Annotated in this window: 95 protein-coding genes and 25 pseudogenes (1 of these 120 running past the window's edge); 65 read left to right on the top strand and 55 right to left on the bottom strand. The window is 50.6% G+C overall.

Features of this window, described 5'->3' with window-relative positions:
* The 7 genes from msrA to ACLHV9_RS25110 form a co-directional block, all read left to right on the top strand.
* Positions 1 to 315 carry the 3' portion of a peptide-methionine (S)-S-oxide reductase MsrA gene (gene msrA, locus ACLHV9_RS25140; RefSeq protein WP_004099036.1) on the top strand. Its footprint begins 225 nt before the window's first position, so 315 of the gene's 540 nt are visible here — the last part of the coding sequence; the start codon falls outside the window, past its left edge; it ends in the stop codon at positions 313 to 315.
* Positions 316 to 447: 132 nt separating this feature from the next.
* A complete protein-coding gene (locus ACLHV9_RS25135; protein ID WP_004099038.1) occupies positions 448 to 1152 on the top strand; it encodes a glutathione S-transferase N-terminal domain-containing protein in 705 nt (234 codons plus the stop codon).
* On the top strand, positions 1149 to 2117 hold the full coding sequence (locus tag ACLHV9_RS25130; protein WP_002118270.1) for a magnesium and cobalt transport protein CorA: 969 nt from the start codon (positions 1149 to 1151) through the stop codon (positions 2115 to 2117). Before ACLHV9_RS25135 ends, ACLHV9_RS25130 begins: the two co-directional genes overlap by 4 nt.
* Before the next feature lie 91 nt (positions 2118 to 2208).
* Complete coding sequence (locus ACLHV9_RS25125; RefSeq protein ID WP_004099040.1) at positions 2209 to 2781, top strand: hypothetical protein; 573 nt, start codon at positions 2209 to 2211, stop codon at positions 2779 to 2781.
* Positions 2782 to 2868: 87 nt separating this feature from the next.
* Entirely contained in the window at positions 2869 to 3318 is a 450-nt protein-coding gene (locus ACLHV9_RS25120) for a hypothetical protein (protein ID WP_004099042.1), read from the top strand.
* Positions 3319 to 3424: 106 nt separating this feature from the next.
* Entirely contained in the window at positions 3425 to 3691 is a 267-nt protein-coding gene (locus tag ACLHV9_RS25115) for a Rid family hydrolase (protein WP_410397571.1), read from the top strand.
* On the top strand, positions 3688 to 3825 hold the full coding sequence (locus tag ACLHV9_RS25110) for a hypothetical protein (RefSeq protein ID WP_181726046.1): 138 nt from the start codon (positions 3688 to 3690) through the stop codon (positions 3823 to 3825). Before ACLHV9_RS25115 ends, ACLHV9_RS25110 begins: the two co-directional genes overlap by 4 nt.
* A gap of 30 nt (positions 3826 to 3855) precedes the next feature.
* Here the strand turns inward: ACLHV9_RS25110 and ACLHV9_RS25105 are convergent, their stop codons facing one another.
* Entirely contained in the window at positions 3856 to 4443 is a 588-nt protein-coding gene (locus ACLHV9_RS25105) for an MFS transporter (protein WP_234784053.1), read from the bottom strand.
* A gap of 369 nt (positions 4444 to 4812) precedes the next feature.
* Here ACLHV9_RS25105 and ACLHV9_RS25100 point away from each other — a divergent pair, with 369 nt between their 5' ends.
* The 4 genes and pseudogenes from ACLHV9_RS25100 (at position 4813) to ACLHV9_RS25085 (ending at position 7874) form a co-directional block, all read left to right on the top strand.
* Positions 4813 to 5517 (top strand): IS6-like element IS26 family transposase, encoded by a 705-nt coding sequence (locus ACLHV9_RS25100; protein WP_001067855.1) that lies wholly within the window; start codon positions 4813 to 4815, stop codon positions 5515 to 5517.
* 82 nt (positions 5518 to 5599) lie between these two features.
* Entirely contained in the window at positions 5600 to 6289 is a 690-nt protein-coding gene (locus ACLHV9_RS25095) for a diguanylate cyclase domain-containing protein (RefSeq protein ID WP_407221225.1), read from the top strand.
* Between the two features lie 120 nt (positions 6290 to 6409).
* A pseudogene (locus tag ACLHV9_RS25090) lies at positions 6410 to 6541 on the top strand (IS5/IS1182 family transposase); the annotation flags it as partial.
* Between the two features lie 310 nt (positions 6542 to 6851).
* A complete protein-coding gene (locus ACLHV9_RS25085; protein WP_045899963.1) occupies positions 6852 to 7874 on the top strand; it encodes an IS110 family transposase in 1023 nt (340 codons plus the stop codon).
* Positions 7875 to 8743: 869 nt separating this feature from the next.
* Here the strand turns inward: ACLHV9_RS25085 and ACLHV9_RS25080 are convergent.
* A complete protein-coding gene (locus ACLHV9_RS25080) occupies positions 8744 to 8923 on the bottom strand; it encodes a hypothetical protein (protein WP_311764709.1) in 180 nt (59 codons plus the stop codon).
* Positions 8905 to 9885 carry an IS5-like element ISKpn26 family transposase gene (locus ACLHV9_RS25075; RefSeq protein ID WP_407220155.1) on the bottom strand — a complete coding sequence of 327 codons (981 nt, stop codon included), beginning with the start codon at positions 9883 to 9885 and terminating at the stop codon, positions 8905 to 8907. The genes ACLHV9_RS25080 and ACLHV9_RS25075 overlap by 19 nt, the downstream gene beginning before the upstream one ends.
* A gap of 394 nt (positions 9886 to 10279) precedes the next feature.
* Here ACLHV9_RS25075 and ACLHV9_RS25070 point away from each other — a divergent pair, with 394 nt between their 5' ends.
* Genes ACLHV9_RS25070 through ACLHV9_RS25020 form a run of 11 tightly spaced genes read left to right on the top strand, consistent with a single transcriptional unit; the run spans position 10280 to position 23404 of the window.
* Complete coding sequence (locus ACLHV9_RS25070; RefSeq protein WP_045899701.1) at positions 10280 to 11695, top strand: undecaprenyl-phosphate glucose phosphotransferase; 1416 nt, start codon at positions 10280 to 10282, stop codon at positions 11693 to 11695.
* Positions 11685 to 12971 carry an outer membrane beta-barrel protein gene (locus ACLHV9_RS25065; protein ID WP_045899700.1) on the top strand — a complete coding sequence of 429 codons (1287 nt, stop codon included), beginning with the start codon at positions 11685 to 11687 and terminating at the stop codon, positions 12969 to 12971. The genes ACLHV9_RS25070 and ACLHV9_RS25065 overlap by 11 nt, the downstream gene beginning before the upstream one ends.
* A gap of 1 nt (position 12972) precedes the next feature.
* On the top strand, positions 12973 to 13530 hold the full coding sequence (locus ACLHV9_RS25060) for a polysaccharide biosynthesis/export family protein (protein ID WP_003826038.1): 558 nt from the start codon (positions 12973 to 12975) through the stop codon (positions 13528 to 13530).
* A 2-nt stretch (positions 13531 to 13532) separates the two neighbouring features.
* Complete coding sequence (locus ACLHV9_RS25055) at positions 13533 to 15662, top strand: GumC family protein (RefSeq protein WP_045899698.1); 2130 nt, start codon at positions 13533 to 13535, stop codon at positions 15660 to 15662.
* Positions 15659 to 16870, top strand: a complete 1212-nt coding sequence (locus ACLHV9_RS25050) for a lipopolysaccharide biosynthesis protein (RefSeq protein ID WP_045899697.1) — start codon at positions 15659 to 15661, stop codon at positions 16868 to 16870. Before ACLHV9_RS25055 ends, ACLHV9_RS25050 begins: the two co-directional genes overlap by 4 nt.
* Entirely contained in the window at positions 16867 to 18237 is a 1371-nt protein-coding gene (locus ACLHV9_RS25045) for a hypothetical protein (RefSeq protein ID WP_008785587.1), read from the top strand. Before ACLHV9_RS25050 ends, ACLHV9_RS25045 begins: the two co-directional genes overlap by 4 nt.
* Positions 18238 to 18241: 4 nt before the next feature.
* On the top strand, positions 18242 to 19231 hold the full coding sequence (locus ACLHV9_RS25040) for a glycosyltransferase (RefSeq protein WP_045899695.1): 990 nt from the start codon (positions 18242 to 18244) through the stop codon (positions 19229 to 19231).
* A 14-nt stretch (positions 19232 to 19245) separates the two neighbouring features.
* Entirely contained in the window at positions 19246 to 20457 is a 1212-nt protein-coding gene (locus tag ACLHV9_RS25035; RefSeq protein ID WP_045899694.1) for a glycosyltransferase family 4 protein, read from the top strand.
* Between the two features lies 1 nt (position 20458).
* Positions 20459 to 21571, top strand: coding sequence for a glycosyltransferase family 4 protein (locus ACLHV9_RS25030; protein WP_045899693.1), 1113 nt, complete (start codon positions 20459 to 20461; stop codon positions 21569 to 21571).
* A 2-nt stretch (positions 21572 to 21573) separates the two neighbouring features.
* Positions 21574 to 21981, top strand: coding sequence for a hypothetical protein (locus tag ACLHV9_RS25025; protein ID WP_003826052.1), 408 nt, complete (start codon positions 21574 to 21576; stop codon positions 21979 to 21981).
* Positions 21982 to 22012: 31 nt separating this feature from the next.
* Positions 22013 to 23404, top strand: a complete 1392-nt coding sequence (locus tag ACLHV9_RS25020; protein ID WP_407221223.1) for a DUF4832 domain-containing protein — start codon at positions 22013 to 22015, stop codon at positions 23402 to 23404.
* A 46-nt stretch (positions 23405 to 23450) separates the two neighbouring features.
* Here ACLHV9_RS25020 and galE read toward each other — a convergent pair whose 3' ends face one another.
* The 5 genes from galE to ACLHV9_RS24995 all read right to left on the bottom strand — a co-directional run bounded on the left by galE (position 23451) and on the right by ACLHV9_RS24995 (position 27989).
* Positions 23451 to 24467 (bottom strand): UDP-glucose 4-epimerase GalE, encoded by a 1017-nt coding sequence (galE, locus tag ACLHV9_RS25015; RefSeq protein WP_045899691.1) that lies wholly within the window; start codon positions 24465 to 24467, stop codon positions 23451 to 23453.
* Between the two features lie 67 nt (positions 24468 to 24534).
* The gene (locus tag ACLHV9_RS25010; protein WP_045899690.1) at positions 24535 to 25473 is read right to left on the bottom strand and encodes a hypothetical protein; all 939 of its coding nucleotides are present in this window, start codon (positions 25471 to 25473) and stop codon (positions 24535 to 24537) included.
* A gap of 207 nt (positions 25474 to 25680) precedes the next feature.
* Positions 25681 to 26316: a carbonic anhydrase gene (locus ACLHV9_RS25005; RefSeq protein WP_003826059.1), complete on the bottom strand. Its 636-nt coding sequence runs from the start codon at positions 26314 to 26316 to the stop codon at positions 25681 to 25683.
* Between the two features lie 154 nt (positions 26317 to 26470).
* Positions 26471 to 27247: an aminotransferase class I/II-fold pyridoxal phosphate-dependent enzyme gene (locus ACLHV9_RS25000; RefSeq protein WP_262420194.1), complete on the bottom strand. Its 777-nt coding sequence runs from the start codon at positions 27245 to 27247 to the stop codon at positions 26471 to 26473.
* Positions 27248 to 27291: 44 nt separating this feature from the next.
* A protein-coding gene (locus ACLHV9_RS24995; RefSeq protein WP_095033700.1) for an IS1-like element IS1B family transposase occupies positions 27292 to 27989 on the bottom strand; the annotation gives its coding sequence in 2 pieces (ribosomal slippage) (positions 27292 to 27740 and positions 27740 to 27989; 699 coding nt in all).
* A gap of 56 nt (positions 27990 to 28045) precedes the next feature.
* Here ACLHV9_RS24995 and ACLHV9_RS24990 point away from each other — a divergent pair.
* The 3 genes and pseudogenes from ACLHV9_RS24990 to ACLHV9_RS24980 form a co-directional block, all read left to right on the top strand.
* A pseudogene (locus tag ACLHV9_RS24990) lies at positions 28046 to 28288 on the top strand (IS3 family transposase); the annotation flags it as partial.
* Positions 28289 to 28448: 160 nt separating this feature from the next.
* Entirely contained in the window at positions 28449 to 29600 is a 1152-nt protein-coding gene (gene nhaA, locus ACLHV9_RS24985; protein WP_001000602.1) for a Na+/H+ antiporter NhaA, read from the top strand.
* 192 nt (positions 29601 to 29792) lie between these two features.
* Positions 29793 to 30497: pseudogene (locus ACLHV9_RS24980) on the top strand (IS6-like element IS26 family transposase).
* 58 nt (positions 30498 to 30555) lie between these two features.
* Here the strand turns inward: ACLHV9_RS24980 and ACLHV9_RS24975 are convergent.
* A pseudogene (locus ACLHV9_RS24975) lies at positions 30556 to 30672 on the bottom strand (DUF4158 domain-containing protein); the annotation flags it as partial.
* Positions 30673 to 30766: 94 nt separating this feature from the next.
* Here ACLHV9_RS24975 and ACLHV9_RS24970 point away from each other — a divergent pair.
* Together ACLHV9_RS24970 and ACLHV9_RS24965 are read left to right on the top strand one after the other, a co-directional pair.
* Complete coding sequence (locus ACLHV9_RS24970) at positions 30767 to 30952, top strand: recombinase family protein (RefSeq protein ID WP_259282347.1); 186 nt, start codon at positions 30767 to 30769, stop codon at positions 30950 to 30952.
* 46 nt (positions 30953 to 30998) lie between these two features.
* Positions 30999 to 31702, top strand: a pseudogene (locus tag ACLHV9_RS24965) (IS6-like element IS26 family transposase).
* Positions 31703 to 31755: 53 nt separating this feature from the next.
* Here the strand turns inward: ACLHV9_RS24965 and ACLHV9_RS24960 are convergent.
* The 5 genes and pseudogenes from ACLHV9_RS24960 to ACLHV9_RS24940 form a co-directional block, all read right to left on the bottom strand.
* Positions 31756 to 32160: pseudogene (locus tag ACLHV9_RS24960) on the bottom strand (IS110-like element IS5075 family transposase); the annotation flags it as partial.
* 78 nt (positions 32161 to 32238) lie between these two features.
* Positions 32239 to 32796: a recombinase family protein gene (locus ACLHV9_RS24955; protein ID WP_003100847.1), complete on the bottom strand. Its 558-nt coding sequence runs from the start codon at positions 32794 to 32796 to the stop codon at positions 32239 to 32241.
* On the bottom strand, positions 32790 to 33161 hold the full coding sequence (locus tag ACLHV9_RS24950; RefSeq protein WP_003100853.1) for a hypothetical protein: 372 nt from the start codon (positions 33159 to 33161) through the stop codon (positions 32790 to 32792). The genes ACLHV9_RS24955 and ACLHV9_RS24950 overlap by 7 nt, the downstream gene beginning before the upstream one ends.
* A complete protein-coding gene (locus ACLHV9_RS24945; RefSeq protein ID WP_003100856.1) occupies positions 33158 to 33658 on the bottom strand; it encodes a hypothetical protein in 501 nt (166 codons plus the stop codon). Before ACLHV9_RS24945 ends, ACLHV9_RS24950 begins: the two co-directional genes overlap by 4 nt.
* Positions 33655 to 33980: pseudogene (locus ACLHV9_RS24940) on the bottom strand (hypothetical protein). The gene ACLHV9_RS24945 and the pseudogene ACLHV9_RS24940 overlap by 4 nt, the downstream one beginning before the upstream one ends.
* A 195-nt stretch (positions 33981 to 34175) precedes the next feature.
* On the opposite strand from ACLHV9_RS24940, the pseudogene ACLHV9_RS24935 reads away from it, so the two are divergent.
* Positions 34176 to 34881 (top strand): annotated as a pseudogene (locus tag ACLHV9_RS24935) (IS6-like element IS26 family transposase).
* A 5-nt stretch (positions 34882 to 34886) separates the two neighbouring features.
* Complete coding sequence (locus ACLHV9_RS24930) at positions 34887 to 35447, top strand: hypothetical protein (protein ID WP_410397570.1); 561 nt, start codon at positions 34887 to 34889, stop codon at positions 35445 to 35447.
* Positions 35448 to 35515: 68 nt separating this feature from the next.
* On the opposite strand, the gene ACLHV9_RS24925 is transcribed toward ACLHV9_RS24930, so the two are convergent.
* Positions 35516 to 36283: a DUF1883 domain-containing protein gene (locus ACLHV9_RS24925; RefSeq protein ID WP_001159650.1), complete on the bottom strand. Its 768-nt coding sequence runs from the start codon at positions 36281 to 36283 to the stop codon at positions 35516 to 35518.
* Positions 36284 to 36451: 168 nt separating this feature from the next.
* Between ACLHV9_RS24925 and ACLHV9_RS24920 the strand changes: the two genes are divergently transcribed.
* Positions 36452 to 37066: a TIR domain-containing protein gene (locus ACLHV9_RS24920; RefSeq protein WP_000160641.1), complete on the top strand. Its 615-nt coding sequence runs from the start codon at positions 36452 to 36454 to the stop codon at positions 37064 to 37066.
* Positions 37067 to 37106: 40 nt separating this feature from the next.
* On the opposite strand, the gene ACLHV9_RS24915 is transcribed toward ACLHV9_RS24920, so the two are convergent.
* Together ACLHV9_RS24915 and ACLHV9_RS24910 are read right to left on the bottom strand one after the other, a co-directional pair.
* Positions 37107 to 37814 (bottom strand): hypothetical protein, encoded by a 708-nt coding sequence (locus ACLHV9_RS24915; protein ID WP_001258875.1) that lies wholly within the window; start codon positions 37812 to 37814, stop codon positions 37107 to 37109.
* A gap of 27 nt (positions 37815 to 37841) precedes the next feature.
* Positions 37842 to 38408: a recombinase family protein gene (locus ACLHV9_RS24910; RefSeq protein WP_004098835.1), complete on the bottom strand. Its 567-nt coding sequence runs from the start codon at positions 38406 to 38408 to the stop codon at positions 37842 to 37844.
* 163 nt (positions 38409 to 38571) lie between these two features.
* On the opposite strand from ACLHV9_RS24910, the gene ACLHV9_RS24905 reads away from it, so the two are divergent.
* A complete protein-coding gene (locus ACLHV9_RS24905) occupies positions 38572 to 41580 on the top strand; it encodes a Tn3 family transposase (protein ID WP_410376000.1) in 3009 nt (1002 codons plus the stop codon).
* Positions 41581 to 41613: 33 nt separating this feature from the next.
* Here the strand turns inward: ACLHV9_RS24905 and ACLHV9_RS24900 are convergent.
* The 3 genes and pseudogenes from ACLHV9_RS24900 to glgB (ACLHV9_RS24890) form a co-directional block, all read right to left on the bottom strand.
* Positions 41614 to 42024, bottom strand: a pseudogene (locus tag ACLHV9_RS24900) (glycogen/starch synthase); the annotation flags it as partial.
* Positions 42025 to 42113: 89 nt separating this feature from the next.
* Positions 42114 to 43397, bottom strand: coding sequence for a glucose-1-phosphate adenylyltransferase (gene glgC, locus ACLHV9_RS24895; RefSeq protein WP_088903427.1), 1284 nt, complete (start codon positions 43395 to 43397; stop codon positions 42114 to 42116).
* 129 nt (positions 43398 to 43526) lie between these two features.
* A pseudogene (gene glgB, locus ACLHV9_RS24890) lies at positions 43527 to 45691 on the bottom strand (1,4-alpha-glucan branching enzyme).
* 398 nt (positions 45692 to 46089) lie between these two features.
* Between glgB (ACLHV9_RS24890) and ACLHV9_RS24885 the strand changes: the two are divergent.
* From ACLHV9_RS24885 to ACLHV9_RS24875, 3 genes and pseudogenes are all read left to right on the top strand, one after another.
* Positions 46090 to 47056 (top strand): annotated as a pseudogene (locus ACLHV9_RS24885) (IS5-like element IS903B family transposase).
* A 298-nt stretch (positions 47057 to 47354) separates the two neighbouring features.
* The gene (locus ACLHV9_RS24880; protein ID WP_022631502.1) at positions 47355 to 47555 is read left to right on the top strand and encodes a hypothetical protein; all 201 of its coding nucleotides are present in this window, start codon (positions 47355 to 47357) and stop codon (positions 47553 to 47555) included.
* Between the two features lie 562 nt (positions 47556 to 48117).
* Positions 48118 to 48606 (top strand): annotated as a pseudogene (locus ACLHV9_RS24875) (substrate-binding domain-containing protein); the annotation flags it as partial.
* Positions 48607 to 48639: 33 nt separating this feature from the next.
* Here the strand turns inward: ACLHV9_RS24875 and ACLHV9_RS24870 are convergent.
* Both ACLHV9_RS24870 and ACLHV9_RS24865 read right to left on the bottom strand, forming a co-directional pair.
* Positions 48640 to 50831 (bottom strand): annotated as a pseudogene (locus ACLHV9_RS24870) (Tn3 family transposase).
* Positions 50832 to 51647, bottom strand: coding sequence for a DUF4158 domain-containing protein (locus ACLHV9_RS24865; protein ID WP_232481329.1), 816 nt, complete (start codon positions 51645 to 51647; stop codon positions 50832 to 50834).
* Between the two features lie 163 nt (positions 51648 to 51810).
* Between ACLHV9_RS24865 and ACLHV9_RS24860 the strand changes: the two are divergent.
* From ACLHV9_RS24860 to ACLHV9_RS24845, 4 genes and pseudogenes are all read left to right on the top strand, one after another.
* Positions 51811 to 52361, top strand: a pseudogene (locus ACLHV9_RS24860) (recombinase family protein).
* Between the two features lie 15 nt (positions 52362 to 52376).
* The gene (locus ACLHV9_RS24855; protein WP_019706029.1) at positions 52377 to 54473 is read left to right on the top strand and encodes a P-loop ATPase, Sll1717 family; all 2097 of its coding nucleotides are present in this window, start codon (positions 52377 to 52379) and stop codon (positions 54471 to 54473) included.
* Between the two features lie 391 nt (positions 54474 to 54864).
* The gene (locus ACLHV9_RS24850) at positions 54865 to 55869 is read left to right on the top strand and encodes a hypothetical protein (protein WP_019706030.1); all 1005 of its coding nucleotides are present in this window, start codon (positions 54865 to 54867) and stop codon (positions 55867 to 55869) included.
* Positions 55870 to 56148: 279 nt separating this feature from the next.
* Positions 56149 to 56280: pseudogene (locus ACLHV9_RS24845) on the top strand (IS6 family transposase); the annotation flags it as partial.
* A 343-nt stretch (positions 56281 to 56623) separates the two neighbouring features.
* Here ACLHV9_RS24845 and ACLHV9_RS24840 read toward each other — a convergent pair.
* Positions 56624 to 57628, bottom strand: coding sequence for an IS110-like element IS5075 family transposase (locus ACLHV9_RS24840; RefSeq protein ID WP_000427614.1), 1005 nt, complete (start codon positions 57626 to 57628; stop codon positions 56624 to 56626).
* A 99-nt stretch (positions 57629 to 57727) separates the two neighbouring features.
* The gene (merR, locus tag ACLHV9_RS24835; RefSeq protein ID WP_000429838.1) at positions 57728 to 58162 is read right to left on the bottom strand and encodes an Hg(II)-responsive transcriptional regulator; all 435 of its coding nucleotides are present in this window, start codon (positions 58160 to 58162) and stop codon (positions 57728 to 57730) included.
* Between the two features lie 71 nt (positions 58163 to 58233).
* Between merR and merT the strand changes: the two genes are divergently transcribed.
* From merT to merE, 6 genes are read left to right on the top strand one after another with little or no spacing between them, the layout of a single operon-like run.
* Entirely contained in the window at positions 58234 to 58584 is a 351-nt protein-coding gene (gene merT, locus ACLHV9_RS24830) for a mercuric ion transporter MerT (RefSeq protein WP_001294667.1), read from the top strand.
* Positions 58585 to 58599: 15 nt separating this feature from the next.
* Positions 58600 to 58875, top strand: coding sequence for a mercury resistance system periplasmic binding protein MerP (merP, locus tag ACLHV9_RS24825; RefSeq protein ID WP_000735441.1), 276 nt, complete (start codon positions 58600 to 58602; stop codon positions 58873 to 58875).
* Positions 58876 to 58877: 2 nt separating this feature from the next.
* The gene (gene merF / locus ACLHV9_RS24820; RefSeq protein WP_000654684.1) at positions 58878 to 59123 is read left to right on the top strand and encodes a mercury resistance system transport protein MerF; all 246 of its coding nucleotides are present in this window, start codon (positions 58878 to 58880) and stop codon (positions 59121 to 59123) included.
* Positions 59120 to 60766 (top strand): mercury(II) reductase, encoded by a 1647-nt coding sequence (gene merA, locus ACLHV9_RS24815; protein ID WP_000136268.1) that lies wholly within the window; start codon positions 59120 to 59122, stop codon positions 60764 to 60766. The genes merF and merA overlap by 4 nt, the downstream gene beginning before the upstream one ends.
* Positions 60767 to 60782: 16 nt before the next feature.
* Positions 60783 to 61148 carry a mercury resistance co-regulator MerD gene (gene merD / locus ACLHV9_RS24810; RefSeq protein ID WP_003465059.1) on the top strand — a complete coding sequence of 122 codons (366 nt, stop codon included), beginning with the start codon at positions 60783 to 60785 and terminating at the stop codon, positions 61146 to 61148.
* Positions 61145 to 61381, top strand: coding sequence for a broad-spectrum mercury transporter MerE (gene merE / locus ACLHV9_RS24805; protein WP_001087809.1), 237 nt, complete (start codon positions 61145 to 61147; stop codon positions 61379 to 61381). Before merD ends, merE begins: the two co-directional genes overlap by 4 nt.
* 52 nt (positions 61382 to 61433) lie before the next feature.
* Here the strand turns inward: merE and ACLHV9_RS24800 are convergent, their stop codons facing one another.
* The 9 genes and pseudogenes from ACLHV9_RS24800 to ACLHV9_RS24760 form a co-directional block, all read right to left on the bottom strand.
* Entirely contained in the window at positions 61434 to 62048 is a 615-nt protein-coding gene (locus tag ACLHV9_RS24800) for a recombinase family protein (protein WP_000904941.1), read from the bottom strand.
* A 131-nt stretch (positions 62049 to 62179) separates the two neighbouring features.
* Positions 62180 to 62653 carry a GNAT family N-acetyltransferase gene (locus ACLHV9_RS24795; RefSeq protein ID WP_013213991.1) on the bottom strand — a complete coding sequence of 158 codons (474 nt, stop codon included), beginning with the start codon at positions 62651 to 62653 and terminating at the stop codon, positions 62180 to 62182.
* Between the two features lie 419 nt (positions 62654 to 63072).
* A pseudogene (locus ACLHV9_RS24790) lies at positions 63073 to 63585 on the bottom strand (transposase); the annotation flags it as partial.
* Positions 63586 to 63588: 3 nt separating this feature from the next.
* On the bottom strand, positions 63589 to 63921 hold the full coding sequence (locus ACLHV9_RS24785) for a hypothetical protein (RefSeq protein WP_013213994.1): 333 nt from the start codon (positions 63919 to 63921) through the stop codon (positions 63589 to 63591).
* A gap of 385 nt (positions 63922 to 64306) precedes the next feature.
* Positions 64307 to 65218, bottom strand: coding sequence for a hypothetical protein (locus ACLHV9_RS24780; protein ID WP_013213995.1), 912 nt, complete (start codon positions 65216 to 65218; stop codon positions 64307 to 64309).
* A gap of 51 nt (positions 65219 to 65269) precedes the next feature.
* A pseudogene (locus tag ACLHV9_RS24775) lies at positions 65270 to 67212 on the bottom strand (hypothetical protein).
* Positions 67213 to 67215: 3 nt separating this feature from the next.
* Positions 67216 to 68109, bottom strand: coding sequence for a hypothetical protein (locus tag ACLHV9_RS24770; protein ID WP_019706022.1), 894 nt, complete (start codon positions 68107 to 68109; stop codon positions 67216 to 67218).
* Between the two features lie 7 nt (positions 68110 to 68116).
* On the bottom strand, positions 68117 to 68500 hold the full coding sequence (locus tag ACLHV9_RS24765) for a hypothetical protein (RefSeq protein ID WP_180354942.1): 384 nt from the start codon (positions 68498 to 68500) through the stop codon (positions 68117 to 68119).
* Positions 68501 to 68601: 101 nt separating this feature from the next.
* Positions 68602 to 69279, bottom strand: a complete 678-nt coding sequence (locus tag ACLHV9_RS24760; protein WP_410397569.1) for an N-6 DNA methylase — start codon at positions 69277 to 69279, stop codon at positions 68602 to 68604.
* A gap of 271 nt (positions 69280 to 69550) precedes the next feature.
* Between ACLHV9_RS24760 and ACLHV9_RS24755 the strand changes: the two genes are divergently transcribed.
* Together ACLHV9_RS24755 and ACLHV9_RS24750 are read left to right on the top strand one after the other, a co-directional pair.
* A complete protein-coding gene (locus ACLHV9_RS24755) occupies positions 69551 to 70546 on the top strand; it encodes a tyrosine-type recombinase/integrase (protein ID WP_023332838.1) in 996 nt (331 codons plus the stop codon).
* A 366-nt stretch (positions 70547 to 70912) separates the two neighbouring features.
* Positions 70913 to 72532 carry a phosphoethanolamine--lipid A transferase MCR-10.1 gene (locus tag ACLHV9_RS24750; protein WP_023332837.1) on the top strand — a complete coding sequence of 540 codons (1620 nt, stop codon included), beginning with the start codon at positions 70913 to 70915 and terminating at the stop codon, positions 72530 to 72532.
* A 555-nt stretch (positions 72533 to 73087) separates the two neighbouring features.
* Here the strand turns inward: ACLHV9_RS24750 and ACLHV9_RS24745 are convergent.
* From ACLHV9_RS24745 to ACLHV9_RS24735, 3 genes and pseudogenes are all read right to left on the bottom strand, one after another.
* A pseudogene (locus ACLHV9_RS24745) lies at positions 73088 to 74678 on the bottom strand (IS66-like element ISKox1 family transposase).
* A gap of 29 nt (positions 74679 to 74707) precedes the next feature.
* A complete protein-coding gene (gene tnpB / locus ACLHV9_RS24740; RefSeq protein ID WP_004189161.1) occupies positions 74708 to 75058 on the bottom strand; it encodes an IS66 family insertion sequence element accessory protein TnpB in 351 nt (116 codons plus the stop codon).
* A 4-nt stretch (positions 75059 to 75062) separates the two neighbouring features.
* Positions 75063 to 75497: a transposase gene (locus tag ACLHV9_RS24735; protein WP_410397568.1), complete on the bottom strand. Its 435-nt coding sequence runs from the start codon at positions 75495 to 75497 to the stop codon at positions 75063 to 75065.
* A 131-nt stretch (positions 75498 to 75628) separates the two neighbouring features.
* On the opposite strand from ACLHV9_RS24735, the pseudogene ACLHV9_RS24730 reads away from it, so the two are divergent.
* Both ACLHV9_RS24730 and ACLHV9_RS24725 read left to right on the top strand, forming a co-directional pair.
* Positions 75629 to 76611 (top strand): annotated as a pseudogene (locus ACLHV9_RS24730) (IS3 family transposase); the annotation flags it as partial.
* A gap of 65 nt (positions 76612 to 76676) precedes the next feature.
* Positions 76677 to 77381 carry an IS6-like element IS26 family transposase gene (locus tag ACLHV9_RS24725; protein WP_001067855.1) on the top strand — a complete coding sequence of 235 codons (705 nt, stop codon included), beginning with the start codon at positions 76677 to 76679 and terminating at the stop codon, positions 77379 to 77381.
* Between the two features lie 33 nt (positions 77382 to 77414).
* Here ACLHV9_RS24725 and ACLHV9_RS24720 read toward each other — a convergent pair whose 3' ends face one another.
* The 5 genes from ACLHV9_RS24720 to ACLHV9_RS24700 form a co-directional block, all read right to left on the bottom strand.
* Positions 77415 to 79472 carry a putative bifunctional diguanylate cyclase/phosphodiesterase gene (locus ACLHV9_RS24720; RefSeq protein WP_407221221.1) on the bottom strand — a complete coding sequence of 686 codons (2058 nt, stop codon included), beginning with the start codon at positions 79470 to 79472 and terminating at the stop codon, positions 77415 to 77417.
* Between the two features lie 113 nt (positions 79473 to 79585).
* The gene (locus tag ACLHV9_RS24715) at positions 79586 to 80566 is read right to left on the bottom strand and encodes an IS5-like element ISKpn26 family transposase (RefSeq protein ID WP_407220155.1); all 981 of its coding nucleotides are present in this window, start codon (positions 80564 to 80566) and stop codon (positions 79586 to 79588) included.
* Positions 80567 to 80843: 277 nt separating this feature from the next.
* Positions 80844 to 81125: a helix-turn-helix domain-containing protein gene (locus ACLHV9_RS24710; protein WP_000780222.1), complete on the bottom strand. Its 282-nt coding sequence runs from the start codon at positions 81123 to 81125 to the stop codon at positions 80844 to 80846.
* Complete coding sequence (locus tag ACLHV9_RS24705) at positions 81106 to 81435, bottom strand: type II toxin-antitoxin system RelE/ParE family toxin (protein ID WP_016156492.1); 330 nt, start codon at positions 81433 to 81435, stop codon at positions 81106 to 81108. Before ACLHV9_RS24705 ends, ACLHV9_RS24710 begins: the two co-directional genes overlap by 20 nt.
* A 130-nt stretch (positions 81436 to 81565) precedes the next feature.
* Positions 81566 to 82270 carry an IS6-like element IS26 family transposase gene (locus ACLHV9_RS24700; RefSeq protein WP_001067855.1) on the bottom strand — a complete coding sequence of 235 codons (705 nt, stop codon included), beginning with the start codon at positions 82268 to 82270 and terminating at the stop codon, positions 81566 to 81568.
* A gap of 64 nt (positions 82271 to 82334) precedes the next feature.
* Here ACLHV9_RS24700 and ACLHV9_RS24695 point away from each other — a divergent pair.
* The 5 genes and pseudogenes from ACLHV9_RS24695 to ACLHV9_RS24675 form a co-directional block, all read left to right on the top strand.
* A pseudogene (locus ACLHV9_RS24695) lies at positions 82335 to 82940 on the top strand (IS110-like element IS5075 family transposase); the annotation flags it as partial.
* 280 nt (positions 82941 to 83220) lie between these two features.
* Positions 83221 to 84189 (top strand): magnesium and cobalt transport protein CorA, encoded by a 969-nt coding sequence (locus ACLHV9_RS24690; protein ID WP_032640602.1) that lies wholly within the window; start codon positions 83221 to 83223, stop codon positions 84187 to 84189.
* A gap of 91 nt (positions 84190 to 84280) precedes the next feature.
* Positions 84281 to 84853: a hypothetical protein gene (locus ACLHV9_RS24685; RefSeq protein WP_004099040.1), complete on the top strand. Its 573-nt coding sequence runs from the start codon at positions 84281 to 84283 to the stop codon at positions 84851 to 84853.
* 87 nt (positions 84854 to 84940) lie between these two features.
* Positions 84941 to 85390, top strand: a complete 450-nt coding sequence (locus tag ACLHV9_RS24680) for a hypothetical protein (RefSeq protein WP_004099042.1) — start codon at positions 84941 to 84943, stop codon at positions 85388 to 85390.
* Between the two features lie 106 nt (positions 85391 to 85496).
* Positions 85497 to 85898 carry a RidA family protein gene (locus ACLHV9_RS24675; RefSeq protein WP_004099044.1) on the top strand — a complete coding sequence of 134 codons (402 nt, stop codon included), beginning with the start codon at positions 85497 to 85499 and terminating at the stop codon, positions 85896 to 85898.
* 30 nt (positions 85899 to 85928) lie between these two features.
* Here the strand turns inward: ACLHV9_RS24675 and ACLHV9_RS24670 are convergent, their stop codons facing one another.
* Both ACLHV9_RS24670 and ACLHV9_RS24665 read right to left on the bottom strand, forming a co-directional pair.
* Positions 85929 to 86756 carry an MFS transporter gene (locus ACLHV9_RS24670; RefSeq protein WP_004099046.1) on the bottom strand — a complete coding sequence of 276 codons (828 nt, stop codon included), beginning with the start codon at positions 86754 to 86756 and terminating at the stop codon, positions 85929 to 85931.
* A gap of 36 nt (positions 86757 to 86792) precedes the next feature.
* Positions 86793 to 87122: pseudogene (locus ACLHV9_RS24665) on the bottom strand (Tn3 family transposase); the annotation flags it as partial.
* 63 nt (positions 87123 to 87185) lie between these two features.
* On the opposite strand from ACLHV9_RS24665, the gene ACLHV9_RS24660 reads away from it, so the two are divergent.
* Together ACLHV9_RS24660 and ACLHV9_RS24655 are read left to right on the top strand one after the other, a co-directional pair.
* Positions 87186 to 87890, top strand: a complete 705-nt coding sequence (locus tag ACLHV9_RS24660; RefSeq protein WP_001067855.1) for an IS6-like element IS26 family transposase — start codon at positions 87186 to 87188, stop codon at positions 87888 to 87890.
* A gap of 459 nt (positions 87891 to 88349) precedes the next feature.
* Positions 88350 to 89557 (top strand): IS3 family transposase gene (locus ACLHV9_RS24655; protein ID WP_114139429.1). Its coding sequence is split into 2 segments (ribosomal slippage): positions 88350 to 88671 and positions 88671 to 89557, totalling 1209 coding nucleotides; the frame shifts between segments, so codons are not numbered across the junction.
* A 122-nt stretch (positions 89558 to 89679) separates the two neighbouring features.
* Here the strand turns inward: ACLHV9_RS24655 and ACLHV9_RS24650 are convergent.
* Together ACLHV9_RS24650 and ACLHV9_RS24645 are read right to left on the bottom strand one after the other, a co-directional pair.
* A protein-coding gene (locus tag ACLHV9_RS24650; RefSeq protein ID WP_087451024.1) for an IS3-like element ISSen4 family transposase occupies positions 89680 to 90800 on the bottom strand; the annotation gives its coding sequence in 2 pieces (ribosomal slippage) (positions 89680 to 90542 and positions 90542 to 90800; 1122 coding nt in all).
* An 891-nt stretch (positions 90801 to 91691) separates the two neighbouring features.
* Positions 91692 to 92651 (bottom strand): annotated as a pseudogene (locus ACLHV9_RS24645) (IS5 family transposase); the annotation flags it as partial.
* A 372-nt stretch (positions 92652 to 93023) separates the two neighbouring features.
* On the opposite strand from ACLHV9_RS24645, the pseudogene glgB (ACLHV9_RS24640) reads away from it, so the two are divergent.
* The 7 genes and pseudogenes from glgB (ACLHV9_RS24640) to ACLHV9_RS24610 all read left to right on the top strand — a co-directional run bounded on the left by glgB (ACLHV9_RS24640) (position 93024) and on the right by ACLHV9_RS24610 (position 103674).
* Positions 93024 to 95217 (top strand): annotated as a pseudogene (gene glgB, locus ACLHV9_RS24640) (1,4-alpha-glucan branching enzyme).
* 128 nt (positions 95218 to 95345) lie between these two features.
* Positions 95346 to 96629, top strand: coding sequence for a glucose-1-phosphate adenylyltransferase (gene glgC / locus ACLHV9_RS24635; RefSeq protein WP_004099051.1), 1284 nt, complete (start codon positions 95346 to 95348; stop codon positions 96627 to 96629).
* An 88-nt stretch (positions 96630 to 96717) separates the two neighbouring features.
* On the top strand, positions 96718 to 98151 hold the full coding sequence (glgA, locus tag ACLHV9_RS24630; protein WP_407221218.1) for a glycogen synthase GlgA: 1434 nt from the start codon (positions 96718 to 96720) through the stop codon (positions 98149 to 98151).
* An 18-nt stretch (positions 98152 to 98169) separates the two neighbouring features.
* Positions 98170 to 100613 (top strand): annotated as a pseudogene (gene glgP / locus ACLHV9_RS24625) (glycogen phosphorylase).
* Positions 100614 to 100726: 113 nt separating this feature from the next.
* On the top strand, positions 100727 to 102370 hold the full coding sequence (gene pgm / locus ACLHV9_RS24620; protein ID WP_004197675.1) for a phosphoglucomutase (alpha-D-glucose-1,6-bisphosphate-dependent): 1644 nt from the start codon (positions 100727 to 100729) through the stop codon (positions 102368 to 102370).
* 124 nt (positions 102371 to 102494) lie between these two features.
* Positions 102495 to 103061 (top strand): LuxR C-terminal-related transcriptional regulator, encoded by a 567-nt coding sequence (locus ACLHV9_RS24615; protein ID WP_004197678.1) that lies wholly within the window; start codon positions 102495 to 102497, stop codon positions 103059 to 103061.
* 334 nt (positions 103062 to 103395) lie between these two features.
* The gene (locus ACLHV9_RS24610) at positions 103396 to 103674 is read left to right on the top strand and encodes a hypothetical protein (protein WP_004197671.1); all 279 of its coding nucleotides are present in this window, start codon (positions 103396 to 103398) and stop codon (positions 103672 to 103674) included.
* A 27-nt stretch (positions 103675 to 103701) separates the two neighbouring features.
* Here the strand turns inward: ACLHV9_RS24610 and ACLHV9_RS24605 are convergent.
* From ACLHV9_RS24605 to ACLHV9_RS24590, 4 genes and pseudogenes are all read right to left on the bottom strand, one after another.
* Positions 103702 to 103875, bottom strand: a pseudogene (locus ACLHV9_RS24605) (ISNCY family transposase); the annotation flags it as partial.
* Positions 103876 to 103913: 38 nt separating this feature from the next.
* On the bottom strand, positions 103914 to 105311 hold the full coding sequence (locus ACLHV9_RS24600) for an ISNCY family transposase (protein ID WP_009653207.1): 1398 nt from the start codon (positions 105309 to 105311) through the stop codon (positions 103914 to 103916).
* Between the two features lie 188 nt (positions 105312 to 105499).
* Positions 105500 to 105895, bottom strand: a complete 396-nt coding sequence (locus tag ACLHV9_RS24595) for a helix-turn-helix domain-containing protein (protein WP_004143398.1) — start codon at positions 105893 to 105895, stop codon at positions 105500 to 105502.
* A gap of 48 nt (positions 105896 to 105943) precedes the next feature.
* Positions 105944 to 107290 carry an ISNCY family transposase gene (locus ACLHV9_RS24590; protein ID WP_077253535.1) on the bottom strand — a complete coding sequence of 449 codons (1347 nt, stop codon included), beginning with the start codon at positions 107288 to 107290 and terminating at the stop codon, positions 105944 to 105946.
* A 225-nt stretch (positions 107291 to 107515) separates the two neighbouring features.
* Here ACLHV9_RS24590 and ACLHV9_RS24585 point away from each other — a divergent pair, with 225 nt between their 5' ends.
* Positions 107516 to 108148 (top strand): DUF6904 family protein, encoded by a 633-nt coding sequence (locus tag ACLHV9_RS24585; RefSeq protein WP_001567369.1) that lies wholly within the window; start codon positions 107516 to 107518, stop codon positions 108146 to 108148.
* A 28-nt stretch (positions 108149 to 108176) separates the two neighbouring features.
* On the opposite strand, the gene ACLHV9_RS24580 is transcribed toward ACLHV9_RS24585, so the two are convergent.
* From ACLHV9_RS24580 to ACLHV9_RS24560, 5 genes are all read right to left on the bottom strand, one after another.
* Entirely contained in the window at positions 108177 to 109580 is a 1404-nt protein-coding gene (locus ACLHV9_RS24580; RefSeq protein ID WP_001567368.1) for an ISNCY-like element ISKpn21 family transposase, read from the bottom strand.
* 200 nt (positions 109581 to 109780) lie between these two features.
* Complete coding sequence (locus tag ACLHV9_RS24575; RefSeq protein ID WP_003026803.1) at positions 109781 to 110263, bottom strand: GNAT family N-acetyltransferase; 483 nt, start codon at positions 110261 to 110263, stop codon at positions 109781 to 109783.
* Positions 110251 to 110517, bottom strand: a complete 267-nt coding sequence (locus ACLHV9_RS24570; RefSeq protein WP_003026799.1) for a DUF1778 domain-containing protein — start codon at positions 110515 to 110517, stop codon at positions 110251 to 110253. Before ACLHV9_RS24570 ends, ACLHV9_RS24575 begins: the two co-directional genes overlap by 13 nt.
* A 444-nt stretch (positions 110518 to 110961) precedes the next feature.
* The gene (locus ACLHV9_RS24565; protein WP_023307222.1) at positions 110962 to 111192 is read right to left on the bottom strand and encodes a hypothetical protein; all 231 of its coding nucleotides are present in this window, start codon (positions 111190 to 111192) and stop codon (positions 110962 to 110964) included.
* A gap of 13 nt (positions 111193 to 111205) precedes the next feature.
* Complete coding sequence (locus tag ACLHV9_RS24560) at positions 111206 to 111409, bottom strand: HHA domain-containing protein (RefSeq protein WP_004213596.1); 204 nt, start codon at positions 111407 to 111409, stop codon at positions 111206 to 111208.
* A 151-nt stretch (positions 111410 to 111560) separates the two neighbouring features.
* On the opposite strand from ACLHV9_RS24560, the gene ACLHV9_RS24555 reads away from it, so the two are divergent.
* Positions 111561 to 112532, top strand: a complete 972-nt coding sequence (locus ACLHV9_RS24555) for an IS5 family transposase (RefSeq protein ID WP_410397566.1) — start codon at positions 111561 to 111563, stop codon at positions 112530 to 112532.
* A 362-nt stretch (positions 112533 to 112894) separates the two neighbouring features.
* Entirely contained in the window at positions 112895 to 113635 is a 741-nt protein-coding gene (locus ACLHV9_RS24550) for a tyrosine-type recombinase/integrase (protein ID WP_001515717.1), read from the top strand.
* Between the two features lie 697 nt (positions 113636 to 114332).
* Here ACLHV9_RS24550 and ACLHV9_RS24545 read toward each other — a convergent pair.
* Positions 114333 to 115343, bottom strand: coding sequence for a RepB family plasmid replication initiator protein (locus ACLHV9_RS24545; protein ID WP_000200070.1), 1011 nt, complete (start codon positions 115341 to 115343; stop codon positions 114333 to 114335).

Below are 115343 nucleotides of genomic sequence, written 5' to 3'. Positions count from 1 at the left end.
CCGACGACGCTGAACCGCCAGGGCAATGATCGTGGGCTCTCCTACCGGTCGGGCATCTATTATGTCGACGAGGAGCAGAAGCGCGTCGCCGAGGATACGATCGCCGATGTGGATGCCTCGGGGCTGTGGGATGGCAAAGTGGTGACCGAGGTCCAGCCGGTCGGCGAGTTCTGGGAGGCCGAGCCCGATCACCAGGATTATCTGGAGAAGCGGCCGGGCGGCTACACCTGCCACTTCGTCCGTCCCGACTGGGTTCTTCCAAAGCGGCATGAGGCCGGCGATGTGAGCCCTGCGGCCGGGGCTGCAGCGGAATAGGCTTCGCTGCCGTTAGTGCCGCGCCGATCCGGTTCGCAACCTCCGACGACCGCGTCAATCGACGCGGTCGTCGAACCCGGCCTTGAAGCAGATCATTCCATTCAGCCGCCGTCGCAGTGCCAGGATCCAGATATGACAGACCTCTCCTCCTTTCCCATCACGCAGCGCTGGCCAGCATCTTATCCGGATCGCTTGCAACTATACGCGGCCCCCACGCCCAACGGCGTCAAGGTCTCGATGATGCTGGAGGAGACTGGCCTGCCGTATGAGCCCCACTTCGTCGACATCTCGAACAACGAGTCGAAGGATCCAGCGTTCGTGTCGTTGAATCCCAACGGCCGCATACCCGCGATCATCGATCCGGCTGGCCCTGACGGCCAGCCCATTGGCATATGGGAAACCGGTGCGATCCTCATCTATCTGGCCGACAAGACGGGGCAGCTCATCTCAACAACACCCGCCCAGCGGTACGAGACTCTGGCCTGGGTGTTCTTTCAGGTGTCGGGCGTTGGGCCGACCTTCGGACAGCTAGGCTTTTTCCTGCGATTTGCCGGCAAGGACTATGAGGACAAGCGACCTCGGCAGCGCTTTGTTGATGAATCCAGGCGTCTTCTCGGGGTCCTGGATCACCGGCTGGAGGGCCGCGAATGGATTGTCGATGATTACTCGATCGCGGACATTGCGACGTTTGGCTGGGTGAATGCGCTGGTCGAATTCTACGCAGCGGGCGACATCCTCGGCCTAAGCAGCTATTCGAACGTGCAGGCATGGCTCGAACGCGGGCTGGCGCGACCGGCTGTACAGCGTGGCCTGCGAATTCCTGCGAGGCCTGCATGACCATTATCGCCGCATATTATTACAACGAAGGTAAGCGAGTCCGTGAAATCAGGCTCGATGAGCACGTCGAACTAAACGAGAATCGCTCGGGCTTCTGCTGGATCGCGCTTAGCGAGCCCACCGCAGACGAACTCAGCGCGATCCAGACGACGTATAACCTCCATCCTTTGGCGATCGACAACGCCATGCACCCGCTGTGCCCGCCCAAGCTCGAGGTCTACAACGATGAGTTGTACGTCGTCGCCCAGACCGCCGAGCTGGTCGGCGACCGGATCAGCTACGGCAAGATGGCGATCTTCACCGGTCACAATCACCTTATCACCGTGCGGCACGGCAATGCCGGAGCGCTGGGCAAACTTCGGGAGCAACTCGAGGCATCGCCGACGCAGTTCGGCAAGGGTGTCGACTATGTGCTGCACGCGATCTTGCACCGAGTGGTCGACCAGTATCTGCCCATCTTCGAAATGATCGAGGACGACGTCCTGGCGATGGAGCGACGGTCGCTGCACGATTTCCTCGGGCCAGAAGAGGTGGCGCGAATCTTCGAACTAAGGTCCGAACTCACGCGGTTCCAGCGCACGCTCGGGGCTATGGCCGAGCTGGTGCGAAAGCTCGTTCGCGGCCACTTTCCCTGCATCAGCGCCGAAATGACACCATATTTCCACGACGTCGCGGACCATGTCCACCGCGTGCAGTCCATGGTCGACGGCCTCCTGCTTGTCCTGTCCACGGTCTTCGAGGCCAGCAGCCTTCTGGAAGCGCAAAGGATCGGTGTGGTCACTCGCCAGCTCGCGGCCTGGGCGGCGATCTTGACGGTCCCGACGGCGATCGCCGGAATATATGGCATGAACTTCAAGCACATGCCGGAACTGGACACGCCATATGGCTACTTCGTCGTGCTCGGAGTGATAGCGGTGTTCTGCCTTCTCCTGTTCATGCGCTTCAAGAAGGCCAAGTGGCTATGAGTAACGCACTTCGCGAGCTTCTCCGTCCGCCGAGTCACAGCGCGCTTTGTGCGCGAGCGTGTCCAATCCAGTTCAAGATGAAGGTGCTTCCATGACCTCCCAGGTGACCGACGTTCTAGAAGCAGTCCAGTCATTCATCGCCAAAGGCTATGACCGCGAATACCGCGTCAAGGACGGCAATCTCGTCGATCTCGAACTAGGGTCAACCCTCGATGCATGCAGCATTCGCGTCGATGCGGCGTTGCGCCTCGAGAGCGGGGACGACGGCGAAGATGCCTCCAACATCTACGCGATCACCGATCCGGCGACAGAGCATAAAGGCCTGTTGATCGACGCCTTCGACGTGTTCCACGAAATCTGCCCCCGCGACTTGTCCGAGCGCCTTGTGGCGCATCGGGAAACAGCACCGGCAGGTGACCAGGACGCGCCGAGCAAGCACGGACTACGGAAAGTCTACAAGAGCGAGTTTCACAGCGATCCCGAGCGTTACGTTCTGCGCGAGGGCTTTCCAGACTTCCCGCCATGCCCTTTCGGCCAATCCTTCAGCATCCTCGGCTTCGATACCGCCGAGCAGGAATATGTCTGGCTCGTCACGAGCATCATTCGAGATCCTCGGCTGATCAGGGTTCCATACCAGGGCGAAGACGTCATCAGCGACGAATAGCGGTGTCGCTTAGCCGGAAAGGCTGGCCTTCCTGGCCCACACATCTGCAGGCTGAACTTTAAGAACATCGAAAATTAGGAGGTGATTATGGACTGGAACAAGGACCACATACGAGAAACTATGCTCTTGCTGGAGACAGCAGCGTTGCACAGCGCTCGCGAAAACTACCTGGACTATGTCTCTACCGCTCGGCTCGATCGGAGCGAACCGATCGAAAACGACGAACTAGCTCAGGCCGAGGTCGCGAGCGACTTCGCTGAAGCGCTCGATGACACGCTCCATGACTACGCCAATAAACTCGAAAAGCTCAGGACGATCGATTTCGGCCCCAAGTTGGCCGTCAACGAAGGCGCTGTCGTCAAGCTGTCCGGCCGCCACTTTGTGATCGCGGTGTCAACGAGCAAGTTTACCTGTCAGGGGCGTGAGCTCATGGGCATTTCCACGATGGCGCCGATCTTCGAAGCGATCGAGGGTGCCCGAGCCGGGGAGACCGTGCAGTTCAACGGCCGGGACCTCACCGTAGAAGACGTGGAATAAAGCCCTCCACCGCAGCCGGCGCGCTAGTGCCGAACGCCCTGCATCTCTTTCTGCATGCATACGGTCACTTGCAGCCGCGTTGACCTGGCTCATCAAAGGCAAACTCATGACAACACCTTCATTCTTCATCACCCCCGGATACGGGACGCGCCTGCATGACGCGCTTCATTATTCTCAGGCAATGCGCATTGGTGACCGCGTGGAGATCTCCGGACAGGGCGGATGGAACGACGATCTCGTCATTCCGGAGTCGATTGAGGAAGAGATCGAGCAGGCGTTCAAGAACGTGGAACGGACGCTCGCGACCGCCGGAGCACGCTGGCCGCATGTGGTCCACGTCAATTCCTATCACGTCGGTGGATTCCTCCCGTGATCAACGAAACAATGGCCAAGCTGTATCGCCACTACATGCCCGACCGCGCTCCAATCTGGACGCAGTTGGGAATCGAAGCGCTGGGGCTTCCAACCATGCGTATCGAAATTCGCGTAACAGCTATCATCGCCTGACCCCGCGGTTCGTGCAGGCGCCGTGCCGCGCTAATCCCGCACGCCCTGCGCCCGCTTCTCCATGCATATCATCGTATCGAGAGATCCGGTTATCATCGGCGTGCTCGGAGAACGGGGGGCCGCCTTGGCCTGGTTGGCGCGCCTCGGCTGCCTGCGGGCGATGGCCAGCACTGCCAGGAGCGTGAGCAACGCCGCCGCATAAAGGAACAGGCCGCCAGGGCCGACGATATTCATTGCAGCTGCTCCTATTAGGGGGCCAGCGGCTGTCCCGATCCCGTTGAGCAACAGAAGCCCGCGCGCGGTGCCGAGTAGCCGACCGGCCGGAAGATCGTCGTTTGCGACGGCGAGACACAACGAATAAATCGGGATGCCAAAGCCGCCGAACAGCGCACCTGCCGCAAGGAGCAGCGGCAGAGGCGCTTCCACCGCCAACGCTACGCCGATGGCAGACGCTGCGGACGCCAGCGCCGCACCGGCGATGACAAGATTCCGGGGCACTCGATCCGAAAGCCAACCGAGTGGCCAATGGAAGGCGAGCGTTCCACCAAGAACCGCAGCCATGAAGGCGGAGATACCGCCCACATCGAGGCCGATGCTCTGGGCGAAGTTCGCGCCCATGCCCCAGAAACCACCGATAGCCAGGCCGGCCAGGAAAGCGCCAGCCGCAGCGAGAGGTGATACGAGGACGAGGTCCCTGAACGACCCATTCCTGTTCCACCTGGGCCGGCGGATGACTGGGCAGCAAGGTGATCGGAACCACCGCCGCTGATATCAGCAGCGACACGATGAGGAACAATGTCACGTCGGCGGGCGGTGCGATGTTGAGTAACGCCTGCCCGATTGCCCATGAGCCCATAGAGACAACTCCGAATATCGACAGGAGCTGCCCGCGTGTGGATGGCAATGCGTGGGCGTTGAGCCAACGGCACTGTTGCAAATAGTCGGTGGTGATAAACTTATCATCCCCTTTTGCTGATGGAGCTGCACATGAACCCATTCAAAGGCCGGCATTTTCAGCGTGACATCATTCTGTGGGCCGTACGCTGGTACTGCAAATACGGCATCAGTTACCGTGAGCTGCAGGAGATGCTGGCTGAACGCGGAGTGAATGTCGATCACTCCACGATTTACCGCTGGGTTCAGCGTTATGCGCCTGAAATGGAAAAACGGCTGCGCTGGTACTGGCGTAACCCTTCCGATCTTTGCCCGTGGCACATGGATGAAACCTACGTGAAGGTCAATGGCCGCTGGGCGTATCTGTACCGGGCCGTCGACAGCCGGGGCCGCACTGTCGATTTTTATCTCTCCTCCCGTCGTAACAGCAAAGCTGCATACCGGTTTCTGGGTAAAATCCTCAACAACGTGAAGAAGTGGCAGATCCCGCGATTCATCAACACGGATAAAGCGCCCGCCTATGGTCGCGCGCTTGCTCTGCTCAAACGCGAAGGCCGGTGCCCGTCTGACGTTGAACACCGACAGATTAAGTACCGGAACAACGTGATTGAATGCGATCATGGCAAACTGAAACGGATAATCGGCGCCACGCTGGGATTTAAATCCATGAAGACGGCTTACGCCACCATCAAAGGTATTGAGGTGATGCGTGCACTACGCAAAGGCCAGGCCTCAGCATTTTATTATGGTGATCCCCTGGGCGAAATGCGCCTGGTAAGCAGAGTTTTTGAAATGTAAGGCCTTTGAATAAGACAAAAGGCTGCCTCATCGCTAACTTTGCAACAGTGCCCATGGAGATACCCTTGACCTGAATATGGTGATGGAGATCGAACGTCATCACCAGGCTATGCACGATATTGCACGAACTCTAGCTCAGGCAGTGATTGCCAGGACAGCAACAAGGGAACTGGTCAGCCAATACCATGAACGGCAGCAGGCATTTATTGACAGTATCGATTCGTATAAATCGTATCTTTTCGCTTACCGCAATCAGCATGATGCTTTAACAGGCTTACCATTACGTCATCTACTTTATCAGGAGTTTCCTGGTTTTCTCGCACGCTGTCAGAGAAACAGCAACAACCTGTATGTGTTGATAATGGATATCGATCGATTTAAGTCCATCAATGACACCTGGGGACATAATGCCGGGGACCTCGTACTGCAACAAGTTACACAGCGTTTAAAATCAGCCACTCGCAATACCGAGCGTCTTTATCGATTTGGTGGCGAAGAGTTTATTATCCTGTTGGAAACGACGACCACGCTTGCAGCGCAATCAGCAGCGGAGAGAATACGGTGTAGCCTGGCTGACCAGGATTTTCTAATTTCTGGGCAACCGGTAAAAGTCACCGTAACCGGCGGATTGACACAAGTGCAAGAACACGAAGGGCTGTATGAAATAATTAACCGAGCCGACGAAGCCATGTACTACGGCAAAAATAATGGGCGTAACTGTTGCGTGATAAAGCGAGTGGATAAGGATTCGTGCCAGATTTTGCCGCTGTGAATTTATACCTAAGCTAGTCACAGAAAGCTATCCCGACCCGACTCAAACCCAGGGAAGGTGCGAACAAGTCCCTGATATGAGATCATGTTTGTCATCTGGAGCCATGGAACAGGGTTCATTATGAGTCATCAACTTACCTTCGCCGACAGTGAATTCAGCAGTAAGCGCCGTCAGACCAGAAAAGAGATTTTCTTGTCCCGCATGGAGCAGATTCTGCCATGGCAAAACATGGTGGAAGTCATCGAGCCGTTTTAGGGGTCAGTTTGGATATAGAGAATTATTGTACGGTAAGCCTGTTTTTTGAACAGGCTTACCTGTAGCAATAGGGTGTACTCCCGCGCTATACAGCGTTTTCAGGGGATTTTGTCTTAATCGGATAACCTAAATGCGATACAGCAAGAGCGACAACCTAAAAGCGATAGCCACTGACGATAAATCAATCACTTACGTATCCGAATTGGTTAAATAATGTGCTTAACGAATGGAAGGGACTTCCCCTGATTATGCGCCTGATTAACTCTTGTGCAATCATGGGGTAAACACAACCCCGGAGGGATTCGTTATGACCATTACTACTGTCGGTATCGATCTTGCTAAAAATGTGTTCGCTGTTCATTGCGTTGACCAGAATGGCAAAACCGTTCTGGTTAAATCCAGAGTAACCCGCGCAGCTCTTCCCGGGCTGATTGCTGGTTTGCCGCCCTGTGTTATCGGGATGGAGGCGTGCTCCGGGGCTCATTACTGGGCAAGACTGTTTCGGCAGTATGGTCATGAGCCGCGTCTGATGGCCGCTAAATTTGTATCGCCTTACCGCATCGCTGGTAAATCAGGGAAAAATGATGCAGCTGATGCTCAGGCTATCTGCGAGGCGGTTCGTCGCCCACATATGCGGTTTGTGCCGGTTAAGGATGAGAGCCAGCAGGCAATGCAGTGTCTGCATCGTACCCGACAGGGTTTTATCGAAGAGAAAACAGCAACATATAATCGTCTCCGGGGGTTGATATCTGAATTCGGCGTTATCGCCCCACAAAGTACAGATGCCCTGCGCCACATAGTTTTTGAGCAGAAGAATTCTTTACCACTTCAGGTTCAGCAATGTGTTGATGATTTGCTGGAGCACGTTGCTCGCATTGAAGATAACATCGCTGAATATGACCGAATTTTGTCCCGCATGGCCAAAACAGATCATCGCAGTCAGCGGCTGATGGAATTGAAGGGCGTTGGCCCCACAACGGCCTGTGCGCTGGTCGCCAGTATCGGTAATGCACATGATTTTAAGAATGGGCGCCAGCTGGCAGCCTGGCTGGGACTGACACCATCGCAGTACAGCAGCGGCGGAAAGTCGAAGCTTGGCAGGATAACGAAAGCTGGCGATTCGTATCTGAGAACACTTCTGGTTCAGGGTGCCCGCTCGGTACTGATCGGGGCGGAGAAAAGGACTGATTTATTCAGTCGTTGGGTCTGCTCACTGGTCGAACGCAGAGGATACTGGCGCGCTGTTGTTGCCATCGCTGCCAAAAATGCAAGACTGTGCTGGGCATCATTGCATTACGGTGATGATTTCAGGTTGTACTCAGCCAGCTAAAGTACAAAGCTGTATGACCATCTGATCTGCAACTCGTTGATGATAAAGGGTTAGACCCCGTGAGGTATATCTACTTATTGTACAGGGCAAGTGTACCCGACTAACGAACTAGAGCCTCACGAGCGTCTTTCATCAGGGTCCGAATCGATGACGATTCATCATGACCGTTTATAGTACCGCAGTCTCTCCCCTTTATTTTTTTACTATAGTGCAGACAGAAACCGTAAACACCGGCGTTGACATGCCGGGGAAGCCCTTATAGTACAATAATTTTCGATATCCAAACTGACCCCCTTCAGAAAAGCATAAATGCTACGGCTTCTGACCGTGGTATCAAAAACAGGCAGCGCGCTCTGCTCCTCAGGAACCACAAGACCATATTCAGGTTTTCCCTTCATGCTTATGCAGCAGCGCCAGGGGAACCCATCCGGTCTGCCCGTCAGAAAGCCGTTCACACCACATCCAGCCATTCAGCGATCTCAGCCCGTCGTAGCCGGAAATGCAGCTTCAATATTCGGCTTAAGAATGCCGAGCAGCGCGCAGGCATTCCAGGAATGCGCCAAAGGCGCATAGAGGCGCCCTCAGAAGTTGACCAGAACACAGGAGTTAATGGCGCCGTAGCCCGGCGCAGCCGGTAACGTTGATGATAGGTTCCACCAATCCATCCCTTCGCCCTGCTAAGCCATGACCCGCTTATAGCTATGATGTCGTTTCATTAAGCCCTTTTAACTCCGGTGAGCGGGCTGTACGGCGCTTGCGACGTACAGGGCGTGATTTCCGGAGCCGTGGAGCCGGCAAAGCCGGTGCCCGGGGGCTGTATTGAGATCCTGCCGCGATGTTACTGGCAGCAACTCAAATGTTTAGTTACATCATCCAGCATTAAGGAAGGTGCGAATAAGCAGGTCATTTCTTCCCAAGCTGACTCGCTGATTAAAATTTCGCGGATCTGGGCCGATTTTTTTCCCGCAAACACATCGAATCAGCCTATTTAGGCTATTTTTTCCACCATTTCTGGCGTTATTTCCGGTTTTTACTGAGATCTCTCCCACTGACGTATCATTTGGTCCACCCGAAACAGGTTGGCCAGGGTGAATAACATCGCCAGTTGGTTATCGTTTTTCAGCAGCCCCTTGTATCTGGCTTTCACGAAGCCGAACTGCCGCTTGATGATGCGAAACGGGTGCTCCACCCTGGCACGGATGCTGGCTTTCATGTATTCGATGTTGATGGCCGTTTTGTTCTTGCGCGGATGCTGCTTCAAGGTTTTTACCTTGCCGGGACGCTCGGCGATCAGCCAGTCCACATCCACCTCGGCCAGCTCCTCGCGCTGTGGCGCTCCCTGGTAGCCGGCATCGGCTGAGACAAATTGCTCCTCTCCATGAAGCAGATTACCCAGCTGATTGAGGTCATGCTCGTTGGCCGCGGTGGTGACCAGGCTGTGGGTCAGGCCACTCTTGGCATCGACACCAATGTGGGCCTTCATGCCAAAGTGCCACTGATTGCCTTTCTTGGTCTGATGCATCTCCGGATCGCGTTGCTGCTCTTTGTTCTTGGTAGAGTTGGGTGCCTCAATGATGGTGGCATCCACCAAAGTGCCTTGGGTCATCATGACGCCTGCTTCGGCCAGCCAGCGATTGATGGTCTTGAACAATTGACGGGCCAGTTGATGCTGCTCGAGCAGGTGGCGGAAATTCATGATGGTGGTGCGATCCGGCAGGGCGCTATCCAGGGATAATCGGGCAAACAGGCGCATGGAGGCGATTTCGTACAGGGCATCTTCCATGGCACCGTCGCTCAGGTTGTACCAATGCTGCATGCAGTGAATACGCAGCATGGTCTCCAGCGGATAGGGCCGTCGGCCATTGCCCGCCTTGGGATAAAACGGCTCGATGACAGCGGTCATATTCTGCCATGGCAGAATCTGCTCCATGCGGGAGAGGAAAATCTCTTTTCGGGTCTGACGGCGCTTAGTGCTGAATTCACTATCGGCGAAGGTGAGTTGATGGCTCATGATGTCCCTCTGGGATGCGCTCCGGATGAATATGATGATCTCATATCAGGAACTTGTTCGCACCTTCCTAAGTTGATTCAACGTCACTGAAACAATACTTTTGTGCAATTTATCATACATAAAACACTTTTTCATAGACCATGGGATGTTATCTGTCAATAGCGAAAATGTTGTTAAAGGTTATATTTTTTGCTGAGGTAGATAAAACTTCTATTGATGTCATCTGCATTAAAATCATATAGATACGATTTCACTGGGGAGTGTTGTCACAGTAATGAGTATTATTTTTTACATTTACTGACAATGTACCATTGCGTTTTTTAGACTTGTGATATAATTAGCAACATGAAATGAGAAAAAAACAATTAAAGATCAATAAATAATGGGCTGAGATATGCTTAAAAAATCGCTAAAGATTAGCAGCCAAGGATATCCAGTCTTTTTAAAACTGGTCGATTTCATTGTTATCAATGTGACGTTAATTTTTAGTGCCCATCTGCTGGGTTTGGTGCCCTTTAACACCATTGCCATTTTGAGTCTTCTCTTCTCAATCTTTTTCTTGCTGTTTGCTGAATACATTAAAATGTACCAGCAAAAGATTAAGACGATCGGTTTACGTAATCAAAAGCGCTTGGTTTTTTGTACGCTGCTGGCGATTTTTTTTAACGAACTGGTCAGTATGACGGTGGCTGAACCTGAGTCACTGGGCTACTTAGACAGACTGCCTTCCCCTTTTTATTCAGCCATTATTTACTGGTACTTCATTCCATTACCTTTTCTTTACTACATTCGTTTTTTTATTTTTAAGTATTCAACGAAAAAGAGTATCCGTGTGGCGATTATTGGTCTGACCGACAATGGTCTGGCCGCAGAAACCGCGCTAATGAATGAATACGCCAATATCACATTAGATCTGGCCTTTTATGATGAGCGCGCCTTATCTCGCTGTGGCGATGTCGTTGATAAGGTTAAAAGCCCCTTTCGTGGTCCGGTGATCAATCTGGTCGAGGAAGCCAAGAAGGGAAACATAGACGAAATCTATATTGCTTTACCGATGGTTGCTTTACATCGTATTCGTCACTTTTTGGCCATGATGTCAGACACCACCGTAGATACCTATATTGTCCCTGACTTTTATACCTACAGTAACAACATGTCCAAGTTACGCTCCATCCACAATCTGCAAACTATCGGTATCTTTAGTTCACCTTTTGAGGGGGCGGGCTCGTTTATTAAGCGGGCGGAAGATTTGGTTCTTGGCAGCATCATTATGGTGATGATTTCCTCCCTGATGCTGGCGATTGCCATTGGTATCAAACTCACGTCCCGTGGGCAGGTTTTTTTCAAACAGGACCGCTATGGCTTGAGTGGGCAAAAAATTAAGGTCTGGAAGTTTCGTTCTATGCGCGTCATGGAGAATTCCGATACGGTTATTCAGGCCACTAAAAACGATCCGCGGGTAACCAAATTCGGGAGCTTTTTGCGCCGCACTTCGCTGGATGAACTTCCGCAATTTATTAACGTTTTGCAGGGAAGTATGTCGATTGTCGGTCCCAGACCTCATGCGGTTACGCATAATGAGCAGTACCGAAAACAGGTCGAAAATTACATGATTCGCCATAAAGTTAAGCCAGGGATCACTGGGCTTGCGCAGATCAACGGGTTCCGCGGGGAGATCGATGCGCTTTATAAGATGGAAAAAAGGGTTCAGTACGATATTGAGTACATTCAAAACTGGTCGTTATGGCTGGATATAAAAATTATTATTAAAACTATTTTCAAAGGATTTGTCGGTAAGAATGCATACTAAATTACTCGTTATTACCGGAATCGTGATATCGCAGTCCGCATGGGCTGATTTAACACCGAAATCACACATTGGCTTTGCGGGGATAGACTTCCAGGGCAAGGTCGCTGTGGACTATGGTTATAATGATAACGTGTCTTATCAGCCACATAGCAGCGATGCTATCGGTTCATCGTTTCAGAGTGCGGCGCCCGTTCTGAGCATGATTGGAGAGCGTGGTCAGGATAAGTATTTGCTGATGTACTCTGGGGATTATCGTAATTACTCAAGCGATTCTGCTGATAACTACAACGATCATTTTTTCCGTTTTAACGGTGCCTGGCGTTATGGACTCAAGCATGGCTTAACCCTCAATCTGGAGGATTCGCTTGGGCATGAATCCCGCGGTCGTGACATCACCGAGGGGTTTCTACCGAGTCAGTTTGAGCAGTATGGGATTAAATCTCCGCTGACGACGAATTTTATCAATAGCGAATTGCGCTACAGCTACGGTGCGCCTGATGGTCGCGGCAAAGCGGAACTGGCGTTGTTATACAAAAAACTGACTTTCGGTAACACCTCTGATGTTCGGGACAGCAGTGAGGACTTCTACAATTATATTCAGGAACAGGAATGGCATGAAAATAGCCTGATAGCGGAAGTTTTTGACCAATACTCATCCAGAACGCGCTTTCGCTATAGCTTTATTACTAACCAGCGTCGCTATGATAACAACTCAGATAAAGACACTAATGAGTATTATTTACTGTATGGCCTGAAGTCGCAGTTGACGGGGAAAACCAATGTCGACATGAATATTTCATGGCTGTATAAAACATTTGAAAACAACGCAAACTCGCATGATTTTAATGGTCTAAACTGGGACATAAAAGCGGAGTGGAAGCCGTTACAGCAGTCTGTTTTCACGGCCCACTCTGCGCAAAGCATTAAAGACCCATCGGAAGTTGGGGGATATATTTTAGTGACCCAGTATGGCCTTTCTTACCAGCATTTCTGGTTAGGCACTCGTTTTTCTACTTTATTGGACTACTCATTCACTTCGGAAGACTATAAAAAACAGAACAAGGATCGACATGATAAAGATGGCGTGTTTAGTGTCACCATGAGCTATGACTACACGCCGTCGGTTAATTTTGAGATTAAATATCAGATAGATACATTAAATTCGAATAAGGATACTGACTCGTTTTATATCGGTCCCAACGACAATCAGGAAGTCATTAGAACGTTGGGTTATGATAATTCTATGATTATGCTTAAAGCTAAGGTTCAGATCTAAAATGAAAATAATAGAACTGTGCGCGGTTTTGCTATTCAGTATCCTGTTGGTCGGATGCACAGCGTCCAGCCCGCGATTAATGGACGATCCTGCTACTGTTCAGCAGGATTACCGGCTTGGGGCGGGGGATACGGTCAATATCGCTGTTCATGGTCAACCCGATATGACGATGCGGTTTATTTTGGATAAGAGCGGGGAAATTAATTTCCCGTTTGTTGGTGCTCTTAAATTACAAGATAAAACAGTTGATCAAGTGACTAAAGAATTAACTCAACGCCTGACCGGAGATTATTTTACATCTCCAATGGTGACGGTGAGTATTGCCGAGTTCCGCAAATACTATGTTTCAGGTGAGGTAAAAAGTCCAAATGGCTTCGCCTATGAGCCAGGGCTTACCGTCGAGAAATCTATTGCGCAGGCGGGTGGATTTACAGATCGTGCTGACCGAAAAGATATCAACATTCGCCTGTCAGGGAGCAATCAGCTGCTTGAGAATGTCGATTTAACGCACTCTGTTCATCCTGGGGATGTCGTGATTATTGGCATGGGGTTCTTCTGACGATGAAACTATCAATAGTGGAAAACGGCAAAAAACGAGAAAGCAGTGTCGAATTCTCCCGCTTTGCCAAAGAGCTGAAAAAGAACGCCTGGAAAATCGCGCTGGCCGGTATCGTTGCCGGGGTCGTCGCGTATCCGTTAATCAGCATGATGTCCTCAAAGTATGTTTCAACGGCGACGGTGCTGATTAAGGCGCAGGCTGATAACGTTTCTCCGTTTCCACAGGTTGATGGTTTCGATTCAACACGCAGTGGTTACTACGAAACACAATATGCGTTGATGCATTCACGTATTGTGCTGGAGCAAGCCGTACGTGATATGAAGCTGGATGAAAACCCGGAGTTTACCGGGGAAAAAGCCGGTGCTCAGGGGGCTGATAGCAATGAAAGTCGGCAACTGAGAATGGAGCAAGCGCTGAAAACGTTATCGAAAAACCTGAATGTCATCGGTATTCGCACGACGAACCTGGCGTCCATTACCTATGAATCAACTTCGCCTCAGGTTGCGGCTGATATTGCCAACGGCGTCGCGCAGGCTTTCATCAACTATACGGTGGAGCAGAAACGTCTGAAGGTGGAGAAAGCTCGCGAACTGAATTTTGAAAAAATGGAAGAGATTCAGAAGTCGATAGCTAAGCAAAAAGACGAGATGGACAGCTATCTGAAAAATGCCGGTCTGCTGACCTTCCGCGGTATCGATGGTTTTGAAACCGAGCAGTTAAGTATCGTAACTAATCGCCTGGCCGATGCGACCCAGCGTCGGGTTGCCGCTGAATCCGTCTATAACGAGGTGAACGGGGGAGGTAAGTCCATTGAGAGCGTTATCTCGCTGCCTTCGGTCTCTAACCACGCTCAGATCCAGGATTTGCGCATTGCGTTGATTCAGGCGCAACGAACGTTGTCCGAACAGCGTAAAGTCTATGGGCCAAAAAATCCCGCCATTTTAAAAGCCGAGGCCGATGTTCAGTCGATCCAAAGCCAGACCGGACGAGTGTTGGGCGAGCTGAAAGTCGGTTTACGTCAGCAATATCTGGCGGCGCTGGCGGACGAAAAAAACTATCAACAGCAAGTGATTGAGCAGAAAGAGATCTTCCAGAAAATGGCGTCAAAACGGGATGCCTGGAACAGTCAAAAGCTGTCGTTAGATAAAATGGAAGACCTGTATAAATCGCTTTATCAACGTACTCAGGAGCTGTCGCTGTCCGGCGTGAATGCCGATGCGGTGTTATACGACCCTGCGGTTCCCGCGTTAAAACCGGCGAAACCGAATAAATCTTTATTGTTGCTGATGGTGGTCATGCTGGTGGTGGTGTTCAGCATCATGTATTTCATTGTCAAAGCGGCAATGGATAACTCAATCGGTACCCTCAGTCGCATGAAAAAACGGCTCAATGTTGTTCCGCTGGGTGAAATTCGTCGTTTTAGCGGAACCTCAGGGCGCGCACAGGTGCGGGACATGATCATGAAGAACCCGCTTAATGCCGATATTGTGCACGGTATCCGTACCCGGATTATGCTGGATAGTCGACCTTTACAGACGCTCGCCGTGGCGTCGACGGAGCACGGCGATGGGCGTTCTTTGTTGGCGAATCTGTTAGCGAACTCTTTTAGTTTCGACCAGAAAACACTGCTTATTGATGCAGATTTCTTTAACAGTGGTGGGCTCACATCCGAGCTGGCGTCAGCTACATCCGCAGGCTTAGCGGAACTGCTGCGCGGGGAGACAGAGCTTGAACAGGCGAGGATCAAACTCAGTGATAATCTCGACTTTATTCCACACGGCAAGAACACCATCTCATCTTTACTGATGCTGTCGTCGGAGCATGTTGAACTCTTAATGCGCGAGTTGAAATCGCATTATCAGCGCATCATTATTGATGTTGCTGCTGTGAATCAGAGCCAGGATGTTCAACTGATCAAACGTGCCGTCGATGGCGTTGTTTTCATTGTGAAAGCCGGGGCGGGGTCGGCGGGACAAATCGCCAACGCGCTGGATAAGATCGAGGAAAATAACGGCGTGGTGATTGGTGCGGTGCTCAATGCAGTTGAAGAAAAGGATCTTGAGACGCAAGAGGGTCTGCGTTCACTGAACTTCAGTACCGATCAACTGATGGCAACGCCAGGCCGCGTATGAGTCTACTGAAGAGCGCTTCCACGATAGCCGGTTCATCAGTCATCTCGCAGTTGATTGGTGCACTGTCTATTTGGTTGATTTCACACAAGTACGATATGGCTGAAGTGGGGCTTTATGCGCTCAACTACAGCATCGCCGTGGTGGGCGCTCAGGTGTGTACCTTTGCATCACAGCTGTTAATTCCTAAACAGCAGGATGATGAACTGGTGCAGAATGTCGTGTTTTGCCTAATACAAAGCACGATCATTGCCTTACCTTACGCCGTACTCACCGCGTGGCTGTTTCACCAGAACATCCTGTTCCTCTATTTACTGACGCTGGCAACGGCGTGGGTTTTAATCTCGGAAAACCTGTCGCTACGCACGGCTAACTTTCGTTTTCTGATCTTCCAGCGTATTTCTGTTTCTGTGGTCGTTGTACTTTCCGTCCTTCTTACGCACCATGTACAACTATTTTATTGGTCGTGGGCCTGCGTGACGATGGTGCTGACCATAAGCTGTATTTTGCATTCGTTTGATATTCGTTCGGTGGCGGCCAGACATCTGCGACCCGCCAGTAATTGGCATTTTTTCAAACAGAATATTCATCACATTACCAAAGTGGGCAGCGCGGAAGTGTTGGCGATGGCCAGCAGCAATTTGCCTATTATGCTGATTAACTTTTGGTTCTCGGCGCTGACGGCGGGTTATTTTTCCGTGGTTAGCCGCTTTTGCCTGGCTCCGGTGGTGATCATCGGGAATGCGGTGCGTAATACTATTTTTTCCAAGTGGTCTATCGACTTCAGAAATAATACCTTTAACTATCAGGAGTATACCAAGGTACGTATGCTATTGTTGGTACTGGGGGTTATCTGTACTCTTGGCGTGTTTATTTTCTACCCGATTGTGATGCGCCTTGGTTTTAGCGAAGACTGGATAAACTCCATTGAGACATCACGCTACATGTTGCCCTATTTATTCCCGGCGCTGGCGATAAGCCCTCTGACGGTGATAGAGCTTATTTTTGGTTCCCATCGCTATTTTCTGCGTATCCAACTGGAACAGCTGGCGATTGTACTCTTCGCTTTTGTTGTGACGCCCTATTTTTATAAAGATTATGCAACGTCGGTCATCTTGTTTTCTTCACTGACATTTATTCGCTACGCCTTCATTTATCTGAAAATGAATAAGCGAGCCAATCTCCTGAAAGACAAGCCGGTGATACTATGACGCTGAATACCGGATACTATTTACAGGTTTATACCTTTGTCACGCTGATCCTGTGTGGCCTGGTGCAATACTTTACCGGCATGCAGTCAGTGCTGTGGATACCTTTTTTCCTGACCCTGTTGATGGTGGGATTATTGGTGATGCAGACGCGTGATGGCTCCTTACATCTGGATGCCCAGGAGACGATTGTCCTGGCGTTGTACTTTTCGTTTCTGGTGCTGGCTGGAGCATCGACGCTGATTCAGGGCGGGATCACCGTCGCGATTGTGGCATTTAAAAATGAAATTGCGCTGTCGCTGGTGATGATCTGTTTGCTGCTGGGCTTTTGCAGGGAATCACAGATTTACCGCGCAACGCGCTATCTGTATTGGGTGTTTTACGCGCAGATTCCGGTAATGATTTATCAGGTTTTACTGGTTGTTCCCCAGCGCGTTGCGGTGCGCGGCGAAGATGAGAAATGGGACTCCGTGGTTGGCACGTTTGGCGGTGACCCAATGGGAGGCGGGAATACTGCCGCAATGGGCCTGTTTTGCCTGTTAATTATGTTGTTAAAAGTCTCAGAATATAAGCATGGACTCACCACGTTCAAATCCATGGCGCTGCATATTGTTCTCGGTATCGGGTTATGCATCATTGGTGAAGTGAAGTTTGTCATCCTGCTATCGCCTATATTCCTGGCGTGGGTGTGGCTTTCACCGAGCTACGTCAAAGACGTTAGTAAGGTCAATCTGAAGACGTTGTTGGTTATTGTGGCGGGAATGCTGTTGCTTATTAGCCTGTCGATTGTGATCCTCGCGTACTATTATTCTACAGCGTTCGGTGGCGATCCATCGAAAAGCTCGTTAAGTATTTTTATCGACTCCTTAAGCTATATCTTTGATCCGAACTACATTATGTCTACCGGTGAATTAGGGCGCTTTACGACGTTCCTGTTCTGGTTGAAAAATAACGATCTGTGGGGGCTTTCAGGAACGTTATTTGGCTACGGACTCAATGCCACTAACAGTGGTAGTACGGTGTCGCCGGGCTTTTTGAATATTATCTACAACTTAATTCTCGACTCGACTTCCCTGAGTATGCTGCTGTGGGAAGTTGGGGTGATCGGCACGTTGCTCTTTATTAGCTTATTCATTTATATCCTGAAAGTTTGTCAGCCAAAGCCATTACTGACGCTTGAACAACTGGACCAGCAGGATCTCCAGTTATTGAGCTTTGCACCGGCGTTTAACGCTTTTGCTATCAGTTGCTTAATTAGCTTACCTTACAGCCAGATACTGATGATTACACCGATGTTACAATTCCTGTTCTATTTATCACTAGGATCAAGTTTAGTGATTCGTCGAACCGTCCTTCGCTGCGTAGGGTAATTGTATGGACCAAAAACCGTTTATTTCAGTGAGTATTAAAACACTCAATGAATCTAAATGTATTGAGAAGACGATTGACAGTATCCGTAAGCAGCTTATTGATTATCCACACAAAATTATTGTGGCAGATAGTCTGTCAACGGATAACACCCAACAGCTTGCGATCGATAAAGGGGTGACCGTAGTGTCCTTAACTGACCCTGGCGATCGCTGCTGTGGCGTCGGGCACCAGTTAGGTTATCTGTATAGTGAAGGGGAATATCTGCTGCTGATGGACGGCGACATGGAGCTGGAGGAGGACTTTGTGGATCAGGCCGTCGCGTTTTTGCAGGCCGAACCAGAATATGCAGGCGTTGCGGGAACCGTTGAAATGGACGATGCCGTAAACTATGAATTTAAATCGCGTAAGCAACGCATTAATAAAATCTATCCACTCGGGGATAGCGATCATCTGGGTGGCGGTGGGCTGTATCGTCGGTCGGCAATTGAAAAAATTGGTTATCTGACTAACCGTAATTTGCACGCGTATGAAGAGGCTGAACTGGGCCTGCGTTTAATCGAAGCAGGCTATAAACTGCGGCGTCTGGATATTCCTTACTTCAGCCATACGTCACATACGCTGCCGACGTTTAAGATGCTGGCGCGGCGCTGGACCAGTGGTTATTACCAGGCGCCAGGTGAGCTTTTGCGTTGTAGTTGGGGGAAACCCTGGTTTTCCCAGTCATTCAACATCGTGAAGAATGAGGCGGTATTTGCGCTCTACCTTATTCTCTTATTTGTGACGCTGCTCAGTTTAAATATCAATGTGTTTGCCGTTGCGCTTCTACCATTACTGGCGTTTGCTTTGTTGAAGATTGTGCAAAACCGCTCGTTAACAGATGGGCTGCAAAGCGTTATTAATTTAATCGTACGCTCAGCGGGGCTGATCAAAGGTATTTTTTATCCGGTACGCGATCCGCTGACTCCGCCTAACAGTAAAATCATTCATGAATAACCGGGGCAGGCGCCATGAAAGTATTATTGGTTAACAAGTTTTTTTTCATCAAAGGCGGCGCGGAAACGGTTTATTTTCAAGAGCGCGATATGCTGAAACAGGCCGGAGTGCAGGTTATTGATTTCTCTATGCTTCATGAGAATAATTTCCCCTCGGACTATACGGATTATTTCGTAAGTAATGTGGACTACCACAAAGCGAGCAATCTGCTGGGTGGTATCAAAACGGCGGTTAACTTTATTCATAATTCGCAGGCCTGCAAAAAAATGCTGGCGTTATTAGAAAAAGAGCGCCCGGATATTGTCCACTTTCACAACATCTACCATCAGTTAACACCGGCGTTGATTAAAGTTGCGCGCAATTTTGGCTGCAAAACGGTGCTGACTGCGCATGACTATAAGATTGTGTGCCCCGCGTATTCTATGCTGCGCGACGGCAAGGTGTGTGATTCCTGTATTACCGGAACGGTTTTCAATGCCTTCAGGTATCGTTGTCAGGAAGGTTCAGCCTCAAAAAGTTTACTGCTCTCCCTGGAGGCAACCTGGCAGTACATTGCACAAAACTATCAGGCACTGGATGTGATTGTTTCACCAAGCGTTTTTTTACGCGGTGTTTTGCTGCGCACGCTGCCAAATTCGCGCATTGATGTCATCGTCAATGGCGTTGATGACAGCCGTCCCCTGGCCGAAGTAAGCGATGAAGGCTATATGCTGTACTTCGGCCGTCTGAGCCGTGAAAAGGGCGTGGCAACGTTGTTGGCAGCGCATAAAAAAATGCAGAACAGCGCGCCGCTGAAAGTTGTGGGGCACGGTCCGTTGCATGATGAATTAGCCGCCAAATATCCGGATGTTGAGTTTTTAGGTTATGTGCAACAAGGGGAAGCCCTCGACAACCTTATTAAGCATGCGCGAGCGGTGATCCTGCCTTCAGAATGCTATGAAAACTGTTCTATGGCGATATTAGAGGCGATGTCCTTAGGCAAACCGGTTATCGGGTCGCGCATCGGCGGTATACCGGAACAAATTCGTGACGGTGTCGAAGGGATTTTATTCGAACCGGGCAATGTGCAGGAGTTAGCCAATGCGATGGACGCTCTGGCCGACTCGCCTGAGAAGGCGAGGAATATGGGTTTACATGGTCGTGCGCGGTTGAGTGAAAAATATGCGCTGAATAAACATATGGATACCCTCCAGGCGCTGTATAAAGAACTGCTGAGCAGGCCATAGTATGAGTAAAAAAATAACGGTTTTTGGAACGCGTGGTATTCCCGATGTATTGGGCGGTGTGGAGACACACTGTCAGAATCTTTATCCTGCCATTAAACAGCAGTTCGACGTGGATATTTGCGTGATTGCTCGCTCGCCATATGTAAATTACAAACGATCGGTATATAAGAAAGTCGAAACCTACGCGCTGTGGGCGCCCAAAAAGCGCTCGCTGGAAGCGATTGTCCATTCCGTTTTAGCGGCGTTTAGGACACGTATCGACCATTCAGATATTGTGCATGTCCATGCTATCGGCCCCGGCCTTGTGATCCCACTCTTACGCGTGATGGGTAAAAAGGTGGTTTTTACCCACCACGGGCCCGATTACGATCGCCAGAAATGGGGGTTTGTAGCCAAAAAAATATTGTTGCTGGGTGAGCGTTGGGCGGTGAGATATGCCAACGAGGTGATTGTGATTTCTGACGTTATTAATCAACTGATCCAGAAAAAACACGGTCGCTATGATGCGCATTTAATTCACAATGGCGTGAACGAGCCGAGGTTATTATCACAGCTTACCATCGACAATACGCTCTCCCGCTTTGGGCTGCAGCCGAAAAACTACCTCGTGGTGGTTGGGCGGTTTGTGGAAGAAAAAGGGATGCATGATGCCATCGCCGCTTATCAACACAGTGGTTTGACCATGCCGTTAGTGTTAATTGGCGATGCGGATCATCCGACCGAATACAGCGTGCGCCTCAAAAAGCTTGCCGCCGACACGCCAGGCGTTGTGATGACTGGTTTTTTACGTGGTGACGAACTTCAGGCGGTGTTTTCGCAGGCTAAATTGTTTGTGATGCCCTCATACCATGAAGGATTGCCTATTGCGCTGCTGGAGGCAATGTCATTTTCTCTTCCGGCCGTCGTCAGTGATATTCCGGCTAACCTTGAAGTTCAACTGCCCGCCGAGGACTATTTTAAGGTGGGAGATGTAACCGGTCTGGCTGAAAAATTAGGCCAAGGGGCAACAGCAAATAGCGTGGACTATGGTGTATATTTGCAAAACTACAATTGGCATGAAATCGCCAAAAAGACGGTTAACGTCTACCACTCCATTGATAAAGATATAGGTTAATTTTGACCAGTCCTCAAAATCGTCCTCCTGCCATCGAACGGTTTTACGCTCACCTTGATGAGCGGATAGCGGAGGAATTGACCCCTGAACAAAAAGAAGGGGTGGAAAAAGCGCTCCTTGCTACAACCCTGACTTCGCGGCATCAGATCGATATTCGCAGAAGCTTTCCTTTTTTCAGTAAGCGTTATTATCTGGTTTTTTTGTTTGGCAGAGATTTACGCCGCCAGCATCGCCAGGAATCAACCCTGTCGAGAATGTTGCTCACTTTTTTGCTGCTGATTGCCGTGCTATTCGTCACCTGCTGCATATTGCTGACGCTGTATATGATCAAATCCGCGTTAGGTATTGATGTGTTCCAAAATTTTCACGTAGGTATCTGGGACTGGTGGTTAAGCCTGAAAGACCGCTAGCGTTAACAAATTGGTGGAGGACGTCATTGCGATGAAGCGTAAATGGGTTTGTGCGTTGTTGTGCATGTTTTTCCCGCTGACGGTTATGGCCGCATTGACGACCGTTACCCCCAAAGCATTGACGGGCCCGTTAACCAATCCGGGGATTGGCGTGGCAAGTTTTCATCAGGGATATGGTGAAACGCTGGGGCTGGCGGACTATCCCAATACCGGATTTGAATACGAGCGTTTTTACTGGCGGGATCTGGAGCCAGTCGAAGGCCAGTACAATTTTGCGTTGGTGGATGATGCCTTCAAATACGCGGCGGCACATCGTCCTGCGATGAATGTCGGGCTACGATTTATGGCTCTGGCAGAGCCGGAAAGCGGTTCGCAAATACCTGACTGGCTGATTAAAAAAGGTGTGAAAGGAACCTGGACGCCGGATAAAAAGACATTTGCCCCGGATTTAGACGATCCTCTGTTTATTGAATACAGCCAGCGTCTGTTGAACGCATTTGGTAAACGCTACGATGGTAATGAGAATCTCGCGTTTGTTGATATTGGCATGGTGGGATCGTGGGGAGAATGGCATAACAGCAACTTCCCGAACCTGAAGCCATTACTGGAGCGATACACCACGGCGCAACTGGATCGCTACGTCGCGATGCACTTTTCTGCTTTTCCGGTGACGCCAAAAACCATGCTGATAAGCGGCGGTCAAAGTCTGGCGAATGCGGTGGCGCGTGGGGCTGGGTGGCGTGCGGACTGTTGGGGGGACCTGCGCGTATTTTCGGACACCTGGAACCATATGGCTGATGATTACCCGCAGCGATTGCTGGCTGCGCAGCAGAGTTATTCAGGGTTCAACGACGTCTGGAAACGTGCGCCGGTGAGTCTGGAGATCTGCTCGTATATGCAGGACTGGAAGAACACCTTTCACTATACACGTGCTGAAGTGCAGGGGATTTTTGACTGGGCGGTCAAGCAGCACGCCAGTACCATTAACCTGAAATCGAGAACGATACCCAGCGACTATCGACCGATTGTCGACAATGCGCTGACCAAATTGGGCTATCGATTTCGCCTTGCGTCCCTGAGCCATGAGCCCGTGTGGGACAGTGGACAAACGCTGACATTAAACAGTACTTGGTACAATGAGGGTATCGCACCGATTTATCTGCCATACATGCTGGCATTCCGGGTCGTAGACAGCGCCAATAAGGTGGTGGCACAGGGGAATTCCGCGGAGGATATTCGCCGCTGGCTCCCCGGTAAGTATCAGGTCAGTTATGCGTTATCTATGCCAGGCCGACTGGCGAAAGGGCAATACGCGATTGAGGTTGCGATGCTGGATAAGTCGGGTGCGGCGAGAATTAACTTTGCCAATGAAGGGAAACAGAGCAGCGGCTGGTACCGGGTGTCAACAATAACGGTACGCTAGTCAGACACAGCAGCGAGCCTGACGGTCAGGCTCGCTGCTGAGAACATTAAATTTGATACCCATTCGGGTTATTTTTTTGCCAGTTCCAGGTGTCACGCATCATTTCATCAAGGTTATAGATGGCCTTCCAACCTAGCTCTTTGTATGCCAGCGATGGGTCAGACCAACATTCGGCAATATCTCCGGGTCTTCTGGCGACAAACTGATAATTAATTTTTGTCTGTGCCGCTTTTTCAAATGCCTCAATGAGGTCAAGTACGGAATACCCGACTCCAGTACCGAGATTAATCACTTTGTGAGCCGCGCCTTTGTTCTGGCAATCCAGCGCGGCTAAATGACCGGTCGCCAGATCCATGACGTGAATATAATCACGCACACCGGTACCATCAGGGGTTGGATAATCATTACCGTATACCGATACGGTTTCCAGCTTACCAATCGCGACCTGGGAGATATACGGAACCAGGTTATTAGGGATACCGTTAGGATCTTCACCAATCCGACCCGATGGATGGGCGCCAACCGGGTTGAAATAGCGCAGGCAGGTAATGCGAAAATCGGGTTGTGCACGTGAGAAATCGGCCAGAATTTGTTCGACCATCAACTTAGAGGTGCCGTACGGATTAGTGGTGCCGCCCGTAGGTGATTGCTCGCTCAGCGGTACGCTTTCTGGATTACCATATACCGTGGCAGATGAGCTAAAAATGAAACGATTAACGCCTGCAGCCAGCATTTCATCCAGCAAAACCAGCGTACCGGTGACGTTGTTTTCATAGTAGGCGAGGGGCTCTTTTATCGACTCTGAAACCGATTTGAGTCCCGCAAAATGAATGACATCGGTGATGTTATGGTCGGCGAAAATGTTTTTTAATGCCTGCCTGTCGAGAACATCGGCGATATAGACAGTGGGCTCTCTTCCGGTGAGTTCCGCGACCCTGTCCAGCGAGATTCTGCTGGCGTTCGCCAGATTATCGATGACTACGACATCATCGCCTCTTTCCAGTAGCGTTAACACAGTATGTGAACCAATATAACCTGCACCACCAGTGACAAGAATTGCCATACAGACTCCAGAAAAATGCTATAAACCCGAGCGATTTTCTACCAATGCCACCCGAGAATCCAGTGAATCAGTTATTTTGCCGGGTAAGGTAAGTGTTTCTGTATTTTATCATACATTTATATGCTATTTTTTTAAAGATTGCCAACAGACTGAACTTATTAACTTTTGTATCATAAACAATATAGTTATTTGAGAAGTTCAGCGTGTGGACGCCGTCACTGTGGTTGATCGACGAATTGATTTGTTCGATCAGAGTTTCAGCAAAATTAGCGTCGTTTAGTGTCACTAATTCTTTGATATAGATTGATTTTCCATAAGTTTCAGGTGTGCACTCCTGTGTAAGGAAGTACATTTTATTTTCGACCTGATAGGAGGCACCTGCACCTCGATGATGAGGATTGCTCACCTTTAATGAGGGGGTAATCCGCTGCCATTGTCCATAAATATGATCTGCGGAATGAATAATTATTTCGTTATCCATCGTGGTGGACAACAGATAACAGGTTTCATTAACTGAGATAAATACGTTGTCAGTTAATTCGGTATCAGAGATTAAAACTTTAACTTGCTTCCAGCGTGCAGGGAACTCAATTGACTGAAACAGTATTACCTCTTTTCTTTCTGAAGACTCGGGGATCATGAAGAGTTGATCGTTGATATGTATCAGATAAGGGAATGACAAATGACACTTTAAGTCGTCAAAGCCTTCAAGCCTAATATCTTCAAGTTCAACCAGTTCACGGTCTAGAACGCGACATCGTAGCGTGCCTTTTGAGTTGCGAAAGCTAAGAGCTTCATAGAAAACATACAGTTTATCGTCTTTTTCAATCAGAAAAGGATCGGCCTGAAATGTATATTTCTTTTTTAACTGCTGCGCAGTGGATTTGCTTAATATCTCCAGAGTGTTGTCGGGGAATGAGTGTGTACCATTATCCTTAATAAGCATGATGTCCCACGACTCATGATAAAATAACTTATCCATTATTCTTTTTATTTTTGTTTGCATCTGCACCTGCTCCTTTTTATCGTCTGCACCATGTATGAACAGCTGTTTGCGACTCAGTGAATGAGCCTGCCGCAATGTTGTATAAATGTGCGAAAACCGATGTGGAACACCAGTGGCTACTTTAAAACTAGTCGCAAGCCCCTGTTTTGTCCACTAACAGAAATAGGGAGAGGAGATGTCCAGAGCATCCTTGCTCCAGTGGGGGAATTACTCGAAATGCACCTGCGGGTTATCTGCAAGGGAAACGTAGGTTTTGCTGTTTTTATCCAGGGTACGGATTTCACCGCTTTCGATGTCATACACCCAACCGTGCAGACGAAGCGCATTATTGCGCAGCCCAACCGCGACACAAGGATGCGTTTTAATGTTGTTAAGCTGTGCGATAACGTTCTCTTCCACCATGGCGTTAACTTTATCGATTGGGTTATCCCAGGTTTTTTTATCGACCACGGCTTTCGCGGCATCGGCATAGTGCAGCCAGTGAGCGACAGCGGGCATCGGATCCAGGGGCTGGCTATCGGCAATGGCTTTCATCGCGCCACAATTGGAGTGACCGCAGATGACGATATCCGTTACGCCAAGTGCGACAACCGCGTATTCGATGGTTGCGGATACACCACCTGGTTCCGGACCAAATGACGGTACGATATTACCGGCGTTGCGGATAACGAAAAGCTGTCCTGGATCTTGCTGAGTAACGAGTTCTGGAACCAGGCGGCTATCGGAACAGGAGATGAAAAGTGCCTTAGGATTCTGGCTGGATGCCAGGCTGCGGAAGAGTTCCTTGCGTTGAGGGAAAATCTCTTTTTGGAAGTTGAGGAAGCCCTCGATGATATGTTGCATAGCAGTGTCTCTTGTCTCTGTTTAAGCAGGTTATGATGAAGATCACACTTTCCAGTTTAACACCAGCCGACAGAAGAGAAAGACTTTATAGCAGTTCAGCAACATCTTTGGATAATTTTGCCCCACCGTGGCAGGGCAAATCGTGTGATGTACGCTATGCGTTCTGCCATTTCTGGTATGCCGCTTTTAGCCTGTTCATCGCTTCTACCAGTACCGGGCGGGGGCAGCCCACGTTGAGTCTCATGTGCCCCTCTCCACCGGGACCGTATTGCGCCCCAGGTGACAGGCCAAGCCTGGCGTCATGCACAAAAAAAGCGCTTAGCTGCTCATCGCTGAGATCCATTTTTTCCGCATTCAGAAACAGAAGATACGACGCGCCGCCATACACAATGGAAATCAAGGGACAGTACTTTTCGATTTCACTTTTTACAAACGCTACATTGTCGGCCAGATAGACCAATAATTTCTGGTGCCAGTCGGCGCAATGGGTAAAAGCGCTATAAATGGCCGCCTGCTGTAATGAATGCGTCTCGGCAAGGTAGCAGTTATCCAGAAAGTGGTAGAACTGATGGCGTAATTCATCATTCTTAATAATGGCGATTCCGCCCTGGATCGCCGCCGTATTGAAGGTCTTGCTGATGGAAGTAAGCACGATTGACCGACTATCTGGCGCTTCATCAACAGTAAAAAACGGCAAATGGCGCTTTCCTGGCAGGGTTAAATCACTATGCACTTCATCAGACAGAATGATGACGCCTGCCTGCTGGCAATAGTGGCTTATTTTTTCCAACGTTTCCCGCGACCACACCATTCCACCTGGATTATGCGGTGAAGGGAACAAAAACATTTTGCACTGCTTGAGTTTCTCGCTGAAATCATGCCAGTCAAATTCATAGTGCCCGTTTTTCTCAATGAGGCGCGTCTGAATCAAATTCCTACCGCTGGTGTTTACCAGATTAGGGTAATGACTCCAACTTATTGATAGTGTTTTATGTTCAGATAATGCCCGATGACTTTGTCATGCAGCTCCACCGATTTTGAGAACGACAGCGACTTCCGTCCCAGCCGTGCCAGGTGCTGCCTCAGATTCAGGTTATGCCGCTCAATTCGCTGCGTATATCGCTTGCTGATTACGTGCAGCTTTCCCTTCAGGCGGGATTCATACAGCGGCCAGCCATCCGTCATCCATATCACCACGTCAAAGGGTGACAGCAGGCTCATAAGACGCCCCAGCGTCGCCATAGTGCGTTCACCGAATACGTGCGCAACAACCGTCTTCCGGAGCCTGTCATACGCGTAAAACAGCCAGCGCTGGCGCGATTTAGCCCCGACGTATCCCCACTGTTCGTCCATTTCCGCGCAGACGATGACGTCACTGCCCGGCTGTATGCGCGAGGTTACCGACTGCGGCCTGAGTTTTTTAAATGGCGGAAAATCGTGTTGAGGCCAACGCCCATAATGCGGGCGGTTGCCCGGCATCCAACGCCATTCATGGCCATATCAATGATTTTCTGGTGCGTACCGGGTTGAGAAGCGGTGTAAGTGAACTGCAGTTGCCATGTTTTACGGCAGTGAGAGCAGAGATAGCGCTGATGTCCGGCAGTGCTTTTGCCGTTACGCACCACCCCGTCAGTAGCTGAACAGGAGGGACAGCTGATAGAAACAGAAGCCACTGGAGCACCTCAAAAACACCATCATACACTAAATCAGTAAGTTGGCAGCATCACCCTTCTGCCGGGCTAATAACCTGGTCCCGAGCATGAGCCGGCGTGGCAACTGCTGGGATAATGCGGTGGCCGAATCGTTCTTCAGTTCACTGAAAAAAGAGCGCATCAGGAAGAGAATATACAAAACCCGGGATCTAGCCCGGGCGGATATCTTCGATTACATTGAAGTGTTCTACAACCGGGCCCGGCGCCACAGTCACCTCGGCGGCGTCAGTCCGGAGGCCTTCGAACAGGCCTCGTCGTGAGGACAGAATTTGTCTACGGGCGTGGGGTCAGTCCAATCAACGGCTCGGAAGTGTCTAGATTATCCGTGGCGATTCAATTATTCTAAAGTTTTCGACCGCTATACACTCTTATCATTCTTTGTTAATCGTTTATTAAGATAATAAATATAAGGACGAAACCATGAACGATGTCATTCGTGACTTTTTCAAAATGGAATCAGCTGGTGGTATTCTTCTCGTGATTGCCGCGGCAATTGCGATGACCATTGCTAACTCACCGCTGGGCGAAACTTATCAATCTGTACTGCATACTTATGTATTTGGTATGTCAGTTTCTCACTGGATTAATGACGGCCTAATGGCTGTTTTCTTCTTACTCATTGGCCTTGAAGTTAAGCGAGAGCTGCTTGAAGGTGCGTTAAAATCAAAAGAAACCGCAATTTTCCCTGCGATTGCAGCGGTTGGCGGTATATTAACTCCTGCTCTTATTTACGTAGCCTTTAATGCCAACGATCCTGAGGCGATTTCTGGTTGGGCAATTCCAGCGGCGACAGATATCGCTTTTGCTTTAGGTATCATGGCGTTATTAGGTAAGCGTGTACCAGTAAGCCTAAAAGTGTTCTTGCTGGCGGTTGCTATCATCGATGATTTAGGTGTAGTTGTTATTATCGCGCTATTTTACACCGGTGACCTGTCGACCATGGCGTTGCTTGTTGGCTTCATCATGACTGGTGTCCTATTCATGTTGAATGCGAAGGAAGTAACAAAACTTACGCCATACATGATCGTCGGTGCGATCTTATGGTTCGCGGTGCTTAAATCTGGTGTTCACGCAACATTGGCAGGTGTAGTGATTGGTTTTGCTATCCCACTAAAGGGAAAGCAGGGCGAACATTCTCCACTTAAACATATGGAGCACGCGCTTCACCCATACGTGGCATTTGGTATTCTGCCTCTATTCGCATTTGCCAATGCGGGGATTTCGTTAGAAGGCGTATCGATGTCAGGTCTAACTTCAATGCTGCCACTCGGTATTGCTTTGGGTCTACTGGTTGGTAAGCCTCTAGGTATCTTTACCTTTAGCTGGGCAGCGGTAAAAATGGGCGTTGCTAAGTTACCTGAAGGCGTTAACTTCAAGCATATCTTTGCGGTATCTGTGTTGTGTGGTATTGGCTTTACAATGTCTATCTTCATTTCCTCTTTAGCGTTCGGAAATGTAAGTCCTGAATTTGATACCTATGCTCGACTCGGTATCTTAATGGGTTCTACGACAGCAGCATTACTTGGCTATGCCTTACTGCACTTTTCTTTGCCTAAGAAAGCGCAAGCGTAAGATAAAAATGAGCTATTTTGTAAAGCCTCCCAATCGGGATAACACCGATCAGTTAAGGCATTGATCAGTTGAACGATCCTACGGATGGTTAACAATACCCTCAGTACACTAATTGCTGAGGGTATTTTTGGCACTGTTGCAAATAGTCGGTGGTGATAAACTTATCATCCCCTTTTGCTGATGGAGCTGCACATGAACCCATTCAAAGGCCGGCATTTTCAGCGTGACATCATTCTGTGGGCCGTACGCTGGTACTGCAAATACGGCATCAGTTACCGTGAGCTGCAGGAGATGCTGGCTGAACGCGGAGTGAATGTCGATCACTCCACGATTTACCGCTGGGTTCAGCGTTATGCGCCTGAAATGGAAAAACGGCTGCGCTGGTACTGGCGTAACCCTTCCGATCTTTGCCCGTGGCACATGGATGAAACCTACGTGAAGGTCAATGGCCGCTGGGCGTATCTGTACCGGGCCGTCGACAGCCGGGGCCGCACTGTCGATTTTTATCTCTCCTCCCGTCGTAACAGCAAAGCTGCATACCGGTTTCTGGGTAAAATCCTCAACAACGTGAAGAAGTGGTAGATCCCGCGATTCATCAACACGGATAAAGCGCCCGCCTATGGTCGCGCGCTTGCTCTGCTCAAACGCGAAGGCCGGTGCCCGTCTGACGTTGAACACCGACAGATTAAGTACCGGAACAACGTGATTGAATGCGATCATGGCAAACTGAAACGGATAATCGGCGCCACGCTGGGATTTAAATCCATGAAGACGGCTTACGCCACCATCAAAGGTATTGAGGTGATGCGTGCACTACGCAAAGGCCAGGCCTCAGCATTTTATTATGGTGATCCCCTGGGCGAAAAGCGCCTGGTAAGCAGAGTTTTTGAAATGTAAGGCCTTTGAATAAGACAAAAGGCTGCCTCATCGCTAACTTTGCAACAGTGCCCTGCCTAATGTTTTCCAGGTCATCATCGCCCAGCGTGTAGAACTTCAGTAGCGACAGTTCGTCCGTGGGCAGATCGAACAGCGCTGCTCGCTGCCGTTCGGTGAAAATATGGCGTCGTGACATACAAATTCGTCCCTTTTGAAGTATAGTCTGTTTTGGACAACAGCCAGCCCATATAAATCAGGGCGTTCCGATACAAAAATCCAGGAGGGTTCAATTGGGACATCGTGCCGCCATTTACTGCCGGGTTTCAACAGCGGATCAGTCTTGTGAACGCCAGGAATTTGATCTGCGAGCCTTCGCCGGCCGTGCCGGCTACGACGTGGTGGGAATATTTAAGGAAACAGGTTCAGGAACTAAACTCGACCGGGCCGAGCGAAAGAAAGGGCACTGTTGCAAATAGTCGGTGGTGATAAACTTATCATCCCCTTTTGCTGATGGAGCTGCACATGAACCCATTCAAAGGCCGGCATTTTCAGCGTGACATCATTCTGTGGCCGTACGCTGGTACTGCAAATACGGCATCAGTTACCGTGAGCTGCAGGAGATGCTGGCTGAACGCGGAGTGAATGTCGATCACTCCACGATTTACCGCTGGGTTCAGCGTTATGCGCCTGAAATGGAAAAACGGCTGCGCTGGTACTGGCGTAACCCTTCCGATCTTTGCCCGTGGCACATGGATGAAACCTACGTGAAGGTCAATGGCCGCTGGGCGTATCTGTACCGGGCCGTCGACAGCCGGGGCCGCACTGTCGATTTTTATCTCTCCTCCCGTCGTAACAGCAAAGCTGCATACCGGTTTCTGGGTAAAATCCTCAACAACGTGAAGAAGTGGCAGATCCCGCGATTCATCAACACGGATAAAGCGCCCGCCTATGGTCGCGCGCTTGCTCTGCTCAAACGCGAAGGCCGGTGCCCGTCTGACGTTGAACACCGACAGATTAAGTACCGGAACAACGTGATTGAATGCGATCATGGCAAACTGAAACGGATAATCGGCGCCACGCTGGGATTTAAATCCATGAAGACGGCTTACGCCACCATCAAAGGTATTGAGGTGATGCGTGCACTACGCAAAGGCCAGGCCTCAGCATTTTATTATGGTGATCCCCTGGGCGAAATGCGCCTGGTAAGCAGAGTTTTTGAAATGTAAGGCCTTTGAATAAGACAAAAGGCTGCCTCATCGCTAACTTTGCAACAGTGCCTTTTCACCTTATCCTGAACCAGGGATTCACGGACACGATGCAGAGCTCGCATTGCCTGCTGAGATTCGGTTCTGGGCTGCACGAAACGCATAGATGGACGTGATGCTGCTTCACAGATAGCTTCAGCATCAACGAAGTCATTTTTGTTGCTTTTAACGAATGGGCGGACAAATTGCGGTGATATCAGCTTTGGAAAATGCCCTAACTCTGCCAGCTTGCGTGCCATAAAGTGAGAACCGCCACAGGCTTCCATCGCGATGGTTGTTGCCGGGCATGTCGCCAGAAATTCGATTAGCTTTGGTCGGGTGAATTTTTTACGGTAAACGGCCTTCCCACGATGATCCTGACAATGAATATGGAAAGAGTTCTTACCCAGATCGATACCAATAAGCGCAATGTTTTCCATGATGGTTCTCCGAATGAAAGCCTGTCCTCAGCATAGTACTGGGAAGGAGGGAGTGACCATCTCATTAAATAAAGCACGCTAAGCGTGCGTGGAGGCTGGCACCCAGCGGTACAGCGTCGGAATGGACACGCCGAGGTTCTTGGCCACGTCCTTGGGCGGCACCCCGCTGGCCAGCAGCTTCTTGGCCGACTCGATCTTGCTGTCGGTCATCTTCGGCTTGCGGCCGCCTTTGCGGCCGAGCTGCTTGGCGACTTCCAGCCCGGCGCGGGTGCGCTCGACGGTCAGCTCGCGCTCCATTTCGGCAAGGCTCGCCATGACGTGGAAGAAGAACCGCCCGGATGGTGTGCCGGTGTCGATGGAGTCGGTGAGGCTCCTGAACTGGACACCGTGCTTGTGCAGATCGCCGACCAGATCGACCAGTTGCTTGACCGACCGGCCCAGCCGGTCGAGCTTCCAGACGACCAAAGTATCGCCTTCGCGCAGCATTTCGAGCGTCTTGGCCAAGCCAGGCCGGTCTGCCCGCGTGCCACTCACCTTGTCCTCGAAGACCTTTTTACATCCGGCCTTGCTCAAGGCTTCGCGTTGCAGCTCCAGGTTCTGATCCTGCGTCGAGACGCGCGCATAGCCAATCAACATGGCTTGTCTCGCGCCCGGTCGATGCGTTCCTGCATCGCCTGCATCACTTCTTCGTGGGTGTACGATCTGGCGTTGGCGTCGGTGGCTTGCCGCAGGGCTTCCTCAACCTCGCGCGTCATCCGCTCGTAATCCTCCGGCCACAGCGCTTGCTCCATGCGCAGCGACGCCTGACCCAGCAGGTGCAGCAGGCTGAACAGCCGCATGTCGTTGGTGGCGACGATGCGCTCCCGAATCTGCTCCTGAATAGCTTCGCTAGCCCGATGCGCTTGTGGTGTGGCAGTCCCCTCGTAGTCAGCGGGGAATTCCGCTTCCTCGGCAATCCTTGCCCAGGCGCTGGCCAGCGCCTCGATGGTTGACGTGCTCATTTCCGCCGCTCCTGTGCTCTTTGGCGAATCAACCGGCCAAGGGGCCTCGACGCGAAAACCAGCAGCATCACGCCTATCGGATACCAGGTCGAGAAGACCACCAAGGCATCGAAGGCTGGCCGTCCGGTGTTGGTAGGCAGTACGGCGGTCACAGCCATCAACCCGCCGACCGTCCAGATGATGCGCCACACGTAGGGCATCACGCGGGGCACGTAGCCGTCATCGAAAGCGGTCTGGTAGTAGCGGCGCAGGCCGCGCTCGGCAAGCGCCTGGCGCTGCCGCTCCGACAGCGCATCCGTCCGGCCATACCAGCGCCGGAATGGTGGACAGCGCAGCAGCAAAGGGGTGAAGAGGATCATCACCGCCACGATCGCGACACCCCACGCCATGACGGCGCCGGCATCGGGCCGCTTGGCGTTCTCGATCACGGGCGCGAAGACGCCCGGAGCACCGATCATCCAGAACAGCGCAATGTGCTGATGGAAGGAGAGCTTCATTTGCTCATCCACTTGCGCAGCAGGCGCTTTTTCAGGGAGGCGCGTTCTTGCGGGTTGCGTCCCTTGTGATTGGCGATGCGATCCGCCGTGGCGGCCTGGCGCTTGACGGGCCAGTAGAGCGGCCATCCTTGCCCATCGACCAGACGCTGCTGGCCTGGTTTTCCAGCAGGGGCAGATGGGCGCTCAGGGCTTCGGGCGACGCGCTGGTCAGCGCCGTGCGCTCACGGGTGCGCCAGCGCTGATGCCAGAGCTTCTTGTCCTCGCGCTCGCTGCCGCAGGTCGTGTGCCCGACGATGGGTGTTTTGCGGCGGCTGCGGCTCATAACGTAGTGGTCTCCAAGAACATTCAGGACTGATCCCAGGCGTCGATGGTCAAGACCTGATCGGCAGGACAGGCGGCTACGCGGTCGGGAACTGGATGGTGTTCAGTCTCATGCCGACCCCATTCGATTGATGGCACTGTTGCAAATAGTCGGTGGTGATAAACTTATCATCCCCTTTTGCTGATGGAGCTGCACATGAACCCATTCAAAGGCCGGCATTTTCAGCGTGACATCATTCTGTGGGCCGTACGCTGGTACTGCAAATACGGCATCAGTTACCGTGAGCTGCAGGAGATGCTGGCTGAACGCGGAGTGAATGTCGATCACTCCACGATTTACCGCTGGGTTCAGCGTTATGCGCCTGAAATGGAAAAACGGCTGCGCTGGTACTGGCGTAACCCTTCCGATCTTTGCCCGTGGCACATGGATGAAACCTACGTGAAGGTCAATGGCCGCTGGGCGTATCTGTACCGGGCCGTCGACAGCCGGGGGCCGCACTGTCGATTTTTATCTCTCCTCCCGTCGTAACAGCAAAGCTGCATACCGGTTTCTGGGTAAAATCCTCAACAACGTGAAGAAGTGGCAGATCCCGCGATTCATCAACACGGATAAAGCGCCCGCCTATGGTCGCGCGCTTGCTCTGCTCAAACGCGAAGGCCGGTGCCCGTCTGACGTTGAACACCGACAGATTAAGTACCGGAACAACGTGATTGAATGCGATCATGGCAAACTGAAACGGATAATCGGCGCCACGCTGGGATTTAAATCCATGAAGACGGCTTACGCCACCATCAAAGGTATTGAGGTGATGCGTGCATTACGCAAAGGCCAGGCCTCAGCATTTTATTATGGTGATCCCCTGGGCGAAATGCGCCTGGTAAGCAGAGTTTTTGAAATGTAAGGCCTTTGAATAAGACAAAAGGCTGCCTCATCGCTAACTTTGCAACAGTGCCAAATCAGCGTGCAGATAATTACGACACCTGTCGGCAAATCAGGAGCGAGATAGTCCAAATCGAACTGAAGCTTGTGACGTCAGATTTCTGGACAACGGTCGACGATTTTCCCGGTGATGCGGTAATTGGTGATTTCACCGAATCCGTTAGAAAATTTAATGCGCAATCTGTATTGGTTTCTGTACAATCATCATCTCCGGTAGTGCATGTTGTTTATGAAGAATTAAGTAATTCTTGCTTTATTGAAGACAGTTTTGATGAAGCAATAAATCAAATGAAATTTTTAACCAAAGTCCATGAGTCATCAGGTCATAATTATGAAGTCTCAGTTTATGAGGTTCCTGATAATGATACAATCCGTAGTATAGATTCTCGTAAACTAAAAGAATACTTGGATCATTCTGGAAACGCTAAATTATTATTTACAAATAATGATAAGCTTTTGAGTGACGTTAAAGATCGGGGTTTGAAGGCCAATGGAACGAAAACGTACGTTAAGAATGTAATTTATTGATATTCATAAAAATAAAAAAAGGATCGCTGATTGATCCTTTTGTTTTGCTATTTGAATTTCGATAAACATTAACCACGAGAATGCAGTAGCTCGGCTATCTCATGAGCAATTTCATCGATTGTATGAGTTGCAGTACTACGAGCAACTTTGTCTGCTAATGATGGACTAAAATCGACAACTTCTTGTTTTGTAATATTATGCCATATGGGAAGCAATATTTGCTCACCAGAAATAGCACGAGTGACGATTCCATCAAGTTCATAATTTGTCCAACCTTTGCTTATAAACGCCGGAGACAAAACTACTAACCCAACACGACTGTTTGCTAAACCTTTGTCTATTTTTTGTCTCAGGCTGTCACCAATTCTTAACGTCATTTCGTCATACCATACATTAAGGCCGTGACTGATTAATGAGTTTGCCAGAGAGCGAACAAAATCATCTTTATCCTCTGAGGCATGCGAAATAAATACGTCATGTATCTCGTTGCTCTGTGCTGTTGACGGTGGTCTGTTATCTCTTACCAGACTAGGAACTTCGCTTAACGGCCTATCCTGAATTTCAGGAAGAACCCCTGGAAGAACGCGAACAGAAGCCCTGGTACTCCCCCTTAATCCCTGCATATCTACAGCAATATGCCAATGGCCTGATGAAGGGATCTGTAACCTTATGGGGGAGCGCTTTGCTAACCCACCAATGTAGGAATGTCGTCGGCCATTCTTATAACTACTGAAGTTAGAACTATCCATTAGTCTAACATTTGCACCACTGGTAAGGGTGATTTCAACAATCTCCCCTCTTTTTCTTTGACCAAGATCATTATGGATGAATTGCATGTAAGTCTGCTCTCTTCATTTGAATTGGAAGAATGTAGCCACTTCCTGATTATACTGTATCCAGTGGTTGAGAGTATCTCTTAGTGTGAAAAAATAAATTATAAGACTTTTACTCGGTATGGATGAAGATGTAAAATCCGTAAACCAGAGAATAAATGAGGAAAAAGCGTGACCAAGCACAAAGTTTTCATCAGTTACCACCATGCTAATGACCAATGGTACAAAAACGAACTTGAAAAAATGAATGATGTTTTTGATATTTTTGTGAATCGCTCGGTATCACTTGGTGACATTGATGAAGAAGAAGAACCTCAAAAGATCAGAGAAATAATAAGGGATGAATATTTACGTGATACATCCGCTCTTATTTTACTCGTTGGGACTGAGACTAAAAATAGAAAGCATGTTGATTGGGAATTATATTCATCCATGAGGGATAGTCCCAGAAACGGCAAATCAGGTATTTTTATTATAAATCTTCCTTCAACAGGGACAAACAACATTAGAGCCAGTCATGGTGAAAATGAAAAAAATGAATTTCATCCTAATATAACCGAGTGGATAACAATCAACGACAGAACAACATATAAAGAAATATATCCATATATGCCTGAAAGAGTTATCGATAACTTGATGAGTGAAAAGTCATATATATCAATAGTCAACTGGGATCAGATACACAATAACCCAGAAAACCTTAGAAAAATGATTGAGTTAACATATCAAGATAAAGATAAGTGCGAATACGTTTTTTCTACCCCAATGAGAATGCGTAATGGCTAGCAGAAACAGTAAAGGGGAGTATGATACTCCCCTTTACTTGTTACCAATCCCATTTGGTGGTGTTCACGTTAAATGTTTGTTGAACCCGTGATGTGAAAAAATCATTTACTACTTTAAAATCGTTACATATTTTACTGTAGTTATAGTATTGCTTTTGTATTTTATTTATAGGCGTCAGGTGAACTTTTAATGGTGTATTAGTTATAACATCAATAACTTCATCCTTATCTGATATATATTTATACCATCTTTTATAATTATTTTGATTTTTAGTTAAAAATTTATTTAACACCATTAACATATCATTGCTAATATTATATAACTCATTGTCTTTTTTTGGATTCAATAGTTTCATTTCATCTCTAATAAATTGATATGTCTGATAATATGATGAGATAACTTCATCGAATGCGTCCACATTTTTCTTCAACTTAAAGATAGCTCTTTTTGAATCCAGATGATTTTTTATACTTTTGCGATATAACGTACCACTTTCATTGAACAGAACATTAACGCCGCCTAAACTTAATTTCTCTACTTTAAATGAGTATTTTTTTAAAAGATATAACGCTACAATTAGCCATATAAAAATAGATATTAGTAGTATATATATAATACCAGTTACTAAAGGTTTGTTTTTATTAAATACGGTGTAAATTGAAGGTACATATAATGAAAGATCCACTGTACACATTACAGCAATTACCGCAATGAAAGCTATCGTCCAAATTATAACAAATGTTCTCACAATTCCACCTTGTCAGTTGTAAGATAATCAATCATTGATTGGTGAACGTTCTGAATTGATAATTTTATATACGGTTGAACGCGCAATACCCATATGCTTAGCTATTTCAGTTGCTCCAGTTCCTTTATCATGCATAAATTTTATTTTATTCCTGTCTATTTTCCGTTTTCTGCCAAATTTAATTCCTTTAGACTTGGCCTCAATTCTTCCTTCATTTGTTCGTTCAAAGATGCGAGTACGTTCTGCTTGTGCCACTGCTGATAGAATTGTGACGATCATCTTCCCCATTTCTCCATCGGTACTGATCCCATCATCAATGAATCGGACTGCCACACCCAAGGCATCGAATTCTTTTATTAGTTGAATCATATCGGCAGTGTCACGACCAAGACGGTCTAGCTTCTTCACCAGAATGACATCTCCATCTTCCACCTTCATGCGCAACAGCTCAAGTCCTTCCCTGGCAGCTGAACTTCCCGATGCCTTGTCCGTAAAAATACGGTTGGCTTTTACCCCCGCGTTCTTAAGTGCTCTAATTTGAATATCTAGGGACTGCTGACTGGTTGAGACCCGTGCGTAACCAAAAAGTCGCATAAAAATGTACCTTAAATCGAATATCAGACACCTTGTGTCTATTATGGCAAAAATACGATTTAATAGACAGTCCATGCCTGCCGTTTTATGCTGTCTTATAAATTATAACATTTCGGACGGTTGCGAAATTGTTAATATATAACCGTCAGGCAGGAAGGCCTATATGCCCGTCGATTTTCTGACCACTGAGCAGGAACTGAATTATGGTCGCTATGTTGCAGAACCCAATGACGTGCAGCTGGCGCGCTATTTTCATCTTGATGAGCGAGATCTTGCCTTCATTAACCAGCGACGGGGAAGGCATAACCGGCTGGGAATTGCGCTTCAGCTCACCACCGCCCGTTTTCTGGGCACCTTTCTGACAGATTTAACCCGGGTTCTGCCGGGTGTTCAGCAATTTGTCGCGGTGCAGCTTAATATCCGCCGTCCGGAAGTCCTTTCCCGCTACGCAGAACGGGATACCACCCTCAGAGAGCATACTGCGCTGATTAAGGAATATTACGGTTACCATGAATTTGGCGATTTCCCCTGGTCTTTCCGCCTGAAGCGCCTGCTATACACCCGTGCATGGCTCAGTAATGAGCGACCCGGCCTGATGTTTGATTTTGCCACCGCCTGGTTGCTTCAGAATAAGGTCCTGCTGCCCGGAGCAACCACACTTGTACGTCTCGTCAGTGAAATACGTGAACGGGCAAATCAGCAACTTTGGAAGAAACTGGCCGCGTTGCCGGACAGCTGGCAGACCGCCCGCGTGACTGAGCTGCTGGACATTCCTGAGGGGCAGCGAATTTCACCGCTGGAGCAACTGAAAAAGGGACCTGTCACCGTCAGCGGTCCGGCATTTACCGAAGCGCTGGAGCGGTATATCCGGCTGCGAAACCTGGAGTTTTCCCGACTGAGTTTTACCGGTCTGCCCGCTATACAACTACGTAATCTGGCCCGTTACGCAGGCATGGCGTCGGTAAAATATATCGTGCGAATGCCACAGCAGAGAAAGCTGGCCGTACTCACCGCATTCGTTAAAGCACAGGAGACTGCGGCGCTGGATGAAGCCGTTGATGTGCTCGATATGCTTATACTGGATATCACTCGTGCGGCGAAGAAAACGGGGCAGAAAAAACGGCTCAGGACGCTGAAAGATCTTGACCGTGCTGCGCTACTGCTGGCGCAGGCATGTTCATTGTTGCTAGCTGAGCAGGCTGACGATGCTGAACTGAGGGAGACCATATTCAGCAGCATACCGAAAAGTAGGCTGGCAGAATCCGTCAGCAAGGTAAATGAGCTGGCCCGGCCTCAGAACAACAATTTCCATGACGAAATGGTGGAACAGTACGGGCGGGTAAAGCGTTTTCTTCCGGCGGTATTGCGCGACCTGCATTTCCAGGCAGCGCCAGCCGGAGAACATACGCTGTCCGCCATTCATTATCTGACCGAACTGAACGGCTCGAAAAAGCGCATCCTGGACGATGCGCCTGAACATATTATTACCGGCCCCTGGAAACGCCTGGTATACGATGCGGAGGGCCGGATACAGCGTGCCGGTTACTCGCTTTGTCTGCTGGAGCGCCTTCAGGATGCACTACGCCGACGGGACATCTGGCTCGAAAACAGCGATCGCTGGGGAAATCCCCGCGAGAAGCTGTTGCAGGGGGAAGAATGGCAGGTTCAGCGGGTCCCCATCTGTCGGGCGCTGGGACATCCCACTGATGGACATAAAGGCGTGCAACAGCTGGCGGTCCAACTGGATAAAACCTGGAAAGCCGTCGCATCTCGCTTTGAAGGAAATGCGGAGGTTAATATCTGCCATGACGGTAAATATCCTTCCCTGACTATCAGCAGCCTGGAGAAACTGGAGGAGCCACCATCGTTGCATCGTCTCAACAGTCGGGTAAGGCAGCTACTCCCGCCGGTAGATTTGACGGAACTGTTGCTTGAGATAGATGCCAGAACGGGCTTTACACGTGAGTTTACGCATGTCAGTGAATCCGGGGCCCGGGCGCAGGATCTGCACATCAGCCTGTGCGCGGTCCTGATGGCTGAGGCTTGCAATATCGGGCTGGAACCGCTGATAAAGCACAATATACCGGCGCTGACGCGCCACCGGCTCAGTTGGGTGAAACAGAATTACCTCCGGGCAGAAACGCTGGTCAGCGCCAATGTCCGCCTGGTTGATTTTCAGTCCACACTGGAGCTTGCTGGCCGCTGGGGTGGCGGCGAAGTGGCTTCAGCTGACGGCATGCGCTTTGTCACGCCGGTGAAAACCGTCAATTCAGGACCTAACAGAAAATATTTTGGTTCCGGACGTGGCATCACCTGGTACAACTTCGTCTCTGATCAGTATTCTGGATTCCACGGCATCGTTGTTCCCGGCACATTACGTGATTCCATTTTTGTGCTGGAAGGCCTTCTGGAGCAGCAGACAGGGCTGAATCCGGTTGAGATCATGACAGACACAGCCGGTACCAGCGACATTATTTTTGGCCTCTTCTGGCTGCTGGGATACCAGTTTTCTCCTCGGCTTGCCGATGCCGGTGAAGCAGTATTCTGGCGGGTGGATAAATCGGCAAATTACGGTGCACTAGACGAACTGGCTCGTGGTTGTGCCGATCTGTCGAAAGCCGAGTATCAGTGGGATGAGATGATGCGAGCCGCCGGTTCGCTGAAACTGGGTACCATTCATGCTTCAGAACTCATTCGCTCTTTGCTGAAAAGCTCGCGCCCATCAGGGTTGGCACAGGCGATCATGGAAGTGGGGCGCGTCAACAAGACGCTGTACCTTCTAAATTATATTGATGATGAAGATTATCGTCGGCGGATCCTGACGCAGCTAAACCGGGGAGAAGGCCGCCATGCTGTGGCGAGGGCGATCTGCTACGGGCAGCGCGGTGAGATCAGAAAGCGCTATCGTGAAGGTCAGGAAGATCAACTGGGTGCACTGGGCCTCGTCACTAACGCAGTGGTACTGTGGAACACACTTTATATGCAGGAAGCCCTGAGCTGGATGCGCAGGAATGGAGAAGAAACCGGGGGTGAAGATATCGTCCGGTTATCCCCACTGATGCACGGGCATATCAATATGCTGGGGCATTATACGTTCACGCTACCGGAGGATATTTTGAAGGGGGAACTGAGAGAATTAAATTTTAATTTAAACAATGAATTACCTTCTTAGCGTACGTTTTCGTTCCATTGGCCCTCAAACCCCGTCATGGGCGTGGACGATTTCAGGCCGCCAGAACGGATCCAGACCGCCAGCAAGCTCAGCCGCGACCCAACTCAACAGCGCGAAACGCAGGACGTTATCGGGATAATCCTGCATCTGCGGGTCATGATAAGGATTACCCGGTCGGTCATAGAGATGCGGGGCATCAATCAGATAGATGCCCACGCCGTTAAAGTCGCCAAACAACAGCGTCATCGGCCCGGCGAAGGTCTCCCTGCTGGCCACCACCTGCGGTTCCCCTACTCCGTCGCGGATCGCGGGAAACCCCGGCAGCAGCACGCGGGTATCCACGCCCTCGGCTATTTGCGCCGCCGGGAGAGCACCGGTCACATCAGCCAGCCCCCCCGTTTTCAACAGAGGGAACATCTCCGCTCCTACATGTAAAACTCGCATGGATGCTCCTTAATTATTCAGGCATGAAGGCGACGCGATGCCAATGACGGCAATCACAGCTGCGGCAGCTTTTATTTCCGCCAACGGCTTCATAGTTCAAGTCGGTTCAGCATTTCCTGGGTAACGAGGATGATCCCCTCTTCCGAACGATAAAAACGCTGCGCATCCTCAACGGCATTTTCGCCAATCACCATTCCCTCCGGAATAACACATCCCCTGTCGATCACGCAGCGTCTTATCCGGCAGGAGCGACCGACCCAGACGCCCGGTAATAAAACCGACGAATCAATATTACAAAACGAGTTAATGCGAACTTTGGAGAATAAAACCGACTGCACCACCACCGAGCCGGAAATAATACAGCCGCCGGATACCAGAGAATTCATGGTCATGCCATGACTGCCGGAACGGTCCTGAACAAATTTAGCGCTGGGTAGCGACTCGACATAAGTCCGGATAGGCCAGTTACGATCATAAACATCCAGTTCAGGTACCACAGAGGCTAAATCCAGATTCGCTTTCCAGTACGCCTCCAGTGTCCCGACATCGCGCCAGTATGGCTCGGCATTATTATCGGACTGTACGCAGGAGCGCGGGAACGGATGCGCATACGCTTCACCTGCCGCCGTTATTTTGGGAATAATATCTTTGCCAAAATCATGGCTGGAGCCTTCATCCCGATCGTCTTCTGCCAGCAGCTGGTAGAGATATTCCGCATCAAACACATAAATGCCCATACTGGCAAGCGAGCGGGTTTCATCGCCAGGAATGGTGGGCGGATTAGCCGGTTTTTCAACAAATTCAATGATTTTGTCATTCTCATCCACGGCCATGACGCCAAAAGCGCTTGCCTCTTCAACCGGGACCGGCAGGCAGGCCACGGTACAGCGCGCCCCTTTTTCAACGTGATCGAGCAGCATCCGCGAATAATCTTGTTTATAGATATGGTCCCCGGCCAGAATAACGACATATTCCGCATCATAGCGGCGGATAATATCCAGATTCTGGGTCACGGCATCCGCCGTCCCCCGATACCAGTTCTCACCATGCACCCGCTGCTGCGCCGGTAATAAATCCACGAACTCATTCATTTCTTCGTTAAAGAATGCCCAGCCGCGTTGAATATGCTGCACCAGTGAATGGGACTGATATTGTGTAATGACCCCGATACGTCTTATTCCGGAGTTAATACAATTCGATAAAGCAAAATCAATAATTCTGAATTTACCGCCGAAATGCACCGCAGGTTTTGCGCGAATAGTGGTCAGGTCTTTTAATCGTGTGCCACGTCCGCCGGCGAGGATCAGGGCCACGGATTTAAGCGGTAACTGGCGCGACAGCATTAAGTTGTCAGTATATTCAAGTTTACTCATAATAATGTCCTGCTATTAAATAAAAGCCATAAAAGAAAATAATGAAGAAAAAGCCTCACTCTTCTGCAAAATAATTCAGAAGTGATCACCTCCGGTAATAAGTCAGCTGCAATAAATCAGCTGCGCGTTTTATTGCCCTGCAGATTCCCGTACCAGCCAGATTGTCGCCAGCGGCGGCAGAGTCACCGACAGCGAATGCTCCCGACCGTGGCTGGCGATCGCCTCGCTTGCCACGCAGCCGCCGTTGCCGGTGTTGCTCCCGTGGTAGTGCATCGAGTCGGTGTTCAGCTCTTCACGCCAGCGCCCCGGCTGGTTAATCCCGAAGCGATAGCCGTGACGCGGTACTGGCGTGAAGTTGCTCGCCACGATTATCTCGTTCCCGGCTTTATCGCGACGGACAAAGATAAACACCGACCGTTCATGGTCATCCACAACAAGCCATTCAAAGCCGTAGGGGTCAAAATCCAGTTCGTGCAGTGCCTTATGGTGGCGATAGGTATGGTTCAGATCGCGCACCAGACGCTGCACCCCGTGATGCCAGTTGTCGCCCCCTTCCAGCAGATGCCAGTCGAGGCTGGCGTCGTGGTTCCACTCCCGCCCCTGGGCAAACTCGTTGCCCATAAACAGCAGCTTTTTACCGGGGAAGGCAAACAGCCAGCCGTAGTAGGCGCGCAGGTTGGCGAACTTCTGCCAGGCATCGCCAGGCATCCGGTCAAGAATCGATTTTTTGCCGTGAACCACTTCATCGTGTGACAGCGGCAACACGAAGTTTTCGGTGTAGTTGTAGAGCATCCCGAAGGTCATCTTGTCGTGATGATAACGACGATAGATGGGATCGAGCTGCATATAGTCGAGGGTGTCATGCATCCAGCCGAGGTTCCATTTGAACCAGAAGCCAAGACCGCCCGTCGAAGACGGTCGTGTAACCCCGGCGAAGTCGGTGGACTCCTCCGCCATCGTGACCGCTCCCGGCGTCTGCTCACCGAGCACACGGTTGGTATTGCGCAGAAATTCAATCGCTTCGAGGTTTTCCCGGCCGCCGTACTCATTGGGCACCCACTCCCCCTCTTTGCGGCTGTAGTCGCGGTAGATCATTGACGCAACCGCATCCACGCGCAGGGCGTCGATCCCGAAGCGTTCAATCCAGTACAGCGCGTTCCCGACCAGAAAGTTGCTGACTTCACGGCGACCGTAGTTGTAGATCAGCGTATTCCAGTCCTGGTGATAACCTTCTCGCGGGTCGCTGTGTTCATACAACGCGGTGCCGTCGAACGATGCCAGCGCAAAGTCATCCGACGGGAAGTGGCCCGGCACCCAGTCGAGGATCACGTTCAGACCCGCGGCATGGGCAGCATTCAGGAAGTAGCGGAAGTCTTCACGGGTACCAAAACGGCGGGTCGGCGCGTACAGCCCGGTGGGCTGATAGCCCCAGCTGCCGTCGAACGGATGTTCGTTTACCGGCAGCAGCTCCAGATGGGTGAAGCCCATCCACTTCGCGTAAGGCACCAGCTGGTCCGCCAGCTCGCGGTAGCTGAGCCAGAAATGGTTATCGGCGTGGCGGCGCCACGAGCCAAGGTGCACTTCATAAATCGAAATCGGTGCATCAAACTGGTTGGCCTGCTGACGGGACTGTGGCTGTTCGACCTTTTCCGGCATGCCGCAGATAAGCGACGCGCTTTCCGGGCGCATCTGTGCCTCAAAGGCATACGGGTCGGATTTCACCCGCAGGTGGCCGTGGGCGTCAATCAGCTCGAACTTATACAGCTGGCCGTTATGCGCGCCGGGGACAAACAGCTCCCAGATGCCGGACTCTTTGCGCAGACGCATCGGGTGGCGGCGGCCGTCCCAGTAGTTGAACTGTCCGACCACCGACACACGACGGGCGTTCGGCGCCCAGACGGAAAAACGCGTCCGGTGACGCCGTCCATGGTGTCGGCATGGGCTCCCAGCGTCTCGTAGGGCCGCAGATGAGTCCCTTCAGCGAGCAGCCAGGCATCAAGCTCCTGCAGCAGCGGGCCAAAGCGATAGGGGTCGTCAATCAGGTTTTGCTGACCGTGCCAGGTGACGGCCAGCTGGTAACGAAAAGGATTTTTCCGGCGCGGCAGAACGCCGCTAAAGAACCCGCGTGTGTCGAGGCATTCGAGTTTACCGACTTTGCGCCCGGTTTTCGGTTCAATCACCCATACATCGGTGGCATCGGGTATTAATGCGCGCACTTCCAGACCCGCATCGGTTGAGTGCATGCCAAGCACGGAAAATGGATCGGAACAATGACCTGCGAGAAGTGCGGAGATCGCACTTTTTCATTATAATCAGACATGGCAGTCACCCTACTATCATCCTGCGGAAAGAATTAAAACGCCTCTTCCTGCTTTATTGATCCGGTAATATTCCGCTGCATGCTACGCATCGAAATATCAACACGTTATTCCAGAGCCTTAAGACATGTCGGTTGTCCACAAATAGAGAGTGATTAACCTCCTGAGAAGTGAGTTAAATGCGCTGTACGACTTCTGTATTATCTGTCTTCAGAATAATTACTCCTGATTTTCTTTCTGTGAGTAAACACTCATTTCTATATTAATGGGGAAACTAATTTTTATTTCGTCACGAATGATGAGTTTCCTTCTGCTGAATTCGTCAGATCGTATATAAAAAAAGGCTTTGTTGAATAAATCGAACTTTTGCTGAGTTGAAGGATCAGATCACGTATCTTCCCGACAACGCAGACCGTTCCGTGGCAAAGCAAAAGTTCAAAATCACCAACTGGCCCACCTACAATAAAGCCCTCATCAACCGTGGCTCCATAACTTTCTGGCTGGATGATGAAGCTATTCAGGCCTGGTATGAGTCAGCAACACCTTCTTCACGAGGCAGACCTCAGCGCTATTCTGACCTTGCCATCACGACTGTGCTGGTCATTAAACGCGTATTCAGGCTGACCCTGCGCGCTGCGCAGGGCTTTATTGATTCCATTTTTCTCTGATGAACGTTCCGCTACGCTGCCCGGATTACAGGTGTGTCAGCAGGCGGGCAAAGTCGGTTAATGTCAGTTTCAAAACGCCCACCCGGGGTGAAATCGCACACCTGGTAATTGATTCCACCGGGCTGAAGGTCTTCGGTGAAGGCGAGTGGAAAGTCAAAAAGCATGGCCAGGAACGCCGCCGTATCTGGCGTAAGCTGCATCTCGCCGTTGACAGTAAAACACATGAAATCATCTGCGCTGACCTGTCGCTGAACAATGTGACGGACTCAGAAGCCTTCCCGGGTCTTATCCGGCAGACTCACAGAAAATCAGGGCAGCATCGGCAGACGGCGCTTACGACACCCGGCTCTGTCACGATGAACTGCGGCGTAAGAAAATCAGCGCGCTTATCCCACCCCGAAAAGGTGCGGGTTACTGGCCCGGTGAATATGCAGACCGTAACCGTGCAGTGGCTAATCAGCGAATGACCGGGAGTAATGCGCGGTGGAAATGGACAACAGATTACAACCGTCGCTCGATAGCGGAAACGGCGATGTACCGGGTAAAACAGCTGTTCGGGGGTTCACTGACGCTGCGTGACTACGATGGTCAGGTTGCGGAGGCTATGGCCCTGGTACGAGCGCTGAACAAAATGACGAAAGCAGGTATGCCTGAAAGCGTGCGTATTGCCTGAAAACACAACCCGCTACGGGGAGACTTACCCGAAATCTGATTTATTCAACAAAGCCATAAAAAATAAAACATACGCCTGATGACAGCTCAATCATTCTGGGTTGCAACTTCATGGCAGCATTTACCTCCACCAGACGGCCTGACAGGCGGATTGCGGCGGCAGGAAACGCCCTAAAGTACAAAATCTGCGGCTGGCCTCACAGTTTTCGCGACTCTGCAGGAGAATATCGAGAGGCTGGGCCATACTGAAAATAGCAGAGCATAAACCTTACTCTTCATGGCGATTAAAAGGGAGGAATATGCAGGCAATACACCACGTAGAAAAGTTTCATCCAAAAGATTTTGATTTTATTGCATTAAGTCTGGCCCAGATGAACTCACAAGGGCGGAAAGTGGACGTTGAACAGGTCACCGGCAGTATGAATGATGCATGTAAATCCCGGTTCCTCGACAGCTACCGCTACCATCTCAATCTATTTGTCGAAAAATCACCAAGTTGACACAACAGGCCGGATAGCATAATCCGGCCTGTTCATTATTGTGTTCCGGCAACATCTCTGTGAAGGCAGATAACACCCCCAGATGGGGTTCACGACTTTGCAGAAAAAGTATTTTTCCACCCTGCTCCTCATTACCAGTAAGAGACGTTGTCAGTCGCTGATGCACGTATCGGTGTATACCCCTGCAAATCACATATCTTTTTTCCGCATGCTGGTTCCCCGGTCAGCAGACTTATCTATGGTGATAAAAATTACTAATGAGACATGCGAAATAAAAAATTAATTTTATGACTTAAATTCGCTGTATTCGGGCATCACCTAAAACCCCTGAAATGTTATCAAATGGTTAAATAATATGATTTAAAACCACCATTAATTAACATTTTATTTTGTCTTCCCCCATCAATCCCTCATGATTTAACACAAAATCAACATAAAAAATCATGAATTTTAACATTAATGTGCATAACTCACAATTACGTAATCCTGACTTCCTGAGCTATTCCCTTTACCGGTAATCTTTCCATGACATCCACCCCCTACAGTTCAGAAAGGCAAAAATATGAAACTTAAAATTGCATTGCTTAGCGTAGCTATGTCTTCAGCATATATTTTTTCCGGTTCAGTATTCGCAGCAGAGAAATATGAAATTGCCTTGGTTGCAAAAGTCAATGGTATCCCATGGTTTAACCGGATGGGGGTTGGCGTAAAGGAAGCTGCCGATAAACTCAATGTTAATGCCTATCAGACAGGGCCAGCAACCCCGGATCCGGCTCAACAAGTTAAAGTCATTGAGGACCTTATTGCTAAAAATGTTAATGCAATTATCGTTGTACCAAATGATGCAACGGTTCTGGAGCCTGTATTAAAAAAAGCCCGGGATAAAGGTATTGTTGTGTTGTCTCATGAGTCCCCTGATAAGCAGATAGCTCAATGGGATGTGGAAACTATTGATAGCGAAAAATATGCTCAGGCCAATATAGATGAACTTGCAAAAGATATGGGTGGAAAAGGTGGATATGTGATTTACGTTGGTTCACTGACTGTACCAGGGGTTTGAGGGCCAATGGAACGAAAACGTACGCTAAGAAGGTAATTCATTGTTTAAATTGAAATTTAATGCTCTCAGTTCCCCCTTCAAAATATCCTCCGGTAGCGTGAACGTATAATGCCCCAGCATATTGATATGTCCGTGCATCAGTGGGGATAACCTGGCGATATCTTCACCACCGGTTTCCTCTCCATTACTGCGCATCCAGCTCAGGGCTTCCTGCATATAAAGTGTGTTCCACAGCACCACTGCGTTAGTGGCCAGGCCCAGAGCACCCAGTTGATCTTCCTGACCTTCACGATAGCGCTTTCTGATCTCACCGCGCTGCCCGTAGCAGATCGCCCTCGCCACAGCATGGCGGCCTTCTCCCCGGTTTAACTGCGTCAGGATCCGCCGACGATAATCTTCATCATCAATATAATTTAGAAGGTACAGCGTCTTGTTGACGCGCCCCACTTCCATGATCGCCTGTGCCAGTCCTGATGGACGCGAGCTTTTCAGCAAAGAGCGAATGAGTTCTGAAGCATGAATGGTGCCCAGTTTCAGCGAACCGGCGGTTCGCATCATCTCATCCCACTGATCCTCGGCTTTCGACAGATCGGCACAACCACGTGCCAGTTCGTCCAGTGCACCGTAATTTGCCGATTTATCCACCCGCCAGAATACCGCTTCACCGGCATCGGCAAGCCGGGGGAAAACTGGTATCCCAGCAGCCAGAAGAGGCCAAAAATAATGTCGCTGGTACCGGCTGTGTCCGTCATGATCTCAACCGGATTCAGCCCTGTCTGCTGCTCCAGAAGGCCTTCCAGCACAAAAATGGAATCTCGTAATGTGCCGGGGACAACAATGCCGTGGAATCCAGAGTACTGATCAGAGACGAAGTTGTACCAGGTGATACCACGTCCGGAACCAAAATATTTTCTGTTAGGCCCTGAATTGACGTTTTTCACCGGCGTGACAAAGCGCATGCCGTCAGCTGAGGCCACTTCGCCACCACCCCAGCGGCCAGCAAGCTCCAGTGTGGACTGAAAATCAACCAGACGGGCATTGGCGCTGACCAGCGTTTCCGCCCGGAGGTAATTCTGTTTCACCCAACTGAGCCGGTGGCGCGTCAGCGCCGGTATGTTGTGCTTTATCAGCGGTTCCAGTCCGATATTGCAGGCCTCTGCCATCAGGACCGCCCACAGGCTGATGTGCAGATCCTGCCCCCGGGCCCCGGATTCACTGACATGCGTAAACTCACGTGTAAATCCCGTTCTGGCATCTATTTCAAGCAACAGTTCCGTCAAATCTACTGGCGGGAGTAGCTGCCTTACCCGACTGTTGAGACGATGCAACGATGGTGGCTCCTCCAGTTTCTCCAGGCTGCTGATAGTCAGGGAAGGATGTTTACCGTCATAGCAAATATGAACCTCCGCATTTCCTTCAAAGCGGGATGCGACGGCTTTCCAGGTTTCATCCAGCTGGACCGCCAGCTGTTGCACGCCTTTATGTCCATCAGTGGGATGTCCCAGCGCCCGGCAAACGGGGACCCGCTGAGCCTGCCATTCTTCCCCCTGCAACAGCTTCTCGCGGGGATTTCCCCAGCGATCGCTGTTTTCGAGCCAGATGTCCCGTCGACGTAGTGCATCCTGAAGGCGCTCCAGCAGACAAAGAGAGTAACCGGCACGCTGTATCCGGCCCTCCGCATCGTATACCAGACGTTTCCAGGGGCCGGTAATAATATGTTCAGGCGCATCGTCCAGGATGCGCTGTTTCGAGCCGTTCAGTTCGGTGAGATAATGAATAGCGGACAGCGTATGTTCTCCGGCTGGCGCCGCCTGGAAATGCAGGTCGCGCAATACCGCCGGAAGAAAACGCTTTACCCGCCCGTACTGCTCCACCATTTCGTCATGGAAATTGTTGTTCTGAGGCCGGGCCAGCTCATTTACCTTACTGACGGATTCTGCCAGCCTGCTTTTCGGTATGCTGTTGAATATTGTCTCCCTCAGTTCAGCATCGTCAGCCTGCTCATCCAGCAACAATGAACATGCCCGCGCCAGTAGTAGCGCAGCACGGTCAAGATCTTTAAGCGTCCTGAGTCGCTTTTTCTGCCCCGTTTTCTTCGCCGCACGAGTGATATCCAGTATCAGCATATCGAGCACATCAACGGCTTCATCCAGCGCCGCAGTCTCCTGTGCTTTAACGAATGCGGTGAGTACGGCCAGTTTTCTCTGCTGTGGCATTCAAGCGATATATTTTACCGACGGCATGCCTGCGTAACGGGCCAGATTACGCAGTTGTATAGCAGGCAGACCGGTAAAATTCAGTCGGGAAAACTCCAGGTTTCGCAGCCGGATATACCGCTCCAGCGCTTCGGTAAATGCCGGGCCGCTGACGGTGACAGGTCCCTTTTTCAGTTGCTCCAGCGGTGAAATACGCTGCCCCTCAGGAATGTCCAGCAGCTCCGTCACGCGGGCGGTCTGCCAGCTGTCCGGCAACGCGGCCAGTTTCTTCCACAGTCGCTGATTTGCCCGTTCGCGTACTTCACTGACGAGACGCACAAGTGTGGTTGCTCCGGGCAGCAGGACCTTATTCTGAAGCAGCCACGCGGTGGCAAAATCAAACATCAGGCCGGGTCGCTCATTACTGAGCCATGCGCGGGTATACAGCAGGCGCTTCAGGCGGAAAGACCAGGGGAAATCGCCAAATTCATGGTAACCGTAATATTCCTTAATCAGCGCAGTATGCTCTCTGAGGGTAGTATCCCGTTCTGCGTAGCGGGAAAGGACTTCCGGACGGCGGATGTTAAGCTGTACCGCGACAAAATGCTGAACACCCGGCAGAACCCGGGTTAAATCTGTCAGAAAAGAGCCCAGAAAACGGGCGGTGGTGAGCTGAAGCGCAATTCCCAGCCGGTTATGCCTTCCCAGTCGCTGGTTAATGAAGGCAAGATCCCGCTCATCAAGATGAAAATAGCGCGCCAGCTGCACGTCATTGGGTTCTGCAACATAGCGACCATAATTCAGTTCCTGCTCCGTGGTCAGAAAATCGACGGGCATATCGGCCTCCCTGCCTGATGGTCATAAATTAACAATTTCGCAACCGTCCGAAATATTATAAATTATCGGACATACTAAAATGGTGTTGTTTATGTGTCTATTAAATAGATTTTTTGTTATAACAGACACCTGTTGTCCGATATTTGATTTAGGGTACATTTTTATGCGCCTTTTTGGTTACGCACGGGTATCAACAGTCAGCAGTCGCTCGATATTCAGATCAGGGCGCTCAAAGAAGCAGGTGTGAAAGCAAATCGTATCTTTACTGATAAGGCATCCGGCAGTTCAGTTGATCGTCCGGGGCTTGATCTGCTGCGCATGAAGGTGGAGGATGGTGACGCCATTCTGGTGAAGAAGCTCGACCGTCTTGGCCGTGACACTGCCGATATGATCCAGTTAATTAAAGCATTCGACGCTCAGGGCGTAGCTGTCCGGTTTATCGATGACGGAATCAGTACTGATGGTGACATGGGAAAAATGGTGGTCACTATTCTATCTGCTGTAGCTCAAGCCGAACGTCAAAGAATATTAGAACGAACAAATGAAGGTCGCCAAGAAGCAATGGCAAAGGGAGTTGTGTTCGGTAGAAAAAGAAAAATAAACAGAGGTGCGATATTAAATATGTGGAAACAAGGTTTAGGAGCCTCACACATATCAAAAACAATGAATATTGCTCGTTCAACAGTATATAAAGTAATAAATGAAAGCAACTAATATAAAAGGTTGAATATGGAATTTAATATTACTTCAAAGTCTAATCCGTTTGGCGATACAACAGCAGAAAATGATAAGAAAATGTTGAGCAGTGCTTTCATCGAAACTGCTGACTTTAGAACTTTAATTGAAACAGATGACCGAACTATTGTTGTAGGCAGACGAGGGACTGGTAAAAGTGCTTTATTCATTCAGCTAAATGAGCATTGGAAGAAAGATAAAAAAATATTAATCCTAAGTTTTTCACCAGACGACACTCAAATAATTGGCTTTAGATCAATGTTGAAGCCATTTACAGGCTCATTCAATTTAGCCAGGGCAGCCACAAGGTTATTATGGCGATATGCTATGTTAATGGAGATAGCATCATATATATCTTCTCATTATAAATTATCATCTCAAATTTCGACAGAAACATTGTTGAATGAGCATTTAAAGAAATGGAATGCTGCACAAGGTGATATTTTAAGAAAGTGTAGGATTGTAGCAAAAGAATATTTAGATGAAAACAATCCTGAAGAATCAATTGGTGACCTTCAATTTAATTTGAATATTTCAGAAATCGAAGGCAATATAGTTTCACTTCTTGAGCGCTCAGACAGGAAAATTGTCATATTGATGGATAAGCTAGATGAAGCATATGAACCGGATAATATAGGAATCGGAATCATAGCTGGTCTGGCATATGCCTCAATTGAATTAAATCAAAAAGCAAAATGCATTCGCCCAATCATTTTTTTAAGAGATAATATATTTAGATCGCTATCAAAGGAAGATCCTGACTACTCAAGAAATATAGAGGGGCAAGTCATAAGGCTGCATTGGGATTGGGCACAACTCTTAATGCTATCGGCTAAAAGAATGAAAGTGGCATTTAATCTAGATATTGAGAAAGATCAACGGGTTTGGGATAGGTGTACAGCCGATGACCTCAAAGGAAGGAGTGGTTTTAAACGATGCTTGCAATTTACCCTTTACCGCCCCAGAGATTTACTGTCATTGTTAAATGAAGCTTTTTTCTCCGCATTTAGAGAGAGTCGAGAAACCATTATTAACACTGATCTAGAATATGCAGCCAAGTCAATTTCCATGGCCAGGCTTGAAGACCTTTGGAAGGAGTACCAGAAGATCTTTCCTTCAATACAAGTTATAACTAGCGCATTCCGTAGTATTGAACCTGAATTAACAGTCTACACTTGCTTAAAAAAAATAGAAGCATCTTTCGAATCAATAGAAGAAAATGAAGACCCCAAAATAATCTCTGAAATACAATTACTAAAAGCTAGTGGAATCCTCCAAAGTTTGTATAGCGTAGGATTTGTGGGTATACGTGATAAAAACACTTCATCTTATTCATTTTGCCATGATGGACGAACCCCAGATAAAGGTTTTGAAAGCAGTGAAAAACTATTAATTCATCCATGTTATTGGCTTGGTTTGAATTTAAATCGCAACGCTCTTGCTCCAGAGGAAGCTGAGGAAATAAATGACGAATATGATATCAATGTTGTTTCCGATAATTCAGCCATTAGAAATAAAACAATAGGTCAAATAACCACTCATCTGGATCAAATACCGACAGGAAATGAAGGGGCTAATGAATTTGAGCAATGGTGCTTAGACGCACTAAGAATTGTATTTGCATCCCACCTGACAGATATAAAACCGCATCCAAACGGTAACGCGGTTCAGAGACGAGATATTATAGGTACCAATGGTGGAAAATCAGATTTTTGGAAGCGTGTATTAGAAGACTATAAAACAAGACAAGTTGTTTTTGATGCGAAAAATTTTGAAGAATTAGGCCCATCTGAGTACAGACAATTACAATCATATTTAACAGGTCCGTATGGAAAATTAGGATTTATTATTAATAGAGAAGAAAGTGAGGCATTGAAATCAGGGAGAGATTTGGATTGGACAAAAGAAATGTATCAATCTCATAATTCATTAATAATAAAATTACCTGCGAAATATATATCTAAATTGTTGCAAAAATTAAGAAATCCTGAGAAGCATGACGCTATAGATAGTCAGATGGGGAAACTTTTAACTCTATATGAAACATCATATATGGCTATTAAAAGTACTCAAAAGAAACGAAGAAAATAGCATCAGTTACATCATATGAGAGGGTTCCTGAAAAGGAATTTTCTCATATTTTATTATAAATCAATAATATATATCCTTAGCGTACGTTTTCGTTCCATTGGACCTCAAACCCCACATATAGCGTCACTGTCAGCTGGAAACACCGCTACATCTTGTGTTGCGGGGCCGCTGTGCGCCGGGGGCAGGAACGAAGATCCGGAAATACCGGTTTTCGGATCTGAGGCAACGAGAAAGGACACTGTTGATAGATGGACAATAATTATTTCAATTATTGAATATTATGCAAAAATGTAAGACGGCAATCTTTACATTAAAAGTAAAGCAAAAGAGATTTACAATCTCATGTAAAGCAGATAAGCTTTACATCTCCAACCGGTTAAGGAGCTTATGTATGGCTATGGTCAATGCCCGCATCGATGACGAGCTGAAAGCCCGGGTCGATGCAGTACTTCAGCGCAGGAATATAACGGTCACCCAGAATATGACAGATCTGTACCGTTATATTGATCAGCATGAGCAGTCACCCTTTTTGCCAGCCCCTCGGCCGCACACTGCCGGCGATGTTGTGGCAAAGTGCTGTTCTGATTTGATGAATATCCGCGATGCACTGCTGCTTATCCGCGGCCATGCGGAGCGCCAGGCTGGCACCGGGGAGATGGCTTCACTTTATCAGTTATTTACCCGTTCCCGCCTGGCGTTTGCCGATGGGCTGTGCTGGCTGCACAGTGCCCCGGCGTTGCCCTTCACAGTTGACCGGCTGCTGTTGCCCCTGGCTCAGGTTCAGGCGCAGATCGCAGAGTGTGATATTGCGCTGGGTGGCGGAAGCCGCGATGCTCTGGTGCTTTCTGATGATGCGTTAAGCAAGCTCGCAGCCAATTTTAACGAGCTCGATAAAGTGGTGATAAGCCTGTGTGAAAAGGTTGGGGTGCTCCGCCGGCTTCCGCCTGTAGTAACTGAAGAACAGCGCTTTGATGGGGAGTTCTGTACCGTCTTCACGAAAGATGTCAGCTTTCCGGGAAATGTTGAAGTCATTATCCACCTGCGTCCCGATCTGCTCCGCCTATTAACTCCTCACCTGAAAGAAGCGATTTGCTGCCCTCGAATTCCTGGATGGACTCCTGGTGTTGATATTAATAGCGGTTTTAACACATACATCCCAGCACCGGCGGATTATTTTCAGAAGATGGACTCCATTACAGCTGTTGCAATGGCACCGGCAGGAGGAGCGATGGGAGTATGCGGTCTTCTTTTTGTTCAGGGTGAAACAAGGATCCATTACTGGTCGGAGAAATCTGCTCAGGTCAACCCTGTCTCCCGCGACATGCTGTCAGAGGCAGTCTGCGTGAAAATCGAAAATCATATCCGAAACATTCTTCAGGGCTCTGACACTAAATGACCAACAGAAAAGCAATTCCTGACAAAGTTCAGGCTAAGATAATGGACAAAAGCGCGGCGCGGTGCGCTATCTGTTACAGCACGCGGATGAATACCGATGTGGTGTATCCCGTTCCTGGCTTCCAGAGTGCACACATTGACCAAAACGCCGCCAACTGCGCGGAGAATAATCTATACCCTGCCACTCCATGTACGACTCAATCTTCCGGCAGGCTAAAAAGGTTCTGTCGCATTAAGGCGGCATCAGGTAACGTACTATTTTTTGCGATGTTACTTGCTCATACCTCTGATCCGAAAAGCCTTTAAACGTTTACATTACCCTGTCGATATTATCGCTTAATGTGTTCGCTGGTATCTGGCTTACTCCCTGAGGCTGCGTAATCTGGAGGAAAAGATGGCTGAGCGCGGTATTTTCTGTCACTTTCAGAAGGCGACAGCACGAAATATCAAAAGTCGACCGCACGGTCTTTTCTGACGTTGGAGTCGCCTCAGAAAACGAATCTATGGTCACTCCCGTTTTTGCAACACCGATTTTGACGACAAGTTGGCTTGCTTGAATCTATCCGGCGTCTGAATGGGATTTTATTCCCGCGCCTCGATGAGTTCCGCGCCTGATGAACCTCCAGAAAATATACGGCTTCAATGAGCCTTTCCGTTTTACAGGTTCCTCAACAGGCCGGTGGGCCGTTAGTATCATCAATATCAGTATTCGCAAAACCAGATGAATGATTGTTTAAACTGGTGTATTTCTGCCTTTATGCTTCGTAAGTTTGCTGTCGCGCCGTCAGTGCCCAGGCTATTCTGGCCAGCTTGTTTGCCAGAGCACAGGTGACGACAAAGTTGCTTTTCCGACACAACAACTCCCTGACCCAGTCGGCCAACTTGCCAGACTGGTGTTCCAGTTTTTGTATGAATACCCTGGCACACTGAACCAACAAAGTTCGGATCTTTTTGTTGCCCCGCTTGCTAATCCCTAACAATGTCGTCCGACCTCCCGTGCTGTACTGTCGGGGTACCAGCCCTGTTGCCGCCGCAAAGTCACGGCTGCTGGCGTACTGCTTCCCGTCGCCAATCTCAGTTGAAATAGTACTGGCAGTCAGCGTTCCAACGCAGGGAATACTCAGCAAGCGCTGTCCAACCTCATCTTCGTCCAACTTTCGTTTCAACTGAGATTCCAGATCTTTAATCTGCTCAACAAGATAGTGATAATGCTGTTGTAATTTCAGCAGTAACTGGCTGAGATAAAGAGGCAAACTACTGTCCTCAAGAAGGGTACTCAGTCGACTAATAACGGCAGCACCTCGCGGAACGCTGATACCAAATTCCAGCAGAAAAGCATGCATCTGATTAGTTGTTTTCACCTTATCCTGAACCAGGGATTCACGGACACGATGCAGAGCTCGCATTGCCTGCTGAGATTCGGTTCTGGGCTGCACGAAACGCATAGATGGACGTGATGCTGCTTCACAGATAGCTTCAGCATCAACGAAGTCATTTTTGTTGCTTTTAACGAATGGGCGGACAAATTGCGGTGATATCAGCTTTGGAAAATGCCCTAACTCTGCCAGCTTGCGTGCCATAAAGTGAGAACCGCCACAGGCTTCCATCGCGATGGTTGTTGCCGGGCATGTCGCCAGAAATTCGATTAGCTTTGGTCGGGTGAATTTTTTACGGTAAACGGCCTTCCCACGATGATCCTGACAATGAATATGGAAAGAGTTCTTACCCAGATCGATACCAATAAGCGCAATGTTTTCCATGATGGTTCTCCGAATGAAAGCCTGTCCTCAGCATAGTACTGGGAAGGAGGGAGTGACCATCTCATTAAATAAAGCACGCTAAGGCGTAGTTCCCTCGGGCTACACCGCGTCCGCACTGCGCGGTTCTTTCTTCCCTTGCAGTGACGCAATCAGCGGACAGGAAACGTTCCCCTTCCGCGCATGGCAGGCGCACACCAAATCAGACAGCACGGCCTCCATGCGCGCCAGGTCAGCCATCCTCTCGCGCACGTCCTTGAGCTTGTGCTCGGCCAGGCTGCTGGCTTCCTCGCAATGGGTGCCATCCTCCAGCCGCAGCAGCTCGGCGATCTCATCCAGGCTGAAGCCCAACCGCTGGGCTGATTTCACGAAGCGCACCCGCGTTACATCCGTCTCGCCATAGCGGCGAATGCTGCCGTAAGGCTTGTCCGGTTCCGGGAGCAAGCCCTTGCGCTGATAGAACCGGATGGTCTCCACATTGACCCCGGCCGTCCTGGCGAAAACGCCAATGGTCAGGTTCTCCAAATTGTTTTCCATATCGCTTGACTCCGTACATAACTACGGAAGTAAGCTTAAGCTATCCAATTCAGATTCGAAAGGACAAACGTATGTCTGAACCTCAAAACGGGCGCGGCGCGCTCTTCACTGGCGGGCTGGCCGCCATCCTCGCCTCGGCTTGCTGCCTCGGGCCGCTGGTTCTGATCGCCTTGGGGTTCAGCGGCGCTTGGATCGGCAACTTGACGGTGTTGGAACCCTATCGCCCCATCTTTATCGGCGTGGCGCTGGTGGCGTTGTTCTTCGCCTGGCGGCGCATCTACCGGCCGTCAGCCGCCTGCAAACCGGGTGAGGTTTGCGCGATTCCCCAAGTGCGAGCTACTTACAAGCTCATTTTCTGGGGCGTGGCCGTGCTGGTTTTGGTCGCGCTCGGATTTCCCTACGTCGTGCCATTTTTCTATTGATCACAGGAGTTCACCATGAAAAAGCTGCTTTCCGCCCTTGCCCTCGCTGCCGTTGTTGCCCCCGTGTGGGCCGCCACCCAGACCGTTACGCTGTCCGTACCGGGCATGACCTGCTCGGCCTGTCCGATCACTGTCAAGAAGGCGATTTCCAAGGTCGATGGCGTCAGTAAAGTTGACGTGACCTTCGAGACGCGCGAAGCGGTGGTCACCTTCGATGATGCCAAGACCAGCGTGCAGAAACTGACCAAGGCTACCGAGGATGCGGGCTACCCATCATCAGTCAAGAACTGATCATGAAAGACCCGAAGACACTGCTGCGGGTCAGCATCATTGGCACAACCCTCGTGGCGCTGTGTTGCTTCACCCCTGTTCTGGTCATTTTGCTCGGTGTGGTCGGCTTGTCCGCGCTGACCGGCTATCTGGACTATGTGCTGCTGCCTGCGCTGGCGATTTTCATCGGCTTGACCATCTACGCCATCCAACGAAAACGCCAAGCCGATGCCTGCTGCACCCCGAAATTCAATGGAGTAAAAAAATGACCGAAATCACCGTGAATGGCATGACCTGCACATCCTGCGCCACCCATGTCAAAGATGCTTTGGAAAAGATTCCCGGCGTGAATGCCGCTGTGGTGTCCTATCCAGAAAGCCGCGCGCAAGTCATGGCAGACACCGCCGTGAGCCACAACCAACTGCTGGCCGCCATCGCCGCATTGGGTTATCAAGGCTCGATCCGGGTTGGTGATTTCAAAGATGAACCAAAAATCCGTGATGCACTTGAGGGCGCCGGTTTGCATATCGCCATCATTGGCAGCGGCGGGGCCGCGATGGCGGCGGCGCTGAAGGCCGTCGAGCAAGGCGCGACGGTCACGCTGATCGAACGCGGCACCATCGGCGGCACCTGCGTCAATATCGGCTGTGTGCCGTCCAAGATCATGATCCGCGCTGCCCATATTGCCCATCTGCGCCGGGAAAGTCCGTTCGACGGCGGTATTGCGGCAACTGTGCCTGCGATTGACCGCAGCAAACTGCTGGCCCAGCAGCAGGCCCGTGTCGATGAACTGCGGCACGCCAAATACGAAGGCATCCTGGACGGCAATCCAGCCATCACCGTTTTGCACGGTGAAGCGCGTTTCAAGGACGACCAGAGCCTGGTCGTCCGTTTGAACGAGGGTGGCGAGCGCGAGGTAACGTTCGACCGCTGCCTGGTCGCCACCGGTGCCAGTCCGGCCGTGCCGCCGATTCCGGGCCTGAAAGAGTCACCCTACTGGACTTCCACCGAAGCGCTTGTCAGCGACACCATTCCCGCACGCCTGGCCGTGATCGGTTCGTCGGTGGTGGCGTTGGAACTGGCGCAAGCCTTTGCCCGGCTCGGCAGCCAGGTCACGATCCTGGCACGCAGCACCTTGTTCTTCCGGGAAGACCCGGCCATCGGCGAGGCCGTGACAGCCGCTTTCCGCGCCGAGGGCATCGAGGTGCTGGAGCACACGCAAGCCAGCCAGGTCGCCCATGTGAACGGCGAATTCGTGCTGACCACCGGACACGGTGAATTGCGCGCTGACAAGTTGCTGGTTGCCACCGGTCGGGCACCGAATACGCGCAGCCTCGCGCTGGACGCGGCGGGGGTCACTGTCAATGCGCAAGGGGCCATCGTTATCGACCAAGGCATGCGCACGAGCAACCCGAACATCTACGCGGCCGGCGACTGCACCGACCAGCCGCAGTTCGTCTACGTGGCAGCGGCCGCCGGCACCCGTGCCGCGATCAACATGACCGGCGGCGACGCAGCCCTCAATCTGACCGCGATGCCGGCAGTGGTGTTCACCGACCCGCAAGTCGCCACCGTGGGCTACAGCGAGGCGGAAGCGCACCACGATGGCATCGAGACCGACAGTCGCACGCTGACACTCGACAACGTTCCGCGAGCGCTTGCCAACTTCGACACACGCGGCTTCATCAAGCTGGTCATCGAGGAAGGTAGCGGACGGCTCATCGGCGTGCAGGCGGTGGCCCCGGAAGCGGGCGAACTGATCCAGACGGCGGTGCTCGCCATCCGCAACCGCATGACGGTGCAGGAACTGGCCGACCAGTTGTTCCCCTACCTGACAATGGTCGAGGGGTTGAAGCTTGCGGCGCAGACCTTCAACAAGGACGTGAAGCAGCTTTCCTGCTGCGCTGGATAAAAAAAGGAGGTTTTCAATGAGCGCCTACACCGTGTCCCGGCTGGCCCTTGATGCCGGGGTGAGCGTGCATATCGTGCGCGACTACCTGCTGCGCGGATTGCTGCGTCCGGTGGCGTGCACCCCGGGCGGCTATGGCCTGTTCGATGATGCCGCCTTGCAACGGCTGTGCTTCGTGCGGGCGGCCTTCGAGGCGGGCATCGGCCTGGACGCGCTGGCGCGGCTGTGCCGGGCGCTGGATGCTGCGGACGGCGATGAAGCGGCCGCGCAGCTTGCCGTTCTGCGCCAGTTCGTCGAGCGTCGGCGCGAAGCGTTGGCCGATCTGGAGGTGCAGTTGGCCACCATGCCGACCGAGCCGGCACAGCACGCGGAGAGTCTGCCATGAACAGCCCCGAGCGCTTGCCGTCCGAGACGCACAAACCGATCACCGGCTACCTGTGGGGCGCGCTGGCCGTGCTCACCTGTCCCTGCCATTTGCCGATTCTCGCCATTGTGCTGGCCGGCACGACGGCCGGCGCGTTCATCGGAGAGTACTGGGGTATCGCAGCCCTCACGCTGACCGGTTTGTTCGTCCTGTCTGTGACACGACTGCTGCGGGCCTTCAAAGATCGATCATGAGCGCTTCCCATTGAGACAAACCACGCTGTCGCTACGTTGCCTCATGCCGGCATCAAATTCGGCTGAGTAGCTTCTCGCCATCTGGACGTAGCTCACCCTTGGGTGAAACATGCCGATACAGGGTCTGCCGCGTGACGCCAAGTTCCTGGCACAGGTCGCCGACCTTGGTCTCTGGCTGACCCATTGCCGCCATCGCCAGCCGCAGCTTGGCGGCGGTCATCTTGAACGGCCGGCCGCCTTTCCGCCCGCGCGCGCGGGCCGAGGCTAGGCCGGCAATCGTGCGCTCCGCGATCAACTCGCGCTCGAACTCGGCCAGGGCGGCGAAGATGCCAAAGACCAGCTTGCCGGCGGCGGTCGTGGTGTCGATGGCCGCGCCGTGCCCGGTTAATACCTTCAAGCCGATGCCGCGCCCAGTCAGGTCGTGCACGGTGTTGATGAGATGTCGCAGGTCGCGTCCGAGCCGATCCAGTTTCCACACGACCAGTGTGTCGCCAGTTCGCAACGCCTTCAGGCAGCTCGTCAAGCCGGGCCGATCCTCGCGCATGCCGGATGCCTGGTCCTCGTAAAGATGTACTGGATCGACCCCGGCGGCAATCAGCGCGTCGCGCTGCAAATCGGTAGCCTGGGAGCCGTCCGCCTTCGATACCCGCATGTAGCCTATCAGCATGTCGTACCTGTCACATATACGTTCGTTTGTGCGTGAAGGTGGAGGGATGAAAAGTTGGCAGTTATCGCAGCTACCCGGTCACTACCCCATGACATAGGTACTCACTCTTTCCATTGACCCTCTCCCATTAACTAAAGCGTGAAACGATTGAGGTATGAGTAGATGGTAGTCCCGTCTTCTTTTTCTATTATTTCTTCTCCGCCTATAAACCTCTGCCCCAATGAAATTGAAGGAGTATTACCATTATCAACAGTGGCGCCAATAAAAATAGCCTCAACTCCAGCCCCCTTGAGACCATTCTTAAACTCGTTGAATGCCTTTTCTACTGTATCTCTACCAACCCCTTTACCTCTAAAGTCCGCTCTAACAAACCATCCTACATCAGTTGTTCCCTCATCAAGAGAGACAATAAACACACATATTGCGATTATTTCGTCGCGATCATTCAAAGTAGCATAAGTGAATCGGCTCCTGTTTTTTTCAGGAATATCCATATGGACTAGTAAATCTTCATATAGGGAGGAGCGCTTAAGACTGATAACGGAATTATTATAAGCATCACATAACGCATTGTATCCTGATTCAATTATCTCGATATTATTCATCTAATTATCATCCAGTTATTAATATTTAAACTAATAAACAACTCTTGTGCTAAACCCGGAATTAATGACAGCAACGGCGATGAATTGACCTAGCCAGTCGCAATGGAATTGTCCATGCCGATAGTGAGTACCGTCTGGCTATCTTTCACAATTCGGATGAACTCATTTTTCCCGAGCACCCTGATTAACCTGCTGATACCTTTTCCACCACGTGAAACCTTTATCTGCGCCTTAATTTTTTCCGGGGCTATATAGCTATTCAACCCTTCCACAGAGCACAATGCATAAAATCGCAGATTCGCAGAATGACTCAGAAAATTGGTTTTCCGGTCAGGGCTCATCCATCCGATCATGTCCAAGATATCATCATTGTTACCAACGGTGCAAAACTGGGTCTTCCGCAACTTAGGTGGAGTTGTTTAAGCCAGAGGGCTCATGACTCGTCGTCGAAGTAACTCGAAGCCAGCTCGACCGTACATCTGTCGTTTCAGCATCTTCAGGCGGTTTACATGGCCTTCCACAACGCCATTACTCCATCTGCTGCTTATCGCTTCGTGTATTGCTGTTGCATCCGCTTCCATACTGGCCGCAACACGCTGAAGGTCAATGAGCCCACTTTGACTTACGTCAGTGAACGATTGATTTAACTGCGATTTATTCTTCGTTTTCAGCATTCGATAGAAGTCGAGCGACAGCTGTTGCGCCATTTTCAGTTGCGGTTCTTTCTGGCACATCGATTCGATGAAGCGGGATGCATAGTTTTCTTCTCCTCTGATCATTCGCCAGGGCATTAACCAGCGGCTTACCCTGGATGCTGAGGGGAGTCGAACTGGGGCGATAACGGGACTGTTAACCTGCTTACGCCACTTAGCCACAACATCCCTGACCGTCGTTTCGCTCCCGGTGAAGCCAACATTTACCATCTCCCTCCAAGCCTATATTTGCAACAGTGCCAGTATTCTCCTCCCAGATGATACTAGCTGAATGATTTCCATCGAATTACTGTAATGTAGTACCACCCGCAGAAACGCCCAAGGTATTGGCCGGATGTTATGCGGTCGAGAAACGCATGACTCCACAAGATACGCACAGGGTTGTTGTTTATCCATCTCTCGGGCTAGTGTATCCATCAGGGCGGATTTGTTTTTATCACCATTTTGTCTATAAGTCAGAAAAGGAATAATGTTGGGAAAAACAGTTATCAAGGGAATCGGTAACAGCAGCATTATCTTAATGAATAAATCCCACACAAAAAATACCTTACTCATTCGACTTCGTGTTATACATACCAGTATTTATAACAGTTTTAATCATCTAAATAGTCTTTTCAAGTATAGAACGTTATATTGAACATCAAACAGTTATTAAGGCTGGGATTGACTAAAGCGTTTTCTTTTCAAATACAATATGACGGTGTGGCTTTACAACAATACAACTGATGCATGAGCCATCTCTTTGAGTGGATCAATAGCCCGGCTCTGCATCAGTTGGAACAAGCCGAATGGAGGTTGCCAATTTTCACGACTTATTCAATCACCGTAATTACTCTCCACAATAAAACTAGGCCTGTAGCCGAAGATTTTGATGATGAGCTTGAACTGTCACAGAGCCGGTGGTACCGAACACTTCAAACGTATGAACGTAGGCGGGACGTTAGCTTATTGATAGTTCGTAGGAGTAAATCTCACCAATTCCAATTGTACGGTTGATGGATTTTATAGGATAGTCATATATTGCTCCCAATTGTTTTTCAACGCTATTATTTGGATGATTGTTAATTAAGAAAACGCAGATACCGATAGCCGTAGGCTTTGTACCTAAGGATGTCAGCACCAGTCTTGGGTTTTCTGCATATATATCTAATAAGGTCTGATATACGGCGTAAGGGTTTGCACCAGGACAGGTTCTTAGATCTGTCTCCATGCTGTCGAAATGTAATAAATGCTTTCTGAGTGATTTGTTCTCCCAGCCTGGGATATAAGCTGGGACTGATATACAAGCCAGTAATTTATTGAAGCTTGCCCCATCATCATTACTTAAAATCTGGCCTAGACGAGAGTTTTCAAATCCTAAGAATGAAACCAGGCTGGTTTTTTGTAAGCCAGATGTGATTGTATTCAGTGAAAATACGGGAAGAGAAGAAAATGGCTGTCGGCCATCGCTTAATTGATACTCCTCATCCCCGCCCTCAGTCGAAGGCGACTTACTGTATTCTTTCGGTTCAATGTAGAGAACAGTAAATGATTCTATACCTTCAATCATATTAATGGAGTAAAAAAGATACAATATTTCAGGGAAATCAAGAGAAGTAGAGTCTATTATTACTTTTTTAGGCGACATAGAGATTAATGCATCCTTCAATGCTAACAATTTGTATTTATTACCATTGAGTTTTAATGCATATTCATCTTTTACATATTTAACCTGAAATGCATTGCTTGCGTTTACTTTTTTTATCGCCAGGCCAGTTCTCTCATCTAACTCTTCACCATAGAAAAAAATGTCATGATGGCGATTAGTAAAATCTAAGTTGTTGTGAGTTCTGATACGTTTGAATTTTATCATAACAGGCCCAACTGGTATGATGTGACTGAACTAGAAACATCAAAAGATGAGTCATCGATATCCCACCGGGCTCCATATTTCTTTAACAAGGATGAAAAATCTTCATCACTACCTACAAAAATGGTTTCAACCTCACCTTTGCTAAATTTTATTTTTTTCTTTTTTCTGTGGCTTATTCCAAAATATGGTGCAAGAACTGGATGTAAGACGTAATCATTGAGTTCCAGGTTGTCAGTTGATTTACTCTTCGTTCCTTTCTGTTCAATCAGCACGGACCACACCAATGATTCATTTAGGATTTCCTTAACATTATAAGCAAGAAGATTTATATCAGTTAAATCTAAAGTGAAATGGTTTACTTCTGATTCGCTCTGAGAACGTCGAGATTGGCAATAGTTGAAAATCGCACCAAGTCTTTTAGCCACTCTTTTTAGATGCATTCCATGAGCACCAAAATCTCCTATTTTTTCAATTTCGAGTTCACTCGTCTTCAGGGTGGCCTCTAATTGAGCTTCGATTGTCATGGATGGTATCGTTTTTGGCGGCAGTGGAGACGTGATATTTGTTTTTGTTACCGACTGGTGACATAACTCCAGAAAATGTCTGATGTTCCCTCTTGATAAATATACAAACTGTTTATAGCCAGCGTACAGTGGGCAGATTCTGGTTGGTAATTTATTATAAAGATAGAGAATTACACCGACGAGATTGTTAGGTATCCATGATTTATATTTTGTTGTATGTCCTGCTTTATATTGCAAATATTGTTCTAACACCTCGTCTGGGCTAATACTTTTCCTATTCAGCAATGCACCATTTATCAGGCTTGCCTCAGGAAATTTATCATCTATAAAATATTGAACTTGCAATTTTGACTTTGATTTAGACAAACCGGTTTCAATCATTGAATGTAATTTTTTAGTTAATGCGTCATCACTGAATATTTCATGTGATATCTCTTTTGTCGATTTTTCAGGAAGAAACTTACTGGCCAGATTTTTAATTGAATCCTGATACTCCTTCGTTTGTCTGTGCGGGATTTGATGTTCTGACGTAAATATGGAACGGAGTTTTTCATGATCAGTGTTTTCTATATAATCTGAAAAGCGCAGGGCTAATATCTCACCAGCAAATGTATCAAAGTCATTGAGATACAGTTCTTCTAAGTCTATATATCTGAAATCATGCTGCTCAACAATGCTTTCGTTGCCTAACGTTTTATGTGAAATATTAGCATTTTTCTTATAGGCAACACTGAACAGTAACGGCATGGATCCGTGCTTCATTAAAGTATTGATTATTGCCTGCTGGTCTGATGTCAAGTTCTCGAACTCGTCAATGTAAACTTGAAAATTAGGCTTTATAATGCATCCAGTTATTGCATGTAGTTTGCTAATGATATTCTGTAATGAAAATTTTGTATCAAGAGAAAACGGTGGTGTTTCAGTAACTGGGGCATTTATCCAATTGCAAAGAGTAAACAGTCTTTCATGTAAAAGATCGCTAACATCAACAAGTTTCGCATTTTTATCAATGCCCAAACCTTCAGAAATTGTATCTGGCAATTTCAGATTATTAATCTTCTCTTTCAACGAAAAAACAGGAGATTTTTCGGACAATAAATTATTGGTTAGTTTAACAAACTCAATAATCAGCGATAGACTCATGTACGTTTTGAAAGCTGTTGACCAAAATTTTCCGAGCCAAGCTTCGGTTAATAACTGGCTAAAGGATGTATCCGGGCGCCAATATATACCCAGATTGGAAAGATCCTCAATACCAATCGTATCTTTATTCACACTTAGAGCTGTCTGGTGGCAATGATACTTTAAGAACATCGTTTTTCCATATCCTCTCCCCCCAATAACTATACTTGCTTTTGTCGTTTTTTTTAGATTTACATCTTCGTACCCTAAGGGAAGAACATATTTACCATAGAGATCATCAGGTAATTCTTCGGCACGGTTTTTCGAAAAAATCTCGTTAAATTTCATATTTTACCTTTTGAATAACCTATTCCATCCTTCATTTTCAAACCAGAGGAATGAAAGATTATTATTTGGAGTTGAGTTTGCCAAGACATAACTAAGCCCCAAATTACCGAACCCTAATGGATTGCTTATTGAGTTCTTATTACATATATCAATGTACAATCTTAAGAAATCATTATGTGTATAGAAATATTCTCTATTTATTCTCCTGTTGGATGCTCTAAAGAAACTATGATTTTCATCCAAGTACTCAACAGGCCTAATAATTAGGTTTTTATATTTAGATTGTATCCTTATTGTTGAATCGCGTAGAGCCGCAAATGGAATGAATATTATTTTCTTTCCAAGTTCATCAAGATTTGTTTCTTTCATGAAAGTGTCAATTTGAGTGCCAGAACCAAGCATATCATCAAAAAAAACTATCGCTTTGATTCTTGGTGGCAATTTTTCTATATTTTCAACTTTTACCCCTAAGTTTTTATCGAAAAAATCTCTTTGTAGGAATGTGTGTATTACATCACCACTTTTAGTGACTTTACTATCCACATTATTTATTACGGACGTTCGAAACGGAAGATTCCTTGCATGTTTTGGCGAGTTGATGTCATTCATCCATTTTTCAATATCCTCAATATGGTAAATATCTAACTCCTCTAAGATCTGTGGGAGAATAATTGAGAATATATTATAGCCCATAGATGTAACAGTTTCTCTGTTACGATATATCAACTCGCTTAACACAGAGGCTGCAAGATATTTTTCCTTTTCATCCTTGAAATTATCTAACCAGCGTTGCAGTACTGATACTTTTACATTATCCCAGTAACCAATCTTGATTAATTTTTTGGATTGTTCAATAATCGCTTCAGTATCTCTTGCTGTAATATGATCTATTTTCATGATGTTATTATCGCAGGGGTAGTTTTTTTATGTCATTTAATGTTATGTACTGCGCTCCAATGCCTTTCGAAATACTTTTAATCCAGTCGACTCCAAATTTCGATTTTAATGCCGCGGCAACCATTTCACCACATTCGTACTCAGAAGCTTTGATAACAAAAACACAATCTGTAATGGAAAAAGAACCGTTTCGTATGATCCCAACTTTCCCCAAACATCTTGTTCCTACACGGGGTACAACAACATCTCCTTTCACCGCCTGTACGGCTGAACCATTTTCTGCACTGTCATTGTTATTTTCAAATAAAGAAAAATCATTATAAAAAGAAGATGAATGGATTATCGCATCATGCAGTTGAGTTTTTTTCGTTTTGCTGATATTCCCTCTCATAACTTTTATACCTGAAGTTTCAATCGTTTTTTCGTTATTGTTATATTTAAAAGAGTTATATTGATGGTCGGCCCTTTCAATAAACTCTTCTTTTTTAAGCCTTATCGCTTTTTTTTTTTTGAACTTCTTGTTGTTATTGATGGGCTTATTGATTTTTTGTTACTGACAGTGAGAATATGAGTCCTTGCTTCAGTTCCCAAAAATGCCTTATTATCTAATTCTATAACATCTATATATTTAAATAATGAGGTTATTTTTTCTCTGAGTGGTTTATATTTCTCGCTTGAAAATATCGTATCAGGTACAACAATTCCACAACAACTGTCTCGATCAAGCAACTTAAGCGATAACATTAAGAACAAAACCTCAGCTCTGTAATATTTTGTTTTATGATTTAGTGCCCACTCCTTAAATAAGAACCTTGTATAGGCAGTATGTTCAGCTGTATAAAAAGGAGGATTGCCAATGACTATGCCATATGTACTGTTTTGTGCCTTTATTTTATCAAAACTGGCTGAATGGGTTGCATCTAAACATATACTCGTCGTGTTTTGTAATAGGTCTAACTTTCTGCAGTTTTCATCATCAATATCAATTCCGTAGAGCTTTGCGTTGTCGTATTTGAGCGCAGCTGTCATCAACAACGAGCCTTCACCAGCACTTAAGTCAATGATTGTACTTGCTTCGTCTGATGGTAATGATGAGATAAGCAACTCTGCCACATCCCGGTTTGTATAGTACTGAGATAGACGTTTTTTTCTTGAAATCGTTTTGCCCATGCTCAACTTGAACTTCCGCCTCTTCTGCTCTTGTTTTTGGAATGCTACCGCCCTCAGATCATCATGTCTGATAGCCATATCATTTAACAGATAATTCAAATGTTTTATCTTTGTTAAAGATATAGGCAACAGAGACTGGACTCAATAACTTTTCTACTTATTAAAATGTACGTTTGAGAAAGTAGACTCTATGCGGTACGCTCTGGCGTATACTTTTCCCCGATTTTTCACGCAGCGCGCCGGACGCTTTCCGGCCCGGACGGAGCCCCGGATGACACTGATGCCTGACGATGAACCCGAGCAGCTCCCGCCACCGGCGGTCATTCCACCTGATGGGGATTTCCTGCCGGCGCTGGTTGGTACTGAAAGCCCGGTCGGTCCCGCCCGGGCCTACCTGCTTTCCCTCAATTCCCCCCGCAGCCGGCAGACCATGGCCTCGTTCCTCGGTATTGTTGCCGGCATGCTCGGCGCCGCGTCCCTGGAGTCCTGCAGCTGGGGCAGCCTGCGCCGTCATCACGTTATGGCCGTGACCGAGCTCCTGCGCGACACCGGCCGGGCCACGGCGACCGTCAACACCTATCTTTCGGCACTCAAGGGGGTGGCGAAGGAAGCCTGGATGCTGAAACTCATGGACGTCGAGAGCTTCCAGCACATCCGGGCGGTGCGTAACCTTAGGGGCAGCCGCCTGCCGCGCGGCCGGGCCCTGCCGCCGGAGGAGATACGGGCGCTGTTTGGTGCCTGCGAGGCCGATGACTCCAGCATCGGGGTACGCGATGCGGCAATGCTGGCCGTCATTCTCGGCTGCGGCCTGCGCCGGTCAGAGGCGGTAGGGCTGGATTTGCGTGACGTTGTCACAGATGAGCGGGCGCTCCGGGTGCTGGGTAAGGGAAACAAGGAGCGGCTGGCCTATATGCCGGCGGGCACCTGGCAGCGGCTAAGGACGTGGATCGATGACGTGCGGGGAGAAAAAGACGGGCCGTTGTTCACCCGTATCCGCCGCTTTGACACCCTGACGAACGACCGGCTGACCGACCAGGCGGTGTATCACGTCCTGCAGGTCCGCCAGCGCCAGGCGGGGGTTACAAAATGTGCCCCGCACGATTTAAGGCGAACTTTTGCCACCGCCATGCTCGATAATGGCGAGGATCTCATCACGGTAAAGGACGCGATGGGGCATGCCAGCGTCACCACCACCCAGCAGTACGATCGCCGCGGCGAAGCGCGCCTGCGCACGGCCCGCGATCGCCTGAATCTGACTGACATTTAATATCATATTAAGTTAATAACTTAACAAGAAACCGTAACAGTAATGCCGGTGGCAGCCGTGCTGCTGTCATATCCGGTACTGTCTGAACAGAGGAGGCGGAACTCCGGACTACGCTGCTTCCCCTGTTGCGCAGTCTGAAGGACGTCTTCATCTTTTCCCTTCGGTAAACGGCCAGCTGGCTGCTCCGCTTTGTATCCCAATACCGCTACCGGCGACTCAGGCCGGATACCAGAGATAACTCACTGATTGGGTACTAGTCATTAAAAAATAGTTTCGCTTAGGAACCGCCGGGTCTGATAACCTGTTGCCCTTTTTCTGGTGCAACCTGTGACCCCGGGCGGGGACATATTATTGATGGAGATCGTAATGCCCGTACTTTTCAGGATGAGGGTAATCCCCTTGGTTTTACTTCTGGCACTCGTTTTTGCATTCTTACTTAACTGGCCGGTGTTGCTGCATTTCTACGATATCCTGAGCCGTCTTGAACATGTGAGGGCGGGGTTCGTCATCTCCATTCCGTTTGTGCTGGTTGCAGCGCTTAACTTTGTGTTTATGCCCTTCTCGGTTCGCTACCTGCTCAAACCCTTCTTTGCCCTGTTGCTGGTCACCGGTTCGGTGGTGAGTTACGCCACACTGAAATATAAAGTGATGTTTGATCAGTCCATGATCGAAAATATACTGGAAACAAACCCACAGGAAGCGCATGCCTACCTGAATGGCTCACTGGTGCTGTGGCTGGTCTTCATGGGCATTCTTCCGGCTATCCTGTTGTTTTTGATTAAAATTGAATATGCAGACAAATGGTACAAAGGGGTTGCCCACCGGCTGCTTTCCATGCTCGCTTCGCTGATCCTGATTGCAGGTGTTGCCGCTCTGTATTACCAGGATTATGCTTCTGTCGGGCGCAATAACCCGACGCTGAACAAAGAAATTATCCCGGCAAACTATGCGTACAGCACTTTCCATTACGTGAAGGATACCTATTTTACGACGAAAATGCCTTTCCGGACGCTGGGGGATGATGCAAGGCGCGTTACCCGGAATGGTAAACCCACGCTGATGTTCCTGGTAATTGGCGAAACGGCACGGAGCCAGAATTTCTCCATGAACGGCTACCCGCGTGACACAAATGCCTTTACCAGCAAAATCGATGGCGTTATTTCGTTCAGGAATATGCGTTCCTGTGGCACGGCGACCGCAGTCTCGGTGCCCTGTATGTTCTCGGATATGAACCGGACGGATTACGATGGTAAAAAGGCTGCCGGCAGTGAAAATGTCCTCGACATCGTGCAGAAAACGGGGGTTTCGCTGTTGTGGAAAGAAAACGATGGCGGGTGTAAAGGCGTATGCAGCCGTATCCCGACTGTCGAAATTAATCCCGGTATCAGTAAAAAACTGTGTGACGGTAAAACCTGCTATGACGATGTTATGCTGGAAAACCTGGATACCGAAATCGGCAAAATGGCCGGAGACAAGCTGATCGCCTTCCATATGATTGGCAGCCATGGACCGACCTATTACCAGCGTTATCCGGCAGAGCATCGTCACTTCATGCCGGAATGTGCGCGCAGCGATATCGAAAACTGCACGCAGGAACAGCTGGTTAATACCTACGACAATACCATTCGCCACACCGACTATGTGTTAGCGCAGATGATTGAAAAGCTTAAGCAATACAGCGAACAGTACAACACCGTACTGCTGTATGTGTCCGATCACGGCGAATCTCTGGGAGAGAGCGGACTGTATCTGCACGGTACCCCCTACAAACTGGCACCGGATCAGCAGACGCACATCCCGATGCAGCTCTGGATGTCGCCAGGCTTCATTGCTGCTAAAAATATTAACGCCGCGTGTCTGCAGCATAATGCCGTTAACAGGACATATTCCCACGATAACCTTTTCGCGTCCGTACTGGGGCTCTGGGACATCACCACCGGGGCCTATCTTCCGGAAAGCGACCTGTTCCGCGAATGTCGTGGATAGCCTACATACTCGGTCGATTTCCGGAAACAAACAGCCTGCTGCCGGAAATTATAAAATTTTGCTGACGGCGTGCATGCCGTCAGCGCCTGTTTGCCTGCTCCCGAAGCAGGCATTTTTTTACCTGAGTCGACCTGTCTGACATACATCGCCGCGCTTACCCACACCCTTATCCCCGGTTCCTGTGGATAAACCTTACAAAACGGATCCCCGTTTCTGGTACCTTCGGGCGGCAGAATGACCGGTTGCCTCTCGGCCAGCGCGCGGGCCCGTAGTATCTCTGTACCTGGCGTCATACCGGATGCCTGCCGTCTGCATTATCCTGACGGATGGAGCCGTCCATCATAAACCTGCCGGGTTCAGTACGGACGGGTGTCATCGCATTTACGATGAAGACAAAATGTGACTCTGATTATCCCGTTGTGCTTACTGGCCGATCGGGGGATCTCTTTTCTGATACATTGTGTCAGCTCAGTAGACTGGCCCCATGAATCTCCAGACAGTTGGTATCACTTAAGTTAGTGATAGGTAAGCGTTAAGTGAGCGCCGTATTGACGGTTATTTATCGGTAAGAACCACGTTCCATGGCAGCAGTTCGGCCACTTTGTTGCTGGGCCACTCCGGCAGTACGCTCAGGATATGGCGAAGGTAGGCTTCCGGATCGATACCATTCAGCCTGCACGTCCCGATCAGTCCGTACAGCAGGGCTCCGCGCTCACCACCGTGGTCGCTGCCGAAGAAGATAAAATTCTTTTTCCCAAGACAGACGGCACGAAGGGCTCGTTCGGCAGCGTTGTTATCAGGCTCTGCCAGGCCATCTTCACAGTAGTAGCACAGCGCATCCCACTGGTTCAGGACATAAGCGAACGCTTCGCCCAGACGGGACTTTTTCGACAGCGTCTCATTTTTTCTACCAGCCATTCATGCAGCGATGCCAGCAGTGGTTTGCTTTGCGATTGTCTGGCTGCCAGACGCTCTTCTGTCGTGAGGCCGCGTATTTCTTCTTCTATCGCGTACAGCTCACCGATACGTTTCAGGGCTTTTCCGCTGTCGCTGTGTGAGTGCTTATATAGACATCATGGATTTTTCGGCGGGCATGGGCCCAACATGCGGCTTCTGTCAGCGGCCCTCCTTCACGTTCCGGACTGAACAACCGATCGTAGCCTGCGAAGGCATCCGCCTGCAGCACACCATGATAGTGGCGAAGGTGTTGCTGAGGATGTTTTCCCTGCCGGTCTGGCGAGAAGGCGAACCATGCCGCTGGCGGATCTGATGAACCTGCGCTTCTGTCGTCACGTACATACGTCCAGATACGCCCGGTTTTCGTCTTCTTTCTGCCCGGTGCAAGCACCAGAACCGGAGTGTCATCCGTATGCAGTTTGTGGCAGTCCATCACGTAGTGGTAAAGGGCCTCATCCAGCGGGGCCATTAACCGGCAACATGCATCCACCCAGTTGGAGAGCAGAGCCCGGCTCAGATCCACGCCCTGACGGGCAAAGATTTCGCACTGGCGATACAGCGGCAGGTGTTCGCAGTATTTGGCCGTTAACACGCGGGCCAGCAGACCCGGCCCGGCGATACCCCGATCGATGGGACGTGATGGCGCAGGTGCTTCAACGATACAGTCACATCGGGTGCAGGCCTTTTTCACCCTGACCGTGCGGATCACTTTCAGGGCGCTGGAGACCAGTTCCAGCTGCTCCACGCTGACTTCGCTGAGGTACGCCATACTGCTGCCGCATTCCGGACAGCTGGTTTCCGCAGGATCCAGCCGATGTATCTCGCGGGGAAGATGTGCTGGTAACGGGCGACGATGGCGGGACTGACGCAACTGGCGAGGTACCTGCGGATCGTCTTCCCGTCCGTTGTAGCGATCGCTTTGCTGCTCCTGCTGTTTCAGCAGGGCTTCGGCTTCTTCAACCTGTCGGCGAAGTTTTTCGGAGCGGGTACCGAACAACATTCGACGCAGTTTTTCTATCTGTGCCCGCAGATGCTCTATCTCGCGCTCTTCGTTCTCTATTTTCTCTTCTGCGCGGGCCAGTGCAGAACGCAGGAACGACTCAGTCTCTGCAACGAGACTGAGCTGACTGTCTTTCTGGCGAAGCGCGTCTTCCAGCGCAGCGATACGGGCGAGATAGTCGTGATTCATAACCGCTTTTATAATGCGGTTATGATTTTTTACAACATTGTCAGTGAGTTAAGGCGGGATATTTTTGGCTGGCGCCAGTCCAGCTTATCAAGGAGCATGGCAAGTTGTGAGCGGGTGATCGCGATTTTGCCGTCGCGTACAGCAGGCCAGACGAACTGTCCCTCTTCCAGGCGTTTGATAAACAGGCACAGACCATCAGCATCAGCCCAAAGTATTTTCACGGTATCGCCACGGCGTCCCCGGAAGATAAACAGATGGCCGGAGAAGGGATCCTCATCCAGAACGTGGTGTATCTGTTCGCCCAGCCCGTTGAAGGATTTACGCATATCCGTGGCCCCGGCGACCAGCCAGATGCGGGTGCCTGACGGGAGGGATATCATGGTGTCACCTCCCGGTCAATTCGCGGATCAGCACAGTCAGCAACTCTGACGACGGGTTCTCCAGCGTCATTTTGCCGTGGCGGAACTCAACATGACAGGAAGTGGCGCTGGCGTGAGCGGAGGAGAACGTACACAGAGTGTCATTCTCTGCTGCGGGCAACGGGTCGTTGATAACGTCGACGGACAACAGAGTCGGAGAAGCCGGAAGAGATTGAGGTACCACCGGCCCCACGATAGTTGCAGGCATTCGACGAGAGATTCGCCCCTCTCTCTGCCAGAGGCGTAGCCACTTAAAAATGAGATTATTATCAACGCCATGTTCCCGCGCCAGTTGTGCGACGTTGGCATCTGGTCGTGAAGCCAGTTCGACCATCCGAAGTTTGAAGTCACTGGAATAGACGGTACGCGATTCAGTTCGCCAGTTGGCAGCATTTTCCATAAACAGAGCTCCTTCTAAATTAGACGGAGCTCTAAGCTAGCGATCCCGGGACTGGAATCACAGGCGGCAGTGACTTGACGCTTACAGTGATAGTCTTAATACTAGTTTTTAGACTAGTCGTTGGAGTCCGAATGATTGATGTTTTAGGTCCAGAGAAGCGCAGACGGCGAAGTGTTCAGGAAAAAATCGCCATTGTTCAGCAGAGTTTTGAGCCCGGAATGACCGTGTCGCTGGTCGCCCGTCAGCATGGCGTTGCTGCCAGTCAGCTGTTCCTGTGGCGTAAGCAGTATCAGGAAGGCAGCCTTACAGCCGTTGCCGCAGGAGAACAGGTTGTGCCCGCGTCGGAGCTGGCATCTGCGATGAAGCAAATTAAAGAGCTGCAGCGCCTGTTGGGCAAGAAAACCATGGAAAACGAGCTGCTAAAAGAAGCCGTTGAATATGGCCGACAAAAAAAGTGGATAGCGCACGTGCCCTTGTTACCGGAGGATGGCGAATAAGCCTTGTCAGTCGTTGCCTCCGGGTCTCACGTGCGCAACTGCATGCCATAGCCCGTCAGTCGAAGGACTGGCAGGATCGTCGGTGCAAGCGCAAGCCTGATGATACTGACGCGCTGGCCCGTATCCATACCGTTATCGGCGATCTGCCCACCTATGGTTATCGTCGGGTATGGGCACTGTTGCGCAGACAATCAGAAACTGACGACATGGCGGTGATCAATGCCAAACGCGTATACCGCATCATGCGTCAGAATGCGCTGCTGCTTGAGCGTAAACCGGAAATACCGCCATCGAAGCGGGCGCATACAGGGAAAGTGGCCGTTGGAGAAAGTAACCAGCGGTGGTGCTCTGACGGCTTCGAGTTCAGCTGTGATAACGGTGAAAAACTGCGGGTCACGTTCGCTCTGGACTGTTGCGATCGCGAGGCACTTTACTGGGCGGCCAGTAACGGTGGATATGACAGTGAAACCGTGCAGGACGTCATGCTGGGTGCCGTGGAGCGTCGCTTCGGTAACAGCCTGCCGACATCCCCAGTTGAGTGGCTGACAGACAACGGTTCAGCCTACCGTTCTTATCAGACGCGTCAGTTCGCCAGAATGGTAGGACTGGAGCCTAAACAGGCACTGTTGCAAATAGTCGGTGGTGATAAACTTATCATCCCCTTTTGCTGATGGAGCTGCACATGAACCCATTCAAAGGCCGGCATTTTCAGCGTGACATCATTCTGTGGGCCGTACGCTGGTACTGCAAATACGGCATCAGTTACCGTGAGCTGCAGGAGATGCTGGCTGAACGCGGAGTGAATGTCGATCACTCCACGATTTACCGCTGGGTTCAGCGTTATGCGCCTGAAATGGAAAAACGGCTGCGCTGGTACTGGCGTAACCCTTCCGATCTTTGCCCGTGGCACATGGATGAAACCTACGTGAAGGTCAATGGCCGCTGGGCGTATCTGTACCGGGCCGTCGACAGCCGGGGCCGCACTGTCGATTTTTATCTCTCCTCCCGTCGTAACAGCAAAGCTGCATACCGGTTTCTGGGTAAAATCCTCAACAACGTGAAGAAGTGGCAGATCCCGCGATTCATCAACACGGATAAAGCGCCCGCCTATGGTCGCGCGCTTGCTCTGCTCAAACGCGAAGGCCGGTGCCCGTCTGACGTTGAACACCGACAGATTAAGTACCGGAACAACGTGATTGAATGCGATCATGGCAAACTGAAACGGATAATCGGCGCCACGCTGGGATTTAAATCCATGAAGACGGCTTACGCCACCATCAAAGGTATTGAGGTGATGCGTGCACTACGCAAAGGCCAGGCCTCAGCATTTTATTATGGTGATCCCCTGGGCGAAATGCGCCTGGTAAGCAGAGTTTTTGAAATGTAAGGCCTTTGAATAAGACAAAAGGCTGCCTCATCGCTAACTTTGCAACAGTGCCTCAATCAAAAAGCGTACGCCGATATCCTTCAGCTGCTTCATGGTTTCCAGCGTGATATCCGGATTGGAAATCGTCACGTTTTCGGTAATTTCTAACTCCAGCCGGGACGGTTTAAGCCCCGATTTTTGCAGCGCAGCCTTTACCCGTTTCGCCAGGCCACGGGTATTAAACTCCACCGCCGAAATATTGACCGAAATAACCAAATCGGGCGAGAGATGCACCATATCTTTACAGGCTTTCTCCAGCACCACATCACTCATGGCAACGATCAGGCCCGTCTCTTCCGCAAGCGGGATGAACTGATCCGGCATCAGTAAACCGAGACGCGGATGCTGCCAGCGAACCAGTGCTTCGACAGCAGCGATACGCGAGGTTTTAATGTCGTAACGGGGCTGATAAACCAGCTGAAACTGGTCTGTGCATAACGCTTCACGAAACTCTTTTTCCATTTCCCGGCGCTGAATTAAGTACTCGCCCATGTTGGGTTCGTAAAACACCCAGTTATTGCGACCGGTATTTTTCGCTTTATACAATGCGATATCGGATAACCGAATCAGATCGCTGGCGTTCATTGCATCCTGAGGCGCCAGTGCAATCCCCATACTCACGCTGATATACACTTCATTGCCGTTAACGATAAAAGGCCGGCTTATTTCACTGGCAATGCGCTGGCAGAGCGTCTCTATGTCTTTACGCACATAAATATCCGGCAGAATAAAGATAAACTCATCTCCGCCCTGCCGGGCAACCAGATCGATTTTACGGGTACAGGACCGCAACCGGCTGGCGACTTCATTGAGTAACGCATCGCCCGCATTGTGGCCGAATAAATCATTTACCGGTTTGAATTTATCCAGGTCGAGGCTGATCATGGCCAGGGGATGATCCGGATCGGGTAAAGAACGCAGCTCACCTTCCAGAAACTCTTTCATTCTGACCCGGTTTGGCAGGCCGGTTAATTCATCATGCCGCGATAAATACTCGGCACGCTCCTGCGCCTCCACTTCCAGAGTGACATCGGTCACCGTACCGCGAAAGCCCATAGAACCATCATCCATAATGGCGCGCTTCGCCACCACATTGCAGTAACGCTGATGGCCCTGAGCTGAGAAATAGCGGGCCTTTTTGAGCGTGTAATTACTGCTCGTCTGCGGATTCAGCAGCCAGTGATGAAAAAGGATTTTGTCGCTGTGGATGAAATCCAACATGTTCCGCCCAAGCCAGTCGTCAGAATGATGACCGGTAACGCCGGAAAAACGGTCGGATAACCACGTTAGCCGTGCCTCGCTGTCCGCTTCCCAAATCCAGTCGGTGGTGGCTTCAATGACGTCGCGAAAGCGTCGTTCACTTGCCGTAAGCGCTTGTCGGCTTTGCTCAAGCAGGAAAACATTTTCGTCATTAATTTGCGCTTTGATTAACGCACCACGCCGCATCAACCAGGTAAATGCAATGGTCGATAACATCAGAATGATGATTAACGGCAGCTCCCGGTTCATCAGCGCTCTGCCCGGATCGTCGTTTCGCCACTCAATCCGAACATCGCCATTATCAATGGGTAAAATAAGCTGAGCTTCCCGGTAGTCGGCTTTCAGGTGTGGCTCCATTCTGCCGAACGTATGCGCATTATGAATGCCGTATTCGTTGCCCATTTTCTCCAGTTTAACGGGCGTTAACACGTCGGCGAAAATCAGTACCGAGGCATCTTCCGCCACCGGCGTGATGCTTTCATCGTCTCCCGACGTGATCCGGGCCGCCGCCAGTAAGGTGAGTTGCCCGTTGGTCATCATAAGGCGTGAGACGGCTTTACCCTGGCTTTGTGAGAGGTCGTTAAAAAGTTCTTTGGTGATGTTCCGGTTGAGCCATTTCTCGAAAGGCTGGCTGACAAGATTTCCTTCAATGACGCTATAACGCGTCTCCCCGGCGGGAGACAAAACAAATACGCCTTCATACTGGTAATTCGTGTAAAGCGATTCACCAAGGTTCTGGCTGTCCCATGCCCATTTAAGGAAGGTGCGAATAAGCAGGTCATTTCTTCCCAAGCTGACTCGCTGATTAAAATTTCGCGGATCTGGGCCGATTTTTTTCCCGCAAACACATCGAATCAGCCTATTTAGGCTATTTTTTCCACCATTTCTGGCGTTATTTCCGGTTTTTACTGAGATCTCTCCCACTGACGTATCATTTGGTCCACCCGAAACAGGTTGGCCAGGGTGAATAACATCGCCAGTTGGTTATCGTTTTTCAGCAGCCCCTTGTATCTGGCTTTCACGAAGCCGAACTGCCGCTTGATGATGCGAAACGGGTGCTCCACCCTGGCACGGATGCTGGCTTTCATGTATTCGATGTTGATGGCCGTTTTGTTCTTGCGCGGATGCTGCTTCAAGGTTTTTACCTTGCCGGGACGCTCGGCGATCAGCCAGTCCACATCCACCTCGGCCAGCTCCTCGCGCTGTGGCGCTCCCTGGTAGCCGGCATCGGCTGAGACAAATTGCTCCTCTCCATGAAGCAGATTACCCAGCTGATTGAGGTCATGCTCGTTGGCCGCGGTGGTGACCAGGCTGTGGGTCAGGCCACTCTTGGCATCGACACCAATGTGGGCCTTCATGCCAAAGTGCCACTGATTGCCTTTCTTGGTCTGATGCATCTCCGGATCGCGTTGCTGCTCTTTGTTCTTGGTAGAGTTGGGTGCCTCAATGATGGTGGCATCCACCAAAGTGCCTTGGGTCATCATGACGCCTGCTTCGGCCAGCCAGCGATTGATGGTCTTGAACAATTGACGGGCCAGTTGATGCTGCTCGAGCAGGTGGCGGAAATTCATGATGGTGGTGCGATCCGGCAGGGCGCTATCCAGGGATAATCGGGCAAACAGGCGCATGGAGGCGATTTCGTACAGGGCATCTTCCATGGCACCGTCGCTCAGGTTGTACCAATGCTGCATGCAGTGAATACGCAGCATGGTCTCCAGCGGATAGGGCCGTCGGCCATTGCCCGCCTTGGGATAAAACGGCTCGATGACAGCGGTCATATTCTGCCATGGCAGAATCTGCTCCATGCGGGAGAGGAAAATCTCTTTTCGGGTCTGACGGCGCTTAGTGCTGAATTCACTATCGGCGAAGGTGAGTTGATGGCTCATGATGTCCCTCTGGGATGCGCTCCGGATGAATATGATGATCTCATATCAGGAACTTGTTCGCACCTTCCCTAAGTCACCGGCGGCTTGCCTGCCACACATTGAACATTACAGACCAATTAGCACTTTGTCACCGGGGAAAGATGTAAAGATTATGTATAAATAGATTGGCTTAGAAGTGACATTTCAACTTTGGAGAAACAGGTGACATTTTAAACTTGCTTTAACAAAATTTTGGGACTGACCGAAACAAAAAGGCCAGCCCCGGAGGGCTGGCTATTCAGTACAGGGCAATGACAGGTTTCTTGATGCCGCAGGCGTGAGCGTAGCGGGTCAGTGTGTCGATGCTGGCTTTGGTGATGTTGTTTTCCAGGCGAGAAATAACCGGAGGTGTAACCCCCATGCGTTCAGCAACCTGCGCTTTTGTCAGGTTGTCATGCTTGCGCCATTCAGCAAGCAGCTCCCTGAGCTTTTCCTTACGTTCTTCTTCCTGCCATGCAGCGCGATATTCATCGTCCTGCATCCACTCGTTATGCAGTTCTTTATGGCTTACCAGTTTCATTAAGTACCTCCGCTAACCGCTTTTTGGCGAGATCGATTTCTTTCGCTGGCGTTTTCTGTGACTTCTTGATGAAAACACGGAGCATGATGATGGTATTGCCTTTGTGGTATACCCAGATTCCCCTGGCTATGTCCGTCCCCATCGTGCGGATCTCAAAAAGTCCATCGCCCAGGGGCTTCGTGTCCGGCTCCCGCAGTAATCGGGCGTCATACTCCAGTTTGCCGATGAGACGGTCAAACTTCACCCTGATTTTTACGGGTAATGCTGTGGCTTCTTCCCTGGCTTCCGGGTGATAAAGAACGCTAAACATGTGACCTCCCATTTCTATTAATATTAACCTATAGGCTAATTTCAGACAAGGTAGAATTAACCTATAAGCTAATTTTGTGGCACTGTTGCAAAGTTAGCGATGAGGCAGCCTTTTGTCTTATTCAAAGGCCTTACATTTCAAAAACTCTGCTTACCAGGCGCATTTCGCCCAGGGGATCACCATAATAAAATGCTGAGGCCTGGCCTTTGCGTAGTGCACGCATCACCTCAATACCTTTGATGGTGGCGTAAGCCGTCTTCATGGATTTAAATCCCAGCGTGGCGCCGATTATCCGTTTCAGTTTGCCATGATCGCATTCAATCACGTTGTTCCGGTACTTAATCTGTCGGTGTTCAACGTCAGACGGGCACCGGCCTTCGCGTTTGAGCAGAGCAAGCGCGCGACCATAGGCGGGCGCTTTATCCGTGTTGATGAATCGCGGGATCTGCCACTTCTTCACGTTGTTGAGGATTTTACCCAGAAACCGGTATGCAGCTTTGCTGTTACGACGGGAGGAGAGATAAAAATCGACAGTGCGGCCCCGGCTGTCGACGGCCCGGTACAGATACGCCCAGCGGCCATTGACCTTCACGTAGGTTTCATCCATGTGCCACGGGCAAAGATCGGAAGGGTTACGCCAGTACCAGCGCAGCCGTTTTTCCATTTCAGGCGCATAACGCTGAACCCAGCGGTAAATCGTGGAGTGATCGACATTCACTCCGCGTTCAGCCAGCATCTCCTGCAGCTCACGGTAACTGATGCCGTATTTGCAGTACCAGCGTACGGCCCACAGAATGATGTCACGCTGAAAATGCCGGCCTTTGAATGGGTTCATGTGCAGCTCCATCAGCAAAAGGGGATGATAAGTTTATCACCACCGACTATTTGCAACAGTGCCGGTGAAAACAACTAATCAGATGCATGCTTTTCTGCTGGAATTTGGTATCAGCGTTCCGCGAGGTGCTGCCGTTATTAGTCGACTGAGTACCCTTCTTGAGGACAGTAGTTTGCCTCTTTATCTCAGCCAGTTACTGCTGAAATTACAACAGCATTATCACTATCTTGTTGAGCAGATTAAAGATCTGGAATCTCAGTTGAAACGAAAGTTGGACGAAGATGAGGTTGGACAGCGCTTGCTGAGTATTCCCTGCGTTGGAACGCTGACTGCCAGTACTATTTCAACTGAGATTGGCGACGGGAAGCAGTACGCCAGCAGCCGTGACTTTGCGGCGGCAACAGGGCTGGTACCCCGACAGTACAGCACGGGAGGTCGGACGACATTGTTAGGGATTAGCAAGCGGGGCAACAAAAAGATCCGAACTTTGTTGGTTCAGTGTGCCAGGGTATTCATACAAAAACTGGAACACCAGTCTGGCAAGTTGGCCGACTGGGTCAGGGAGTTGTTGTGTCGGAAAAGCAACTTTGTCGTCACCTGTGCTCTGGCAAACAAGCTGGCCAGAATAGCCTGGGCACTGACGGCGCGACAGCAAACTTACGAAGCATAAAGGCAGAAATACACCAGTTTAAACAATCATTCATCTGGTTTTGCGAATACTGATATTGATGATACTAACGGCCCACCGGCCTGTTGAGGAACCTGTAAAACGGAAAGGCTCATTGAAGCCGTATATTTTCTGGAGGTTCATCAGGCGCGGAACTCATCGAGGCGCGGGAATAAAATCCCATTCAGACGCCGGATAGATTCAAGCAAGCCAACTTGTCGTCAAAATCGGTGTTGCAAAAACGGGAGTGACCATAGATTCCGTTTTCTGAGACGACCCCTGCATGACCATTATCGCCGCATATTATTACAACGAAGGTAAGCGAGTCCGTGAAATCAGGCTCGATGAGCACGTCGAACTAAACGAGAATCGCTCGGGCTTCTGCTGGATCGCGCTTAGCGAGCCCACCGCAGACGAACTCAGCGCGATCCAGACGACGTATAACCTCCATCCTTTGGCGATCGACAACGCCATGCACCCGCTGTGCCCGCCCAAGCTCGAGGTCTACAACGATGAGTTGTACGTCGTCGCCCAGACCGCCGAGCTGGTCGGCGACCGGATCAGCTACGGCAAGATGGCGATCTTCACCGGTCACAATCACCTTATCACCGTGCGGCACGGCAATGCCGGAGCGCTGGGCAAACTTCGGGAGCAACTCGAGGCATCGCCGACGCAGTTCGGCAAGGGTGTCGACTATGTGCTGCACGCGATCTTGCACCGAGTGGTCGACCAGTATCTGCCCATCTTCGAAATGATCGAGGACGACGTCCTGGCGATGGAGCGACGGTCGCTGCACGATTTCCTCGAGCCAGAAGAGGTGGCGCGAATCTTCGAACTAAGGTCCGAACTCACGCGGTTCCAGCGCACGCTCGGGGCTATGGCCGAGCTGGTGCGAAAGCTCGTTCGCGGCCACTTTCCCTGCATCAGCGCCGAAATGACACCATATTTCCACGACGTCGCGGACCATGTCCACCGCGTGCAGTCCATGGTCGACGGCCTCCTGCTTGTCCTGTCCACGGTCTTCGAGGCCAGCAGCCTTCTGGAAGCGCAAAGGATCGGTGTGGTCACTCGCCAGCTCGCGGCCTGGGCGGCGATCTTGGCGGTCCCGACGGCGATCGCCGGAATATATGGCATGAACTTCAAGCACATGCCGGAACTGGACACGCCATATGGCTACTTCGTCGTGCTCGGAGTGATAGCGGTGTTCTGCCTTCTCCTATTCATGCGCTTCAAGAAGGCCAAGTGGCTATGAGTAACGCACTTCGCGAGCTTCTCCGTCCGCCGAGTCACAGCGCGCTTTGTGCGCGAGCGTGTCCAATCCAGTTCAAGATGAAGGTGCTTCCATGACCTCCCAGGTGACCGACGTTCTAGAAGCAGTCCAGTCATTCATCGCCAAAGGCTATGACCGCGAATACCGCGTCAAGGACGGCAATCTCGTCGATCTCGAACTAGGGTCAACCCTCGATGCATGCAGCATTCGCGTCGATGCGGCGTTGCGCCTCGAGAGCGGGGACGACGGCGAAGATGCCTCCAACATCTACGCGATCACCGATCCGGCGACAGAGCATAAAGGCCTGTTGATCGACGCCTTCGACGTGTTCCACGAAATCTGCCCCCGCGACTTGTCCGAGCGCCTTGTGGCGCATCGGGAAACAGCACCGGCAGGTGACCAGGACGCGCCGAGCAAGCACGGACTACGGAAAGTCTACAAGAGCGAGTTTCACAGCGATCCCGAGCGTTACGTTCTGCGCGAGGGCTTTCCAGACTTCCCGCCATGCCCTTTCGGCCAATCCTTCAGCATCCTCGGCTTCGATACCGCCGAGCAGGAATATGTCTGGCTCGTCACGAGCATCATTCGAGATCCTCGGCTGATCAGGGTTCCATACCAGGGCGAAGACGTCATCAGCGACGAATAGCGGTGTCGCTTAGCCGGAAAGGCTGGCCTTCCTGGCCCACACATCTGCAGGCTGAACTTTAAGAACATCGAAAATTAGGAGGTGATTATGGACTGGAACAAGGACCACATACGAGAAACTATGCTCTTGCTGGAGACAGCAGCGTTGCACAGCGCTCGCGAAAACTACCTGGACTATGTCTCTACCGCTCGGCTCGATCGGAGCGAACCGATCGAAAACGACGAACTAGCTCAGGCCGAGGTCGCGAGCGACTTCGCTGAAGCGCTCGATGACACGCTCCATGACTACGCCAATAAACTCGAAAAGCTCAGGACGATCGATTTCGGCCCCAAGTTGGCCGTCAACGAAGGCGCTGTCGTCAAGCTGTCCGGCCGCCACTTTGTGATCGCGGTGTCAACGAGCAAGTTTACCTGTCAGGGGCGTGAGCTCATGGGCATTTCCACGATGGCGCCGATCTTCGAAGCGATCGAGGGTGCCCGAGCCGGGGAGACCGTGCAGTTCAACGGCCGGGACCTCACCGTAGAAGACGTGGAATAAAGCCCTCCACCGCAGCCGGCGCGCTAGTGCCGAACGCCCTGCATCTCTTTCTGCATGCATACGGTCACTTGCAGCCGCGTTGACCTGGCTCATCAAAGGCAAACTCATGACAACACCTTCATTCTTCATCACCCCCGGATACGGGACGCGCCTGCATGACGCGCTTCATTATTCTCAGGCAATGCGCATTGGTGACCGCGTGGAGATCTCCGGACAGGGCGGATGGAACGACGATCTCGTCATTCCGGAGTCGATTGAGGAAGAGATCGAGCAGGCGTTCAAGAACGTGGAACGGACGCTCGCGACCGCCGGAGCACGCTGGCCGCATGTGGTCCACGTCAATTCCTATCACGTCGGTGGATTCCCTCCCGTGATCAACGAAACAATGGCCAAGCTGTATCGCCACTACATGCCCGACCGCGCTCCAATCTGGACGCAGTTGGGAATCGAAGCGCTGGGGCTTCCAACCATGCGTATCGAAATTCGCGTAACAGCTATCATCGCCTGACCCCGCGGTTCGTGCAGGCGCCGTGCCGCGCTAATCCCGCACGCCCTGCGCCCGCTTCTCCATGCATATCATCGTATCGAGAGATCCGGTTATCATCGGCGTGCTCGGAGAACGGGGGGCCGCCTTGGCCTGGTTGGCGCGCCTCGGCTGCCTGCGGGCGATGGCCAGCACTGCCAGGAGCGTGAGCAACGCCGCCGCATAAAGGAACAGGCCGCCAGGGCCGACGATATTCATTGCAGCTGCTCCTATTAGGGGGCCAGCGGCTGTCCCGATCCCGTTGAGCAACAGAAGCCCGCGCGCGGTGCCGAGTAGCCGACCGGCCGGAAGATCGTCGTTTGCGACGGCGAGACACAACGAATAAATCGGGATGCCAAAGCCGCCGAACAGCGCACCTGCCGCAAGGAGCAGCGGCAGAGGCGCTTCCACCGCCAACGCTACGCCGATGGCAGACGCTGCGGACGCCAGCGCCGCACCGGCGATGACAAGATTCCGGGGCACTCGATCCGAAAGCCAACCGAGTGGCCAATGGAAGGCGAGCGTTCCACCAAGAACCGCAGCCATGAAGGCGGAGATACCGCCCACATCGAGGCCGATGCTCTGGGCGAAGTTCGCGCCCATGCCCCAGAAACCACCGATAGCCAGGCCGGCCAGGAAAGCGCCAGCCGCAGCGAGAGGTGATACGAGGACGAGGTCCCTGAACGCGACCCATTCCTGTTCCACCTGGGCCGGCGGATGACTGGGCAGCAAGGTGATCGGAACCACCGCCGCTGATATCAGCAGCGACACGATGAGGAACAATGTCACGTCGGCGGGCGGTGCGATGTTGAGTAACGCCTGCCCGATTGCCCATGAGCCCATAGAGGGGTCGGTTCCGGCTGAGGGCGAAATGACACCCTAAGCTTTCGGTTCCTTGGGCCAAAGATATTCGCCAGTCAGTAGAATGTGCGCCCAGCCCAATGGGGATATGTGGGGAAGAAATTCAGGGGGAACATCCAACCCTTCGTTCCGCCGCTCCGTGACGGCATGACCAAGATGGACGGTATTCCAGTAAATGATCACCGCAGTCAATAAATTGAGCCCAGCGATTCGGTAGTGCTGCCCCTCTGTCGTGCGATCGCGAATTTCCCCCTGCCTCCCGATACGGAGCGCATTTTTGAGCGCATGGTGGGCCTCTCCCTTGTTAAGACCGATCTGAGCACGCCGCTGCATGTCCGTATCCAGGATGGCACTGTTGCAAATAGTCGGTGGTGATAAACTTATCATCCCCTTTTGCTGATGGAGCTGCACATGAACCCATTCAAAGGCCGGCATTTTCAGCGTGACATCATTCTGTGGGCCGTACGCTGGTACTGCAAATACGGCATCAGTTACCGTGAGCTGCAGGAGATGCTGGCTGAACGCGGAGTGAATGTCGATCACTCCACGATTTACCGCTGGGTTCAGCGTTATGCGCCTGAAATGGAAAAACGGCTGCGCTGGTACTGGCGTAACCCTTCCGATCTTTGCCCGTGGCACATGGATGAAACCTACGTGAAGGTCAATGGCCGCTGGGCGTATCTGTACCGGGCCGTCGACAGCCGGGGCCGCACTGTCGATTTTTATCTCTCCTCCCGTCGTAACAGCAAAGCTGCATACCGGTTTCTGGGTAAAATCCTCAACAACGTGAAGAAGTGGCAGATCCCGCGATTCATCAACACGGATAAAGCGCCCGCCTATGGTCGCGCGCTTGCTCTGCTCAAACGCGAAGGCCGGTGCCCGTCTGACGTTGAACACCGACAGATTAAGTACCGGAACAACGTGATTGAATGCGATCATGGCAAACTGAAACGGATAATCGGCGCCACGCTGGGATTTAAATCCATGAAGACGGCTTACGCCACCATCAAAGGTATTGAGGTGATGCGTGCACTACGCAAAGGCCAGGCCTCAGCATTTTATTATGGTGATCCCCTGGGCGAAATGCGCCTGGTAAGCAGAGTTTTTGAAATGTAAGGCCTTTGAATAAGACAAAAGGCTGCCTCATCGCTAACTTTGCAACAGTGCCTTTTGCCTTTCTGTAGTGCAATAATGATTCTAGGAAACTGCGATCCTTGAGCTTTATGTAGGGTTATTGCATAACCCAACTCCATGCAATCGAGCACGGATTGTGTGACCTCAACTTTATCCCCCGTATCCAGCGTTACTACACCATAACTTTCACCTGATGAGTCAATGCTGGTAAGCGTACCAAGAGAGCCGTTTTGAATGCCTTTATCATAGTGGTTTTGCGTAAATAGAATCGCATCATTCAATCTGAGGTTTTGAAAGAATCTCTCACCGTGCATTTCAAACTCAAGCCTTCTACCGCTTGGGTTAACAGCTGATGTAGCCCCCTGAAACACCGGACAGTAGCTGTATCTCCAGATAAGAGATAGGCTTGAATATATGTCTAACACTAACGCCAATTTTGAGATGACCGGGATCCTGTTAGGGCAAGAAGTCCGTAAACGTAAAACTCCTCAGGAGAAGATCGCCATTATCCAGCAGACGATGGAGCCGGGTATGAATGTCTCCCATGTCGCCCGCCTGCATGGTATCCAGCCCAGCCTGCTGTTTAAGTGGAAGAAGCAATATCAGGAAGGCAGCCTCACCGCCGTTGCGGCTGGAGAGGACGTCGTTCCTGCTTCTGAGCTTACTGCTGCTCTGAAGCAGGTCCGGGAGCTTCAGCGCCTTCTGGGCAAGAAGACGATGGAAGTTGAGATCCTGAAAGAAGCCGTGGAGTACGGTCAGTCGCGAAAATGGATAGCGCACGCGCCCTTGTTGCCAAAGGACGGGGAATAGCCATGGTCAGCCGGACCATGGGCGTGTCGCGTGCGCAACTGTCACTGCGGATTAACCGTTCTGCCGACTGGCAGGACAGGCGCTGTAACCGGCGTAATGAAGAAGCAGACGCAGAAATACTGTCGGCTATCCTCAACATTATCAGCGATATGCCGAGTTATGGTTATCGACGCGTGTGGGGCATCCTGCGCAAGCAACGTCGCACAGAGGGACAGCCACCTGTGAATGCCAAACGGCTTTACAGGATAATGAGCGAGCATAACCTGTTGTTGTTGCATCACAAACCAGAGCGACCGAAGCGTGAACATAAGGGCAAGATAGCGGTGGCAGAAAGCGATATGCGCTGGTGTTCAGATGGCTTCGAGTTCGGCTGCGACAACGGCGAAAAACTGCGGGTAACGTTCGCGCTGGACTGCTGCGACCGTGAGGCCATAGACTGGGCAGCAAGCACGGGAGGCTATGACAGTTCGACCGTGCAGGATGTGATGCTGAGGTCGGTGGAAAAGCGCTTCGGCGACAGGTTGCCCGACACAGCGGTGCAGTGGCTGACGGATAACGGTTCAGCGTATACCGCGTATGAAACGCGGAGGTTCGCGAGAGAGCTGAATCTGGAGCCCTGCACAACAGCGGTGAGCAGCCCGCAGAGTAATGGCATGGCCGAACGGTTCGTGAAAACGATGAAAGAAGACTATATCGCGTTCATGCCAAAACCGGATGTGAGAACAGCACTGCGAAACCTTGCAGTAGCGTTCACGCATTACAATGAAAACCACCCGCACAGCGCGCTGGGATATCACTCCCCGAGGGAATACCGGCGGCAGCGGACATCGTTAACTTAAGATACAAAAGCTGTTCGGAGATGGAGGGTCAAGATCACGCTTGGGTTAACAGCCTCTTGGGTCAGTTTATTAATTTCAGCAACGAGTGCCTTGTGACCTGCCCCCACGATTAGATACAACACTCAGTTAGTAACGTCGGAATCTTCATTCTCAGAATGACCCTTTCTCCAGCCCGCTGCAAATTCAGACGGTGTCTGATAATTCAGCGTGGAGTGCGGGCGGCATTCGTTATAATCCTGCCGCCAGTCATTAATAATTTTCCTGGCATGAACGATATCGCTGAACCAGTGCTCATTCAAACATTCATCGCGAAATCGTCCGTTAAAGCTCTCAATAAATCCGTTCTGCGTTGGCTTGCCCGGCTGGATTAAGCGCAACTCAACACCATGCTCAAAGGCCCATTGATCCAGTGCACGGCAAGTGAACTCCGGCCCCTGGTCAGTTCTTATCGTCGCCGGATAGCCTCGAAACAGTGCAATGCTGTCCAGAATACGCGTGACCTGAACGCCTGAAATCCCAAAGGCAACAGTGACCGTCAGGCATTCCTTTGTGAAATCATCGACGCAGGTAAGACACTTGATCCTGCGACCGGTGGAAAGTGCGTCCATGACGAAATCCATCGACCAGGTCAGATTGGGCGCCGCCGGACGGAGCAGCGGCAGACGTTCTGTTGCCAGCCCTTTACGACGTCTTCTGCGTTTTACGCCCAGGCCACTGAGGTGATAAAGCCGGTACACGCGCTTATGATTAACATGAAGCCCTTCACGGCGCAGCAACTGCCAAATACGACGGTAGCCAAAACGCCTGCGCTCCAGTGCCAGCTCAGTGATGCGCCCTGATAAATGCGCATCAGCAGCCGGACGGTGAGCCTCATAGCGGCAGGTCGACAGGGATAAACCTGTAAGCCTGCAGGCACGACGTTGCGACAGACCGGTCGCATCACACATCAACATCACGGCTTCCCGCTTCTGGTCTGTCGTCAGTACTTTCGCCCAAGAGCCACCTGAAGCGCCTCTTTATCCAGCATGGCTTCGGCAAGCAGCTTCTTGAGTCTGGCGTTCTCTTCCTCAAGCGACTTCAGGCGCTTAACTTCAGGCACCTCCATACCGCCATACTTCTTACGCCAGGTGTAAAACGTGGCATCGGAAATGGCATGCTTGCGGCAGAGTTCACGGGCGGGTACCCCAGCTTCGGCTTCGCGGAGAATACTGATGATCTGTTCGTCGGAAAAACGCTTCTTCATGGGGATGTCCTCATGTGGCTTATGAAGACATTACTAACATCGGGGTGTACTAATCAACGGGGAGCAGGTCAAAGGTTCATTCCTTTATACACGTTAAACATACAATACACTATAATTCTAAAGAGTTTATTGTCAAATAAAAAGGCAGATTTCTCTGCCTTAATACACAATATACATAGTTCAAGGTACTATATATAACCGAAGGAGTATATAGTAAAAACAGTGTCTATTCGCGTGTGAGTGAGTGACAGGGCTTTACATATAACGTCAGCGGCTTTCATTTCAAACGTACATACTGTGTATAATGGTATGTACGTTTTTTATTTGCGCCGAGTCCTTCGGCGGTAACCATTCATCCATGAATTTTTGTTCAGTGTTTAATTGCACCTTGTGAGTGCGACTTGTTCCAACAAGTCGGGAGAGATAGGAGTTACGTCATTGGTTTAGCAGGACGGGGATAGTTATTTGCGGCAAGTACAGAGTTGTCGCCGCATCCATGCGGCTTTGACAGTTCAGTTGTTCACTCATTGATTCACCTTCTTGATTAATTGCACTTAATTTACCACCACATTGCAACCGCTCCTTACCACGTGTTGCAAATTAATCGCACCACAACTTTCACGGAAAGTACCACTTCGTCGGATCTCGGCTTTGTGCCAAAAACGGACATTGACTTTGGCTGTTACTGAATTGCAGGTTTTAGTTAATCCACGAATAAATCTCCCAAACACCTGCACTATCCATCAACAGTATAAGCTGATTTAACGTTTAGTATTTCTTATTAAGTTTTTAACCACGGTCTTGCGGGCGCGAAACCGCTAGAGCGGCTTTGTTGAATAAATCAGATTTCGGGTAAGTCTCCCCGTAGCGGGTTGTGTTTTCAGGCAATAGCACGCTTTCAGGCATACCTGCTTTCGTCATTTTGTTCAGCGCTCGTACCAGGGCCATAGCCTCCGCAACCTGACCATCGTAGTCACGCAGCGTCAGTGAACCCCCGAACAGCTGTTTTACCCGGTACATCGCCGTTTCCGCTATCGAGCGACGGTTGTAATCTGTTGTCCATTTCCACCGCGCATTACTCCCGGTCATTCGCTGATTAGCCACTGCACGGTTACGGTCTGCATATTCACCGGGCCAGTAACCCGCACCTTTTCGGGGTGGGATAAGCGCGCTGATTTTCTTACGCCGCAGTTCATCGTGACAGAGCCGGGTGTCGTAAGCGCCGTCTGCCGATGCTGCCCTGATTTTTCTGTGAGTCTGCCGGATAAGACCCGGGAAGGCTTCTGAGTCCGTCACATTGTTCAGCGACAGGTCAGCGCAGATGATTTCATGTGTTTTACTGTCAACGGCGAGATGCAGCTTACGCCAGATACGGCGGCGTTCCTGGCCAGCATGCTTTTTGACTTTCCACTCGCCTTCACCGAAGACCTTCAGCCCGGTGGAATCAATTACCAGGTGTGCGATTTCACCCCGGGTGGGCGTTTTGAAACTGACATTAACCGACTTTGCCCGCCTGCTGACACAGCTGTAATCCGGGCAGCGTAGCGGAACGTTCATCAGAGAAAAAATGGAATCAATAAAGCCCTGCGCAGCGCGCAGGGTCAGCCTGAATACGCGTTTAATGACCAGCACAGTCGTGATGGCAAGGTCAGAATAGCGCTGAGGTCTGCCTCGTGAAGAAGGTGTTGCTGACTCATACCAGGCCTGAATAGCTTCATCATCCAGCCAGAAAGTTATGGAGCCACGGTTGATGAGGGCTTTATTGTAGGTGGGCCAGTTGGTGATTTTGAACTTTTGCTTTGCCACGGAACGGTCTGCGTTGTCGGGAAGATACGTGATCTGATCCTTCAACTCAGCAAAAGTTCGATTTATTCAACAAAGCCTTTTTTTATATACGATCTGACGAATTCAGCAGAAGGAAACTCATCATTCGTGACGAAATAAAAATTAGTTTCCCCATTAATATAGAAATGAGTGTTTACTCACAGAAAGAAAATCAGGAGTAATTATTCTGAAGACAGATAATACAGAAGTCGTACAGCGCATTTAACTCACTTCTCAGGAGGTTAATCACTCTCTATTTGTGGACAACCGACATGTCTTAAGGCTCTGGAATAACGTGTTGATATTTCGATGCGTAGCATGCAGCGGAATATTACCGGATCAATAAAGCAGGAAGAGGCGTTTTAATTCTTTCCGCAGGATGATAGTAGGGTGACTGCCATGTCTGATTATAATGAAAAAAGTGCGATCTCCGCACTTCTCGCAGGTCATTGTTCCGATCCATTTTCCGTGCTTGGCATGCACTCAACCGATGCGGGTCTGGAAGTGCGCGCATTATTACCCGATGCCACCGATGTATGGGTGATTGAACCGAAAACCGGGCGCAAAGTCGGTAAACTCGAATGCCTCGACACACGCGGGTTCTTTAGCGGCGTTCTGCCGCGCCGGAAAAATCCTTTTCGTTACCAGCTGGCCGTCACCTGGCACGGTCAGCAAAACCTGATTGACGACCCCTATCGCTTTGGCCCGCTGCTGCAGGAGCTTGATGCCTGGCTGCTCGCTGAAGGGACTCATCTGCGGCCCTACGAGACGCTGGGAGCCCATGCCGACACCATGGACGGCGTCACCGGGACGCGTTTTTCCGTCTGGGCGCCGAACGCCCGTCGTGTGTCGGTGGTCGGACAGTTCAACTACTGGGACGGCCGCCGCCACCCGATGCGTCTGCGCAAAGAGTCCGGCATCTGGGAGCTGTTTGTCCCCGGCGCGCATAACGGCCAGCTGTATAAGTTCGAGCTGATTGACGCCCACGGCCACCTGCGGGTGAAATCCGACCCGTATGCCTTTGAGGCACAGATGCGCCCGGAAAGCGCGTCGCTTATCTGCGGCATGCCGGAAAAGGTCGAACAGCCACAGTCCCGTCAGCAGGCCAACCAGTTTGATGCACCGATTTCGATTTATGAAGTGCACCTTGGCTCGTGGCGCCGCCACGCCGATAACCATTTCTGGCTCAGCTACCGCGAGCTGGCGGACCAGCTGGTGCCTTACGCGAAGTGGATGGGCTTCACCCATCTGGAGCTGCTGCCGGTAAACGAACATCCGTTCGACGGCAGCTGGGGCTATCAGCCCACCGGGCTGTACGCGCCGACCCGCCGTTTTGGTACCCGTGAAGACTTCCGCTACTTCCTGAATGCTGCCCATGCCGCGGGTCTGAACGTGATCCTCGACTGGGTGCCGGGCCACTTCCCGTCGGATGACTTTGCGCTGGCATCGTTCGACGGCACCGCGTTGTATGAACACAGCGACCCGCGAGAAGGTTATCACCAGGACTGGAATACGCTGATCTACAACTACGGTCGCCGTGAAGTCAGCAACTTTCTGGTCGGGAACGCGCTGTACTGGATTGAACGCTTCGGGATCGACGCCCTGCGCGTGGATGCGGTTGCGTCAATGATCTACCGCGACTACAGCCGCAAAGAGGGGGAGTGGGTGCCCAATGAGTACGGCGGCCGGGAAAACCTCGAAGCGATTGAATTTCTGCGCAATACCAACCGTGTGCTCGGTGAGCAGACGCCGGGAGCGGTCACGATGGCGGAGGAGTCCACCGACTTCGCCGGGGTTACACGACCGTCTTCGACGGGCGGTCTTGGCTTCTGGTTCAAATGGAACCTCGGCTGGATGCATGACACCCTCGACTATATGCAGCTCGATCCCATCTATCGTCGTTATCATCACGACAAGATGACCTTCGGGATGCTCTACACAACTACACCGAAAACTTCGTGTTGCCGCTGTCACACGATGAAGTGGTTCACGGCAAAAATCGATTCTTGACCGGATGCCTGGCGATGCCTGGCAGAAGTTCGCCAACCTGCGCGCCTACTACGGCTGGCTGTTTGCCTTCCCCGGTAAAAAGCTGCTGTTTATGGGCAACGAGTTTGCCCAGGGGCGGGAGTGGAACCACGACGCCAGCCTCGACTGGCATCTGCTGGAAGGGGGCGACAACTGGCATCACGGGGTGCAGCGTCTGGTGCGCGATCTGAACCATACCTATCGCCACCATAAGGCACTGCACGAACTGGATTTTGACCCCTACGGCTTTGAATGGCTTGTTGTGGATGACCATGAACGGTCGGTGTTTATCTTTGTCCGTCGCGATAAAGCCGGGAACGAGATAATCGTGGCGAGCAACTTCACGCCAGTACCGCGTCACGGCTATCGCTTCGGGATTAACCAGCCGGGGCGCTGGCGTGAAGAGCTGAACACCGACTCGATGCACTACCACGGGAGCAACACCGGCAACGGCGGCTGCGTGGCAAGCGAGGCGATCGCCAGCCACGGTCGGGAGCATTCGCTGTCGGTGACTCTGCCGCCGCTGGCGACAATCTGGCTGGTACGGGAATCTGCAGGGCAATAAAACGCGCAGCTGATTTATTGCAGCTGACTTATTACCGGAGGTGATCACTTCTGAATTATTTTGCAGAAGAGTGAGGCTTTTCTTCATTATTTTCTTTTATGGCTTTTATTTAATAGCAGGACATTATTATGAGTAAACTTGAATATACTGACAACTTAATGCTGTCGCGCCAGTTACCGCTTAAATCCGTGGCCCTGATCCTCGCCGGCGGACGTGGCACACGATTAAAAGACCTGACCACTATTCGCGCAAAACCTGCGGTGCATTTCGGCGGTAAATTCAGAATTATTGATTTTGCTTTATCGAATTGTATTAACTCCGGAATAAGACGTATCGGGGTCATTACACAATATCAGTCCCATTCACTGGTGCAGCATATTCAACGCGGCTGGGCATTCTTTAACGAAGAAATGAATGAGTTCGTGGATTTATTACCGGCGCAGCAGCGGGTGCATGGTGAGAACTGGTATCGGGGGACGGCGGATGCCGTGACCCAGAATCTGGATATTATCCGCCGCTATGATGCGGAATATGTCGTTATTCTGGCCGGGGACCATATCTATAAACAAGATTATTCGCGGATGCTGCTCGATCACGTTGAAAAAGGGGCGCGCTGTACCGTGGCCTGCCTGCCGGTCCCGGTTGAAGAGGCAAGCGCTTTTGGCGTCATGGCCGTGGATGAGAATGACAAAATCATTGAATTTGTTGAAAAACCGGCTAATCCGCCCACCATTCCTGGCGATGAAACCCGCTCGCTTGCCAGTATGGGCATTTATGTGTTTGATGCGGAATATCTCTACCAGCTGCTGGAAGACGACGATCGGGATGAACACTCCACCCATGATTTTGGCAAAGATATTATTCCCAGGATAACGGCGGCAGGTGAAGCGTATGCGCATCCGTTCCCGCGCTCCTGCGTTCAGTCGGATAATAATGCCGAGCCATACTGGCGCGATGTCGGAACCCTGGAGGCGTACTGGAAAGCGAATCTGGATTTAGCCTCAGTAGTGCCAGAGCTGGACGTTTATGACCGTAACTGGCCTATCCGTACCTATGTCGAATCGCTGCCCAGCGCCAAATTTGTTCAGGACCGTTCCGGCAGTCATGGCATGACCATGAATTCTCTGGTCTCCGGCGGCTGTATTATTTCTGGCTCGGTGGTGGTGCAGTCGGTTCTATTTTCCAGAGTTCGGATTAACTCGTTCTGTAATATTGATTCGTCGGTTTTATTACCGGGCGTCTGGGTCGGTCGCTCCTGCAGGATAAGACGCTGCGTGATCGACCGGGGATGCGTTATTCCGGAGGGGACGGTGATTGGCGAAAATGCCGTTGAGGATGCGCGACGCTTTTATCGTTCGGAAGAAGGCATCGTTCTGGTTACCAAAGAAATGCTGGACAAACTTGAGGTATGAGCCCATTTGCGGAAAAAGCGTGTCCGGCGGCAGAGAAAATATTGCCCTGTCGCGGGTCGTCTCTGTGGCTGAATAATAAGGAGCATACATGCAAGTTTTACATGTAGGAGCAGAGATGTTCCCGCTGTTAAAAACGGGCGGACTGGCCGACGTCACCGGCGCGCTCCCGGCGGCGCAAATTGCCGAGGGGCTGGATACCCGCGTGCTGCTGCCTGGGTTTCCGGCGATCCGCAACGGGATTCAGGATCCGCAGGTGGTGGCCAGCAGGGAGACATTCGCCGGGCGGATGACGCTGCTGTTTGGCCATTTTAACGGTGTGGGCATCTATCTGATTGATGCCCCGCATCTCTATGACCGGACGGGTAATCCTTATCATAACCAGCAGATGCAGGATTATCCTGATAACGTCCTGCGTTTCGCGTTGCTGAGCTGGGTCGGGGCCGAGCTTGCCGGTGGTCTTGACCCGTTCTGGCGTCCTGAAATCGTCCACGCCCATGACTGGCACGCGGGTCTCACCCCGGCTTATCTGGCCACCCGCGGCAACCCGGCCAAATCGGTGTTTACGGTGCACAACATTGCCTATCAGGGGTTGTTTCAGGCCCGGCATATGGCGGAGATCGCGTTACCGTGGTCGTTCTTCCAGATGCACGGGGTGGAGTTTAATGGGCAAATCTCCTTCCTTAAGGCGGGTCTCTATTTCGCTGACCATATCACCACCGTCAGCCCGACATATGCCCGTGAAATTACCGAACCACAGTACGCGTTTGGTCTGGAAGAGCTGCTGCGGCAACGTCAGCGGGAAGGGCGACTGTCGGGGATCCTGAACGGGGTTGACAAAAATATCTGGGATCCGCGCCGCGATCCGCTGCTGGCAGCGCCTTACGACCAGAATTCACTGGCGGAGAAAGCGAAGAACAAGCAGCAGCTGCAGACGTCGCTGGGGCTGAAGGCGGACGATCGGGCGCTGCTGTTCACCGTTGTGAGCCGGCTGACCAGCCAGAAGGGGCTGGATCTTCTGTTTGGCGCGCTGCCGGGAATTATATCTAAGGGAGGGCAGCTGGCGCTGCTGGGATCCGGGGACCCGGATTTGCAGGCCCGTTTTCTGACCGCCGAGGCGCAATACCCCGGGCAGGTGAGTATCCGGATCGGCTACGACGAGGCGCTGTCGCATCAGATGATTGGCGGCGCCGACGTCATCCTGGTGCCCAGCCGTTTTGAACCCTGCGGTCTGACCCAGCTTTATGGTCTGCGCTACGGCACATTACCGCTGGTTCGCCGTACCGGCGGACTGGCGGATACCGTCGCCGACTGTTCGCTCGAAAACCTTGTTGACGGGCTCGCGACCGGATTTGTGTTTACCGACAGCGAGACGGAATCGTTATTACATGCTATCCACCGGGCCAGTGTCCTGTGGTCGCGTCCCTCGCTGTGGCGTTACGTGCAGCGGCAGGCGATGAGCATGGATTTTAGCTGGCAAAGTGCCGCAAAGTCTTTCCACCTGTTGTATCAGCGTATTATTTAATTGCTACGGATAAGAAAAATGGAACCACGCATAAGTTATATTTCACCCAGGCTGAATGAAGAAGCGCTGCAGCATGCTATCGCTTATAACCTCATGTTTATTCTCGGTAAAGACCCTTCACTTGCCAATAAGCATGAATGGCTCAATGCTACGCTGTTCGCCGTGCGCGATCGGCTGGTTGAGCGCTGGTTGCGGGCGCATCGGGCGCGGATCTCGCAGCAGGCGCGCCAGGTATATTATCTGTCGATGGAGTTTCTCATCGGCCGTACCCTCTCGAATGCCTTACTGTCGCTGGGCATCTATGAGGATGTGAAAACAGCGCTGGCCGGGATGGGTCTGGATCTGGAAGAGCTGATTGACGAAGAGAATGACCCGGGCCTGGGCAACGGCGGTCTCGGTCGTCTGGCAGCCTGTTTTCTCGACTCCCTGGCCACGCTGGGGCTGCCAGGACGCGGTTACGGCATCCGCTACGACTACGGCATGTTCAAGCAAAACATCATCGACGGCCGGCAGATGGAGTCACCGGACTACTGGCTGGAGTACGGTAACCCCTGGGAATTCGAGCGCCATAAAACCCGCTATACCGTGCGCTTTGGCGGGCGCATTCAGCATGAGGGGAAAAACTCGCGCTGGCTGGAAACCGAAGAGATCATCGCGGTGGCCTACGATCAGATTATCCCGGGTTATGAAACCGATGCCACCAACACCCTGCGCTTGTGGAGCGCCCAGGCCAGCAGCGAGATTAACCTCGGTAAATTTAATCAGGGAGATTACTTCGCGGCGGTAGAAGATAAAAACCATTCCGAAAACGTCTCCCGGGTACTGTATCCGGACGACTCGACCTACTCCGGGCGCGAGCTGCGCCTGCGTCAGGAATATTTCCTCGTTTCGGCGACGGTGCAGGATATTCTTTTTCGCCATTACCAGTTGTATCAAACCTATGACAACCTGGCAGATAAAATTGCTATCCACCTCAACGACACCCATCCGGTGCTGTCGATCCCGGAGCTGATGCGTCTGCTGATTGACGAACACCGCTTCAGCTGGGATGACGCTTTCGGGGTGACCTGTCAGGTCTTCTCCTACACCAACCATACCCTGATGAGCGAGGCGCTGGAGACCTGGCCGGTCGAGATGCTGGGGAAAATCCTGCCGCGCCATTTGCAGATTATTTTCGAGATTAATGACTATTTTCTGAAAACCATGCAGGAGCACTATCCCGATGATATTGCGTTGCTGAGCCGGACCTCGATTATCGATGAATCCAACGACCGTCGCGTACGGATGGCCTGGCTGGCGGTGGTGGTCAGTTACAAGGTGAACGGCGTGTCGGAACTGCACTCCCGGCTGATGGTGGAGTCGCTGTTTGCCGATTTCGCCAGAATCTTTCCGCGCCGCTTCACCAACGTGACTAACGGCGTCACGCCGCGCCGCTGGCTGCCGCTAACCCGTCCCTTGCTGCGGTTCTGGACCGCCATATCGGCCAGACCTGGCGAACGGATTTAAGCCAGCTGAGCGAAATGGGGGAATATCAGGATTATCCGCTGGTTAACCAGGCCGTCAGCGCCGCCAAACTGGCGAATAAACAGCGTCTGGCCGATTATATCGCCCGTCAGCTGGGCGTGGTGGTGAACCCGAACGCGCTGTTTGATGTGCAAATTAAACGGATCCACGAATATAAACGCCAGCTGATGAATGTGCTGCATGTGATCACCCGCTACAACCGTATCAAGGCGGACCCGCAGGCCGAATGGGTGCCGCGAGTGGTGATTTTCGCCGGCAAAGCCGCGTCCGCTTACCACACGGCAAAACAGATCATCCATCTGATAAACGACGTCGCCAAAGTCATCAACAGCGATCCGCAGATTGGCGACAGACTAAAGGTGGTGTTCATTCCCAACTACAGCGTCAGTCTGGCGCAGATGATCATTCCGGCCGCGGACCTTTCTGAGCAGATTTCGCTGGCAGGGACTGAAGCCTCCGGGACCAGTAATATGAAGTTCGCCCTCAACGGTGCGCTGACCATTGGCACGCTGGACGGCGCCAACGTTGAGATGTTGGAGCACGTGGGTGAGGACAATATCTTTATCTTCGGTAATACCGCTGCAGAGGTCGAGGCGCTGCGCAGCAACGGTTATCAGCCGCGTGATTACTACGACCAGGATCAAGAGCTGCGCCAGGCGCTGACCCAGATGGGGACCGGGGTGTTCAGCCCACAGGAGCCGGGCCGCTATCGCGGTCTGCTGGATTCGCTGATCAACTTTGGCGACCACTATCAGGTGCTGGCCGATTACCGCAGCTATGTTGACTGTCAGGACAAGGTGGATGCGCTCTACCGAACCCCGGAAGAGTGGACCGCCAAAGCGATGCTCAACATAACCCACATGGGCTATTTTTCATCGGACCGTACGGTGCGGGAGTATGCGCAAAAGATCTGGTATATCGACAAAACGCAACTCTGAGCGCGTACTGACAACCAGGAAACGCCGGGGCGGGTGGCAGGAGACCGGCCCCGTCGATGAGCGACCCGGCAGCAACACATAAATAAGCCTGACGGATATGACAGGAGAGAAAAATGACGGACAGTAAACGCGCAGGGGAGCCTGCACAACAGAGTGATTTGATTAACGTCGCTCAGCTGACCGCGCAGTACTACGTACTGAGGCCGGAAGCGGGCAACGCGGAGCATGCGGTGAAGTTTGGTACCTCTGGCCATCGTGGCAGTGCAGGGCGCCATAACTTCAATGAGCAGCATATTCTGGCGATCGCGCAGGCGATTGCGGAAGACCGCGCCAGGAACGGGATTACCGGTCCCTGCTACGTGGGTAAAGATACCCACGCGCTCTCCGAACCGGCCTTTATTTCCGTACTGGAAGTGCTGGCGGCCAACGGCGTTGATGTTATCGTGCAGGAACACAACGGTTTCACCCCGACGCCGGCCATTTCCAATGCCATCCTGGTGCACAACAAAAAAGGTGGTCCGCTGGCAGACGGCATCGTGATCACGCCGTCTCATAACCCGCCGGAAGATGGCGGTATTAAGTACAACCCGCCGAACGGCGGCCCGGCGGATACCAACGTCACCAAAGTGGTAGAGAATCGCGCTAACGAACTGCTGGCCTCGGGTCTGCAGGGCGTCAGGCGCATCTCCCTCGATGCGGCACTGGCATCCGGTCATGTTAAAAAGCAGGATCTGGTACAGCCGTTTATCGAAGGGCTGGCGGATATCGTCGACATGGCGGCAATTCAGAAAGCCGGCCTCAAGCTCGGGATCGATCCGCTGGGCGGGTCCGGTATCGAATACTGGAAACGTATTGCCGGGCACTACAAGCTCGACCTGACTATCGTCAACGATCACGTCGATCAAACCTTCCGCTTTATGCATCTGGATAAAGACGGCGCCATTCGCATGGACTGCTCATCTGAGTGCGCAATGGCGGGCCTGCTGGCGCTGCGCGATAAGTTTGACCTGGCTTTTGCTAACGATCCAGATTATGACCGTCACGGCATCGTCACGCCGGCAGGGCTGATGAACCCGAACCACTATCTGGCGGTGGCGATTAACTACCTGTTCCAGCATCGCCCGCAGTGGGGCCAGGATGTGGCGGTGGGCAAGACGCTGGTCTCTTCCGCGATGATCGACCGTGTGGTGAACGACCTCGGCCGCAGGCTGGTTGAAGTGCCGGTGGGCTTTAAATGGTTTGTTGACGGCCTGTTCGACGGCAGCTTCGGCTTCGGCGGAGAAGAGAGCGCGGGCGCCTCGTTCCTGCGTTTTGACGGAACGCCGTGGTCGACCGACAAAGACGGGATCATCATGTGCCTGCTGGCGGCGGAAATCACCGCCGTCACCGGTAAAAACCCGCAGGAGCACTACGACGAACTGGCCGCCCGCTTCGGCGCGCCGAGCTATAACCGGCTGCAGGCTTCGGCCACTTCCGCACAGAAAGCGGTGCTGTCGAAGCTGTCGCCGGAAATGGTCAGGGCCAGTCAGCTGGCGGGTGACCCGATCACTGCGCGTCTGACCGCCGCGCCGGGCAACGGCGCATCGATTGGTGGCCTGAAAGTGATGACCGACAACGGCTGGTTCGCCGCCCGACCGTCAGGTACGGAAGACGCTTACAAGATCTACTGCGAGAGCTTCCTCGGGGAAGCACATCGCAAGCAGATCGAGAAAGAAGCGGTGGAAATCGTGAATAGCGTGCTAGCGGCGCACCAGTAGAGCAGTTGACGTACTCCGCTGAGCCGGAGTACGTCATAGTTACCCGGCGACACCAATACAGGCACCACTTTGTCAGAACATAAGGAACGGGACGCTTCGCAAAAGGTATTGCTGCGGGGACTATATGAATATCTATGTTATTACCAATAATAATTTCATGCTTGTAGGTCTGAAATGTATGTTCAGCGACAACAGCCTCTCCGTCAACAGGGTTGTGTTTTCACGGGTCAGCGATATTGCCTTCAGCAACAGCGATGTGGTGATTGTGGAGTCAGAGCTGAACACCGGCGATGCCGAACGTCTCAAGTACCTACACATTTCACCGGTCAATCTTATCTTTTTATTAAAACCGGCGTCAGGAATGAGCGGGACAGGGCGTGAAGCGGTATGCATTGACACTGAATTAAGCGGTAATGAATATCTCATGATGAGGCAGGCGTTTAAAAAAATGGGGATCAATCTGAAGAGGGACAAGTTGTCATTTACCAAAAGAGAAACACATGTTATCAATATGATTTTAAATGGTTATTCGATAGATGAAATTTCCCGTAGCCTGCTGATCTCCAAAAAAACGGTTCAGTCTTTTGTCGGTATTGTTTTGCATAAACTGAATACCACCAAAATAAGTGGAATATACCGCAAAAAAAATCTCATCATCGACAGTTTTGCCAGGAGGAGCCTGCATCGTTAGGATGCCCTATAAACTAATGATCTGCTTATGGAAAGTCACTATTTCATATATTAAGTTTCAACTAAATTTGTTATAAATTATTTTATGTTGTTATGTTGAACGGGGTTTGATTATTGGTATGCTTCAGAAAAAATAAACATACATCATGGGTGCTAACATGATGAAAATATATGAAACCATAGTCATCAAATGATTTAAGCATACAATAAATAATATAGGATTATATCCTCTATCTGTGAATGGTGGGCGGCAGAGGAAAAACGGGATATATATTTATGCATTTCATCTTTTTATTATAAAAAACTGTTATGTAAATTCTGTAGCGGGAGGGGGTATGTTTAGTGAAGACGCACACTATGAATTTCTAAAAAGATATTACAGAGCGGAGTTTTTTGAAGGAAGAAATGGTTCCATTTGGGGAATAAATTATTCTTACAATTTGGCAAGGGTGGGTATGAATATGCTTGAAAGATATGGCTATGGGATAATATTAAAGCATGAATCTATCACTGGTGAAACCATTTACTATGATCGTAGTCTGACGATACTATTTGGTGACAGAATTACACAGGCCCTGGGAGGTCAGTATTGCAACAGAGAAATGAGAGAATAATGATTTAATATATTTTTTAATCGCTCGTTAAACATTGGAACTTTTCTCAGAACGTGACTGCAATGTCTTCAACGCATCTAACATGTCGTCGCCGTTCAGTGAGCGCTGCGATTATTTCTCTGTTGGTTTTCTGCGCCGCCGCAAAGAGCCATCACCGGCAGGGATCGCCTGTGAACGGTTGTTATCGCGTTTATCCTGAACATCAATCTAAATTGAAATGTCCGCATGTAGGTTATGTTTCAGCCTTTGCCGAAGATGTCTTTACTCCGGGTCTGAAGTTGCTGCAGGGCTTCCAGCATGTCGTTATGGTCCAGACTTCGTTGTGATTTCTTGCCGGGTTGTTTCTTTCTGCGTGAGGTCTGGCCGTCCAGTGATGGCAGGGCCTGTGAGCGGGTGTTGTCCCGTTTGTCCTGAACCAGCTTTATCATTTCCAGGGCACGTCCCAGACGCTTGTTGTCGATGATGGCGCCCTGGTCCAGTTCTCCCAGTCGGTCGTAAGTGGTAAAGGGCAGGGAAGTGCCGCTGGCCCGGAGCTCAATGTCACCATCCGGGTATTGCCATACCTCGATGTACTTCCCCTGAAAACGCCGGTTTTCTTCATTATCTTCAAGCAGATAAAGCTTTTTATCATACTGTAATGTCAGGTTTTTCGAGACCTTACGCTGCTCGCGCCAGGTGAATGTCGCCTGCAGGTTTTCGCCATTATCCAGCTGGCGATGTACGTCAAAATCGTGACGTGGCGGCTTTGCAAACCGACGGTTGTAATCTTCCATGAACTCATCAGCAAAGGCGTTTGCAGCCTCAGGTGTGCTGATACCGCGGAGCCGCAGTTCCTTGACCAGGCGGTCCTGTAATGTCAGATGAGCCCGTTCAACACGCCCCTTGGCTGAACTGGTGTTGGCACAGATACCAGTGATATTCAGCTCGTTCATGGCACGACCAAACTGAGTCTGGCCATCTCCGCCGGTGGCCTGCTTGTTGTTGATCCTGAAGACGCTGGCTTTGTCGCTGTAGAATGCCAGAGGCTTACCGTAGCGCTCCAGATATCCCCGGGTGGCTTCAAAATAGGTGAACGTGGACTCCGAACTGACGAACAGAAGCTGCATCAACCGACTTGTTGCATCATCAACGTAAACGAGCAGCGTGCAGGCCGGACCACGGTCCTCGAACCAGCGATGTTCACTGCCATCAATCTGGATGAGTTCGCCGGTGCAGGCCCGACGTGGGCGTGGCTGATGCACACGAGGTGGCCGTAACTTACGAGGGATCCATAAACCATCCCGGGTCATAAGCTTACGTACAGTCTCTTTAGCAAGATAAAGGTCATGAATCTCAGCAAGCTTTTCGCAGGCCAATGTCGGGCCAAAGTCGGCGTAACGTTCGCGAATGATGCGCAGCGCACGCTCAGCGAGGCCAGGCATCAACTGTCGGTTACTAGGCTGACCACGTCGGCGGTTAACCCGCGATAGCGGTCCGTGTTCACGATAGCGCTCGAGTAGCCGGCGGCAGTGCCTGTCAGAGATCTCAAGTCGGGTTGCTGCAAGACGCGTGGTAAGACGCCGGTCGATAACGTCCTGCAGGATCCTGAGTCGGTTTACATCGTTCATCGAGAAAAACTCCGTTCCGTATGCCGTCATGAGTCTCATCCTTTGAAAGCAGCGATCGCGGTGGCGAGACTGTAGCGCGGACATGTCTATTTGGTCAGAGACGGACATCTCAATTTAGCTGTTACACTGTATGTCTAGCCAATGTTGAAATGTCGTGCTGAAAACAAAGCTGACCTGACGTCAGTGGAGAGTCTGGACAATGCCTTTTTAAGGTTGAGTCAGGCTTTGGAGGAAGAACGTGGTTGCCAGGTTTTCTCGGCTATCATCAGTTTACGTACGGTCTCTTTTGAAATCCGGACACCGTATTCTGTGGTCAGAATTCGCCAGATGGCTGACGGATTCATACCCCGGCCGCGTGAGCGAATAAGCTGCAGTGCCTGATCTCTGATGGTGGTGTTTAACTGATGATTGCCGGGCTTTCCACGGCGCCGGCTGACCAGACCGGCTGGCCCCAGCTCGCGATAGCGCTTAATCAGGCGGGAGCACTGACGACGGGTGAGCTCCATGGACTCTGCCACTTCTGCCAGCGTGATTTCCCGCGCCATATAGGCTTCAATCAAATCCAGGCGTAGCGCTTCGTGAAGTGTCAGGAGCACTGGTTTGTTGTCGTCCATTTTTCTCTCATCTGTCGGCCATATCAGATCCACAGGTGAGGGAAGGGCTCATCGCTTCAGGCTGGGGATAAAATCCTGCGGACTGGCCAGCACCGGGTTGATCGCCCTGAGCTCTTCCAGTGCACGCTCCTGAGCGCGCCTGCGGGGCATTTTTGTACTGCGCATTCGCTTTCCTTCAGCCTCCAGCTCGTCCTGTTTCTGCTGTGCCAGCCTCAGAACGGCACCCAGTCGTTTGTTATCAACAACCGCCCCCTGATCAACGCAGGTCAGTTTATCGAAAATCTTATAACCCAGTGGCCGGTGCTGATGCCGGAAAGTAATGCTTCCGTCAGGGTAATCATAAACGGTAATTTTTTCACCTGCTATGCGCGTATTTTGTTCGGTGGGTTCAATGATATACATGACTTTATCATACTGAAAAGTCAGTGCTTTCGATAAGGTCCGTAGCTCCTGCCAGGCGAAGATATCATTCAGCTCCAGTGGACTCTGTGTGACCGCACGGTGCAGATCTTTAGGGTATTTTGCCGGCCGGGAGAAACGACGGTTAAAATCAGACATGAAATGTTCAATCCACTGATTGGCTTCAGCAACCGAGCTGATGTTCTGCAGGCGCATCTCTTTAATCAGTCGATCCTGGAGCGTTTTATTTACCCGTTCCACGCGACCTTTTGCCTGGCTGCTGTTGGCACAAATCAATTCGATCGCCAGTTCCCGGAGAGCCCGTCCGAACTGGGTTGTGCCGGTACGTCGGCTCTCGGGTCCGCTGACCCTGAACACCGCATGCTTGTCGCTGTAAAATGCGACAGGTTTACCATGTTTATCAATGTATTGCCGGGTAGCCATCATGTAGTCAAACGCGTTTTCTGAATCACAGAATCGCAGGTGCATCAGGCGACCTGTGGCGTCATCCATGAAGACCAGAAGACAGCATTTTGGGGCTCTTCCTTCGAACCAGTCATGGTGAGAGCCATCGATCTGAACCAGTTCGCCGAAACAGTCGCGACGATAGCGCGGCTGGTAAACCCGGGTTCGCCGGCGGGAATGAGGACGCCAGAGACCGTCGGCTGTCATCCAGTTACGGATGGTTTCAACGGAGAGATATATATGATGGCGTTCAGCCAGTTTTTCGGTTGCGAGCGTTGGGCCAAAATCTGAATAGTGGCACCGGATCAAATCCAGGGCTTTACAGCGTGTTTCTTCATCGATCCGGTTGTTTGCAGGACGTCCACGGCGGGAAGATGCAAATGCGGTTGCGCCATCTGTCCGGTACAGACGCACAAGACGCTGCACCTGACGAACACTGAGCTTAAGTATGTCTGCTGCGTCGCGCTGAAGCAAAGCCCGGTCAAATACTCGCTGAATGATGCCAAGCCGGTAAAGTTCTTTGTCTGTCATAGTCACCAACATAAGATCGCGGTCCTGTGCTGAGCAAAATGAAGGCTTAGCGTACACGACGCGTGTGAATTGTGCTGAGACGACAATAACGCTTTGTGCTGACAATCTTTGTCAAGGCTCAATTGAAATGTCCGTTATCCAGCTCAATTAAAATGACCACTTTGATCTCTCATTCTCTTTACTGATAGACTTTCCTCCGACTGAAACAACAGGATGATTGAGCCCATGCTTCGATACGAGTTAACGCCGAACAATGCAGGTTTTATACTGTGGGGAGATTCAGAAGCCCTGAATGAATTACATGAACTCATTCATTACATCGTGGATGAAAGCCCACTGATTAAAGTTAAAGACGGATTTATGTTATCCCTTGCCTATGATATTCGTAAAGCACGGGAAGGTAATCGTCGTGTTGAGCAACATCAGTATGATCAACATGATACATATAAGCTTTATGGTGTTGAGCTTTTATGGCCTCTGGTCCTGGTACAGTCCTCAATACTCAGAAACTCAATGGGTTATATTCAGACAGACAAAAACCAGCTGTCTGTCATGTATGCCTTTGAATACCTGATAGAATCAGCATTAACAGAGTCTGAGAGAACAACGTCGAATGATATTATGCTAACAGTAAAATATGCATCAGACTCTGATTTTAATTTCATTGAGGATAATATTGACAGCAGGTGCTGCTATTTTATCAGCCTATCTCCGGAGCAAAGAAAAAAGCAGTTAATCAGTATTGTTCGTTCTTTTCATTCATTATGGGGTAAGTATGCCCGTGAAAAGCAGGACATAAAGATGCTGAACGAAATGAATAATACATCATGGGTCTGGCCGGACAATATCAACTGGTGAGCAACCACTGTCCGGCCAGTGAGTACCATCAGCGGGCTCTTTTACCAAAAATGTCCTCTGAACGTGACTGAAGCTGTTTGAGTGCTTCGAGCATGTCATCATTATCCAGTGAGCGCTGGGATTTCTTCCCTTCCTGCTTTGGCCGTCGTCGGGAAGGGCCATCTCCAGCGGGAATTGACTGAGAGCGCGTGTTATCCCGCTTGCTCTGCACCAGACTGATAAACTCCAGGGTTCGGCCAAGACGCTTGTTATCGACAATCGCGCCCTGGTCGATTTCTGACAGTCGGTCGTAGGTAGAGTAGGGAAGTAGCGTACCGTTCAGGCGCAGCTCTTTTCTGCCATCAGGATAGTGATACACATCGATATATTTACCTATTGCACGGCGACTCAGTTCGCTGTCTTCAATCAGGTACAACATTTTATCATATTGTATCGTCAACGATTTTGAGACTTTACGTTTTTCACGAACAGTGAAAATAAGCCCCAGGTCCTCATCATGTTCTACAGCACGGTGTACGTCAAAATCATGTCGCGGTACTTTGCCAAAACGGCGGTTATAGTCAGCCATATAGGCCTCAGCGAAGTCATTTGCAGCCTCCATTGAACAAATGCCCTGTAACCGCAGCTCTTTGACCAGACGATCCTGTAAAGTGAGGTGAGCTCGTTCTACACGCCCTTTGGCGGGACTGGTTTCTGCACAGATAGTCTGGATGTTCAGTTCATGCATGGCTCGCCCAAACTGAGTATGCCCGTCTCCGCCTGTGGCGTGTTTATTGTTAACACGAAAAACACCGGCTTTATCGCTGTACAGTGCCAGCGGTTTACCATGCTTATCGATATAGCGCCGCGTGGCTTCGAAGTAAGAAAACGTGGACTCCGATTTAACAAACAACAGTTCCATCAGTTTGCTGGTTGCATCATCAACATAGACCAGCGCGGTGCAGGCCGGGCCACGGCCTTCAAACCAGTCGTGATCACAGCCATCTATTTGTATCAGCTCACCAGTACACGGACGCCGGTACCGTGGTTGAGGGATCCTTGCGGCACGTTGTTTACGGGGAACCCATAAGCCAGCCCGCACCATGATGCGCCGGACAGTTTCTTTGCCAAGAAACAGTCCGTGGAGTTCTTCGAGCTTTTCACGCGCCAGAGTCGGACCGAAATCAGCATAACGCGTCTTGATCAGTTCCAGAGCCTGATCTGCGAGCCCGGGTGGCAACTGGCGGTTACCACGCATGCCACATCGTCTGCTGGCCATACCAAGCGGTCCGCCTTCACGGTAACGGGCAAGAAGTCTGCGGCATTGCCTGTCGCTGATACCGAGGTGCTCGGCCGCACGGCGCGTTGTGATGCGACGTTCAATGACGTCCTGTATAATCTTGATCCGGTTGATCTCTTTCAAAGTAAACACTCCTGAGCTTTCTGCGCTCATGATATGCCTCCCGGTAGTTTAAACGGACCAGTGAAGCTTACCATAGCGCGGACATCTGAATTGAGCCACAGGCGGACATTACTATTGAGCCATTACAATCTTGGTGCGCATAACAAAGATTATGTTAAATATTAAAACAAATAACATAAAAATCAATATGTTAAGAAGGTAACCAGCTACTTTCCCATTCCAGCAACCAGTCATGGAAGCTTTAGAAACAGAGTCCTCTCATGAGTTTGTGATGCCTTAAATCCATGGTGAGCATAGAAACCTTTGGCTTCTTCAGTAAGCGCATGAACCATTATCGCACGAACCCCAATGTTCTCAGCTACGCGATAACACCGTAGCACTGCATCGTGGAGTAAATCGGCGCCAACCCCTTTTCCGTGCAATGAGACATCTACCGCCAGGCGAGCGAGTATAATCACCGGTATAGGATCTGGCATGTTACGCCGAAGACTACCTGTCGCTTCCGTATGGTTAACGCTACCGGTGGCCAAAGAGTAAAAACCAGCTACTTGCTTCGTACCCGTCTTGCAAACAACGAACGTTCGGGCAGCGCCAAGAGCTTGATTTTTTAAACCTCTCTGTTTTAGCCATTCATCGAGGACTGTCTCTCCACTGACGAACTCAGCCAGCTGATGAGAGCTGGATAACGGCTCGGGCGTGGTTATACGTCCCACTGAGGTTTCCTTGCCAGTAGTTTATTAATGGCGGGCTCATCCTCGACTGGTGCATCGAGCATATCGATGAACTCTGCATACTGTTCGTCGTTAAAATTGAAAACACGGCGATCAAGGATCACATTCTCCGCAGCCTTGCAGGCCATCTCCAGGATAAAGTCGGTTCGCGATTTATGAAGGATCTCTGCAGCAGCATCGATGAGTGCTCTCTGAGACTCTTTAGCTCTTAGGTTGAGTTGAACATCTGATTTCATACACACCTCTCTTGTATAGCAATTGATATACAAGAATAACACAACACGAACGTATAGCAAATGCTATACACTTCAAAGTACCGATAATGCGTTTTATGTTAAATATCAGTTACTTGAATAGATTTCGTAACATAAGTTGATGTGTTTGTCGTGTCATGACAGCACAATCAGGGATGTCATCCCCTAACGAGGCAAGGACTAAGTTAATGAACAGAACAGATTAAGAAGTACAGACTCGCTGGCTTGAGAGCCGGCAGCCTGAAGATCGTACCTGTAATGAAGCGGAACAATTTTCGGATGAATGCTGGAAGAACGGTCTGCGGCTGGATAAAAGCCCGTCTGTGCACTATCAACTTCTGATGGAAACCATCCGCAGGACGCTGATCCCGCGGCCAAAGTGAAGCCCTCCGTCGGTCTCCACTATTATCGCTACCGGGTTAGCCGTCAGGCATGGCCCGGTTTAAAAAGATATGCTGACAGTTCTGCTGCAGTTATATCAAACTCGAGTTGCTGGATTAATTCTGCCAGTTTTTTCTCTGCAGTATCACGATCAAACTGATTTTGTACTATCTGGAGAGCAACCTGTTTTAGCTCCGGAGGGAGGTGTTCCAGATTGATATGATTATAACCCGAAATGTCATCATCCGAATTTTCGAAGAGCCAGCCGTAACTCATAAGGTCACCTGTTCTATTTCACAAATTTCCAGACACCTGGCGGTACCCGGTCATACAACTTTCCCATCGTCATCTCCGCCAGCCGGTGATCAACCGCGGCATTGAAATGCTCAAGCTCATCATCTGACAGAGAATATTTATTTTTTTCTATTACCCTTTCCAGGGTTTCCTTCGATGTACAGCGCCGTAGTCGTAAAATCCATTCCTGTTTCGTCATTAGTTTTTTATATCCTGAGGCGTCCCTAGTATTTAATTTTACAAATAACGCAAATTTCTTTCAGGCGTTATGGCCCGTGCCGTTCTGCTTAAGATAATCACTGATGCTCAGGCCGGACAGGCTTTGTTGAATAAATCGAACTTTTGCTGAGTTGAAGGATCAGATCACGTATCTTCCCGACAACGCAGACCGTTCCGTGGCAAAGCAAAAGTTCAAAATCACCAACTGGCCCACCTACAATAAAGCCCTCATCAACCGTGGCTCCATAACTTTCTGGCTGGATGATGAAGCTATTCAGGCCTGGTATGAGTCAGCAACACCTTCTTCACGAGGCAGACCTCAGCGCTATTCTGACCTTGCCATCACTACTGTGCTGGTCATTAAACGCGTATTCAGGCTGACCCCTGCGCGCTGCGCAGGGCTTTTTATTGATTCCATTTTTTCTCTGATGAACGTTCCGCTACGCTGCCCGGATTACAGCTGTGTCAGCAGGCGGGCAAAGTCGGTTAATGTCAGTTTCAAAACGCCCACCCGGGGTGAAACCGCACACCTGGTAATTGATTCCACCGGGCTGAAGGTCTTCGGTGAAGGCGAGTGGAAAGTCAAAAAGCATGGCCAGGAACGCCGCCGTATCTGGCGTAAGCTGCATCTCGCCGTTGACAGTAAAACACATGAAATCATCTGCGCTGACCTGTCGCTGAACAATGTGACGGACTCAGAGGCCTTCCCCGGGTTAATCCGGCAAACCCACCGGAAAATCAGGTCAGCCGCCGCCGATGGCGCTTACGATACCCGGCTATGTCACGATGAACTGCGGCGTAAGAAAATCAGCGCGCTTATCCCTCCCCGAAAAGGTGCGGGTTACTGGCCCGGTGAATATGCAGACCGTAACCGTGCAGTGGCTAATCAGCGAATGACCGGGAGTAATGCGCGGTGGAAATGGACAACAGATTACAACCGTCGCTCGATAGCGGAAACGGCGATGTACCGGGTAAAACAGCTGTTCGGGGGTTCACTGACGCTGCGTGACTACGATGGTCAGGTTGCGGAGGCTATGGCCCTGGTACGAGCGCTGAACAAAATGACGAAAGCAGGTATGCCTGAAAGCGTGCGTATTGCCTGAAAACACAACCCGCTACGGGGAGACTTACCCGAAATCTGATTTATTCAACAAAGCCGGGTGTACCAGGCCGGAAATCGCGTAGCGCTCTCTTCTCTTCTTTTTCCTGCCTAACATGTACATCCTGGCATTACTCCAATTCTCCCAAAAACCGTAAAACAGCCATCAACCCGCGTCATTACTGGCTTCATGGAGGATCTGAGCAGAAAAAGGATCCTTTACGTATTTGGTTTTACCCGCAATAATGCGGGATAAGACAACAAAAGGATCCGCGCGCTGCGATTTATTGTCATGGCAGGATCGGCCCGTCAGGTGCAAAATACCTGTATCCATAAACAGTGCGTGCGCTACGTGAAAAATAACTCATGAACAGCATCATTCCCTTGCAGAATTCACCAGAACGCGTCTCCCTGCTGCCGATCGCCCCGGGCGTTGATTTTGCGACCGCGGTGGCACTCCGGCGGATGGCCACCTCAACAGGTGCCACGCCGGCTTACCTCCTGGCGCCGGAAGTGAGCGCCCTCCTCTGGTATATGCCTGACCAGCGTCACCACATGTTGTTCGCCACCATGTGGAATACCGGGATCCGTATCGGTGAAGCCCGGACGCTCACCCCGGAATCGTTCGACCTGGATGGTCTGCGCCCTTTTGTTCGGGTGCTGTCGGAAAAAGTGCGGGCACGTCGTGGCCGGCCGCCAAAAGATGAAGTGCGTCTGGTACCGCTGACGGATGCCAGTTTTGTGCGTCAGATGGAAAGCTGGATGGTCACCACCCGCCCCCGCCGGCGTGAGCCGTTATGGCCGGTCACGGATGAGACAATGCGCAACTGGCTGAAACAGGCGGTGAAGCGGGCTGAAGCTGACGGCGTGCATTTTTCGATCCCCGTGACGCCGCATACTTTCCGTCACAGCTATATTATGCACATGCTTTATCACCGGCAGCCCAGGAAGGTCATCCAGGCACTGGCCGGGCATAAGGATCCGCGCTCGATGGAAGTCTATACCCGGGTATTTGCGCTGGACATGGCTGCCACCCTGGCCGTTCCCTTTACCGGTGATGGGCGAGATGCCGCGGAGATCCTTCGCTCCCTGCCCCCGGCCGGCTGAGATTGACGGCCCTGGCATGACGTCCTGTATTCCGCTAATACGAAATACAGGAGCAGAGCGCATTCAGTGCCCCTCCCTGCTCCAGCACACCAGGACATCATTCGGATGACTGAACAGCCGTGGTCTTGCACGGTGACCTGCAAGCCTGCAGGCATCGACATACCGCAGACAAGACAGGACACAGGCCGTACATCCCACAGTGTATTGTTTCCTGAAAGCTCAGTGAATCATCCCGTTAATTGCGAAAGTCATTCACCCCTGTGGCTCACTCCCTTCTGCCATCGGTCTCCTGTTCGCATTTAGCAGTGTGAAGCTGGCGCCGGGTTATACAGACAGCTGCAGTCTCATCCTGCCGGGCTAAACCTGCAATACACAGGGGAACGGATACCGTCAGGTAACATGACCGTCTCAGCATCCGATTGAGATTTTCGTAAGGGGTATAGAGCTTTACTGAAAAATTGACTGTGGCATGTTAACACGTGTGGAGCAGTGCACAGACCTGGGAATATCGCCGTTAAACCCGCATACCGTAGTCAATATCTGCGTATCACGGCCTGAAATCACATATGACAGTCAATATTGTTCGATCATGGCAGACATGATGGAGAACACATATTGACTGCGGTATGCGTGATGCATATCACAGTCAATGGAATGTCCTTAGCGGCATCCGGCAGTCATGTTATGCATATCGCAGTCAATTTTCTGGCTTCATCGCTGAGAGAGCTTCGGCCAGTTTAAGGGGATCGATGCCAGCAGCCTTCAGCGCCTTAATGACTTCGTCATAATTTTGCTCTGGCGCCTTCTCTTCTTCCTCTTTGCGCGGAACCTTCACAGGACCACTGATGAGTTTGGGGTTGCGATAATGCACGCTGAAATAGGTGGCTCGGCCACGTTTAAACTCAGTGTAATCCAGATAACCAATATCCCGCAGCTGCTCCATCGCCTTACGTACCGTGTGGTTCTGCGTATAGACATTTGAGGTGAGATTCAGCCGGTCACGCATCCGTTTCATGGAAATAGGTGCAGGATTCTGGGGAAGACTTTCGATGTAGGTATAAAGCGCCTGGGCTGATTCCTTGCGCTGCAGGGCGTCAATGGCTTTCAGCCGCAGCAGTACCCTTCTGTCCATGTGGTAAAGCTCAAACAGCTTAGGTTCAGCCTTGATCTCAACGATATCCTCGTTGATGTCATAATAGGCTGACTGCACCAGATGTGTGGTCCATCCTTTGGTCTCGCTCTGGAACTTCAGCGTAACCGAGGCGAGTTTAAACAGGGAATTACTGATGCGATCGCGCATTTTTTTGTTTGAACGACGGGAGTCAAATCCGCACATCTTAACGAATTCGACGAACGACAGTTCCAGGGTGTCACTTTTTACCCCATACTCCGACATGGAGCGAATTATCCCCAGCCAGACTTTAAAATCCGTGTCCATATCAAGACGCGAACCGGTGATCTTAACGTCAGTGTATCCTTCGCTTTTGGCAATGGACAGCTGTACAAGCTCCTCAGTCGCGTCTGTAACGTTTTTCCGGTTCGCCTTGCTCTTCCCTGTTGATTTCAGAGTTGGGACGAAGAGACCGAGTCTCATGAGCGCTACTGGCTGCACGGTACTGGTGCTGTTGACATCCAGCTTAACAACTTCACCGGTTGTCTTATCAACCTCCTGAAGGTTCAGAAGTAAGCTGTTATTTTCGCTCGTCAT

This window comes from Enterobacter sp. CPE_E890 (assembly GCF_046521475.1).
Lineage (GTDB): Bacteria > Pseudomonadota > Gammaproteobacteria > Enterobacterales > Enterobacteriaceae > Enterobacter > Enterobacter adelaidei.
The sequence above is the reverse complement of the archived record's forward strand: the minus strand, read 5'-3'. Positions and strand labels throughout refer to the sequence as shown.

Bases quoted from the DNA above. Each gene is read 5' to 3' on its own strand.
- ACLHV9_RS25135 (WP_004099038.1), top strand. From the start codon at position 448: ATGACAGACCTCTCCTCCTTTCCCATCACGCAGCGCTGGCCAGCATCT.
- ACLHV9_RS25130 (WP_002118270.1), top strand. From the start codon at position 1,149: ATGACCATTATCGCCGCATATTATTACAACGAAGGTAAGCGAGTCCGT.
- ACLHV9_RS25125 (WP_004099040.1), top strand. From the start codon at position 2,209: ATGACCTCCCAGGTGACCGACGTTCTAGAAGCAGTCCAGTCATTCATC.
- ACLHV9_RS25120 (WP_004099042.1), top strand. From the start codon at position 2,869: ATGGACTGGAACAAGGACCACATACGAGAAACTATGCTCTTGCTGGAG.
- ACLHV9_RS25115 (WP_410397571.1), top strand. From the start codon at position 3,425: ATGACAACACCTTCATTCTTCATCACCCCCGGATACGGGACGCGCCTG.
- ACLHV9_RS25105 (WP_234784053.1), bottom strand. From the start codon at position 4,443: ATGGGCGCGAACTTCGCCCAGAGCATCGGCCTCGATGTGGGCGGTATC.
- ACLHV9_RS25100 (WP_001067855.1), top strand. From the start codon at position 4,813: ATGAACCCATTCAAAGGCCGGCATTTTCAGCGTGACATCATTCTGTGG.
- ACLHV9_RS25095 (WP_407221225.1), top strand. From the start codon at position 5,600: ATGGAGATCGAACGTCATCACCAGGCTATGCACGATATTGCACGAACT.
- ACLHV9_RS25085 (WP_045899963.1), top strand. From the start codon at position 6,852: ATGACCATTACTACTGTCGGTATCGATCTTGCTAAAAATGTGTTCGCT.
- ACLHV9_RS25075 (WP_407220155.1), bottom strand. From the start codon at position 9,885: ATGAGCCATCAACTCACCTTCGCCGATAGTGAATTCAGCACTAAGCGC.
- ACLHV9_RS25070 (WP_045899701.1), top strand. From the start codon at position 10,280: ATGCTTAAAAAATCGCTAAAGATTAGCAGCCAAGGATATCCAGTCTTT.
- ACLHV9_RS25065 (WP_045899700.1), top strand. From the start codon at position 11,685: ATGCATACTAAATTACTCGTTATTACCGGAATCGTGATATCGCAGTCC.
- ACLHV9_RS25060 (WP_003826038.1), top strand. From the start codon at position 12,973: ATGAAAATAATAGAACTGTGCGCGGTTTTGCTATTCAGTATCCTGTTG.
- ACLHV9_RS25055 (WP_045899698.1), top strand. From the start codon at position 13,533: ATGAAACTATCAATAGTGGAAAACGGCAAAAAACGAGAAAGCAGTGTC.
- ACLHV9_RS25050 (WP_045899697.1), top strand. From the start codon at position 15,659: ATGAGTCTACTGAAGAGCGCTTCCACGATAGCCGGTTCATCAGTCATC.
- ACLHV9_RS25045 (WP_008785587.1), top strand. From the start codon at position 16,867: ATGACGCTGAATACCGGATACTATTTACAGGTTTATACCTTTGTCACG.
- ACLHV9_RS25040 (WP_045899695.1), top strand. From the start codon at position 18,242: ATGGACCAAAAACCGTTTATTTCAGTGAGTATTAAAACACTCAATGAA.
- ACLHV9_RS25035 (WP_045899694.1), top strand. From the start codon at position 19,246: ATGAAAGTATTATTGGTTAACAAGTTTTTTTTCATCAAAGGCGGCGCG.
- ACLHV9_RS25030 (WP_045899693.1), top strand. From the start codon at position 20,459: ATGAGTAAAAAAATAACGGTTTTTGGAACGCGTGGTATTCCCGATGTA.
- ACLHV9_RS25020 (WP_407221223.1), top strand. From the start codon at position 22,013: ATGAAGCGTAAATGGGTTTGTGCGTTGTTGTGCATGTTTTTCCCGCTG.
- galE (WP_045899691.1), bottom strand. From the start codon at position 24,467: ATGGCAATTCTTGTCACTGGTGGTGCAGGTTATATTGGTTCACATACT.
- ACLHV9_RS25010 (WP_045899690.1), bottom strand. From the start codon at position 25,473: ATGCAAACAAAAATAAAAAGAATAATGGATAAGTTATTTTATCATGAG.
- ACLHV9_RS25005 (WP_003826059.1), bottom strand. From the start codon at position 26,316: ATGCAACATATCATCGAGGGCTTCCTCAACTTCCAAAAAGAGATTTTC.
- nhaA (WP_001000602.1), top strand. From the start codon at position 28,449: ATGAACGATGTCATTCGTGACTTTTTCAAAATGGAATCAGCTGGTGGT.
- ACLHV9_RS24955 (WP_003100847.1), bottom strand. From the start codon at position 32,796: ATGTTGATTGGCTATGCGCGCGTCTCGACGCAGGATCAGAACCTGGAG.
- ACLHV9_RS24950 (WP_003100853.1), bottom strand. From the start codon at position 33,161: ATGAGCACGTCAACCATCGAGGCGCTGGCCAGCGCCTGGGCAAGGATT.
- ACLHV9_RS24945 (WP_003100856.1), bottom strand. From the start codon at position 33,658: ATGAAGCTCTCCTTCCATCAGCACATTGCGCTGTTCTGGATGATCGGT.
- ACLHV9_RS24925 (WP_001159650.1), bottom strand. From the start codon at position 36,283: ATGCAATTCATCCATAATGATCTTGGTCAAAGAAAAAGAGGGGAGATT.
- ACLHV9_RS24910 (WP_004098835.1), bottom strand. From the start codon at position 38,408: ATGCGACTTTTTGGTTACGCACGGGTCTCAACCAGTCAGCAGTCCCTA.
- ACLHV9_RS24905 (WP_410376000.1), top strand. From the start codon at position 38,572: ATGCCCGTCGATTTTCTGACCACTGAGCAGGAACTGAATTATGGTCGC.
- glgC (WP_088903427.1), bottom strand. From the start codon at position 43,397: ATGAGTAAACTTGAATATACTGACAACTTAATGCTGTCGCGCCAGTTA.
- ACLHV9_RS24880 (WP_022631502.1), top strand. From the start codon at position 47,355: ATGCAGGCAATACACCACGTAGAAAAGTTTCATCCAAAAGATTTTGAT.
- ACLHV9_RS24865 (WP_232481329.1), bottom strand. From the start codon at position 51,647: ATGCCCGTCGATTTTCTGACCACGGAGCAGGAACTGAATTATGGTCGC.
- ACLHV9_RS24855 (WP_019706029.1), top strand. From the start codon at position 52,377: ATGGAATTTAATATTACTTCAAAGTCTAATCCGTTTGGCGATACAACA.
- ACLHV9_RS24850 (WP_019706030.1), top strand. From the start codon at position 54,865: ATGGCTATGGTCAATGCCCGCATCGATGACGAGCTGAAAGCCCGGGTC.
- ACLHV9_RS24840 (WP_000427614.1), bottom strand. From the start codon at position 57,628: ATGGAAAACATTGCGCTTATTGGTATCGATCTGGGTAAGAACTCTTTC.
- merR (WP_000429838.1), bottom strand. From the start codon at position 58,162: ATGGAAAACAATTTGGAGAACCTGACCATTGGCGTTTTCGCCAGGACG.
- merT (WP_001294667.1), top strand. From the start codon at position 58,234: ATGTCTGAACCTCAAAACGGGCGCGGCGCGCTCTTCACTGGCGGGCTG.
- merP (WP_000735441.1), top strand. From the start codon at position 58,600: ATGAAAAAGCTGCTTTCCGCCCTTGCCCTCGCTGCCGTTGTTGCCCCC.
- merF (WP_000654684.1), top strand. From the start codon at position 58,878: ATGAAAGACCCGAAGACACTGCTGCGGGTCAGCATCATTGGCACAACC.
- merA (WP_000136268.1), top strand. From the start codon at position 59,120: ATGACCGAAATCACCGTGAATGGCATGACCTGCACATCCTGCGCCACC.
- merD (WP_003465059.1), top strand. From the start codon at position 60,783: ATGAGCGCCTACACCGTGTCCCGGCTGGCCCTTGATGCCGGGGTGAGC.
- merE (WP_001087809.1), top strand. From the start codon at position 61,145: ATGAACAGCCCCGAGCGCTTGCCGTCCGAGACGCACAAACCGATCACC.
- ACLHV9_RS24800 (WP_000904941.1), bottom strand. From the start codon at position 62,048: ATGCTGATAGGCTACATGCGGGTATCGAAGGCGGACGGCTCCCAGGCT.
- ACLHV9_RS24795 (WP_013213991.1), bottom strand. From the start codon at position 62,653: ATGAATAATATCGAGATAATTGAATCAGGATACAATGCGTTATGTGAT.
- ACLHV9_RS24785 (WP_013213994.1), bottom strand. From the start codon at position 63,921: ATGAGTAAGGTATTTTTTGTGTGGGATTTATTCATTAAGATAATGCTG.
- ACLHV9_RS24780 (WP_013213995.1), bottom strand. From the start codon at position 65,218: ATGATAAAATTCAAACGTATCAGAACTCACAACAACTTAGATTTTACT.
- ACLHV9_RS24770 (WP_019706022.1), bottom strand. From the start codon at position 68,109: ATGAAAATAGATCATATTACAGCAAGAGATACTGAAGCGATTATTGAA.
- ACLHV9_RS24765 (WP_180354942.1), bottom strand. From the start codon at position 68,500: ATGAGAGGGAATATCAGCAAAACGAAAAAAACTCAACTGCATGATGCG.
- ACLHV9_RS24760 (WP_410397569.1), bottom strand. From the start codon at position 69,279: ATGGGCAAAACGATTTCAAGAAAAAAACGTCTATCTCAGTACTATACA.
- ACLHV9_RS24755 (WP_023332838.1), top strand. From the start codon at position 69,551: ATGACACTGATGCCTGACGATGAACCCGAGCAGCTCCCGCCACCGGCG.
- ACLHV9_RS24750 (WP_023332837.1), top strand. From the start codon at position 70,913: ATGCCCGTACTTTTCAGGATGAGGGTAATCCCCTTGGTTTTACTTCTG.
- tnpB (WP_004189161.1), bottom strand. From the start codon at position 75,058: ATGATATCCCTCCCGTCAGGCACCCGCATCTGGCTGGTCGCCGGGGCC.
- ACLHV9_RS24735 (WP_410397568.1), bottom strand. From the start codon at position 75,497: ATGGAAAATGCTGCCAACTGGCGAACTGAATCGCGTACCGTCTATTCC.
- ACLHV9_RS24725 (WP_001067855.1), top strand. From the start codon at position 76,677: ATGAACCCATTCAAAGGCCGGCATTTTCAGCGTGACATCATTCTGTGG.
- ACLHV9_RS24715 (WP_407220155.1), bottom strand. From the start codon at position 80,566: ATGAGCCATCAACTCACCTTCGCCGATAGTGAATTCAGCACTAAGCGC.
- ACLHV9_RS24710 (WP_000780222.1), bottom strand. From the start codon at position 81,125: ATGAAACTGGTAAGCCATAAAGAACTGCATAACGAGTGGATGCAGGAC.
- ACLHV9_RS24705 (WP_016156492.1), bottom strand. From the start codon at position 81,435: ATGTTTAGCGTTCTTTATCACCCGGAAGCCAGGGAAGAAGCCACAGCA.
- ACLHV9_RS24700 (WP_001067855.1), bottom strand. From the start codon at position 82,270: ATGAACCCATTCAAAGGCCGGCATTTTCAGCGTGACATCATTCTGTGG.
- ACLHV9_RS24690 (WP_032640602.1), top strand. From the start codon at position 83,221: ATGACCATTATCGCCGCATATTATTACAACGAAGGTAAGCGAGTCCGT.
- ACLHV9_RS24685 (WP_004099040.1), top strand. From the start codon at position 84,281: ATGACCTCCCAGGTGACCGACGTTCTAGAAGCAGTCCAGTCATTCATC.
- ACLHV9_RS24680 (WP_004099042.1), top strand. From the start codon at position 84,941: ATGGACTGGAACAAGGACCACATACGAGAAACTATGCTCTTGCTGGAG.
- ACLHV9_RS24675 (WP_004099044.1), top strand. From the start codon at position 85,497: ATGACAACACCTTCATTCTTCATCACCCCCGGATACGGGACGCGCCTG.
- ACLHV9_RS24670 (WP_004099046.1), bottom strand. From the start codon at position 86,756: ATGGGCTCATGGGCAATCGGGCAGGCGTTACTCAACATCGCACCGCCC.
- ACLHV9_RS24660 (WP_001067855.1), top strand. From the start codon at position 87,186: ATGAACCCATTCAAAGGCCGGCATTTTCAGCGTGACATCATTCTGTGG.
- glgC (WP_004099051.1), top strand. From the start codon at position 95,346: ATGAGTAAACTTGAATATACTGACAACTTAATGCTGTCGCGCCAGTTA.
- glgA (WP_407221218.1), top strand. From the start codon at position 96,718: ATGCAAGTTTTACATGTAGGAGCAGAGATGTTCCCGCTGTTAAAAACG.
- pgm (WP_004197675.1), top strand. From the start codon at position 100,727: ATGACGGACAGTAAACGCGCAGGGGAGCCTGCACAACAGAGTGATTTG.
- ACLHV9_RS24615 (WP_004197678.1), top strand. From the start codon at position 102,495: ATGAATATCTATGTTATTACCAATAATAATTTCATGCTTGTAGGTCTG.
- ACLHV9_RS24610 (WP_004197671.1), top strand. From the start codon at position 103,396: ATGTTTAGTGAAGACGCACACTATGAATTTCTAAAAAGATATTACAGA.
- ACLHV9_RS24600 (WP_009653207.1), bottom strand. From the start codon at position 105,311: ATGACGGCATACGGAACGGAGTTTTTCTCGATGAACGATGTAAACCGA.
- ACLHV9_RS24595 (WP_004143398.1), bottom strand. From the start codon at position 105,895: ATGGACGACAACAAACCAGTGCTCCTGACACTTCACGAAGCGCTACGC.
- ACLHV9_RS24590 (WP_077253535.1), bottom strand. From the start codon at position 107,290: ATGACAGACAAAGAACTTTACCGGCTTGGCATCATTCAGCGAGTATTT.
- ACLHV9_RS24585 (WP_001567369.1), top strand. From the start codon at position 107,516: ATGCTTCGATACGAGTTAACGCCGAACAATGCAGGTTTTATACTGTGG.
- ACLHV9_RS24580 (WP_001567368.1), bottom strand. From the start codon at position 109,580: ATGAGCGCAGAAAGCTCAGGAGTGTTTACTTTGAAAGAGATCAACCGG.
- ACLHV9_RS24570 (WP_003026799.1), bottom strand. From the start codon at position 110,517: ATGAAATCAGATGTTCAACTCAACCTAAGAGCTAAAGAGTCTCAGAGA.
- ACLHV9_RS24565 (WP_023307222.1), bottom strand. From the start codon at position 111,192: ATGAGTTACGGCTGGCTCTTCGAAAATTCGGATGATGACATTTCGGGT.
- ACLHV9_RS24560 (WP_004213596.1), bottom strand. From the start codon at position 111,409: ATGACGAAACAGGAATGGATTTTACGACTACGGCGCTGTACATCGAAG.
- ACLHV9_RS24550 (WP_001515717.1), top strand. From the start codon at position 112,895: ATGAACAGCATCATTCCCTTGCAGAATTCACCAGAACGCGTCTCCCTG.
- ACLHV9_RS24545 (WP_000200070.1), bottom strand. From the start codon at position 115,343: ATGACGAGCGAAAATAACAGCTTACTTCTGAACCTTCAGGAGGTTGAT.